The sequence below is a fragment of the Terriglobus roseus DSM 18391 genome (genome assembly GCF_000265425.1).
Lineage (GTDB): Bacteria > Acidobacteriota > Terriglobia > Terriglobales > Acidobacteriaceae > Terriglobus > Terriglobus roseus.
On sequence record NC_018014.1, the window covers coordinates 1 to 115,343 of the forward strand.

A 115,343-nucleotide genomic window follows, 5' to 3' on the forward strand; every position below is an offset into this window, starting at 1 on the left:
GGAAGAGGAATTCTTTGTTTCAAATTTTTGCTCAGGCCGTTGCGTGCTTCGCGTGTGATCGGCCAACTGTGACAGCTGCGGCCAAGGCCAGCAGCGCAAGGAAAGAACCCTGATGTCTTTTGCCCCAACGGCATCGACCGTACTGAACTCGCAGAACGCCTGGATGCGGATCCTGGCCGCGCTCGAGATGAAGGTCAACCGGCAGTCGTTTCATACCTGGCTGAAGCCCACGCGCTTTTCGCACGCAAACGGTCGCACCGTCTTCGTGCGAATTCCCTCCGCGCAGTTTCAGCACATTGGCGATCGATACGCCGACTTGATTCATGAGGCGATTGACAACCTGTCGCTTGAAGTCGACGAGGTGCGCTTCGTCACCGCAGAAGACGATCCGGCAGCACCCAAGTCGCGTGAGGACGGAGGCTTTGCGCCGCTGCCCTCGCACTCGCCCAACGCACCGCAGGGCTCAGGTTCGCCCTCCGGCAGCCATCGCGCTGCACAGCAGCAGCCTCAGATGCCCAGCGCAGAGCAAGGCCGGTTCGACTGGAACACGGCCGCACAGCTCAACCAGCGCTACCTCTTCGAGAACTTCGTCATCGGCAGTGGCAACCAGTTCGCACACGCCGCCTCACAGGCCGTTGCAGAGCGGCCGTCCAAGGCTTACAACCCACTCTTCCTGTACGGTGGCGTGGGTATGGGCAAGACGCACCTGATGCACGCCATCGGTCATGAGGTGAAGCGTCGCAACCCGCACGCAACCATCTCCTACGTCTCGGGTGAGAAGTTCACCAACGAGATGATCGACAGCATGCGCAACAACCGGCAGACCAGCTTTCGCGACAAGTTTCGCACGGTCGATGTCCTGCTGATCGATGACATCCAGTTCCTCGCCGGCAAGGAGCGTACGCAGGAAGAGTTCTTCCACACGTTCAACGCGCTGCACGAGAGCATGAAGCAGATCGTCATCGCAAGTGACCGGCCTCCGAAAGAGCTTGCCGATTTTGAAGATCGTCTTCGCTCGCGCTTTGAGTGGGGGCTCATCGCGGACATCCAGCCGCCCGATCTTGAGACGAAGGTCGCCATCCTGCAGAAGAAGGCAGAGAGCGAGCAGACGGTCCTGCCGACGGACGTTGCTATGTTCATCGCAGGCAATGTACGCACCAACGTGCGAGAGCTCGAGGGTGCGCTCATCCGCCTGGTCGCCTGGTGCTCACTGCACGGCGTTGAGATCACGCTCAGCACCGCTCAGCAGTGCCTGAAGCAGTTCATCGACACGCAGGTGCGCAAGATCACCATTGAGGCTATCCAGCGCGCCACGGCCGAACAGTTCGGCATGAAGATCAGCGAACTGAAGCAGAAGAACAACAGCCGCCAGATCGTTGTGCCGCGCCAGATTGCTATGTACCTGGCCAAGCAGATGACGGAGGCCTCCCTGCCGGAGATCGGCCGCCAATTCGGCGGCAAGCATCACACCACGGTGATGCACTCCATCGCGAAGATCGACGAACAGCGCCGTACGGACAAGGCACTGAACAGCACCATCAGCAAGCTGATGGAAACACTGAACTAACCGATCTCCTAAGCCATTAGGACGAACAGAAAGGCCCGGCTTCATGCCGGGCTTTTCTGCGCTCTCCTGTTGTGTGCAACGCAGTGTAAGCTGGTCAGCGCTTTCAACCGTCGTTCATCTTCGCACTCCAAGGAAAACCAACAGTGAAATCTCGCAGGCTGAGGACCCGCCGTGTCCGGGCCGTTCTCCTTGCCAGTGGCCTTGCGTTTGGGCTGCGCCCCGCGTATGCCCAGCAACCGATTCCACAACTGCAAGCGCCACCTTCCCCCAACAATCCAAGCTCAGTGCAGGATGTGATCCGCGGCAACTTCGTCCAACGCCTTGCGCGCTTCTACGTTGCGGACTGGCGCGGCAAGCTGCCCGCCGGTCCAGCAACCGTGCGTCGCGCCTTCGACTCGCCCATCGACAGCCCGCCCTATCCTGCCGGCGATTGGCTCTACGGAGGCTCGCCCACCATCGGAGTGCCCGACACGACGGTGTACCCGCTGATGACCGCGCTCAAGCTGCAGAACAGCCGCACCAAAGTCTACGGTTGGGCAAAAGGCACCTACAACCAGAGCACAAGCCACGACAACAACTATCCACTGGTCTTTGCTTCAGCGCCCAATACGGCGAGGCTGCACCAGGTCGTCACCTTCATCGAGCGTTTGCCGGACACGGTGCAGAACAAGCACTTTGACTGGGGCTATCACGTCACTGCGCTGTACTACGGCATCGACTACCGCTTCACCACCACCAAAGGCTTCCTCAGCGGACAACTGCTCGTCTCCAACCGCACCTACGGCTACGACCCGCTCACGGAGTATGTCGATCTCTACTTCCCCGTGAAGGACGGTCTGAACATCCGCGTTGGCCGATTCCTGGAACTGCCGGGACTTGATACGCCGCTGGCGCCCGCCAACTACACGATGACGCGTTCCCTTGTCTACGCGGCCGAACCTGTGACACAGACAGGCGTGGTCGCAACGTTGAAGCTCAACAAGCAGTGGATCGTGCAACTCGGTCTGACAGCGGGGCACGACGTTGCGCCTTGGTCCAGCGATCATAAGCCGTCTCTGATCGCCTGCCTGAACTACTCCTCTGCCACCAATCACGACAACATCTATGCCTGCGCCAACGGCATCAACGACGGTAAGTATGCGTACGACAACGTCCAGCAATATGACGTTGTCTGGTCCCACAGGTTCAACGCGAAGTGGCACATCGCATCCGAAGGCTGGGTGATGTACCAGCGCGATGTCCCCAACGTGTCGCAAAATGTTGAGAACCCTGTGCCAACGGAAAGCGGCACGCTCGGCGCCATGTGTGCTCCCGGGCAGCTCCGCTGTTTCGCACCAGAGTACGCGCTGGTCAGCTACCTGAACCGCGAGATCAGCCCATCGCTCACCGTGGGCTTTCGCGCCGATCTGCTGAATGACAAGAAGGGACAACGCACCGGAACGGCAACCAAGTACACGGAGACCACGCTGTACATGAACCGGTACTTTGGCAGCACCTTTCTGGTGCAGACGGACCTTCGCTTTGATCATTCCTGGGACAAGCTCGGTTACAACAACGGCAAGGCGCGCAACCAGTTGGTGGGCGGCATCAGCCTCGTCTATCGCTACTGAAACGGGGAACCGCACCACGACAGAAGTCACGGTGCGGTTCGGTTACTGTCAGCTTGCAGGCGACTTACTTGCCGGCCTTCTCCGCCGCCACTTCCTTGCGAAAGTTCGCTTCCTTCTCCGCAAGCGCTGCCTGGTAGCCCTTGGGATCGATGAATACTGCGGCGCCTTCCTTCTGCATGCGTTCGAGCTTGGGCAGCATGTTGAAGTACACACCATGCGCACCCAGGAAGATGTCACACGGATAAGTCTTCATCACCGCAAACGTGTGGTTGAAGTCGCGCTCAATACCCGGGTAGGACTCGGTCTTGCCGTTGGCTGTGACCAGGCGAACGGCCGGGTTCCAGGCCCATCCGCCCACGATGACAACGTTCCGCGTCTTGGCGCCATCCTGCGTCTGCATGGTCCAGGTGGTCGTGCCCTTGGTGTGGCCGGCCGTCTTGTGCGCGACGATCGTCGTTCCGCCCAGCTCAACCTTCTCGCCATCATGCAGAACGCGATCCACGTGCGCGGCTGGGAAACGGTCCAGCGATGTGTCGTAGTCGGTAGCACCGCCACTCTGCATCACGTCCACGTCACCGTCCATCACCATGTGCGTAGCGTGCGTCTCCTTCACCACTTCAGCCGCACCGGCCGCGTGGTCATAGTGCGCCTGGCTGCTCAGCAGGATCTTCGTGTCCGCCCACTTGAAGCCAAGCTGCTCCACGCTGTGCTTGATCAGCGGCGGCGAACTCTCAAGGTTCGCATTAATCAGGATGTTGCCCCTCGGCGTTGTCACCAGGTAGGCGGCAAGGTCTCGCGAACCCACGTAGTACAGGTTGCCGGAGATCTTGAAGGGCGCAATCGGCGTCGTCCAGTCTGCGGGGATCGCGGCAAGCGCGGCATGTGCAGCAACAAGAATAAGGGTGGCGAGCAGTGACTTCAGCTTCATGGGGCTTCCTTCTTGGGCAGCGTTCAAAGCAAGACTACCCGGGCACCGGCGCGCACTGCCGCAGTCATGGTGCACACGCTACAAAAATGAATCAAGATGCGCAACGAAGCGACTCACGTCCCAAGAGCGGTAAGCTTGTCCGTGAGGAATTACCCATGAAAGCGTTGATGCTCGAAGAGTATTCGCACCTGGAAGTCGTCGATGTACCTGAGCCCGCGTGCGGGCCCGATGAGGTCTTGATCCGCGTGGCTGCGTGCGGTATCTGCGGCAGCGACGTCCACGGCTACGACGGCAGCAGCGGCCGGCGCATCCCGCCCATCATCATGGGGCATGAGGCCGCAGGAGTCATCGCAAAGATCGGCGCGGACGTAAGGGACTGGAAGCTCGGCGATCGCGTCACCTTCGACTCCACCGTCTACTGCGGCGCATGCGATTTCTGCACGCAGGGCCTGGTCAATCTCTGCGATTCGCGTCAGGTCGTCGGCGTCTCCCCCGGCGACTATCGCCGCCACGGCGCGTTTGCTGAACTGGTCAGCGTGCCCGCGCGCATTCTCTATCGCCTGCCGGATGTCTTCGACTTCAAAGAAGCGGCAATGCTTGAAGCCGTCTCCATCGCACTGCATGGTGTCAGCGTCGCGCAACTAAAAGGCGGCGAATCCGCACTGGTGATCGGTGCCGGCATGATCGGCCTGCTGACCGCGCAGGCAGCGCGCGCAGCCGGTTGCAGCTCCGTGATGATCGCGGACGTCGATGCGGCTCGCCTTGAGATGGCGAAAGAAGTCGGCATCCCGGACACCCTGCACCTCAGCGGCAACGACCTGGTCGCCGAAGTGCTGAAGCGCACCAACGGTCGCGGCGTTGATGTTGTTCTCGAAGCTGTAGGACGCGCCGAAACTGTCGTCGCTTCTATCGAGTGCGTCAAGCGCGGCGGCACCGTCACGCTGATCGGTAACATTCAGCCAGAGGTTCCGTTGCCCTTGCAGCGTGTGGTCACGCGTGAGATTCGGCTGCAGGGCTCGTGCGGTTCCGCCGGTGAGTATCCGGAAGCAATTCGCTTGATGGCCAGCGGTGCCATCACGGTCAAGCCGCTGATCTCTGCGGTCTCGTCTCTGGAAGAAGCGGCAGGCTACTTCGCGCGGTTGCACGGCCGTGAAGACGGCCTGTTAAAAGTTGTAGTAACTCCGTAAGACTGACAGCGAAATCCATGGAGTAAGTGGCAGGTCTCTCTGCGAACCGCCACTTCCTCCGGATAACTTAACGCAATGCCGACACGCTGACAGAACACTTCGCACACGTGTCTCTCATACGGACCGCTTCTGCATACTCAATGCTCCGGCTGAGTAATTCCGCCTTCGCGTTCTGATGACGGCTCTTTAGATAGTCGCGATACTGGGTCATCGCCGCAACGACAACAGGATGCGTCTCTCCCATCATTGACTTCATCATCTCCAGTGCACCCTGCAGCTTCCTGTCTGCCGTCTCCAGATCGCCGTTCTTCCAAGCTGCAAACCCAAGAGCCACATCTGCATGTGCTCGCTCCAGCGACACCGCGGAAAAATCACGCGTCGCGATCTCGTCTGCCATTTTCGCGGACCGCTGGCAATCAGCGAACGCGGACTGTCTGCACTGCGCAAGCGTCAGCGAAATATAAGCCGCAACAAGCGTGTTGCCAGGTCTGGGAGTGGCCTGCGACTCCGAAGCAGGAAGCACCTGCAAGAAAGCAGGTTCCTTTTGCGTGGAGAGTATCGCAACGGCTGACTCCGCATGTTCCTGCGCTTGTTTGTATCGATGTTGCGCAAGCAATACCTCTGCAAGATGTTCATGGCTGCGGGCTATGTCGACGGGATTGCCGATCTCACTTCGGAGGGCGAAGGCCTTCGCTCGCACATGCTCGGCCTCCGACTTGTCGCCAGCTTCCAGATAGACTTCGCCAACGTTGTCGAGCGCGGTGGCATAGTTCACTCGCGACTCAGCACTCTTCGCCAACAGCGGCAGGGCCTTGCTGTAGGCGCGCAGAGCAGCGTCTGTCTCGCCGCTCCGTTGATAGGAAGACGCAACCACCGCCCACGCATAACCAAGCCTCGCTGAAGAAGGATTTTCCCCTTCGACTTTGTGAAGCAGATCCAAATAAGGCTGGTGAGAATCCTTGCGGTAGTCCGCATTTGTCTGCGCGGGTGCCGAGGCGTTGAGAAGAAAAGGCAGGGCTGCAAGACATGCAGCCGCAGTCGTGTGACGATAGAAAGAGAGTATAGGTCGGTTTGAAAACATGGGTTCCCTCGCAGGCTGCGATGATCGTTTCCCTGTCCTAAAAAAACCGGAATTACCGGCGCCAAACTGCTTGTTGAGTTCTGCACCTCCTAATACGCACGGTGTAAACAAGAGTTCGATATTTTTTGCAATTAATTTTGAGTCTCGAAGAAGCTGATCTTTTTGCACGAAATGTTGTGAAATGAAGCGGTATCTAACGAACCGAATCCTCTGCCCGCGCGACGAGAGGCATTCGAAGAATGCAGGAGCATCATGGCGGAAAATCTCTTTGACCTTACGGGCCAGGTAGCCATCGTTACCGGCGCATCGCGTGGCCTGGGCCAATACTTCTCCCGCGCGCTTGGCCGCGCAGGTGCAAAGCTGATCGTCACCAGCCGCAAGGCCGGCGATTGTGATGCGTTCATCGCGGAACTCTCCGCAATGGACATCGAAGCGAAGGCGCTCATGCTCGACGTCCGCGATCAGACCAGCATCAACGCGTTCGCTCAGGCCGCCCCAAGCCTATTCGGCAAGGTCGACATCCTGGTGAACAACGCCGGCATGAACATCCGCAAACCAGCGCAGGAGGTCACCTGGGACGACTGGAACGCGATTCTCGACACCAACCTTCGCGGAGCCTTCTTCGTCGCCCAGGGCATCGCGCGACACATGATTGAGCGTGGCTACGGCCGCATCATTAACGTCGGCTCCGTCACCAGCGTTCGCGGCTTTGCGGGCCTGGGACCGTATGGAGCCAGCCGCGGCGGTATCAAGCAACTGACGATGTCGTTGGCAGATGACTGGGGCGTGCACGGGATCACGGTCAACGTACTCGCGCCGGGCTGGTTCAAGACGGCGCAGAACGCCGTCATGTATGAGGACGCAGGCTGGGTTGAATATCTCGTCGAACGCATTCCCATGAAGCGGCCCGGCGCACCCAACGATCTGGACGGCGCGGTGGTCTTCCTTGCCAGCGAAGCGTCACGCTACATGACAGGCCAGACACTCCTCATCGACGGCGGCGTCACCGTCGGGTCGACGCGCGCCATCCTCCAGAAGAAGTAAGTCGCGCGGCTACACCAGCCCGCAGTTATTTCAGGTCGTCGGCGTGCACGAACGCGTTCTTGAGGACAGCCAGTTCGTGCACGTCTTCCTGCTTCAGCATGGCGGCGATGTCCGGTTCGAAGATCACGAGAACCTGGCGATCGAGTAGCTGAATCTCAGTGATTCGCGGCGAAGAGCTCATAAAGAACCTCCTGCCGACATTGTGTGAAACAGCCGCGTCCGCATCCTCCCGCTACGCGACAGAGGAGCAAATGAGGGTCGTTAATCTGCGCCATCCGATGTCGGCGGTGCCAAAAACGATCTAGACATCACCGAGTGCTTCGCGCACATTAATGGCTTCCACGCGACCAAGCAAAACGAGGTACGACAAAATCCCGATCAGGATGTAAACCGCCGGGATCGCAAATGCCCACACATAGCTGCCGGTCTTCTGCACCGTATAGCCGGTTAGGATCGGCGCAACGATGGCGGAGATCTGGTTGCTGAAGTTGATGATGCCGCCCACCTTACCCGTGCTGGTGTTCGGCACCAGCAGCGACGGCAGGCTCCAGATAACTGGCGACGCAGCAGACAGGCCGCCGATCGCGATCGTAATCGGAATCAACGCAGACGCAACCGAGTGCGCAAAAGCCGCGCCCACAATGCCCAGGCCGCAGACCGTGCCGCAGATTAGGACAGTGCGGCGCACATTGCTGGCGTCAAAACCGCGCTTGATTAGGGAGTCCACGAGAACGCCGCCAATCAATAGACCGCACAGCGCCGCCACCAGCCACGGCGCGCCGGTGTAAAGAAACGACTGCCGCAACGTTATGTGCAGCGTCTGCGAAAGGTAGGTAGGCAGCCACGTCAGCAGAAGGTAGAAGACGTAGTTGTACGCGCCCGATCCAATTGCCAGGCCAATAATCTTCTTCTGCCGCAGCAGTTTTGACAGCGGGATAGGTGGCGCAATGATCTGAGCCGCATCGGTGTCCAGCCCCACGCCCTCAGTGCGGATGACGTTGCGCATGGAGAACCGGCCAGGCTCGCGATACAGCAGCGCGAACAGCCCCATGTATGCGAAGGACAGCATCGCCGTAAATCCAAAGGACCAGCGCCAGCCCACACGCAACAGCAACAAGCCCAACAGCGGCACACCGATAGCGTTTGCCAACTTTGCCGAGCTGTCGAAGATAGCCGTCGCCAGCGACCGCTCATGCGATGGAAACCACGCGCCCACGGCCTTTGCATTCGCCGGAAAGGTCGGCGCTTCACCGATGCCCAGCAGCAGCCTTGCCAGAAAGAACAGCACCACTCCCGGTGCAAACGCCGCCGCAACCGAAGCAATGCCCCAGATAAAGACCGATGTGATCGTGACCTTGCGCACGCCAAAGGCGTCCAGGATCACGCCCGTCGGCAGCTGGCAGGCAGCATAGGTCCACGAGTACGCAGCGGAAAGCTGACCAAAGACCTGCGGCGTAATGCCGAAGCTGCCAACCAGCGCATCGTGCGAAACAGACAGATTGACGCGGTCAAAGTAGTTGACCAGCACGCCGACGCCAAGCAGCAGGCCGATCGTCCAGCGGTAGGGGTCAGCCGGTGCGCGTTGCTGCGAGAACGTGCTGTCAGACATGACAGCCAGTGTAGAGGACGCCTAGACGCTCTGCCGGCGAATCCGGCGCACCAGCAGCGATCCCAGGTAACATGCGGCAGCGACCAGTACCGTGATCCCTACCGGCAGGCCAAACCAGCGGTACGCCAGCGAAAAGTCCGGCTTGTGCCCCGCCGCCGTCATCACCAGCATGCCCATGATCGCAAGGAACGTCGCGAAGAAGAACGATGCGACGCCGCAGGCGACAGTCAGCAGCAACGTCTGGAAGACGGAAAAATCGCCCACGGGCGCGCCCAGGAAGCGGGGTCCGGTGTAGTTCGGAGCGTAGGTTGGGCGGTTGTTTGCGGTGTTTGCCATGGCTCTCAGCTCTCTTCTGCCGCGCATCGTCCCGCGGCGTCTGCGCCATTCTCGCGGTGTCGCGCAATTCTCGCGATGCGGGGGCGCTACACCGTTAGAATACCTGCTGATGCCAGATGCCCTGATGACCGATCTGCTGACGCCGGAAGAGGCAGCCGAGCAGGCCACCGCTACCACCGCACCCAACGGGGTTCGATACGCCACACTGGGCCGGCTGGATTCGCCTACAACCACCCCCGCAGAGCTCACGCGGCTGGTGAACGCCGTACCCGCATCCATCGCCAGCGGCCTGTCGAAACACTTGTACTTCTTCGTTCCGCTTGCGCTCTCCGGTGCGCGCCTCGCCGGCGAAGACTCCGCGCCCGTCGCGCCCTTTCCCGTCTCGGACATCACGCTGATCGCACCGGCATACAGCGCCGCGCTCGTCGACAAGGCCATCTGCCACCGCAACGCACGCATCGCCGGCGAAGAGTACGTCTTCCTCAGCAGTCGCCTGCACACCGACCGGTTCGCCTTGGCGTTTGAGTTCTTCATCAACGTCGCCCACAACTTCGTCGACACCGTCGGTACTCCCACGGCCTTTGCAGACCTGGCGTGGCAGCAGGTCGTCGCTAACGTCCGCGGCGAGACCAGCATGGACGCATGGGAAGATCGCGCCGCAGCCCAGGGCAAGCAAATCCCGGATGGCGACAGCGCCCGCATCCGTCCGATCCAAGCCACCGGCGGCATCGACGAAAAGGCACGGTCAGACTTCTACGCCGCCGCCTTCTCCGACGCGCTTGCGATCTATCTACTCAGCCTGCACCTGGACTTCGACTACGCCGACCTGCGCGAACGTGAATATCCGCTGCTCGCAGCGCCGGCCCTCGCCGAGCGCCTGAAGGCCGTCAACCGCCTCTTCCCGGCAAACGACGGCTATAAGTTTCAGATCCTCTACCGCCGTCGCAGCTAGAGTTCGAACAGCGCGGCAAGCACTTCGTCGCGCGAAAGATCCTTCTGGTTTGACACCATCCGGATTAAAGAAGCCAGCGTGCCGATACGCAGTTCTTTGTGTGCGGGAACCGGTAACCGATGACCATGCGGCAACTCAGAGCGGAGCAGGATGTGGCTCCCTTCCTGGCCGACCACACGGTATCCCAGCCGCTCACACAAAAGATTAGTAAATGTGGCGCCACTGATACCGCGTGGAAGCTTCATGCGGCCGTGAGCTCTTCTTTCGAGAGGTCGATGACCTCGGTGCGTACATGGCGCAACCGAACCGATTTAGGCTTGTGCGAGGGATCTTCCAAGTAAAAAACGTTCACGGCCTCGAGGACGTTTGCGCACAGCTCAGGCCACGTGTCTCCTTGCGTGACAATGTCCTCAGTGAGCGCCTCGGCAACGTAGCCACCGTCATCTTCCTGCTGTACTTCGAAAATGAGCGAATCCATGCCGACAGCATACGCTCGAACAGCTGGATCAGCGATTATTTAGCGCACACCAAACCCTCTACAATCAGCCACAGCATGATCGCTCATCTTCGCGGACGTCTCTTCAGCAAATCACCCAACCAGGCCATCGTCGACTGCGGCGGCGTGGGCTACGACGTCGCCATCACGGTGCCCACCTACTCGTCGCTCCCGGACGAGGGGGCGGAGATTGCGCTGCACATCAACACCCAGGTCCGCGAGGACGCGATCGCTCTCTTCGGCTTCCTCGACCGCGATGAAAAGCGCCTCTTCGAGCGACTCATCACCGTCAGCGGTATTGGCCCGAAACTCGGGATCACGGTGCTCAGCGGCCTCTCCGCGACATCGCTCGTGGCGGCCATCCGCGGCGGCGATCACGCCACCCTGACGAAGATCCCCGGCATCGGCAAAAAAACTGCAGAGCGCGTCGTGCTCGAACTGAAGGATAAGCTCGACGACCTCTCAAGCGCCGTGCCCGTCCAGGGCGCAACCGGCTTCCACGGCGGCCCCGTCATAGACGACGTGCTCTCTGCGCTCACCAACCTCGGCTACAAACGCGAGTCCGCACAGAAGGCCATCGAAACCGCCATCGCAAAACACGAGACCACTGAACTCACAATCCGCACCGACTTCGATCAGCTCTTCCGCTACAGCATGGCCGCAATTCGGTAGCGCGGCCTGCTGCTGCTTCGTACAATCGGCGGCATGAGCGACACGTTTCTCGCTGAGTCTATTGCCCTGTTGGAACGTTCACCCGCCGCGCTGGACGCACTGCTGCGCGGCCTGCCCGAGCCGTGGATCACGGCAACTGAAGGCCCCGGCACATGGTGCCCCTTCGATGTTCTCGGCCACCTTGTGCACGGCGAACATGGCGACTGGCTCACGCGCCTGCACCGCATCCTGGAACACGGCACCAGTGTGCCCTTTGATAAGTTCGACCGCGAAGCCATGTTCCACGAATCCGTTGGCAAGACGATGGATGGGCTGCTGGACGAGTTTGCGATGCTTCGCCGAAAGAATCTAGAAGAACTCCGCGCAATGGATCTTCAGCCAGCGCAACTAGCGCTCGTTGGCATGCACCCTTCCCTCGGCGAAGTAACCGCGCGCCAGCTCATTGGGGCATGGACCGCCCACGACATGACCCACGTCGTACAGATCGCACGCGTCATGGGCAAGCGCTACAACGAGGCGTGCGGGCCGTGGGCCCAGTTCATGTCGGTAATGAAGTAGCTGGGTACTCTACAGTCCGGCTCGCTCTGCATGCGAAGCGATCGCGGCGTTGATCTCCAGCGCCAGCGCCAATGCAGCGCGGCCATTCTCTGCACTGACACGGGGTGTTGTGCGGGTACGTACCGCTTCGAGGAAGGATTCAATCTCCAGCCGCAAAGGCTCACCCGGATCCGTCGGTACCTTGCGCAGCGACAGACCCGCAGAAGGATGTGCCGCGGCCGCGGCGAGCCCACTGCGCGCCGCGAGGTCTGCGGCGATGGGCGAATCGGCCGCAACACCTTCTTTGGCCGCGCGCAGTTGCGCGAGGTGCGCTTCGACCTCTTCGTTCGAGTGCGTCTCGCTGGCTGTTATGCCTGCGCCGCCGGCGAAGAGTGCCTGCATCTGTGCGGGTGTTAGCGATGCGGCTGCCGTTACGTCGATCATCAGCAGGTCCTGCCGCGCGAAGTCGAGCGAGAGGTACTGGTGCGGCTGGAAGAAACGGAGCTTGCGTACCCGCTCGGTGCTGATGCGGCTGGCGGTGAAGTTTGCGACGGCGCCGCTCTCGAATTCCACGCGAACATTCGCAATATCAGTCTTTTGCGAAAGAACGGGAAGGCCCACGGCGCGGACTTCGCGCACGGGAGATGCGGCCATTGTCAGCACGACGTCGAGGTCGTGGATCATCAGATCCAGCACGACGTCCACGTCCAGCGAGCGCGGCGTGAAGATGCTGAGCCGGTGACTTTCGAAAAACATGGGCCGATTGAGCAGCGGAACGGCTGCGGTTACGGCAGGATTGAATCGTTCCAGATGCCCAATCTGAACGACCCGGTCATGCAGCTTCGCAGCAGCCAGGATCGCGTCAGCTTCCTCGAGCGTGCCGGCGATCGGCTTCTCGATCAGCACGTCGATTCCGGCGGCCATCAGCGCGGTGGCAGCGGCGGCATGGAAGATGGTTGGCGTGCAGACGCTGGCTGCCGCAATGGGCAGACCTGCGGCGAGCAGATCTGCCACGGAAGCGAAGACGGGGATGCCGTAGTCGGCTGCGATGGCTGACCGCGCGGCTTCGCTGGGATCGATGCACGCCGCCAGGCGCACGCCGTCCGCTTCCAGCGCGCGGTAGACACGCAGATGATTGCGCCCGAAGGCGCCTGCACCTACCACCGCTACCTGTATTGAGGAGGAACTCATCCGGGAGAGGCTTACTTCGCCGGAGCTTCAACCGCCTGACGGCACTTGCCGTACAGATCCAGCAGCTGCGTTACCTGATCTTCGCCCTTGGGGCTGGAGGAACCACCAAAGCCGGGCGTTCCGCCGCCGTGGTTCTTGACCACGTTGGTGGTGGAGGCGATGAATTTCAGCAGGTCCAGCGCAATGTCTTCCGTACGCCGTGCGGCAATCGAAGTGTCCATAAAGCCCTCACCGTCATCGTAAATCAGCGCGGTCACGTCACTTTTCTTTCCCTATAACTCATTCAAAACAAACACAGTAGTGATTTGGCGTTCCGCAAAAGTGGGACATTCCCGCGTTGGATTGATACACTTGGACTCAACAGGGCGGCGTATTCCTCCGGCAACACCGGCAAACGGGGATACAGCCAGCCAGGCACCAATGCGGGTTCGACCCACTTGCTGCAACAGAATGACAGCATCGAGCAGGCGCTCAGCGTCGCTTGAATGTTAGATCGGCAAGGCGCCGCCAAGAGCGCCCAAATCCCAACGCGAGAGAAGACGAAGAAGACAGCGGAGCTCAGGGACATTACTCGTGCGTTTTTGTACCTCGTTTTTCTGAGGGGTCAGACTCCCACCGTATGCCAACCCTGTGACCAGCATCATGAAACACGCGCGTCCAAACCAGACCAGGGACGCAACTCCATCCGCTACGCTTTTCGTCTTGCAGGTTACTGCTTGAACGTCCACTACACCGATAACGGTTCGGAACTCTTCATTGCCTCCTTGGCTCGCGCCGGCCGCTCTGTATCGGCCGCTCGCCGCGCCGGTTCCAACACCCTCTCACGCACCCTGCTGCATGCGCGCGCGCTTCTTCGCGTTGCCCGCCGCCGTCCGTCGCTGGCACTCGGCCTTGCCGTCGCCGCAGGATCGGCCCTCAGCGCAGTCGGTGCTACCGAAATCGTCCTTTCGCACCGCACGGAGATGCGTTCCGCAGCACTGGCGCCCGCGCAGTTGGTGCCACACATCGCGCCTCCCGCGCCGCCTACCGCCGCGGTTGCGAAGCCGCACCATCACTTTCTGGGTCTGCACAGTAATCCGCTGCGCGGCCTCGCATCCTGGTATGGCACCGTCTGGAACGGCCGCAAGACAGCCAGTGGCGAGACCTTTGATGAGACCAAGCTGACTGCCGCGCACAAGACGCTGCCGCTGGGCACCCTCGTCCGCGTGACGAACCTAGACTCCATGCGTTCCGTGATCGTGAAGATCAACGACCGCGGCACACTCGCACCCAACCGCGTGATCGACCTCTCTTCCGCCGCCGCAATGGAACTGGGCATGCTGCAGAAGGGCCTGGCCAACGTGAAACTCGAGGTTCTTGGCAGGACATAGACCGCTGGCTATTTTGAGTTGAGACTGAGGGTCGCCGATGCGGCCCTCAGTTGCGTTTGAAGCCGAAAATCGTGCCTTCCCAGCCACTTTCGCGCCTTTCGCACGCCTTTAGGGGCCGCGCACATACAGCACGGTTCAAGCAAACCTCACCCATCTGTTTCGTATCGTGAAACAGGATGTGACGCGATATGGCGGTTTTTGACAGATACCGACAGTCTAAGTTTCCAGATCATTTGAACGTGGAATGAGCAGAACTGGAGACGTCCTATGAATAAAATGCTTCTCGTAATCGCCGGACTCGGCATCGCATCTTCTCTGCCCCTCGCTGCCACAGCGGAACAGATGGGCCAGAGCGCACAGCCGGGATACCCGCGGGTGCTTCGTACCGACACCTCGTGGTCAGGCTTCTATGCCGGTCTGAATCTTGGCGGCGGCTTCGGCAACAACAGCATTGTGACGACCGGACAGGTGACGGCAAACGTCAATAACGTGAACGGCGGCGCACGCACCCCGCTCACTTCGGTCGACCGCAGCGGCATCATCGGTGGCGGCCAGATCGGCTATGACCACCAGTTCCAGCACTTCGTCCTGGGTCTCGAAACGGACCTGGCCGGCACTGGCATCTCCGGTCAGCGCACCGTCGTCACCACCGCTCTGACAGGTGGGGCCAGCCTGAACAACACATTCAGCTCGAACCTGAAGTCCCTCGGCACGGTCCGCGGTCGCGTCGGTCTTGCTGCCGGCCGCGTCCTGTTCTACGGCACTGGCGGTCTTGCCTACGGTTCGACTGAGTCCTCGGCGAATTTCTTCGGGCCCTCCCCAACAAACGTTCTACAGTTCACCGCGAACAATTCCAGCATGTCGACCGGCTACGCCGTCGGCGGCGGCGCCGAGTACAAGATGGCTCGCCACCTCTCGACCAAGGCAGAGTATCTCTACTACAAGCTTGAGGATCAGACCCTGAATGTCGCCGTGATCGCAGGCTCCGGCGGCGGCGGTACGGGCTACAACACCACCTTCCAGAGCAAGGGCAACGTCCTTCGCCTGGGTGCCAACTACCGCTTCTAAGAAACCAATAACCCTCCCCACCCCGGGCGCACAGTTTCTGTGCGCCCGGGAGTCATTGCAACGCTGTTACATCCTGCTAAGGCGTGTCGGATGACGAGTTTAACTGTCGTTCAGCCGACACCGAATGTACCCAATGCACTGCGAAGAAAAGTCCGCCTGGCGGAAAGAATTACCCGGTCGCAGTGTCGGCCAGACGGAACCGAACCGCCTGAAAAGGCTTTACTTTCAACCGAAGTTTTGCAGTCTTTCCGCGGAAGTTTCCGGGCACCATGGTGATGGTGTTCGCTGCCGGATCGATCAACTCGGCGGTGTATGAAGCATCCGGCAGAGGGAACTCGTACCAGACGGGCTGATGCGAATCCAGGTAGTACAAGATGGTCTCGGCCGTCTTGCCATCGGGCGCATAGGCGATCGCATTCAGATAGTAAGGGTTCACGGGTGCATCGAAGCCCATGCGTGACGATGGCCTGGGTGCACTCTCCTCGACGAGTCTGCGCAGCTGCGCGATGCCTGCCGAGCTTTCGCCATGCAGTGTGCCGCCATGCGCCCACCATAGCGTAGGTGTTGTGTCTTCGTTGAAGGCGGCGTCCGTCTCCGGCAGGTACGTTTCGCCGTGCGTGACGTAGCAGCCGTTGATCACGCCCAGCCAGAAGCGTCGCAGCATCTCTGCCGCACTGATGTTGCCCCACCGCTTGTTCAGATTGCCTTCATACTTACACTCGTCGAAGACCATCGGTTTCTTCCAGGCAGCAAGCCTGCCGGGCGCTTTCTCGAACTCATCGGTCTGCAGGCTGGCGTGCGTCACCCATGGCCGCGCGTAGTCATACATGGTCACTGAGTAGTGGATCGAGCGCAGATGCCCATGCGCATCCGCGCTCTCAAGCACATGAAATAACCGATCAAAGTCCGCAAGCGTCTTCGACTTCATCAGGTCCCACTCATTCGCCAGTGACCACCACACGTTGCGATAAGCACCCAGCCGCGCAACCAGATAACGCAGGTAAAACGCATCCGTCTCCGCGCTCATGGACTGGTAGCCCCAGCGATCGTACGGATGAAAGAGGATCAGATCGGCCTCAATCCCCATCGCCTGCAGGTCGAGAATCCGCCGCTCCAGATGCGCGAAAAAACGTGGGTCAAAGCGGGTGTAATCGTTGGTCGTGCCACTGCGTGCGAAGGGATAGAACTCCGGTTCGTTGTGGTTGTACTCGTAGTGCTTGGGAAAGACGCACATGCGAATCTTGTTGAATGGCGCGGCTTTCAGCGTTGCCAGCGTCTGCTGCTGCAGAGCCTCCGGCTGGTGGATCCACGCATAGCTCGTCGTGCCGAAGGGGAAGTACGGCGTGCCGTCCGCATAGCTGAAGTGCTGCGTATTGTGTACGACTACCGGGCCATGTGCGCCGGGCTTCGCATCCGTTGCGTCGAAGCGGCCTGCGTGTCCTCGCAGTTGCGGCGCGTCGCTCTCGGTCGTGTACGTCCAAGGGCCCTTCGCGTCCGGCATAAAGCGCGCCTTGTATTTGCCATCGCCATCGTAGAAGCCGTCCACGGAGACCCGCCGGTTCCCCTGCGAGAGGACCACTGACCAGCGCACCTTCCAGGGGTTGATTACGGCATCTTCGCGGGGGCCCTGGAGGGTCAGTTCGAAGATCTCCCACACGCGCACACTGGCATGTTGGGCGGTGCTTGTTGGCTGTGCCGGAATGGCAGCTGGCAGAAGCGCGGCGGCGACCGCACCACTCAATTTCAATGCATCGCGACGGGACAAATTCTTCACGCGATCAGCTTACAAGCGCAATGGCAGTCCGCTTGCATATAAACCCTGTACACGCATCATTTAGCCGGTTCGGCATAGTTCTCACGTTTACGCAAGTCGCGTGCGACGGAGTCATTTTCTGCTCGGACCCACTAGACGTGAAGGAGAACTACGCCGATGAAATTCCTGCGGCCAAAACGTAGCGAAATGGTAACGATCTCTCACACAAAGGGCGCAGAGGCATTGACCGGATTAGGCATACCGGTGATGCGCAAGTCGCAACCAGAACGTAACGTACCTCTGCCACAATGACTCAGGCCCGAAACAGGACTTACGACCTGGGTAAGAAAAACTAGAACCACAGAGCACTCCACAGCTCAACTCCCGTGCCGAGGAACTACAAATGAAGCCTCTCCTTTTTGCCCTTCCGGCATTGTGCGTCCTCTCCATTCCGGCGCAGACCGTCACTGTTACTACCGGCAATGCAGTCACCACGGCATCCGGGTCCAGTGTGACCATTCAGTTTCCCGTGAGTGTCGTTGTGACCACTGCAGCGGGCACCACGACCCCTGTTGTCACAGCGCCCGCGACCACTACGCCGGCAGCCAACACGCCGGCTGCGCCAGCGTCACCGACGGCGCTGGCACGCATTGGTGAAGGAACGAATCCGAACTTTGACGGGTATCTCTTCCAGACGGTGCCTGAGGCACTGATCGACATCAGCGGCAATGCAGTCGACACGGCGAAGACGAAGGCCTGGCTGAACGAATACAACGTGCCGAACGGCGACCACTTCCATCTCGACAACACCATGCCGGTTTACGTCACCAGCACACCCACCTATGTAAGGCTCTCCAAGGTCACGGTTGGTGACGAGAGTGACCTAACACCGGTGCCTCTATCGCCGCAGACAGCCACAGAAAACGGCATCATTGGCACACCCGGCGCGAAGAACGCCGACAGCGACCACCATACGCTCGAGGTCGACAAGACGAACGGCCGTATCTACGAGCTGTACCAGACGAAGCTGACCAACGGCGCGTACTCCGCCTACAGTGAGACCGTTTGGAACGCGGACCTGCCGCAGCGTCGCCCCTACGGTTACACCTCGGCCGATGTGGCTGGTCTGCCGATATTGCCGCTGCTGCTCCGTTATGACGAAGTCGCGAATGGCGCTGTCCGCCACGCGCTGCGCGTGACCTTCAACAACACCAACGGCAGCTACATCCTGCCAGCCACGCACGGCTCCGGCAACGGATCGGACGCAGCCATTCCCGGCATGCGTATTCGCCTGAAGGCGAACTTCGATATCTCGAAGTACTCCAAGTCCAACCAGGTGATCCTGACGGCGCTAAAGAAGTACGGTGCGTACGTCGCGGACAACGGCTCGAACATGTATTTCAGCGCCAACAACGATCCGCGCTGGGACATGGACGATGTTGCGAACATCAGCGCCGCTCTGACCGAGGGAAACTTTGAGGTCGTGCAGACGACCACGCTGATCAAGAGCCAGGCGACGCCCCAGGGCGCTGCTCCGGCCATCAACAGCTTCACGGGCGTAACGGTCGCAGGCAACACGGTCCTTACCTGGAATGTGACGGGTGCAACGTACAGCTATGTGAAGGAAGCAGCCGCAGTGAACTCGCAGACCATGACGGTGACGCCGTATGTTGCAGGCGCCACGTACACCCTGGTGGCGAACAACTCCTTCGGTTCCGTAACGAAGGTGATCAAGGTCAAGTAATCTTCGCAAGCGCAACAGTAATGGAAGCAAAAAGGGCCGAGGGGCTGCAGATTCCTGCAACCCTCGGCCTTCTTTCTGCGTACCTACTCGTGATGAAGCTCTCTTACCGATTCTGCTCGTGCAGCGCTGTACTCGCTGTCGCCTTGTTGGCGGCCGGCCCAGCGGCAGCGCAGGCTGTGCCCACCTATGACATCTCCACGGTCAAACCGCACGATCCCAATGACGGCGACATCTCCGTCAACTTCCGTCCGGCTAATCTGCACATCAGCAACATGACCGCGCAGCAGTTGATTGCCCTGGCATGGAACGTCAGGCCGTGGCTTGTAAGCGGGCTTCCGCCGTGGGCTAAGTCGGATCACTTTGAGGTGGACGCGAAGGTCAGCGAGCCGGACATGGCCGCACTTCGCGCTCTCTCCGACGAAGAGCGACGGCAGATGGTGCAGAACCTGCTGAAGGAGCGCTTCCACCTGGCGGCGCACGCGGAGACGCGCACGCTGCCCGTGTATGACTTAACGGTGATGCCCGAGGGCGTCAAGCTGACACCGAGCGCCTCCCTGCCCGCCCCGGAAGCCGGCAAGCCGGCTCCACGCCGCAGCCGCAGCATGAGCCAGAACGATGGCCATCTGGTTGGCAAGGGAGCCGACATCCGCTCGCTTGCCGATAGTCTTGCGAACGAACTGGAGCGCTACGTCGTCGACAACACCGGACTGAAGGGCGACTACGATATCGACCTGAAATGGACTCCGGACGACGCCAGCAAAACGCCTGCGGACGCGGGCCTTGCAGGCGAACCCGCACCGCCGCTGGCAACGGCTGTACGCGATCAGCTCGGGTTGAAATTAACGCCGTCCAAGGGGCCCGTACCCGCGATCGTCGTTGATCGCATTGAGCCGCCCACCGCAAACTAGTCGCCGGGGCATCGATACCGCCTGTGGGGCATACCCACCTGACTCCCGCCAATGTACCCTGCGTGTATCTCCTGCTGAGGCTCGCAAGACCGACATGGAAGTTCACGTACCAGAGCACCCTATCCACACCTGGCGGGAGTTTTTCACGCACATCGGTATCGTCACCATTGGTCTGCTGATCGCGATTGCGATGGAGCAGTCGGTGGAGATGGCGCATCACCGCCATCAGCGATCGGAGCTGCGCGAGGCGCTGCATCAGGATGGCGAACGCACCGTCGAAGACACGGATCGCCTGCTACAGAATCAGCGGTCACGCATGGCATGGCTGAACGCGCGCATGACGCAGGTGCGCGCTGCCATCCGATCGCACCAGCCGCTGCCCGCTGCTGCCGCTGCGGGTTTTGCCGACTTCGATCTGCCGGACATGCCTGCATGGCACGCAGCACGCGCCAGCGGGTTGCTGGAGCGCCTGCCGCAGGACGACGTTCGCGCCTGGTCGGAGGTGGACCTGTCGCTCAACGGCGTCAACACCAGCTATGCGGAAGAGGTGAAGGCGATCCAGAGGCGACATGCCTTTGAATCGCAATACAGCACGGGCGTCGGACAACCGCTCACGCAGCCCGTCCCTGCGGAGGCTCTGCAGCGCTACTTCGAAGTGCTGAGTGAAGAGGCTGCGACCGTGATCGCGCTGGAATCGGATGCATCTGAGCTGAAGGGCGCGGAGGAATCCGTACTGCGCGGTGAGCGCAACCTGGACAGGATCCAGGAGTCGGAGCGCCACACGGATCTGCCGGTCAACACGGACCGGAGGCAGTAGGTCACCATGCAGGAGCATCCACGGATCCTTGGGCTGGATATTGGCGATCGCCGCATTGGCATCGCCATCACGGATGCGCTGGGCACCGCGCAGCCGCTGCTGACGCTGGGCCGGACGCATCTGCGTAAGGAATTGAAGGATATAGCGCGCATGGTGCGCAAGCATGGTGTCACCGCCATCGTCTCGGGCGATCCCCGCTACGCGTCGGGCGACGTCAGTCCGCAGGCGGAGAAGGCGCAGGCCTTCGCACAGGCCGTGGCGGAGGAACTGCAACTGCCCGTACACCTGCAGCGAGAGACGCTTACCAGCGCGGCGGCAGAGGAGCTGCTGGACCGCCGCGGTATCCCGCGAGGTCCCGGACGCAAAGCGGTGCTGGATCAGTACGCCGCCGTTGTCATTCTGCAGGACTGGCTGGACGGCCAGGCGGCGTCTCATGCTGCAGAATCGCTATAATCATTAGTCGAAGAGCCCCTGCCACGCACAGCGTGCAGCAGCACTGCTCCGGACTCTTTTTCGCTGATCGGAAACACTGCCCATGCTCGACGTCACCAAGAAGCTTGAAGAACAGATTCGCGCACTGGAGCACGAGCTCACCACGGAGCTGCCGGCGGAGATCAAGCGCGCCGTCGCACTGGGTGACTTGAGCGAAAACGCCGAGTACCACTCGGCCAAGCAGCGGCAGGAGTTTGTGAACGCGCACCTCGGCCAGCTGAAGAAGCGCATGGCGGAGCTGTCACTCGTCGACCTGCGCAACATCCCGAATGACCGCGTCGGCTTCGGCTCGACCATCGTCGTCTTCGACCAGACCAAGGAAGAAGAGCTCACCTACAAGCTGGTCACCAGCGAAGAGAGTGATGTCACCAAGGGCCTGATCAGCACCACGTCGCCCATCGGCCGCGCTCTGGTCGGCAAGCAGCTTGGCGATGAAGTCACGGTGGTTACGCCCAACGGCAAGCGCATCCTCGAGATCCTGAAGCTGTACACCATCCACGACGTCGCGCCCGTCGTCGAATAGCACGCTCTAAAGCTGTCGCAGGTCGTCCAGTACCGGCAGGGCGGCCAGCAACAGCAGCAGCGCCGCCAGCGGCAGCGTGAAGAGAAATCCCACGTGCAGGAACCCCAGCGCTCCCACCACGCCGCCGGCGAAGAATAGCCCCACCAGCGACGAAAGCAGCCGCAGCTTCGGTGCGTCCATGGCGTCGGTTGCGGTGCGGTCGCCGCACGCTGCCGCAATCATCCGTCCCAGCGCAATGCCGATGTCGGTAATCATGCCGGTCACGTGCGTCGTTCGAATCTCCGCATTCGACAGCTTCGTTACGATCGCATTCTGCAGCCCCATGGTGAAACACAGCAGCAGGACGGTTGCCAGCTCGGAACGCCCTTCGAAGACATGGCCGGTCAAGCCGAAGACGACCAGCAATGCCGCCTCGGCTACCAGCGGCAAAGCGTATTCGCTGTGCAGCGTCCGTCGCCGTCCCCAACGGATCAGCAGCGTCGTGGAGATGGCCCCCGCGGTGAAGGACACGATCGCCGCGAAGGCGCTGCCGACGACCAATGTGCTGCCCGCAGCCAGTCCGTCAGCCATGGTCGAGGTGATGCCGGACATGTGCGAGGTGTACTGGCGCACCGCCAGAAAGCCGCCCGCATTCGCCGCACCTGCGACAAACGCCAGGAACCGCGCCAGCGCACGATTCGCCGAAACCGTCCGCTCTCGGCCGGTAAGTCGTCGCAGATAGAGCCGGGGCATGCCTTCATAATCGCAGGCGGTTCCCAAAATGGGGCTTGCAACGCGAAAACAGCGAGATACACTGCCCGGTATGCCCCGATTTGGTTGCGCCGAGATGTCTGATGGGGACTTCCTGCGCGCTTTTCAGGACCGTGACATTCCCGCCGGCCGCTTCCACCATGGCGATCATCTGCGCCTGGCCTGGCTGCTGCTCGAACGCCTGCCATTCAACGATGCCTTCGACAGCATTCAACGCGGCCTGCAGACCTTCGCCGCGCGTGCCGGCAACCCCGCCCACTATCACGAGACCATGACCCGCGGATGGATGCTGCTGCTGGCCGCACAGGAAGAGCGCACGCTCGAGGATTGCCTGGCGGATTATCCCGAAACAGGGAACCCGCTACACAGCTTCTGGTCTGCAGATCTGCTGAACAGTGAACGAGCTCGCAGCCAGTGGGTGGCGCCCGATCTGGCCGGCCTGCCGCCGATCAGCACACGGTGGACGGCACGCCGCCTCTCCCGCGCACGCCGCACCCTGGCACCCATGATCGATACGCTGCCGCTCTTCCCGGATGCCGCAGAAGCACGCCTGCAACCCCGACCGGCCCTCTCTCAGGACCAGGAAAACCTTGGTCCGCGCGACGCCCTGGTGGTTGCCATCCGTCGCGCAGCCGGTCTGCAGCAGCGCCCGTACCAGCAGAATCACCCCGCCGACGCGCCAGACGCCGCAAAACGTTACACTGCTAAGAGGTACGGCGATCAACTCATGAGTTCTGGATTCACCTGGACAAGCGCATTTGGAAAAGGCAGCGGCTGGCTGCTGCAGAAGATCGTCAACGGCCTGGCGCTGTCGAAGATCTCGCCGAATACGCTCACCTTCATCGGCCTCATCATCAACATCATCGCGGCCTTCTTCTTCGGCTATGCGCGCGGTGCAAACGCTCACCGCATGTTCCTGTATGCGGGCCTGATTCTGATCGGCGCCGGCCTCTTTGACATGGTCGATGGCCGCGTCGCACGCCAGACCAACCAGGTCAGCGTCTTCGGCGCGTTCTTCGATTCGGTGATGGACCGCTACTCCGACGTTGCCATCTTCTTCGGCCTGCTGGTCTATTACGCGCGCGGCAACCGCTTTGTGTATGTGGTGCTGGCAGCGTTCGTGATGACGGCGTCGCTGATGATCAGCTACACTCGCGCCCGCGCCGAAGCACTCATCGGCTCCTGCAAGGTCGGTTTCATGGAGCGCCCGGAACGCATCGTGCTCGTCATCCTGGGCGCACTCTGCGACCGCTGGGGCGTCATGGCACCTGCACTCTGGGTTCTGGCTTTCCTGGGAACGATGACGGTCATCCACCGCATCCGCTACACCTACCTCGAAACAGAGCGCCGCAAGCTGGTCCCCGCCGCACGATAGCCGCAAGCTAACGCTGCGAGGCCACAACCAGAACCAGCTTTACCGGCAGGTCCAGTTCTTCGCGTTGCATGGTGCCCGTCAGCTTCAGCGTCCTGGCAAAGGCCGTGACACTGCCGCCGTCCGCATTCTGCAGGTGCAGGTGAAAGTTGTTGCCGTCGTCATCGGCCAGCACCATCGTCGATCCGAACAGGCGACTCTCCGGCACCGGTACCTCCGACGCTTCGTTGTCGTACTTGTACTTCGCCGCCGCGACCAATTCATCCTTCACATCCAGCGTCAGCGTTACGCTTCGCTGGCCGACCGTGCCGTGAAAGCGCATCGTCTCCGCGCGCGCTGCGGCGGTGGCCGTCAGGATGGCGAGCGTGGTCAGAAACGCAATGCGGCGGAAGTTCATGGTGCCGATGAGCGTACCAGAGCCACTGTATGCCACGCTCGGCGCAACACGCGCGCTTACGCTGCCTGCAAATGCTCCGACCGGTGACGCGGATGCAGCACCTGCTGCAGGTAGGCCGCCTTTTGAAAGACCGCGCTCAGCGCAGCCCACTCGGCCGGTGGCACCTCAAAGTACCGCGTCGTGCCCGCCCAGTCGCGGAAGTCCACCGTCAACACCTGTCCCACTTCGTCATACCGCATCGCCCGGATTGATCCCGTCATGGTTGCGTCCTCCGTCGTCTCTGTGTGCAGCGTTCTCTATGCAGCGTCCTGCCCAGTTGGGAGCGCGCGCACGATAGTTGCGTTGCACCATTTTTGCAACATAATTTCGGCGGTGGACTGTTTAGGGTTCAGATTCCCGCAATCTTCACACAGCCGACCCGTTTCGGGTCGGACGAGACGGAAGAGCCACGGACCACCGCTGAAATATTTCCCGTAAACGCTCAATCCGCGCGCTTTTCACAAGCGTTCTTTATCTGTATGTCCAAGCTGAACCTGTACTACTTAAAACCCTCTTCTTCCAAAAATCTGTACTCACCTGATGACCCTGATGAACTTCGGCGCGAAGAACTCTGCCTTCAGTTAGCCGAAAACCTGCACGATCTGGGTGTCAGCGACTTCTCGCGTGAGACGCGAACCGGCAACGCCCGCTTCATCATCCGGGTCGTCCGCGCGTAGCCGAAACCCGGAACGACGGGGCAATTCGTACGGAAGCAAGCCCAATGCGGGAGATACACTCCACGCATGCGCCAACTCGTCTTTGCTGCCGCTCTCCTGCCCCTCTCACTCTCCGCGCAGTTCACGCTGCAGACGAGCAACACCACGGCCGGCCTGCGCGGCATCGCCAACGTGGACGGGCAGATCGCATGGGCCAGCGGCACTGGCGGAACCGTCTTAAAAACGCTCGATGGCGGAGCCCGCTGGAGCGCCTGCGCCACACCCGCCGGCGCAGAGAAACTCGACTTCCGCGGCATCCAGGCCTTCGATGCGAAGACAGCCATCGTCATGTCCAGCGGTAAGGGTGACCTCAGCCGCGTCTATAAAACCACCGACGGCTGCGCCACATGGCAACTAGCCTTCACCAATCCAGACGCGCCCGACGGCTTCTTCGACGCCATGTACTTCACGCGTCGCGATGAGGGCTGGCTGCTGGGCGACCCGGTCAAGGGCAGCTTTTACCTGGCCAGCACCACGGACGCTGGCGCCACCTGGACGCGAAGCAAATCACCGGATCTGAACGCACCCGCAAGAAACATTGGCGCCTTCGCCGCCAGCAACCAGTCCTTCATCATCTCGCTTTCGGGGCCCATCTTCGGCGGGGGAGCGGGTTATCTTTACCGCGGCTCGTGGCCCGGCTGCTCGCAATCGCAGAGCTACAACCAGCCCGAACTCTGCCTCGACCGGCTCCCCTTCGACCGCATCCACCTGCCTCTGCAGGCAGAGGGTGACGCCGCCGGCATCTTCGCACTCATCGCAACCTCGCAGGCAATCGTTGCCGTCGGCGGCGACTACACGCAGCCCGGAAACTCTACCATGACCGCAGCGGTAAGCCTCGACGACGGCCAGACCTGGCACGCCGCGATGACGCAACCCCATGGCTACCGCAGCACCGTCGCCTACGACGTCACGACAAAGACCTGGATCACCACGGGCCCTAACGGCACCGACATCTCCACGGATAACGGCATCCATTGGCAACCGCTGCTCCCCAACCCTGCCAGGGGCGATGCGCCGGGCGCCGACAAGGATTGGAATGCGCTCTCGCTCCCTTTCGTCGTAGGCCCCAAAGGACGTATTGCCCGGTTGCGAACGGATGCGTTTCAATCTGCAAGGTAGGATGAGCGTGGTCCAGCGAAGCTACCCTTTCTCCAAAGTTGAAGATGTCTCTGACGATCACCCAAGTCGCGAGCGAACCCGTAGGCGTGAACCGCATCACGGGCACCGGCCTGATGCACGATCTGGTGCGTGCGTACGACTGGGCCGCGACATCGCTCGGGCCAATCGATAGCTGGCCAGAGGTGCTGGTGACTACGGTCCTCCATGTACTCGATGCGCCGCTGCCGGTCCTGATGGCCTGGGGGCCGGAGTACAACACCTTCTACAATGAGGCGGCAATCCAATCGCTCGGCACCAAGCACCCAGCGGCGATGGGCGAGTCTTACCGCCAGGTCTTTCTCGAGGCATGGGACATCGTCGGCCCGGAGATGGACGACTGCTATCTGTCGGGGAAGACGGTAGTGCATGAGAATGTGCTGATCCCGGTGGCCCGAGGCGTCGTGTTGGAGGACCATTACTGGACCTACTCGCGTGTGCCCGTGCGCTATCGTGGCGAGATTGCCGGCGTCCTCGTCCCGCACCGCAACACCACAAATGCCGTGCTGGCTCTGCGCGAGCGCGACACCATCGCGACGCGTATGCACCAGTTCCTCAGCGCGACCAAGGACGCCGTGGTCGGCGTGGACCGCGACTGGCGCATCAGCTACCTGAACGAAGCCGCGGAGACGCTCTACAGCAAGGGACGCGATCTCGTCGGGTGCGACGTGTGGGAGTCCTTTCCGGACGCATCGTACGAAGGTTCGCCCTACCTGGAGCACTACACCCGCGCCATGGATCAGGGCGTACCGGGATCCTTTGAGACCCACCATCCCGCACCATGGAATCTCTGGCTTGAGGTTGAGGTCTACCCCACTGCGGACGGGCTGGTCACTTTCTCCCGCAATATCAGTGAGAAGCGGCGCGCACTCGCCGCACTGATGCAAACGGAGAAGCTCGCCGTAGTCGGACGCCTTGCCTCCTCCATCGCGCATGAGATCAACAACCCGCTCGAATCTGTGACGAACCTGCTCTATATCGCGCGCCATACGCCCGACAAGGAAGAGATCGCGGGCCTGCTCGATATGGCCGATGCGGAGCTTCGTCGCGTCGCCGTCATCACCAACCAGACACTGCGTTTCCATCGGCAGTCCACCAGTCCGCGTGAGATCACCTGTGTCGACCTCTTTTCGTCCGTCCTCGGCATGTTCGAGGGCAAACTGCGAAACTCCCGGATCACAGTTGAGGAACGCAAACGTGCCGACCGGCCCGTTCGCATCTTCGAAGGCGATATTCGTCAGGTATTGAATAACCTGGTCGGCAACGCGATCGACGCCATGCCGCTGGGCGGCCGCCTGATCGTACGCAGCCGCGAGGCCACGCGTTGGGCAACGGGCCAGAAGGGGCTGATGCTGACCATCGCCGATACCGGCACAGGCATGCCGCCAGATACCCTCACACGCGTCTTTGAGGCGTTCTTCACCACCAAGGGCATCAACGGCAGCGGACTCGGCCTGTGGATCAGCCGCGACATCGTCAATCGCCACAGCGGCGCGCTGCACCTGCGCAGCTGCCAGCGCGAAGGCCGTCGGGGCACCGTCGCAGCGCTCTTCCTGCCCTTCGACGCAGCACCCACCACCAACACGCCTTCCCGCTAGTTCGCTCGCCTTTGTCCCGCAGGGCGCAGCCGTGAAATCATCAGGGCATGTCGCAAACCATCGCCGAACTCAACGAGCACTTCGCCATCCGCGATCACGTCACCTTCCACGAAGACGAGCCCGGCATGGTGAAGCTCCGCATCGCCACGTCCGCCTCTGAGGCCACGCTCTATCTGCAGGGCGCGCACCTGACGCAGTGGACGCCCACCGGCCAGAGCCCCGTCCTTTATCTCTCGCCCAAATCCGCGCTGGCGCCGGGCAAGCCCATTCGCGGTGGCATCCCGGTCCTCTTCCCGTGGTTCGGACCGCGCTGGAACGCAGACGCTGTCGCTGTCACCTCGCCCATGCACGGTTTTGCACGCGTTACCGTCTGGACGCTGGAACGCACGCACCTCGATCCCAACGGCGACGTGCACATCACGCTCTCGCTCCCGCCCGACGAAACATCGCGCTCACTGGGCTACGACCACTTCGCGACGAAGATGGACTTCCGTATCGGCGCAGAGCTGCACATGGCCATTACGGTGACCAACCGCGGCGCAGAGCCCATGGTCTTTGAAGAAGGCTTCCATACCTACTTCGCCGTGGACGATGTCAAAGAGGTCCTGCTCGACGGTCTGCGCGGCAGCACCTATCTCGACAAGCGCGATGACATGATCCGCAAGGTGCAGCGCGAGTCGCTCTTCCGCTTCACGCGCGATGTCGACCAGGTGCATGTCAAAACGGCTGAAGCGCTCACCATCCACGACACGAACCGGCAGATCCACATCGCCAAGGAAGGTTCACAGACGACCGTCATCTGGAACCCCTGGACTGTCCTGACGCCGGGCCTGCCGGATCTTGCGGAAGATAGCTGGACGCACTTCATCTGCGTCGAGGCCGTCAATGCCATGGACGACCGCATCACGCTCGCGCCTGGCGCCACGCATGGCATGAGCACCACGGTTCGTCTGACCGACAAAAAGCGTTGAGATCCAAGGAGTGACCATGCCCGAAGCATCTGCACAGCAAGCCGCAAAACTCGCCGCAGCGCAGCACGCTCTGCGCTACGTCGAGCCGGGCAACGTCGTCGGTCTCGGCTCTGGATCGACTGCGTCCCTCTTCATCCAGCTCCTGGGCGAGCGGGTGAAGCAGGGCCTCAGGATCCAGGGCATCGCCTCCTCGCAGGACAGTGAAAACCTCGCGCGCAGCCTCGGCATTCCCATCACCGACTTCACGAAGCACCAGGTGATCGATGTCGCAATTGACGGTGCCGACGAGATCGGTCCGGCAATGTCGCTCATCAAGGGCGGCGGCGGCAAGCTGCTGCGCGAGAAGATCGTGGCCAGCGCCTGCAAACGTTTCATAATCGTTGCGGACGATACCAAGCTCGTCGCGCAGCTCGGCGCTTTCCCGCTGCCCATTGAAGTCATACCGATGGCGGTGCCGCTCGTCGACGCGCGGCTTCGCGACCTCGGCTTCACCCCGAAGATCCGGCAGGCAAAGGACGGCAGCGGCAACTACATCACCGACGAAGGGAACATCCTCCTCGACTGCACATCGTCCGGCATCGTCGATCCAGAGGAGACCGCCGCGGAGATCCGCAGCATCATCGGCGTCGTCGAACACGGCCTCTTCCTCGGCATGGCCGAACGCGCCATCATCGCCGGTGAAGACGGTGTTCGCGAAGTCATGCCGTCGGATCTGTCGTGAGCAAGCCGATCATCCTCGCCTCGCAATCGCCACGGCGTCGCGAACTGCTCGCACAGATCGGCGTCGACTTCACCGTCGTCACGGCTGACATCGACGAGACACCGCTGCCCGGTGAAGACCATCGCACCTACACGCTGCGTCTCGCCGAAGCGAAGGCGCGCGCCGTCCTCGTAAAGCATCCGGAGAGCATCATCATCGGTGCAGACACTACCGTCGAAGTCGACGGCGATCTGCTCGGCAAACCCGTGGATGCAACGGACGCGGCACGCATGCTGCGGCTGCTCAGCAACCGTGCACACCAGGTGACGACCGGCATTGCAGTCCTCACCGGCGAAGAAACCCACGTCGCCGCAGAGACGACCAATGTCTTCTTCACGGCCATGACCGACGCCGAGATTGCTGGCTACGTCGCTACCGGCGAGCCAATGGATAAGGCCGGAGCCTACGGCATCCAGGGCATCGCTGCCCAATGGATCCCACACATCGAGGGCGACTACAACAACGTAGTCGGCCTGCCGCTGGCAAAACTCGCATCCCTGCTGAAGTTGGTGCGGTAGGTAAGAATCCAGATGACGTGGAAGGGCACAGCTTCCGCTGTGCCAACACGACATCCATGGAATGCTGGCTTTAGCCGCTGAGGTTGAGCTTTCGCGATGTCCGCTCCAGACGGACAGTCCAGAAAGGTGCTTCTTCCTCACGGATACGACGTTCCGCGCTCGTGCGAATGCTCCACCTTTGCCGAACCTCTACGTCGAAGCGATCATCGCAGCCAGCAAGGCCGTCCGCGGCACCAGCGCATCCAGCAACAAACTCTCATGCGCCGCATGCGCACCCTCACCCACGGCGCCCATCCCATCCAGCGTCGGAATCCCAAGCCCCGCCGTGAAGTTCCCGTCGGATCCGCCACCGGTCGAAGCCTCATCGAGCGAGAACCCAAGACCCTCAGCCAAAGACCGTGCCTGCGCAAAGAGCCGAACCGTCCCCGCGCCACGTTCCATCGGTGGCCGGTTGATCCCACCACTCACCCGCAGAGAACACGCAGGATCCTCTACCGTCAGCGCCTGAAAGAGCCGATCCACACGCGCGGCATCCTCAGCACGAGCAATCCGGACATCCACCTCAGCCCACGCATGCGCCGCCACCACATTTGAACGCGTACCCCCGCCGATCACCCCAGGGTTCACAGTCAATCCGGTCGGCAGATCGGTAAACGCAGCCACCTTCTGCAGCAGACGAGCCAGCTCCAGCACAGCCGAATGCCCCCGCTGAAAGTCCACGCCCGAGTGCGCGGCCACACCCGTCACGTCCAACCGGTAGGCCCCAACGCCCTTGCGAGCCGTCTTGTAAGCGGCATTATCTGCCGACCCCGGCAGCCCCTGTGCCGGTTCCAGCACAAACACTGCCTCACATCCGCGAGCGATCCGCTCCGTATGCCCACGCGAAACCTCGGAGCCGGTCTCCTCATCCGGGTTCAGCAGCAGAACCACCGGCCGCGGCAACCCGCCGTTCGCAAGGACCGCCTCCACAGCAGCCATCGCCATCACGACGCCAGCCTTCATATCCAGCACACCCGGACCCCACAGCCGCACGCGTCCTTCGGCGTCCGGCTCCTGCCGCCAGGGCATGCCGGCAATCGTCCCCATGGGCCAAACCGTATCCAGGTGGCCCAATAGCATCAACGGTTTAGCGGAGCCCGCGCCGAACCAAAGCTCCACCACATCGCCAAAGCCGGTCTGCGGATGCCGCACCACGCGCGCACCCATCGCCGCTGCCCAGCCCGCCGCCAGGTCCATCGCACGGTTTACCGCAGCCGCATCTTCCGTCGGCGACTCCACCAGAACCAGCTCTCGCAGGCGATCCTGCCACCGCGCCGCACCGGCGATTACTGACTCCCGAAGGTCATTCCCAAGCCCAGACATGCGCTCGATTGTACGTCTCGCGTAATTTTCTTTCGGAGTATGTAAACCGATAACTGTGGCAAATCCGCAACACTTGCACCGCGAACCACGGGTGTACTCTAACGCTCGTTAGGTTGCAGCGCGCCCCACGTTGCAGCCCTTCTGAAGGTTAGGAGCGCGGTTGCCCTTGGGTCGGCAGGCACATACGGAATGCACGTTGGCAGAAGCGGTAAGCTTCGCCGGCGTTGGCCTGCACTCAGGCGCCCCCGTCTCCATGCGGCTGGTGCCCGCACCCGCCGGATCCGGCATCGTCTTCCGCCGAACCGACCTCGACAACTTTGAAATCCCCGCCAACGGCCGCAACGTGGCGAAAGTCTCCTACGCCACCTCGCTCATGCGCCAGGGCGTCCTCATCTCCACCACCGAACACCTACTCAGCGCCCTCATCGGCTACGGCGTCGACAACGTCATCGTCGAGATCGACAACCTCGAAGTGCCCATCCTCGACGGCTCCTCGCTGCCCTACGTCGAAGCCTTCCAGTCCGCAGGCATCAAGCGCCAGCGCCGCCGCCGCGAGTATCTCCGCATTCTCAAGGCAGTCGAAGTCACCGAGGCGTCCAAGGACGGCATGAAGTTCATCGGTGTCTACCCCGGCAAGGGCTACGGCATCGACTATCGGATCGACTTCCCCGCACCCATCGGTTCGTCACGCTTCCTCGGCGATCTTGAGACCGGTGCCTATGCCGACCTCATCGCACCTGCCCGCACCTTCGGCTTCCGCGAAGACGAACCCATGCTGCGCAACATGGGACTCATCCGCGGCGCAGACGACACCTGCGCCATCATCATCGGCGGCAAAAAAGTCCAGAATGGCCCACTCCGCTTCCCCGACGAGTTCGTCCGCCACAAGGTACTCGACCTCATCGGCGACCTCGCGCTCGCCGGCCGCCGCATCCAGGGCCGCGTCGTCGCCGAACGCGCCGGCCACGCCATGCACACCGCACTGGTCAGCAAACTCCTGAAAGACCGCTCCGCATGGGAGCTGGCACCGGAGTTTGACGAAGAGTCCGAAAGCGTCTCCTCCCTGCACGGCCTCGGCCTTACGCCGGCCCACGCCTAGCAGCTTGCCCCTCGCAGCCATCGCACTCGGATCGAACCTCGGCGACCGCGCAGCAACGCTCGCCTCCGCCATCCGCGCCCTTGCCGCACACGGCGAAGTCATCGCCCGATCCAGTGACTACGACACCGACCCCGTGGGCTACGCCGACCAGCCACGCTTCCTCAACGCCGCAGCCCTGTTCCAGACCACGCTCGCACCGATCGATCTGTTGCACGCCCTCCTGCACATCGAAAAGCAGCATGGCCGCGACCGCTCGCACGGCATCGAAAAAGGCCCACGCACCCTGGACCTGGACCTGCTGCTCTACGAAGACGTCATCCTCGCCACACCCGAACTCACGCTGCCACACCCCGAGATGCACCGGCGCCGCTTCGTCCTCGAACCGCTGGCAGAGATCGCCCCCGCGATGACGCATCCGCTGCTCCACCGCACCATCGCACAATTGCTTGCAGCGGCCGACCCAGCCGTATAATCACGCGCAAGCGATGTCTAAAAAGAAAGACAAGCCGGAGAAACCCGCAGCCACCACCATCGCGGAAGACGCTGCAGCCATGCACGCCATCAGCCGCGCCCTGGCCGATCCGCGCCGCGTCGAAGTCCTGCGCATGATCGCCTGTTCGGAAAGCACTTCCTGCATGGACCTTCGCACCGCCATGACGATGAACCCGGCGACGCTGTCGCACCATATGAAACAGCTCGAAACCGCGGGCCTCATCGAGACCCGGCGCGACGGCAAACTGGTTCGCGCAACACTCCGCAAGAAAACATGGAAGAGCTACCTGGCGCACCTCAAGTCCTTCGCCGCCTGACACTTGAACGCATCGTTCATCGCGCTGTAATCCGCTGCCCGAACGCACACTTTCATGTGCATCAAAATGTTTCCGAATCCTTCTGCGTCGCCACCCCATCAATTCGATGGATGTCGAACTGTTCCGAATGGACAGGACACAGAATGGAGATTCACATGGGTAAGTTGAGTGGCAAGGTAGCAATCGTAACGGGCGCATCGAAGGGCATTGGCGCCTCCATCGCAGAGCATCTTGCAGCAGAGGGTGCCGCCGTCGTCGTCAACTACGCCTCGTCGAAGAGCGGCGCAGACATCGTCGTCGACCGCATCACCAAGGCCGGCGGTAAGGCCGTCGCCATCGGCGCAGACGTCTCCAAGCCCGAGCAGATCGACACGCTTGTTGCCGAGACGAAGAAGGCCTACGGCAAGATCGACATCCTCGTGAACAATGCCGGCGTCTACGAGATGCTGCCCCTCGAAGCCATCACACCCGAACACTTCCACCGCCACTTCGACCTCAACGTGCTCGGCCTTCTGCTGACCACGCAGGCCGTCGTGAAGGAGTTTGGACCGGAGGGCGGCAACATCATCAACATCAGCTCCGTCGTCGGTCGTGCTGCGTTGCCAAACGGCTCTGTTTACGGCGCAACGAAGGCTGCAGTCGACAACATCACGCTCGCTCTCGCCCGCGAACTCGGCCCCAAAAATATCCGCGTCAACAGCGTCAATCCTGGACTCGTATCAACCGAAGGCACGGCAGCATTCATGGGCTCGGACTTCGAGAAGGCTGTCGTCGCGCAGACGCCCTTCGGCCGCGTCGGCCAGCCCACCGACATCGGTAAGGTCGTGGCCTTCTTCGCCTCTGACGACTCCGCATGGATCACCGGCGAAGCAGTGCAGGTAGCCGGCGGCGCCCGCACCTAACCCGCTGTGGACGGCACACATAGGCAACCGAAGAATCTGCCACGCTGGAGGTTCTTCGGTTGCGCGTCCACCGCCACATCTATGCAGTCCGCAACAGACTGCGGATGACAGTGCAAACCACCGGTTGTGCACAATTTGATGTGCATCGAAATGTTCGGAGTCCTTGGGTACGCCGCATCCATCCATTGGATGGTTGTCAAAAAGTCCAAGGCGGCATGACACACAACGGAGAAATGATATGGGTAAGCTGAGCGGCAAGGTAGCAGTTGTAACGGGCGCATCGAAGGGCATTGGCGCTTCCATCGCAGAGCATCTCGCAGCCGAAGGTGCTTCGGTTGTTGTGAACTACGCATCGTCCAAGTCCGGTGCAGACACCGTCGTCGACCGCATCACCAAGGCCGGCGGCAAGGCCGTCGCCATCGGCGGCAGCGTAGCCGAACCCGCCGAGATCACCAAGCTGATCGACGAGACCAGGAAGGCCTACGGCAAGATCGACATCCTTGTGAACAACGCAGGTGTCTTTGACTTCGCACCGATCGAGGCCATCACGCCCGAGCACTTCCACGCACAGTTCAACGTCAACGTTCTCGGTCTGCTGCTGACCACGCAGGCCGCTCTGCCGCTCTTCCCGGCCGAGGGTGGATCAGTCATCAACATCAGCTCTGTCGTCGCAACGCTCGCACCCGCACAGGGCGCCGTCTACAGCGCAACCAAGGGCGCCGTCGACACCATCACGCAGTCGCTGTCGAAGGAACTCGGCGCACGCAAGATCCGCGTCAACAGCGTCAGCCCCGGCATGGTCGTTACCGAGGGCGCCATCAGCAAGGGCTTCATCGGCAGCCCGTTCGAGGCGAAGGCAGTCGAAGAGACGCCGCTCGGTCGCACCGGCCAGCCCGATGACATCGCAGCCGCCGTCGTCTTCTTCGCTACGGACGACTCCCGCTGGGTCACCGGACAGATCGTCAAGGTCTCCGGCGGCGCGCGCTAACACTGGAACCGCGGCAAATAAGAAGGAGGACCTACGTCCGCCGCTCGCGCACAAAGGCCAATGACTCGGAAGGGCACAGCTTTAGCTGTGCCACCGACCCTGCGAAATGAAACGGCTTCAGCCGCTGAGGTTTAGCTTCTCTTCGGAATATGAGGGAAGCTGAACCTCAGAGCTGAAGTCTATTCATCCGGCAGTCCTGGTCACCGAAACGCACAACGACGGACCGACTCCATGAGACATGGCCCCAGTTCCCCTCAACGCACCTCAAACACCAGGAAATAATCCTGCCCATCCGCCTTGGTGAAGTCATAGTGCTCCACCTCGCGGAAGCCCGCCTCACGCATCTCCTTCTCCAAAATGCTCTGCTCAACCCATGATCGGTGCCCGTCCCATTGCGATCGATGATCCCAACGCGCGCACCCGGAGCCAGCGCAGGCTTCAGCTTCGCCAGGAAGCCCAGCGGCTCCGCAATCTCGTGATACACCTTCAGCATCAGCACCGCATCCACTGACTTCTCCGGCAATTTGGGATCGTCCGTCGTGCCAAGCACCGCTTTGACCTGCGGCAGATGCTCCTTCGCCGCACGAGCATCGATCGCCTTCACCGCCGCGGGGTTGATGTCTTCGGCATACACTTTGCCACCCTCACCCACACGCCGCGCCGCCCGCACCGAGAACCAGCCGCCACCCGCGCCAATGTCCGCGACCGCCTTACCCGGGGTGATGTGCAGAATGTCCATCACGCGGTTGATCTGCAGCTTCTCCTCGCGTCCCGGCTCCTCAAAGATCGAAAGGTCGCCCGCATACGGCGCGCTCGTGTGCCGCTGCGCCTGCGGTGTCTGCGCGTGAATCGAGCCTGCAAGGAACACCAACGCGAGAAGAGATCGTGAGAAAGTCATGACCGTTGGACGCGAAGAAAGACAACGCCGTGGCAGGAATGTGTGATGAGCAGGGAGAAGGCAGGGGCTTTCAGGCGCCTGAATCGTACGCCGTCTAGAAGGTGCTTCAGCCCCGGGCATCCGCCGCCGTCTCTACAATCAAAGGTGATGTCGTTACGCTTTGAGATTCACAACACGCACGGCAACCTCCGCCGCGGAACCCTACACCTGCCGCACGGCTCCGTCCAGACGCCGGTCTTTATGCCCGTCGGCACCGCCGCCAGCGTCAAGGCAGTCCCGCAGGACACGTTGGAGACGCTGGGCGATGACGGCCGCGGCGCCGAGATCATCCTCGCCAACACCTACCACCTTTACCTGCGGCCCGGCCATGACCTCATTCGCCGCGCGGGTGGTGTGCACAAGTTCATGAGCTGGCCTCGGCCCATGCTCACCGACTCCGGCGGCTTCCAGGTCTTCTCGCTCGCAGCACTTCGCAAGATCACGCCCGACGGCGTCGAGTTCCGCTCGCACCTCGACGGCTCCAAGCACTTCTTCTCGCCCGAGCACTCCATCGACGTCCAGATCGCACTCGGCGCCGACATCATCATGGCCTTCGATGAGTGCACAGAGCACCCGGCAACCTACGAGCGCACCCGCGACAGCATGGGCCTCACCCACGCCTGGGCGCTGCGATCGCTGGAACACTTCCACGCCAACGCGCACAACGTTCCCTGGTTCGCAGAGCTCGGCAGCCAGCGCCAGAACCTCTACGGCATCGTGCAGGGCGGCATGTACAAAGACCTGCGCGCTGAAAGCGCGGCACGCCTTACCGAGATGCGTGACGCCAACGGCAACGGCTTCGACGGTTACGCTATTGGCGGCCTCGCCGTCGGCGAACCCCGAGAGGTCACGCGAGAGATCATCGCCCACACGCTAGAGCTGCTACCAAAGGACAAGCCGCGCTACGTCATGGGCGTCGGTTACCCCGACGAGATCGTCGAGTACGCAAAGATGGGCGTCGATCAGATGGACTGCGTTCTGCCCACCCGCGCCGCCCGCCACGCCCTCATGTTCACCAGCGAAGGCCGCCTCAACATCCGCGGCAAGAAATTCGCAGAAGACCATGGCCCAGCCGACCCCACCTGCAACTGCACCACCTGCCGCCGCTACTCCCGCGCCTACCTCCGCCACCTCTTTCACACCGGCGAACCGTTAGCGGCAACCCTTGCCAGCGTCCACAACCTCCACTTCTACCTGGAGACCATGCGGCATCTGCGCGACGGGTCGCTGTAGAGCCGGCCTCGCTGCAGCAAGAACCAGGTACAAGAAGAGGGCAGAAGATAAGCGAGTGGAATCGGTGCTCCTCCCCTTGAAGGACTTCCCAGGACGTGACAAACAAAAAGGCCGAGGGCAAAGCCCCCGGCCTTTTTGTTTCGGTTTTGCAGCAAGTTAGAAGACCAGCTTGCCTGCGAACTGTACGTTGAACGGCGCGCCCGATGAGATCGCCGTGGCGTAGCGACCGGCCGTAACCTGACCGAAGTTGGCCGAGTTGTAGGTTGTGGTCGGGTTCGCCATGTTGAGGTGGTTCAACACGTTGAACAGCTCAGCACGCAGCTGCAGGCTGACGCCCTCGTGGATCCGGGTGTTCTTCACGAGAGACGAGTCCAGCGTGAAGAAGTTCGGTCCGCGGAACTGATCGCGAGCACTGTTGCCATGCGATCCGGCTGCAGGAGCGGTGAACGGAGACTGCGCAAGAGGTACCCAGTACTGCACGATCTTCGTCGTCGTGCCCGTACGCAGGGTGACATCGGAGCTGCCAGTCTTGTAGTTGCCACCGTTGTAGTTAACGCGATCCTTCGCCATACCGATACCGGTGGTGTCACCGACGGTGATGGAGAAGGGGGTGCCGGTGTAGTAGGTCATGAAGGCGTTGACCTGCCAGCCCTTGGTAAGGATGGGGAGGACATGTGAGCCCGGGATCTCGTACACGGCATAACCGTTGACAGTGTGGCGCACGTCGAAGGTAGCGTGTCCGTAGTCAAGGCGCAGGTTGGTGGAGTCGGTCGGGCCGGTGCTGCGGAAGCCCGAGCCGTTATCCAGGGAGTGACCGTAGGTCCAGGAAATCTGGCTGGTCAGACCGTGGAAGCTGTTGGCCTTGAGGCTGGCCTGCAGCGAGTGGTAATTGGACATCGCGTTGCTGGACACCTGAACCACGGAACCGACACCAGGCAAGGCGCTGAAAGAGGGACGACGACGTTGGAGGCAGTTCGTATTAGCAACGTTCGCTGCGTTCGCGCAACCGGTTGAGGCCGTCGAAGGTGCGGTCGTCGCTGCGCCGGACGTGGTTCCTAGTGCCGATGGCGACCACGGTGCTGCCTGGTTCGCATCCTGCATGATGTACAGGTGCGTTCCGAGCGAACCGTTGTAAGCCAGCGTGAAGACGGTGCGAGGGCTCACCTGGTATTCAGTCGTCAGGCCAAAGTTCTGCGCATATGCCATGTGCAAGTCTGGCTGTACGGAGAAGAGACCTACCGTCGCTGCCTGCGTTGCATTGGCAAATACCGGTGCGCCGGTCTGCCACTGATTCACGCCGTTCAGCGATACGTTCGCTACGCCGTCGATCGGGTTCGCTTGGACACCGCGAGCCGTTGCACCCACAAAGCCGGGAGCGCTGTCGCCGAAGCCGTTGAACGGAGGAGCATCAAAGTACAGTCCCCAGTTGCCGCGAATGACCAGCTTGTCGGTCGGATTGAAATTGAAGCCGACGCGAGGAGCGAAGTGCAGTTTGCCCGGGTTATACACCGAAGGCAAGCCGGAGTTGCCAACGCGGAGCAGACCATTCGCGGTCGTGTTCGCCGCACCAGGACGCCATACCGAGAGCCGTCCCGTGGACGACAGGGCGCCGGTGTACTCATGGCGAACGCCGTAGTTCAGTGTCAGCCTCTGGGTCAGCTTGAACTGGTCTGAAAAGAAGAATGCCAGATCCGTGCGGTACAGATCGCGACGCAGGTTGCCGGTGATGATCGATGCCGAGCTGAAGTTACCAGCAAGGAAGTCGGCCAGTCCCAGTACTTCTGTCTGCCTACCAGGGTTTACATCGCTGTCAGCGGCAAACACGGTCGCCGTAGAACCGTTGCTGCTGTACGGCGTCTGTCCGGGAGCCAGCACCATGTTGGCCGAAGCCGTACCGGGGAACGCAAAGTTGCCACGAACACCGTTCTGGTACTGGATGTCCATGTAGTTGCGGCGGTACTCACCACCAAAGCGGAACTGGTGCGCGCCTTTGACCCAGGTGGCAGAGTCCGTGATGTGACCGGTGTAGTCCTTACGGCCGAGCGGCTGAGTGGAACCGATACCGTCGAAGCTGGAACCTGCCGTTGTGCCCGCAATCGTGATCGTGGGAGCGCCGAACAGCGAAGGATTCGTGACGCCAGTGTTCAGGCCCAGAGCCGGCATGTTGAAGTCGTGCCGGTTGTCATTGAAGGTCTGGTTAAAGACACCGACGGCAGCCAGCAACTGGTTCGAGAAGTGATCCGTAACAGCCCAGTTGTGGGAAATCGAGAAGTTCTGATTGATATCCGGAGCAGCCTGGAAGTACCAGGAGGTATTGCCACCCGGCTCCACCTGGCGGCCGGTGCCGATGAAGGCCTGTACGCGCAGCGTCTGCTTGGAGTTGATGATGTAGTTCAAGTTGCTCATCACGTTGTCGCTGTAACCAACGCGGGGCGTCTGCTCAACATAGTTGTTCGGTGTCGAGGCCAGGCTGGGGTTCAGGCCGCCCTGGTACAGGTTGCGCAACAGGTTCAGCGAGAGCGGGTTTACCGTGAAGCCGTGCTTCTGGAGCAGGGCCGTCGCCAAGTTGACGTAAGCAAGACCAGGTTCCGTCGCGTTCGAGCTGGGAAGCTGGATGACATACTTCTGGCGCTCGTAGTTCACGAAGAAGAACAGCTTGTCCTTCATGATCGGACCGCCGAGGGATCCGCCGAACTGCTGGTTCCGCGTCTTCTGCTTACGCGAGCTGTCCGCCTGGAAGAAATCGCGAGCGGCAAAGAACTCGTTACGCGTGTAGTAGTAGGCAGAACCGTGGAAGCTGTTCGTACCCGTCTTGATGCTGACCGAGATCGTGCCGCCGGGGTTACGTCCTGCATCGGCATTGCCGGACGACTGCACGGCGAACTGGTCAATCGACTCAACGGGAATCGTCACACCTGCGATCGGGCCAACGCCGCCCTGGTTCGCTGCCGTGTTGTTCTGCCAGATGTCGTTGCTGTCCGCGCCGTCCAACTGATAGTTGTTCTGGTTGGTCCGGGTCCCATTGACCGAACCCGCACCATTGACGCCAGGTGCCAGCTTGATCAGCTGGGTAAAGTCGCGGCCATTCAGCGGAATCTCGGAGACAGCCTTGCTGCTCACAACTGCATTGTTCGCGGAAGAGAGAGTCTGAATCTCGGAGTTCGTATCGGTCGCAACATCGATCGTGACCTGGGTCCCGCCAACCGACAGCTTGGGGTCTGCAGGAGTCACGGCGCCCGGATTTACGGAGATCTTGTTCAGCGTCGTGTCGCCAAAGCCAGCAGCAGAGATCGTGAGGGAGTAAGTACCGACCTGCAGATCCTGGAAAACGTAGTCGCCGGTGGAGGTGGTTTCCGTCTCGCGAACCGAACCGTTGTCGGTGCTCGTGAGGACAACCTTGGCGTGAGCAATCGCTGCGCCCGTAGAGTCGGTGACAGTTCCGCCAATACCACCGCGATAGGTCTGTGCGCCAGCGACCATGCTGGACACAAGTACGGCAGAGCTAACGAGCCCAAGCCGCGACCTCTTCGAATACATACTCATAGTGCTCTCCCTTTGCTGCTGCTAGGGCCGGCCGAAACAAGGGCATCCGCGCGCAGAAGGGCATACCTTCAGGTGCTACACCTCACCCGTATGCACTGACGATCAGTACAAAACGCATGGTTCCGGACGACAGAACATCTGGATTGTCGAGATAATGCAACCGTATTCAACTACGCGTAACAATGCAACTCAATTGCGAAGAAAAAACGACTCAAGAAGCGTTCTGCACAACATTTGCAGCATTCTTTACAAAGTGACAGCGCAAGTACTCAACTCATTGATTACGTTAGTTCTCGAAACCAACCGAGTCGCACCCAGCACGCGCAAACGAATGCGTCTTTTGAACGCATCCCCGCGTCTCCCGAACCATCGCCTTTTAACTTGTCGCAAGCCGTCGGTGTTCCGCGCCGGCCGCTTCGCGCATGGAGGCGTTGCGTCAGCAACCCGGAGAGTGAAAGTGCAAGTGAAACGTTTGGGGATCAAGGGGACGGCCGCTCTGTTGGCCGCAGTAGTCATGTTTGGGCAGGCAGCCATCGCCCAGGAAGCCGCCGGAGACAAGGTTGACCTGCAGGCGCTCGCCGCCATCAAGGCCGAGGCCTTCGACCACTCGCAGGTTATGGAGAACCTCTTCTATATGTCTGAGGTCTACGGCCCGCGCGTGAACAACAGCCGCAACCACCGCGCCGCCGCCGAATGGGCCATGAAGCAGATGAAGGAGTGGGGTCTCCAGAACGTCCACCTCGAAAAGTGGCCCTTCGGCTACGGCTGGCAGATCAAAAAGTATTACGGCGCCATGGAATCTCCCGCCTATGCCGCCATCCAGGGTTTCCCGCTCGCATGGACCCCCGGCACCAACGGCCAGATCACCGCCGAGCCCATCTGGGCGCCCATCCACTCCAAGGAAGATTTCGCCAAATACCACGGCAAACTGAAGGGCAAGATCGTCCTTATGTTTGACCCGGCCGTCCTCACGCTGCACACCCGCGCTGACGCGCAGCCCTCGCCCACCGACGAAGAGATCCTCGCCCGCGCCAGCAATCCGCGCGGCGGCTTCGGTCCTGGCGGCCGCGGAGCCGCAGGCCCTCCCAATCCCTTGACCGACCGTGACCCCAGCGGCCGCGGCCGTCCTGGGGAAGGCGCGTGGACCTACACGCCCACCTCGCTCGCCCTCGCCAGCTCCAAGAACTCCGCCCTCCGCGCCGAGGTCAACGCCTACATGAAGGCAGAGGGCGCCGCAGTCGTCCTCACCCCCGGCTACAACGGCGACGGTGGCACCATCTTCGGCACCTACGGCGGCAATGAAGATCCCAAGGCGCCCGTCCCGCCGCCCATCGTCGCCATCGCGGCCGAGCAGTACAACCGCATCGTCCGCCTGCTGCAGCACAACATCACACCCAAGCTCACCTTCGATATCCAGGTCGAGTACCAGAAGGAAGACACCGACGCGTTCAACGTCATCGGCGAAATCCCCGGCACCACCAAGAAGGATGAGGTCGTCATGCTCGGCGGCCACTTCGACAGCTGGCAGGGTGGCACCGGCGCCACCGACAACGGCACTGGATCCGCCGTCGCCATGGAAGCCGTCCGCATCCTCGCCACGTTGAAGAAGCCAATGGCCCGCACCGTCCGCGTCGCTCTCTGGGGCGGCGAAGAAGAAGGCGTCTACGGTTCCACCGCCTACGTGCAGCAGCACTTTGCGCCACGCACCACCATGGTCAAAACACCCGAGTACGACAAGCTCGACGTCTACTTCAATGACGACGGCGGCTCCGGCCGCTTCCGTGGCGTCTCCGCCGGCGGCAGCAAGCAGATGGGCGACATCTTCAAGTCGTGGATCGAACCCATTAAGGACCAGCACATCGTCGCCGTCAGCGGCACGGAATACCGCCCCACGCCCAGCCCCGGCGGGACAGACTCCACGGCCTTCTCGTGGATCGGTCTGAACGGCATCGGCTTCATGCAGGATCCGTTGGAGTACGGCACACGCACCCACCACTCCAACGCCGACACCTACGACCGCGTCCAGAAGCCGGACGTCCAGCAGGGTTCCATGATCGAAGCCTGGTTTGCCTACAACGCAGCCACCCGCCCCGACATGCTTCCACGCATCCCAACCCCCGCGCCCGATCCAAACGCGAAGGGCCACGAATAACCCATCGCAACAGAACAACAGGAAAGGGTGAGGCTTGGGCCTCACCCCTTTTTATGCCTTCAAACAGTCATCCATCTTCAGGGGACTGATTCGTTTGCCTAACGAAGCACCGCAAGCTGTGCACATGGCCGCAAACTCTTTCCCAGAGTAGGACATTTTGCCTAATACGTTGCAACAGCCCGTCCCGAACGCAAAAGTAGCTCTTGCGCCCGAGTTTTGAGCGATATATTGTGTGGTCATTACAAACCTTTAAAAGTTCAGCCGTTTCGGGGCAGATCCGTAAGCTTGACGACCAGCTTGTGGGGATCGCGGTCTACCTGTATCTGCGGGGACGCCGCGTCGTACCTGAAATAGGCCGACAGGAGCACCACATGTTTCTTTCGAGGCCCAAAAGACTTTCACTCGCGGCGACCGCGGTCCTGATCGGATCGACTGTCGCCGGAGCGCAGACGTTCCGCGGAACGCTCTCTGGAACGGTCACCGACCCGACTGGTGCTGCGATCTCCAACGCAACCGTACAGCTTACTAACCCAGCGACAAACGAAACTCTCTCCAGCAAGAGCAACGGCGCTGGTGACTTCAGCTTCCCGGAACTCTCAGTCGGCAAGTACAGGCTGCTCGTGAGCGCACCTGGCTTCTCCGCAAAAAACCTGGATAACGTCGCAATCGAAATCTCCAAGGTGAACCACCAGCAGATCGCGCTGTCGGTCGGCTCGGAATCCACGGTAGTCGACGTGCAGGCTGCCGGAGTTACGCTGGACACGACAAACAGCTCGCTCGTTGCGGTTGTCGACTCGAAGTCCGTGCAGGAGATTCCCCTTAACGGCCGTAACTTCACCCAGATGACGAAGCTGTCTGCGGGCGTCGGCGCCTACAGTAACACCGTCAACGGCTCGCGTACCGCTGGTGTGAACTTCCAGATTGATGGCGCGGACAACAACGACCCCTGGTCGAATGCCGTTGCTTCTAACCAAGGCGGCATCGCCGGAGTCGCAGGTGGCCTCATCCCGATCGAAGCCATCGACCAGTTCTCCATGCAGATGGCGGGCGAAGCGGACATGGGTCGCAACGGCGGCGCAAACAGCAACATGGTGATCAAGAGCGGCACCAACAAGATCCACGGCGACGTCTTCTATTACGACCGTAACGAATACTTCGCGTGGCTTAGCCCGTCAGTCGCGGAAGGCAGCCGCATCCCCCAGATCCGAAATCACCAGGGTGGCTTCACCCTTGGTGGCCCCATCATCAAGGACAGGACCTTCCTCTTCCTTGCCGGCGAAATTCAGATCGCCAACGCGAACAACAGCCTTTCCGACACGGTTCTAAACAATGATTGGATCACCGCTGGCACGCGCTTGCTGCAGGCACACGGCGTAGCGGTTAACCCCGTATCGACAAACCTCTACACTCTGCTCTTCCCAGCGGCCAGCCGCACCTCCACTGGCTTCTCTAACCAGTACGTCTCCAACGGCAGAAACACCTATAGCAGCTACAACGGACTCATCAAGTTGGACCATAACTTCAGCGATAAGTACACGCTCTCGCTGCGTTATCTGGGCACGACCGGCGCACAGTCGGCGGACGTAGGTTCGCACTTTGACGACTACTTCCAGTCCGCGCCCATGCACATTCATAACTTCTCGATCGTGCAGAACAGCACCTTCTCGAGCAAGCTTGTGAATCAGATCACCTTTGCCGCGGCGTCCTTCTACCAGAACTTTAACGATCGAAATCAGAGCTTCGATGTCCAGGCGGTTGGCCTGAATCTTGGTCTCTCGGGAGTTTTGGCAAAGGGCGCTCCGCAGATTAAGGTTGGATCGTTTGATTACACGGGTGCGACTGCACCCCTTGGCCGTCAGGACGTAACCGGCCACGTAACGGATCAGTTGCACTATCAACTGGGCCGTCACGACATCAAGCTGGGCGGAGAATATCGCCGCGCCAACCTGAATGTCTTCTACTACGTCAACGGTCGCGGCACCTTCACCTTTGACGGTTCGCGCGGTGGTGGCAAGTTGAGCGGCGGCGCCATCGTTCCGTACACCGACGCAGAATGCGCTACGGCCAACATCGCCACGTCGCTCTGCGCAACAGCCAAGCAGGTTGCTGACTATCTCGCCGGAACCACCAGCACCTCGGCAGGCGCGCAGATTCTGCGCAACAACCCGCAGCGCGTCTACATCGTCAACACGATTGACGCGTACGCCGCGGATAACTTCAAAATCTCCAACCGCCTCACGCTCAACTACGGTCTTCGTTGGAGCTACCCCGGCACAGTTAGTGATGATCGCAACTCCATCTATAACTTCACGCCGCAGCGCGGTTACTTCAAGTCCCCGATCTACTCGCGCAACCTCAGCAACTTTGCACCGCGCTTCGGCTTTGCCTGGACGCCGTTCAAGGATTCGAGCGCAACGGTCGTACGTGGAGCCTTCGGTTGGTTCTTCGATCAGCCCACGGTCGGTCAGTTCGTTTACAACAGCGTGGGGAACGGCGCCAGCGCCGGCATCTTCGGTAGCCCGGGAGATGCCAATGCAGCGATCAACGTATCGAGTGCTTCCTATACCTTCGGGACTTCTACATTTCCCTCTGGCGTAGCCTTCGGTGCCAACGGTCAGCCGACGACACAGCTCGGTATCCTTGCCGTCAATCCCAACTACCGCGCTGCGTACATGCAGAACTACAACCTCAACGTGGAGCAGCAGCTCGCCAAGAACACCTTGGTGACCTTTGCCTACGTCGGCAGTGTCGGGCGTCGCCTGGCGTATGTGGCGGACATCAACCAGATCGCCGTGTCGCCAATCGCAGCCAATCGGGTACGCCCGCTTGCTGCACAATACCCCTACCTGACAGCGGTCAACCAGGTAAACAGTGGCGCTACCTCCAACTACAACTCGTTCCAGGTATCGCTTAAGCAGGCCTCATATCACGGCCTCTCGGCAACCGTGTACTACACCTGGGCCAAGTCGCTTGACACTGCGTCGAGCACCACAACCCCGATGAACAGCCTCAACCTGCGTCAGGATTACGGCCCGTCGACCTTCGACGTGCGCAACACCCTGACCGGCTTTGCAAGCTACGCCCTGCCGAAGTTCACCAGCTTTGCACCGCGCCTCACGCAGGGCTATCAGGTCAATGCTCTCTATACCTTCGCTGGCGGCACCCCCATCAACATCCTCGTGGGTACCAATACCAGTGGTTCCGGTGAAGCGAGCCGCGATCGTCCGAACCGTGTCGACGGTGTCATGCCGTACGTCCCACGCGTCACCACTGCCACCTCTTCAACGCGTACCTACTCGTACATGACGAAGGCTGCGTGGAGCACGCCCGCCACCGGTACCTTCGGCAACGAGCGTCGCGACAGCGTCCGCGGACCCGGCTTCGGCGACGTCGATCTGTCCCTCTTCAAGCGCACACCGATCACGGAGCGAATCAGCACGGAACTTCGCGCTGAAATCTTCAACATTGCCAACCAGGCAAACTTTGCCAACCCGAGCGGCACGCTCAGCAGCTCGTCCTTCGGCATCCTGTCTGCAACGCGTAACTCGTCCTCTGCTCCTGGCCTTGGACCGGGTGAACCACGCAACATGCAGTTCGCCTTCAAGGTCAGCTTCTAACCTGGAAGTCGTTCTCAAACCGATTGGCCCGCTGTCGTCTGCACTCATCTGCAGGGTGCAGCGGGCCTTTCTCTGTCGCAGTACAAAGTTCGTCTGAAAGTGAGTCTCACCGTGATTCGTTTTGCCAGCAAGCTCTCGGCGGTCGCATGCGCGGCTGCATTGGCTCTCGGAACCGCAGCACACGCGCAGAATGGTGGCGACCCCATCGATCTCGTCGCGCTCAACGCCATCAAAAACCAGGCCTTCCAGCACTCGCAGGTTATGGAGAACCTCTACTACCTCAGCGAGGTCTACGGCCCGCGCGTGAACAACAGTCGCAACCACCGCGCCGCCGCCGACTGGGCTATGAAGCAGATGAAGGAGTGGGGTCTGCAGAATGTCCACCTCGAAAGCTGGGGACCCTTCGGCTACGGCTGGCAGATCAAGAAGTACTACGGCTCGCTCGATAACCCCTCATACGCCGCACTCATCGGCTTCCCGCTCGCATGGACGCCCGGAACCAACGGCCCTGTCACGTCGGAAGCAGTCTTCGCGCCGCTCCACACCGAAGCCGATTTCGCCAAGTACAAGGGCAAACTCAAGGGCAAGATCGTCCTCTTCTTTGAGCCGCGCACCCTCACGCTCCACACCGAAGCAGAAGCCCATCGTCTGACCGAAGCCGAGGTGGAAGCACGCGCACAGACGCAGGATCCCTCACGCTCCGGCTTCGGCGGCGCACCAAACGCAGCCGCACCGCGCCCCGGCGACATCACACCCTCCACCTTCTCCACCGCAGCCGCCAGCGGCCAGGTTCTGCGCAACAAGATCAACACCTTCTTCAAGGAGGAAGGTGTCCTCGTAGCTGTTACACCCGGCTACAACGGCGACGGCGGCACCGTCTTCGGCTCGTACGGTGGCTCGCAGAACCCCAGCGATCCCGTCGGCCCGCCCATGGTCGCCATCACGCCCGAGCAGTACAACCGCGTCGTGCGTCTGCTCGATCACGGCGAAAAGCCAAAGCTCACCTTTGACATCCAGGTCGAGTACCAGAGGGACGACCAGAACGGCTTCAACGTCATCGGCGAAATCCCCGGCACCACCAAGCCCGAGGAAGTTGTGATGGTTGGCGGCCACTTCGATAGCTGGCAGGGCGGCACCGGCGCTACAGACAACGGCACCGGATCCTCCGTCGCCATGGAAGCCGTACGCATCCTCGCAACACTCAAGAAGCCGATGGCACGCACCGTCCGCGTCGCACTCTGGGGCGGTGAAGAAGAAGGCCTCTACGGCTCACTCGCCTACGTGCAGAAGCGCTTCGCGCCGCGCACCACCATGGTCAAAACACCCGAGTACGACAAGCTCGACGTCTACTTCAACGACGACAACGGCAGCGGCCGCTTCCGGGGTGTCTCCGCCCTCGGCAACGACCAGCTCGCCGCCATCTTCCGCTCCTGGATCGCCCCCATCAAGGACCTGCAGATCACCACCGTCACCGGCGTCACTGCCGGTCCAACCACCGCACCCGGCGGTACCGACTCCACATCCTTCTCATGGATCGGCCTCAACGGTGTCGGCTTCATGCAGGACCCGCTCGAGTACGGCACCCGCACCCACCACAGCAACATGGATCTCTACGACCGCGTACAGAAGGGTGACGTGATGCAGGGCTCCATGATCGAAGCCTGGTTCGCCTACAACGCGGCCACCCGGCCCGACATGCTCCCACGCCTCGAAACACCAGCACCCGATCCCAAAGCAAAGGGCTTCTAACCATCACGCAACATCAAGGGAACAGGGTGGGGCTTCGGCCTCACCCTCTCTAATTCCGCTAGACATGTACACCATAGGTCCAGCGACCAGAACCATAAATGGAACAATTCCCGAGATTAAATCTCTCCACCTACATCAACCGTTGATCGGATGAAATACACGGCAATATCGCGAAAAAACGTATTTGCGCGCTTATGTCTGCTAAAGCGAATATCTCCTATGCGGTCCGCTGGGCCGGTGGAGTTCTCCCATGAAAACCCTTGGGTTCAAACCGGCTCCACTCCCAACGGACGAAGCGCGGCGGCTTGCGATACTGCACGAGTATTGCGTCATGGATACGCCGCCAGAGCCCGCCTTCGATCACCTTGTAAACCTGGCCGCTGCGCTCTTCCACGTACCCATCGCCCTGATCACGCTCATCGATGAGCACAAACAGTTTTTCAAGTCCGCCTACGGTACTCCCTACACTGAAAGCCCCCGGTCAACAGCGTTCTGCTCCTTCACTATCCTCAGCAACAACCCACTCATCGTTCTTGACGCGACGAAAGACAAGCGTTTCCGTAATAACCCGTCCGTCCTCGCCGGTCCGCAGGTCCGTTTCTATGCAGGCTGCCCGCTCATCGGCAGAGAGGGAGCAGCGCTCGGCAGCTTCTGCATCGTTGACGTCCACCCACGCGACACCTTTACACCGCAGCAGATCGACCAGTTGCGCCGCTTCGCCGATCTCGCAACCCACGCACTCGATGAGCGACTCTTCCCCATTCGCATCTCCAGCGCGGAGAACTCACTCAAGGAAGCGAACACCCGCTACCAGCTCGCCACACAAGCCACCACCGAAGGCATCTGGGATTGGGACTGCGCCACCGGCACCATCTTCCAGTCGGCCCGTCTCCGCTCCCTTATAGGTGAGCAGCCAGTTGACGGCACCGTCGCCCTGTCGGACTGGGTCGACCGCATCTATCCCATGGACCGTCCCGCGGCTAACGTGAACCTCTCGCAGCTTCTCAACGGCAAAGTCGACCATTACGAGATCGAGTACCGCATCGCGCACACCGACGGCACCTGGCGCTGGATGCACAATCGCGGCATCGCCGTCCGCGACAACACCGGCAACCTTCTCCGCGTCGTGGGTGCCCTCGGAGACATCACCGCCCGCAAATTCATCGACCCGCTCACCGGTCTCCACGCGCGCGCATCCCTGCTTCACACGCTCGATCAGAGGTTTGCCACCGCAGGCGCATTTGAAGACGGCAGCTTCTCACTCCTCCTCATCGACCTCGACTCCTTCAAGCGCGTCAACGTAAGCCTCGGCCGCACCGGCGGCGACCTCCTTCTGGTCGAATGCGCAGGCAGACTCAACGCCCTCGCCAGCGATATCCCAGGAGCACTAATCGCGCGCCTCGCCGGCGACGAGTTCGCCATACTCCTCAATCACAGTGAAGGCGAAGAAGAGGCCGTCGCACTCGCCCGTCGCATCATCGCCGCACTGGAAGACCCCTTCGAGATCGAGGGCCACAACGTCAGCACCTCTGCAAAGATCGGCATCGCCGTCTCACATCCCTCCTGCAACCGCGCGGGACTCTTCCTGCAGCGCGCTGAGGTCGCACGCCACACCTCCAAGGAATCCAGCGAACATCGCATCGCCGTCTTCTCCGCCAGCATGCACGAGCAGTACATGCGCCGCATCTCTCTCGCCTCGGACCTCCGCGAAGCCCTCGCAGAGGAGGCGCTCACACTCCATTACCAGCCGAAGTTTGATCTCGCCAGCAACACCCTCATCGGCTTCGAAGCGCTCGCCCGCTGGAACCACGAAACCCTCGGCCCTATCTCGCCCACTGAGTTCGTACCCATCGCCGAAGAGTGCGACCTCATCCAGCAACTCGGCCGATGGACGCTCCACAAAGCCATCCAGCAACTCTCTGACTGGCGCGCCGCCGGCCTCATCTCGCCGGAAACCTCCATGGCCGTCAATCTCTCGGCCCGCCAGTTCTCTGATCCCGACCTGCTCAGCAACCTCAAGAGAAAACTTAAGCGGCACAACCTGCCCGCACACTGCCTCGAACTCGAAGTCACCGAAGGCATGCTCATCCGCGACGGCAACCAGGCCGCCCTCATCCTCGAAAGCCTCAAGACCATCGGCATCGGCCTCGATCTCGACGACTTCGGCACCGGCTACTCCTCCATGACCTACCTGCAGAAGTTTCCCTTCGACTCCCTCAAGATCGACCGGTGCTTCGTCATGAACATGCATGAAGACGCAGGCAGCGCAGCCATCGTTCGCTCCATCATCGCCCTCGGCCACGCGCTCAACCTCTCCCTCGTCGCAGAGGGCATTGAGAACAACACGCAACTCAGCATGTTGCGAGAGATGGGCTGCGACAGCGGCCAGGGCTACTTCCTCTCCCACCCCCTAAGCCCCATCGCCATGGGCGACTTCCTCTCCAACACCCGGGCCAGCATTACCCCGCAATAGCGCCCGCCCCCGGCTTCAGACAGCACCCGCAAACCAACGCCGCCGCAACCAGAACGCCACATTCACCAGCGCAATCAGCGCCGGCACCTCGATCAGCGGACCCACCACCCCGACAAATGCCTCGCCCGAGTTCAACCCAAACACCGCCACTGCCACCGCAATCGCCAGCTCAAAGTTGTTTCCGGCAGCCGTGAACGAAAGCGTCGCAGACTGCGCATAGTCCGCGCCCAGCTTCTTGCCCATCCAGAAACTCACGAGGAACATGATCAGGAAGTAGATCACCAACGGCAGTGCAATCCGCACCACATCCAGCGGCAACCGAACAATCAGGTCGCCCTTCAGCGAAAACATCACCAGGATCGTGAACAGCAGCGCCACCAGCGTCAGGGGACTGATCCGAGGAATAAATCGCAGCCGATACCACGCCTCGCCCTTCGCCCGAATCAGCACGTATCGCGTCACAAATCCCGCGGCAAACGGTACGCCCAGGTACAGCCCCACACTCTTCGCAATCTCTGCAATGCCAATCGGCACCACGCTGCCCGCCAGCCCAAACCACCGCGGCAGCACTGTCAAAAACGCCCAGGCGTACAAGCTATAAAACAACACCTGGAACACGCTGTTGATTGCCACCAGCCCGGCGACATAATCCGTATCGCCCTCCGCCAGCTCATTCCACACCAGCACCATCGCAATGCACCGCGCGATGCCGATCAGGATCAGCCCGCGCATATAGGCCGGCTCTCCCCGCAGAAAGATCAGCGCCAGCGCAAACATCAGCACCGGCCCAATCACCCAGTTCTGCACCAGCGAAAGCCCCAGGATCCGCTTGTTCCGAAACACCTCGCCCAGCTTCTCGTACCGCACCTTCGCCAGCGGCGGAAACATCATCACGATCAGGCCAATTGCAATCGGAATGTTTGTCGTTCCCGTCTGAAACCGATTCACAAACGCAGCCGACCCCGGCACAAAGTGTCCAATGGCCACGCCAATCGCCATCGCCAGAAAGATCCAGAGCGTCAGAAAGCGATCCAGAAACGACAGTTGTTTCCGCGCCGCCGGAGCACACACGCGTCCCTGCGTAACCGGCGTCATCGCGCCACCTCACAGCACGACTCGCCAACCGCTACCGGCAGTGGCGCACCATCCAGCGCATACCGCGCAGGAGAGCAGCACGCCTTCGCCAACCGCGTCCGATCCGCCAGCATCGCCTTATCGTCCTTCAACATCTCCAGCGTCTGTCGCAGCACCTGCGCCGCACCCGCATGCGGCGGCATCTCGATGCGGTAGTGCATCCACTTACCCTCGCGCCGCGCCGACACAATCCCCGCATTGCGCAGATACGCCAAATGCCGCGAGATCTTTGGCTGCGGCCCACCCAGAATCTCCACGAAGTAGCAGACACAGACCTCCTGCTCGCCCATCAGGTTCAGCAACCTGAGACGTGTCGTATCGCCAAGCGCCTGGAAGAACTGCGGCAGATCAAACTGTTTCGTGCGTGCCATGGATTTATGTATACGCCTTGACGTATGTGTAGGCAAGGAATACATTCGCCTCAGCAGATACGTTGGAGGCAACAAATGCCAGAGATCCTCGATTCCGTTCGGTCCAAATACGGCGCAGTTGCCGAGAGCACGCTCACCAACAACGACGCCGGCGTCCAGGCCGTCGCAGAGGCCTTCGGCTACTCCGCGGAAGAGCTCACTTCCATCCCAGCCGCAGCCAACATGGGCCTCTCCTGTGGCAACCCCACGGCAACCGCCCACCTGAGAGCGGGTGAGGTCGTCGTGGACCTCGGCTCCGGCGGCGGCCTCGACGTCTTCCTCGCCGCGAAACTCGTCGGCCCCACCGGCCGCGCCATCGGCATCGACATGACACCCGCCATGATCGACCGGGCCCGCACCAACGCCTCGTCTGGCGGCTACACCAATGTGGAGTTCCACCAGTCCACCATCGACCGCATCCCGCTGCCCGACGCCTCCGTCGACTGCGTCATCTCCAACTGCGTCCTCAACCTCGCGCCCGATAAGCCGGCCGTCTTCCGTGAGATCGCCCGCGTCCTCAAACCCGGCGGCCGCCTCGCCGTCAGCGACATCGCACTCAAATCCGAACTGCCCGCAGCCGTCGCCCAAAGCATGGCTGCCTACGTTGGCTGCATCGCCGGCGCCATCCTCATCGACGACTACCGCGCAGGCCTGCTCGCCGCCGGCTTCCAGCACGTCCAGATCGTCGACAGTGGCGCCGACCTCAACGCCTACGCCAAGGTCGAAAACCAGTCCGGCTGCTGCTCCCCCGCCATGGCAGGCGAATCCTGCTGCACGCCCGCAACGCCCATCGGAATCAGTGGCATCACCAAAACGGAAGAGCCCACACTCCACGCAGAACTAACCGACCTCTTGAGCCAGTACAACGTCAACGCAGCCGCCGCCAGCGTCAAGGTCTACGCCATCAAACCCCAGTCCGCCGAAACTACAACGACAAAGCTATGCTGCGCCCCTGGCTGCTGCGACTGATCCCGATGCAACTGGGTCCGATTCCGTGAGCGATCCCGCTGCCTCGGACCCAGCACCCCGGCACGTCCAGCACTGCCATCCCGCCACACAAATTGAGTGACCAATTCGAGGCCGTGAACGGGCAGGACAGCGTGGCGTGCTGGTCTTGACGGACAAGACAGGGTGCGCGTTGAACGCAACAGGCAAGAAAGCAAGGAAGGGAAATCCCATGTTCAAAGTAATCTTCGCCTGCGTCCACAACGCAGGCCGCTCCCAGATGGCAGCCGCCTTCTTCAATCAGCTCGCCGACCCGCAAAAGGCCCAGGCCATCTCGGCAGGCACGCAGCCAGGCGAACGGGTCCACCCTGAGGTGCAGGCCATCATGCAGGAGATAGGCATGGACCTGAGCCACGCCAAACCCCAGAAACTAACCGAAGCCCTCGCCCGCGAAGCCCAACTCCTCATCACCATGGGCTGCGGCGATCAATGCCCCTACATCCCCGGCCTACGCAGAGAAGACTGGCCCCTCCAGGACCCCAAAGGCCTCTCAGCAGAACAAGTCCGCACCATCCGCGACGACATAAAAACCCGCGTCCAGGAACTCCTCAGCCGGGAAGTTCTTGCGTAACAGTGTTCGAATGCCAGCTTGACAGTGTCCCCATCTAGGAGCGGTTAGCGTCGATGTCGCAAACGCTTTTGAAACATCCATCCGCAGTGCAGCGGTAAGGTAGTCAATGTCAGCGCTTAAAGCGCTTCTCATCCCGAAGTCCCGCTGCGTCACCAGTACGGTCCTGTCCGCGAATCATGTGGCACTCGCTGCAAAGGAATCGCACGCCGCCTGGCTCGTCAGTCCTCACCGATCCCCGAGTCGTCATGAACAGCCTTCAACTGTTCCGCCAGCATGGAACTCAGCAGAGCCTTCATAGCAGTCAAATCGATGACGCCATTATTCCAAGCTAAGTCAGCGGCTTCCAGCGCCTTGTAGTAGGGCGTCTTGTTCTCTGCGATTTGGTCAGGAATCGTGCGGTGGCCGGGCAGCACGTAGCCAAGCTTGGTGCAGAGAATCATGTAGGCAGCCGCGCGAGACGTCCGACCATTTCCATCGGTAAACGGATGGATCCAGTTAAGTTTCCACATCACGTACGAGGCTAGGTGGAGAGGGCTTTTCTCTTTCCACTTCTCGTTCACGTAGTCGCATAACTCTTCGATGAACTCAGGCACCATGTGCGCCGGTGGCGGCTGGTGTTTGCTGCCGCCGATCTCAATCGCAGACGGTCGGAAGTTCCCCGCGTAACTGGAGATTCCCTCCAGCGCAGCCCTGTGCAGGTGCAACATATGGGATGGGCGGAAGCGGAACGGCTGTCGCGCAGGTAGAACGAAGGTCTCTACCATCTCGACCACGGTCGAGAACTGGCGAAGGACATTGAAGGCTTCTTGTCGTGCGAGGTCGTCCGGGTCGCTAATCAGTTCGGCTTCACGAGCCTTGCTGTGGCGAATCGGGTCGGTCATCAGCGGGTTCGGAGTTCCGCTTTCAAAATCTCATCCTGCTCAGCGACCATCTCTCGCGTAATGCGGTCATTCTCGATCTTCGCGTTGCCGTAGGCAAAGCTGCGCCGTTGCGCCTCCCGCTCCTCGGAACTGAAGGGCCGGGTACGCGCTGCGTCGATGAGTGCTTGGAGTTGTGGGGACATATTCATTTGCTCCGACGAAAGCGTAGCATCACCCACTCCGCAAATCTACCGTGGTCCGACGAAGGTGGGTACATCTAGATGCATTTCAAAGGCGGAAAAGACCGTCCGAGAAGCCACCTACACAGCGCGTACGGCAACGTTCGGGCAGTGGCATCGGACACCCATATCCCGCTCTTGCAACTCCGCCAGGTTCTCATGCTGGGCTGCGCGCTCTTCCGCGGTGCGGGAAAGGTCTGCCAGACGTAGGCGGGTGTCGGTATCTTCAAACGTCTGCACCGCCTCCAGCACCTCTTGCGCCGTTGCCTTGAAGTGGTCGGCAATAATGCGGTTGGCGTAAACGAACGACTTGCAGGCTTCCACGTCGAGCACAGGCATCGTCAGTCTCCTCTCGCGCCGAAGTTTGAACTTACGCGCAAACCCTGCCTCCCGCAACCCCCTATCGCCCTAGGAGATCGACCGACCGTCCTCTCCGCCGCCGCGCGTCGACGAAGCATTCGGGACCCGATCTGGCCGTTCGAGAGACACCAATCCACGGCCGCCAGGCAGCGGCGGATATCCTGTCAAGCCCCCGCAGGACCTAAATGACACATTACAAACGACATCAAGTTGGCGGGTAATTTCCGCCGGGTCACTACAATAGAAAGAGAAGCCCAGGGACATACTCCGGGCGACGCTCGGGCCCGTAGAGCTAACTCCTTTAGAATCTAATTTTTGCCTGTAACCCCTTTCGAATCTGATTTTTAGCGATACCCCGCAGGCTAAGTCCTTTCGAATCTGATTTTTGCGAAAAAGAGGGGGGAGGGGTACCCCCCCTCCCCCTCGCGTCAGATCTCGAACAGGGATCTACTTCACAGCACTGCGATATTTCTCCGCAAGCGGCTTGTCCGCCAGAGCCTTGATGAACAGCCCACCGACAACGCTGCGCGCCTGGAAGCCGCTCTGTTTGCCGGTCTTCGTGTCGTACCAATCGGTCATGGGCACGCGGCTCGTCGTCTCGTTCGCCCACTTGTACAGCGGATCGACCAGCGCGTTAAAGGTGGCGGGGTCGTCCGCCAGCGTCGCCGTCCAAAGCTCCCAGTCCAGCTTCGTGTAGTCCTTGCGACTGTCCAGCGGCAGGCCGTAGACGTTCAGCTTGGTCTTATAGAAAGCCAGCTCGCTTTCGCGGACGGACTTCGGGAACAGGTCGTAGCCCAGCAGCTTGTCCCACACCAGGTTGTACTTCTGGCTCCACGTGTTCGGACTGTCGAAGGCCAGCTTGTAATGGTCGCCCTCGCGATCCATCTCCATCCACTTCTTCGCGTACTCGTGCGCGTCCGCGTTGTACTTCTTCGCGTCCGCATCGTGATGTAGCAGGCGGCTCAGGTCCGCATAAGCAGCCAGCGCGTCAATCGCCTTCAGTGACAGGTTCGCGTTGTGCGTCACATGACCCGCAAAATCGTCGGTCGTCAGCTGCTTCTCCGGATCGAGACCGTGCGCGTGAAGATACTGAGCCCACTGCGTAAGCTGCGGCCAGTACTTCTCTGCCAGCTTCACACCGTCGCCGTTCGGCTCCAGCCGAGCCAGCGCGTCCACCAGCAGGATCATGTTGCCGCTCTCTTCTACCGGCATCTGATCGTCCTCGGTCTTCTCGCCACCGCCATAATCCTGGCCATTCGCCAGCGGATAACGACCAAGGTCGTGCGGTGCGAACGGGAACCGCCAGCGGTTCGGCAAGGCAGCGTACTCCAGGATCGGCAGCACCTGCGCATGCAGCAGTCGCGGGTTGAAGAACAGGAAGATCGGCGCGCTCGGATAGAAGACGTCCACCGTCGCCGTATCGCCGTTGGAGAAGTTCTCCTTGGAAAACAGCAGTGGCTGTCCATCGGTATCGGCGATCAGCTTGTGCGCCGCGATCGACTGCCGGTAAGCCAGCGTGCAAAGCCACGCATAGTGCTCGCCCGCCGTCTTCGTCATGTCCGCGATCAACTGCTTGTCGAAGGAGTCGCCGCGCGCGTCCAGCTTCTCGTAGTCGCGCAGAGCCTCTTCCAGCATCTCGCTGACAGGCTTGCCGTCACGCTGCCACCACGGCCGCAGCCGCCGGTTCAGCACCTCCATGCTAAAGGTGTCCGTGTAGCTGATCAGTACGAACTTCGACACAGGCTGCGTACCAACGCTGCCGAACGGAACGCTGACTGCCATCTCCGTCCTCGCCTTGGTGTTCGGCGCGGGACCATCGATGTCGTCCGCCGGGGCGAGCATGCCGTCCTTGGCAAACGCCTGCGCAGTCCGTCCGCTCAGCGCAGTCTTGGCAACCGCAGCGTTCGGCACCGCAATGTGGAAGTAGCCCCAGTCGATCTTCAGGTCGTCGCCCGAGCGGTTCAGCACGTTCTGGCTCTGCGTCCCGACCGACAGCACGGTCAGGTTTCCCGTCTGCTGCCGCGAGTACGTCACCGGCTGTCCGGAGAAGCTCGTAGCCATCTCGTCATTGGCATTCAGGAAGGCAGAGACCTGGTGAGGCTGGCCATCCGTACTGTGCGCCGTCCACGTCAGATACGTCACCGGCCGCGACAGCAGGTCCAGATCGTTCAGAAACGCTGGCGTGAAGAATGTCAGGTCCACCGCAACGCCACCGCCCGCAAAGTGGTAACGCGTGTGCGTCGGCGTCAGTTCGCTGCCAGTCTGCTCCATCGCAGGCACGTCACGTGGGTTGTTGCCCATGATGCGGAAGGACTTACCGTCCACACGCACCAGGCTGTCCAGCGGCTGTGGGTGTCCGGTCCAGTGCTTCGTCGGCTCCGCAGTCAACGTATCTGCAAAGCTCCATACGGAGAAGTAAGGATCGTGCGCGATCAGCGGTGTTGCCGGCGGCCGGCGGTCTGCCTGCCCGTAGGCCAGCGAGGAGAACAACAGCGCAAACGGCAACGCACACTTCAGCAAACGCATAGAAAGCTCCTTCAGGTTCCTGAGAAGCATAGCAACGCGAGTGCAGCGCAGGGAAAGCCGGGGTGTGAAGAGTGATTCACAAAGCCGGTAATCCTTGACACCCCGCCCTGATTCCGCGACGATATTGGACTAGCACCCCTTTGTCTGTTTGCCGGCTGGTGTTTTCTGTCGCCCCGCTGGCGGCTGTTCCGTGCCGCGCAAATCCCGAATATCTGGTGCCATCAATTTGTCCGTTGGGCCGGTACGTACTTCCGCCTGCGCCGCGAGACAACAAGAGCAAGGAAGTTCCCAGTGCACGCAGTGTTTGCCCTCTTCTTCTTACAGGCCGGTGGATTCGGCAATCTTGGTCTGTTATTGCCTGTGCTGCTCGTCGGCATGGTGCTGCTGACAGCCATTCCAAACCAGCGCAAGCAGAAGAAGTGGAACGCGATGTTGGCCAGCCTGAAGTCCGGCGACCGCGTCGTCACCACCGGCGGCCTGCGCGGCACCATCCTGAACCTGAAGGACGACGCCGTCATCGTGCGTACCCTGCCCGACGGCGTCAAGCTGGAAGTTCTGAAGAGCGCCATCGCGTCCGTAACCACGGAGGACGACGAGACGGAGAAGTAGTCGTCGAGCGCCCGGCTCTGCTCCGCCGTGACCTTCGATCGTCATGAACGGGTACCCTGAGCCGCGGCGCGCACGAGCCTCCGATCTTTGTTGAGAGAGACATGCAGAAGAATCTGAACGGCAAGATCATCGCCATCATCGCCATCCTCCTGGTCTTCCTGTACGGGATCTTTGGTATTCCCCACGGCTCCCTGAAGCAGACGCTGACCGACCGCATTCACCTCGGTCTCGATCTGCGCGGCGGCACTCACCTTGTGCTGCAGGTGCACACCGCGGAGGCAGTCGCGGCCAATAGCGACAACGACCTGGTCCGTGCGCAGGCTGCTGTTGCCAAGGTCGCCTCGAACGCCAAGGCCACCAAGCCAGACGCATCGCAGCCCGTCATCGTCATCAGCGGCGTCTCTTCCGCAGAGATGCAGGCCGTCAAGTCTGCGCTCAGCGGTACCGAGTACAGCGCCTACGACATCAGTTCCACCGCCGACGGCTACAAGATGTCGATGAAGCTGGCGGAGATCAAAGATCTGCGCGAGCGCACGCTCGACACCTCGATCGAGACCATCCGCAGCCGAGTCGACTCGCTGGGCGTGGCCGAGCCGGTCATCCAGAAGTACGGCCTCGGTGAAGATCAGATCCTCGTCGAGCTGCCCGGCATCGACAATCCCGACCGCGTCCGCGACGTAATCCAGTCGACCGCACGCCTCGAGATCCACGAAGTTGAGGGCGGACCGTACACCAGCCTGCAGGACGCACAGACAGCCATGCAGCCGGATGCCATCCTGGTGCAGGGCGGCAACACGGCCGAGGCGCAGGACTACTACGCACTCAAGCGCATCGCCATCGTGCAGGGCCCGGACTTCCGTGACGCACGCGCCTCGCAGGATGAAGCAGGCCGCCCGGACGTCTCGTTCAGCCTCACCACCGGCGCCGGCGACCGCTTCTACCAGTACACCAGCACCTCCATCGGCAAGTCGATGGCGATCGTGCTCGACAACCGTGTGAAGGAAGTCGCCACCATCAACGGCGCCATCCGCGACCAGGGACAGATCAGCGGCGGCGGCTTCAACAAGCAGACCGCTGCAGACCTTTCCTTGATGTTGCGCACGGGCTCGCTGCCCGCATCCATCACCTTCCTTGAGACGCACTCCGTCGGACCCTCGCTCGGCGCGGCAAGCATTCGTCAGGGCATCATCGCTTCCGTCGTCGGTATGTTCGCCGTCATGATCTTCATGCTGGTCTACTACCGCGGCGCAGGCATCAACGCAGATCTCGCGCTGATCCTCAACCTGGTCATCTTGCTCGGCTTCATGGGCTTCACCGGTTCCACGCTCACGCTGCCCGGCATCGCCGGCGTCATCCTGACCATCGGTATGGGCGTCGATTCCAACGTGCTGATCTTCGAGCGTATTCGCGAAGAGATCCACGCGGGCAAGCCTGCCAGCGCAGCCGTGAAGAATGGCTTCGAGCATGCCTGGACGACCATCCTCGACACGCACGTCACCACCATCGTGTCGGCGTTGATCCTGTTCTTTGTTGGTACGGGCCCGGTGCGTGGCTTCGCGGTCACACTGATGTTCGGTCTGCTTGCCAACCTGTTTACCGCGGTGTTCGTCTCGCGCGTGATCTTTGACAGCGTGCTCAACCGCAAGACGCGCGGCGAAGCACTGTCGATCTAAGTTCGAAGGCCGCCGACCATCGCGCGGCCCATGAGGTTCAAAGACGTGGAACTGTTTCGCGACGTAAAAATCGACTGGCTCAGCAAGAAGTGGTTCTTTCTTGGCTTCAGCCTTATCTTCTCCGTGGCCGGCGTGCTCAGCATGCTCTTCTGGCACCACGTTCCCGTGGGCATCGACTTCAAGGGCGGCACGCAGGTGCGCGTCTCCTTCCCGACGCCGCCCAACGAAGACCACCTGCGCCAGGCAATGGACCGTGCCAACATCCACGATGCCAGCATCCAGCGCCTCAGCGGTGGCTCCACCGGCAACGAGGCGGTCATCACCCTGCCGCAGTCCAATGACAGCAACGCGGACTCCGCGCGTACTGCCGTCGTCGGCGCCCTCGCCAGCAACTATCACGACTCGTCCTACAAGATCGAAGACGCATACACAGTCGGTCCCACGGCAGGCAAGCAGCTGACGCGCCAGGCCGGTTGGGCCGTGCTGTGGTCGCTCGCCGGCATGCTCGTCTACCTGTGGTTCCGGTTTGAGTTCATCTATGGTGCCGCCGCCGTCATCGCCGTTTTCCATGACACGCTCATCACCATCGGCTTCTTCTCGCTCTTCAACATCGAGATCACATTGACCGTCGTCGCCGCCATCCTCACGCTGGTGGGTTACTCCATGAACGACACCATCGTCGTCTTCGACCGCATCCGCGAGAACTTGCAACTGATGCGTCGCGCGTCGCTGGCCGAGATCGTTAACCGCAGCATCAACGACACGTTGAGCCGAACCGTCATTGCGTCGGGCCTCACCTTCCTCACCGTGCTCGCACTCTTCATCTTCGGCGGAGAGGTGCTTCACGCGTTCTCGTTCGCGCTCGTCGTCGGCATCCTCATCGGTACGTACTCGTCCATCGCCGTCGCCGCACCCATGCTCGTCGCCTACCAGGATTGGCGCGCCAGCAAGGGCAAGAGCACGCAGCTCACCGCGGGTCGCAAGGCGACCATCTAGCGTCGCAACAAACACCAGCAAGGGACACCTCCGGGTGTCCCTTTTGCTTTGCCTCAAACAGACAACGCCACGCTAGACTCCTCAACAGAGAACCCCAGGTGCAAATGCTGCTGCGTCCCATCCACGCCCTCGCGCTGCTGCTCTCCGCGCTCCCGCTGTCCGCGCAGACGCTCACGTTCACACACGTGAACGTCATCGACACCGTCACGGGCAACATCGCGACGGACAGGACGGTCGTCGTCAACGGCAACCGCATCGCGAAGATCGCTCCCAGCAGAAAGCTGTCACACCCAACCGGCCGCATCATCGACGCGCGCGGAAAGTACCTGATCCCTGGCCTGTGGGACATGCACACGCACGTCTACTACGGCAAAACCGCCGCGCAAGGCACAGACCTCATCCTTCCGCTCTTCATCGCCAACGGCGTCACCGGCATCCGCGACATGGGCAGCGATCTCGACAAGATCGTGCAAGCCCGCAACGAGGCCGCGGCACACCGCCTCACCGCGCCGCGCCTGTGGGTCTCCGGCCCCATGCTCAACGGCCCCGGCGAAACCTACGCGGGATCCATCGCCACCACCAACGCCACGGACGCAGTGAAGGTCGTTGACACCCTCCTCCGGCACGGTGCCGACTTCATCAAGATCCAGTCCGACATGCCGCGCGACGCTTACTTCGCCGCGGTCACCGAAACGAAGCGCCTGGGCAAGACCTTCGTCGGTCACGTCCCCGACGCAGTCAGCGCATCGGAGTCCGTCGCCGCAGGCCAGCTCAGCTTTGAGCACCTCATCGGCATCTTCGAAGCCAGCTCGCCCGACGAACCGACCTACCTGAAGAGCTCCTACGCCAAGGGCACCAAGAAGCCCGGCATGTTCCTCGCCACCTACGACGCTGCTCGCGAAGCAGCCATCATCCGACAGCTTGCCGATCACCACGTCTGGCAGTGCCCCACGCTCTTCTGGGAAAGCGGCCAGTGGCTTGCCGATGAAGTGCACTACGCCGACGATCCTGACCTCGCCTACGCCCCGGCATCCTGGACCACAGCATGGCCAGGCTTCGCGAAGACGCTCGCCCACACCATGGACACCGACCCCGCACCAGTCCGCGAGCAGTTCGTCACGCACGAGCTGGGAATCGTTCGCAGGCTCCACGCCGCCGGCGTTCCCTTCCTCGCCGGCACAGACACGCCCGCTGGCATCGATCTCATCCCCGGCGCCAGCCTCCACCGCGAACTGGAACGCTTCGTAGACGCAGGCTTCACGCCGCTGCAGGTGCTGCAAACAGCTACGCTCAACCCGGCCGTCTTCCTCAATCGCCGCGCCGATCTCGGCACCGTCGAGCAGGGCAAACTCGCCGACCTGCTTCTCCTCGAGGCAAACCCACTCGTCGACATCCGCAATACAAGAAAGATCGCTGCCGTCGTAGCAGACGGACAGTTCTACGGCACCGCAGAGCTCGCGTCTCTGCGCGAGCAGCTAAAGACATGGGCAGCTCACAAGTAAGCAAGCCGCAGCAGGAAAGAGCACCATGCAACACGCCGCATCGACATCGCTGTACCAGGTAAGGCGCGCCCGCGAAGAGGACATACGCTGGGCCGCAGCGCTTGGTCAACGCGTCTACCAGGGGCTCGACGTCATCCCGGAAGCCACCATGCTCGGCTGGTTCCACGGCAATCCCAACGGCTTCTTCACCTTCTGGCATGGCGAACAGCGCATCGGCAACTTCGACATCCTGCCGCTCCGTCCGGCAGTCATGCAGCTCTTCGTCAGCGGCAATCTTCTCGAGAAAGACATCCGGCCTGAGGATCTCATTCCTGCCGCCGAGTCTCACGCCATCCGCGATCTGCACTGGGAGAGCATCGTCGTCGACCCCGCATTCCTCGGCGCACGCAGACCCATGACCAGGCTCTTCGAGCAGACATTCCTCACCACCCTCGCGCACCTCTGCCCAATCGATCAAGTCGGAAACATCTACGCCATCGCTGCGTCAGATCCGGGCGAACGCCTTCTGCGTCGCACCGGACTCTCAAAGATTGCAGAAGCCGCAACACGCCTCGACGGTCACCCGCTGTTCCGCGGCAATGTAGCAAGCTATCGCGAGGCCCAGACACAATTACCAGCACCCGCAAGCTACGGAAACGCAGCCGCAAGCTGAGTCTCCACCGCCATAGGAACACGAACAAAACACATCTCTGACCAGGCGCGTTATTTGCCTTTAGTAAGCGCTAACCTCGCTGCATTTGCCAGATGTAAGTTCATCGCGATACTATTTGCCTCTCGTCAAGCTCATCGGTTCGACGTACCCTCCGTCGGTCGTTCGGTGCTCCGAGAAACTTCTTAGAAATTATCTTTCTACCGCCGGGAACAAATTAGAAACACGCGGTGTCTACAGTCGCAGCTTTACCTCTCGCAGATTGGGGTTGCATATGTTTGAAGATTCGTTGGTAGAGTCCTCCGGAAAGTTGAAGTCGAAGTCGACCCGTTACATGTGGCTTACGGGCGCCTTCAACCTCGCTATCGTCGCGGTGATGATTCTGATCCCGCTGCTCTATCCGGACGCGTTGCCGAAGACGGCCATGACGGCCATGCTCTCCGCACCGCCGCCGCCCCCACCGCCTCCGCCTCCGCCGCCACCGGCGCAGATCGTTAAGGTGGTCAAGGCTGTGGCCGTGATGGATGCATTCACCGCTCCAACCAAGATCCCGAAAAAGATCGACATGACCCATGAAGATCCGCCACCGCCGGCTAACGTCGCAGGTGTTGCTGGAGCTGGCATGGGAGCCTCCGGCGGTTCGGCCGGCGGCATCATGGGCGGTCTCGGTCTCGGTGCTGCACCCGCTCCGGTGGTGAAGGCTGCTCCGCCCAAGCCCACGGGCCCGGCGAAGATCTCCAGCGGCGTTATGGCTGGTCAGGTCATCACCAAGACGCAGCCGGTTTACCCGCCGATTGCAAAGGCTGCTCACGTCTCAGGTTCGGTGATCCTGCACGCGATCATCTCCAAGAACGGTTCGGTTGAACAGTTGTCGGTGGTCTCCGGTCCGGAAATGCTTCGCGCCAACGCCATCGCCGCTGTGCAGACCTGGAAGTACAAGCCTTATATGTTGAACGGCGAGCCGACGGAAGTCGACACGACCATCACCGTAAACTTCTCCTTCGGCGGTTAATGACCGCAGGGACGTAAGCGGCCCCCACACCGTAACGTCTCAAGGGAAATGCTTCGATTCGCAGGGCCTTGCTTTCTATCAGGCCGGACCCTGCACACCTTCTTCTACGCACCAACAACTCAGGAGGACTGATTCTCGTGATTCTCGCTCACGCAGCAGCAAGCTTCGCTCATGTACCCGCCACCCTTGGCATGTTCTTTCAGGAAGAGGGCGGCGCTGCCTCCTCCGGCTTCTCAGTTCTGGGCATGCTCAAGAACATGGGTTGGATCGATCTCGTCGTCGTCGGTATCCTCTTCATCATGTCGATCTGGTCGCTCGCGGTCATGATCGATCGCGCACTCTACTTCTCGGCAGCCCGCAAGCAGTCCCGCGAGTTCGCTCCGAAGGTCGCAGGCGCTCTGAAGGATGGCCGTCTCGACGAAGCAATCAAGGTTGCAGATCGTTCGAAGAAGTCGCACCTCGCTGAGGTTGTTACCGCTGGCCTGCAGGAGTTCCGCTCCTACGGTTCGGGTGGCGCTATCTCCGACGAGCAGATCGAGTCCTCCAAGCGCGCTCTTGAGCGTTCGGAAGCCATCGTTCACGCCAAGCTGAAGCGCGGCCTGGGTTCGCTCGCAACCATCGGTTCGACCGCTCCCTTCATCGGCCTCTTCGGTACGGTTATCGGTATTCTTCACGCCTTCCAGCAGATCGCAACGCAGAAGACCTCAGGTATCGGCGCAGTTGCCGGCGGTATCTCGGAAGCTCTGGTTACGACCGCATTCGGTCTGCTCGTCGCCATCCCCGCCGTTATGTGCTTCAACTACTTCACGAACAAGGTTGAATCCTTCGACGTGGAGATGGACAACAGCTCGTCGGAGCTCGTCGACTACTTCATCAAGCAGTCGCAGCGCTAAACGGAAGCGGACTCGACGCGAGAAACGAAGAGGCCTGCAGGGGCTGGAAACAGTCCCCGCAGGCCGCCTCCTCACTCGCTCCGGTCTCGACAGCAACATTAGCTTTATCAGGACGGAGTCGCTTCTATGGCACAGGCAACTCGTGACGAAGGTAAGAAGGTCAACTCAGACATCAACGTGACGCCCATGGTGGACGTGATGCTGGTGCTCCTGATCATCTTCATGGTCGTCACCCCCATGCTGAACAACAAGGTTAACGTCGAACTGCCGCCGGCCGCCGCCGCCGTCGTGATGGAAGACGCCAACAAGGAAGATTCAGTCGTCGTTGCAGTTACCCGCGACGGTAAAACCTTCCTCGGTGGCGACCAGGTCACAGGCTCCGACCTCGGCCCCAAGATCTCGGCCAAGCTCGAAAACAAGACCGACAAGCGCGTGTACTTCCGCGGTGACAACCGCGCGAACTACGGCAAGGTCATGGAAGCCATCGACGGTATTCGTGCAGCGGGTGTAAGCCAGCTCGGCATGCTCGCAGACAAGCCGCTGATCTAACTTCAGCAGCATCTGCCCTCAAAAGGGCAGGAACAAGTTTCGGAACCGGCCGCCAAGCGCGGCCAACAGGAGATACACCATGGGTATGGGAGGCGGAGGCGGTAGCGGTGCACGGTCAGATATTAATGTGACCCCGCTTATCGACGTTCTTCTGGTGCTGCTGATCATCTTCATGGTCATCCAGCCCAACACGGTTCGCGGTTTGGACACGCTTGTGCCTCAGCCGCCCAAAAACCAGGATAAGGACAAAGAGCCCGACCAGCGTACGGTCGTCGTTCAAGTCCAGCCTAACGGTGCTGCCGGCCCTTCGTACAAGATCAACGAAGACGTCGTCAACCTGTCGCAGCTGACGGAAAAGCTGACTGAGATCTTCTCGGTCCGCAACGACAAGGTGATGTTCGTAAAGGGCGACAAGGACCTCGACTTCGGTCAGATCCTGCCTGTCATCAATGACGGCCACGCGGCCGGCGTCGATAACATCGGCATCATCACGCCCGCTGTTGAATCCGGCAAGTAATCACAATTGACAGAGGGGCGATGAGACTTTCATCGCCCTTCTTTCGTTTCCCTGATATACCTCTTAGTACCGATTCCGAAATCGTAATGCTTCTACCGGCTACCGCTGTGAGGGGTCATCTCACACTTCGTCGGCGTAGTTCTGATGTTCATTTTCTCTTGCTCCCGTCGCTCCGGTAACCGGCGCTGAAACGTTACAGAAACCTGCCGGTCTGGCCCTCTCGGCACACCGCGTTTTGTACTTCCACCGCTGGTCAGCCGTGTTCGTCTGCGGTTACAATCACTCCACGCAAGGCCTTCCCCGGCCCAGCGTCTCTACCGACCTACCCTGCTCGTATGCGGCATTTGAAGGAGATCATTCGCTCAATGAAAGCTAACGCACGTGTATCCGCCACGGCCGCTCTTCTGCTGTCGCTTGGAATGCTGACCGGCTGCGCCAAGCTGAAGGCACGCGACCAGCTCACCAAGGGCGTTGCGGCGTTCAAGAATGCGCAGTATGAGCAGGCGACCAACGCCTTTCAGAAGGCGATCGAGTACGACCCGACGTATGACACGGCGAAGCTGTACCTGGCAACCGCGTACTCGTACCAGGTTGTGCCCAATGCTGAAGATGCCAACAACATGAAGATGGCCAACATGGCCATCACCGGCTTCAAGGATTACCTCGCTGCACATCCCGGAGACAAGGTTTCGCTCCAGCAGCTTGCCTCGATCTATCGCAACATCAAGAAGTACCCTGAAGCGAAGGACTACGAACAGCAGGTCATCGCTGTCGATCCCCAGGACGCGGAAGCCCACTACACCATCGGCGTCGTTGACTGGATCGAAGCGTACGACAACGCCCGCAAGGCACTCGCTGCGGACGGCCTGACCGATGCTGGCGACGGTAACCCGAAGATGAGCAAGGCCACCTGCGCCAAGATCAAGGAGCAGAACACCGCTCTCGTCGAGGACGGTCTTAAGCACCTGCAGCAGGCGACAACGTTGAACACCACGTATGACGACGCTCTGCAGTACCTGAACCTTACCTGGCGCCGCAAGGCCGATCTGGACTGCGGCAATCCCGCAGCAGTGAAGGCGGACATCGCAAACGCAGAGAAGGCAAGCCAGGACGCAATGGGCGCTCGCAAGATCAACGAGCAGAAGAAGGAAGAAAAGGCTACGAAGGGCCAGGTCGTGGCGCAGTAAGTCACGTCCAACGGCATCGGAATTGCCCAGCGGCCTCCCCAATCGGGAGGCCGCTTCCCTTTGCACGGCGCAGCCCTCCCGGCCCATATATCCTAAGAATGATGGCCGCCCTCTTTGGCAAATCGTTGCCAGAACTGACTGAGCTGCTCACGGCGCTCGGGCAGAAGCCCTACCGCGCCCGCCAGCTCTGGGACGCGCTCTACCGGCAGCGTGTCGATACCGTCGACGACATCACCACCTTTCCCGCCGAACTCCGCCAGCACCTCACCGCCGACTATGCCATTGAGCTGCCACAGATGGTGCAGACCGCCGTCTCCGTCGACGGTACCGAGCGCTATCTCATGCGCATGGCAGACGGCGAAACGGTCGAGACCGTCTGGATGCCTGACGGCGACGGCGTCGAGAACACCGACGACGCGGAAGACTCCGCCGACCACCGTGCCGACAGTCGACTCACCAGCTCCCGCAAGCTCGACGCCCGAGGCCTGCCCGTTGATAAGCGCAACTGGGGCGCCCTCGCGGAAGCCGGCTACCGCCGCGCCACCATCTGCATCTCCAGCCAGGTCGGCTGTGCGGTCAACTGCCAGTTCTGTCTCACGGCCAAACTCGGCATCCGCCGAGACCTCACCGCCGGCGAGATCGCCGGCCAGGTCGCCGCCGTCCTTAACCGCCACCGCGTACAGATCGGGAAAGACCGCATCAACCTCGTCTTCATGGGCATGGGCGAGCCCTTCCTGAACTACGACAACTTCATGAAGTCGGTCCTGCTCCTCGTCGAGGGCATCGGCATCCCCGCCTCCCGCATGACGGTCAGCACCAGCGGCATCGAGCCCGCCATCCGCCGCTTCGCCCAGGAGACGATCCGCCCCAACCTGGCGCTCAGCCTCAACGCCAGCAACAACGTAGTCCGCGAGCAGATCATGCCCATCACGCGCAAGTGGAAGATCGAGCAACTGCTCGACGCCGTCCGTGAGATCCCCATGACCAAGCGCGATTGGGTCACTTTTGAGTACGTTCTCCTCGGCGGCATCAACGACCAGCCACAGCACGCGCACGAGGTCCTCGCACTCCTCAAAGGCATGCACGCCAAGGTCAACCTCATCGTCTGGAACCCCGGCCCCGGCATCGCCTACACACAGCCGACACCCGAACACGTCGATATCTTCCAGCAAACGCTCATCCGCAACGGCCTGCCCACCTACATCCGCCGCCCCCGCGGCCGCGACATATACGCCGCCTGCGGCCAGCTCAAGCGAACCGTAGAGCCAGACAAGCCAGCCGAAACCCTCGTACAGCTCACCGCCTAGCAAACGCCTCTACCGGCTAAAAGAGAAGTTCACGGTGATGGTCGTATCCACCTCGGTAGGAACGCCTGCCAGAACGTAAGGCTTGTCCCTCCAATGTCGAACGGCGTCCATGGCTGCATCGGTCAGAGAGTGATCTGGGGCTGAGATCAGCTCCAGATCACGAATCCCTCACCACACGCGGCAGCGTCCGCGGACAGAAAAAAGGGCCACTCAATCCGAGTGGCCCTTTCGCTTCTGTCGACATGCTCCGGTTTACTGGATCGTGACCGTCACCGCTCCCGAAGCGCTCGCCCCAGGGTTGGTAGCCACCAGCGACCCACTGCCCGCCGCCGCCAGATCCGCTGCAGGAATGGCAACTGTGACATGCGTCGCATCCACGATGGTCGTGGTGCGATAGCTGCCATTCCACGTGACCGCCACGCCCGGGACGAAGTTGCTGCCCGTCAGCGTCAGCAGAGTGTTGCCAGCACCATGCGTGATCGTTGAAGCGGAAGCAGAAGTAAGCACCGCCGCCGTGTTGGTGTTGAGCAACTGCGGCACCACGAACGGCCCGCGCAGCAGGTAGATGTGACCGGTGGACGTGCTCAGAGCCAGTCCGTCCTGTCCCCAGCGGAAGATGTCGTTGACGGAGAAGTTTGATGTGCCTTCGATCGCCGTCATGTTCAGCGACATCGCACCCGTTCGCAGGTAGTTCGCAATATCGAAGGAGAGGACGCCATCCGCATTGCTGTAGCTGTTTGTGGATGAGGTGGACGCAGCGAAAAAGGCTGCGCCAACCGACGCATCCGGCTCCACCGGCAACGATCCTGAGGTGCCTGTGTTGTTGTAGTTACTTGGGAGCGTGAAGCCTCCCGTCTGGGAAATAGCGCCCGAAGTTGCCAGTGTTGCGACTCCGCCCAGCCCGGCATAGGCACGCCCATTTGCGATCTTGAAGCAATTGAACCGGTTCAGTGTCGTTGAGGTGGGGTTAAGTGGGGACAGGCCATTGGACCCGACGCCGAAGTAGTACATGCCCGTGCTGTCGTTATTCAGGAACAGACTGCTGCTGTCCAGGAAGCGCATGCACGAACTGTAGTAGTAGTTGGTAGAGTAGCTGGACCGTTCCGTAAAGCTATTCGACGCGGACGAGTAGTCGAACATGCCGAAGTTGTACACGTAGTTCCCGAAACCAAGTGCCAGTGAGTCTTCCGTGCCCGGCTGGACTGCCAGGTCCGCGACGATGGGTGTGTAGTAGCTTCCGAAGATGCTCGTTACGGAAGGCGTCGAAGTAGCAACGGCGCCGGTCAGCATGTTGTAGCGTGCCAGGGTTGCGTTGGTGGCATTCGCCAGCCACAGCGTTTGCCCGCTTGCGCTTAGGGCTACACGTGTCGGTACGTTGGTCAGTGCGACGGGTGAACCGATGGTGGCGGTCTCCGGTGTAATTGCCACCAAGGAACTGCCCGCAACCGACGAAGAACCGGTGGAGACTGCGGCCACCAGCTTGCGTGAGTAGGGGTCGTACACCATTCGATTCACACCCAGCGACAGAACACTGTAGACGCTGAGTGGTAGCGTGTTCGAATTGCCCCCACCTGGCGCTGGTGTGCTCACACCGATGCTGCTCCATCCCATATTGGCGAGGTTGGCCGACGGCACAACAGCGGTGAGCTTCCCGGCGTTCACGAAGGTTGTGGAAGCCGCTGTGCTCCCCACCATCACTGTCGATCCCGAGGCGAAGTTGGTTCCCAGCACTGTGATCGTGGTGTCGGCGCTACCGGCCTTGACTGCGTTGGGAGAGATAGAGGAAAGCGTTGGCTGCAGGTTGTAGTTGGATCCGGCAACCACGACCGCAGCACTCGCGGAGTTGTCCGCCGCATTGTTGTCCGTGCTCGAAGCAATGGCCGTCGCAGTAGCCGTCGCAGTGCCTGCAGACGTCTCCAGCACGGTGACGTTGATGGTCACCGTGGCACCATTCGCGATGTCTCCCAGGTTGCAACCGGCCGTCTGCGTAGAGCAGATGCCTACTGTTGTGGTCGCCCCGGTGAACACCCCCGTGGATGGAGTCTGGATGGCCAGAGCGACATCCTTTGCCGTGGACGGCCCAGCATTCTTCACTTGGAAGGTGTAGGTGGTGCTGGTGCCGGTTGACGTGCCGCCGGTGGCTGTCGCCGTCACTCCCAGATCCGCCAAGGTGGCGGACAGGTCCTTCACCAGGTTAGACCGTAGTGAAAAGACTCCGATCGCGGTTCGCACCGCGAGGCCATTGGAGCCCCAACGCGTCAGCCGCGAAGGATTCAGGTAGGTATTCAACCCCGTAGAGTCATAAAGGTTATACGGAATGGTGAACGGGATCAGGTCACCGGTAGCGGTGTAATCCGAACCCTTGAATACCTGGATTTGCGTGTAGTTGTTGCAGCAGTAAGCCGAGCTGCTATCCAGCACGAAGATCTTGCCAAGCGCGCTGTCATAGGTGGTTGGACCCACTGCAGCCACCGTACCCGTCTGGTAAAGAGTGCCCAGCAGGGTTCCCGCCTCCGCGTCGTAGATCTTGCCTTGGCTCCCGATCAGTGTGCCGGATGCTAGCTGCATGTCATCCAGCGAGCTGCTGGCGAGCGATATGCTGGAGTTTGTGCTCGTTGTCTTCGCGGTCAAGCCCGATGAGCTATAGGTGAAGGTCTGCAGCGCGCCGCCACCAACGTAGATCTCGTTGCGGCTGCCATCCACTTGCAGGGCGTAGTAGGAGTAGTAGTTTCCGGTTGGCATCGTGCCGCGCAGAACTCCGCTGTCGTAGAGCGCGGGTGTCGCGTAGTAGCTATAACTGCTGGTCGATTGGAGCACCACCACGGAATCTGTAACGCCAGGCAGCGCCTGCAGCGCGAGCGCAATGGGCGATGAGCCGGAGCCGGCGTTCAATGCGAACTGAAGCCCGGCGGTGTTGGTCGTCAGGTCCACCTTGCGCACGCCATTGGCGCCGTCCAGGCCAACCCAAAGGTACTTACCGTCAGAGGTGATGGCCAGCTTGTTCGGTTCACTGCCCACCGGGATAGGACGCCCCAGCGCTCCCGTTGCTGGATCCATCGACACGACGGAGTTGCCATACGGCGCACCGGCGCTGCTGGGGACCGAGAGCCAAAGCAGGCCCGTGGAAGGACTGTAAACCATGCTGTTGTTCTTAAGCGGAGCGTAGATGGGCAACGTCACTGCATTTGACGTGCCGCCACCCGGGGCCGGTGTAAAGACGCGGATGACGCCTGCTCCCAATTGCGAGAGCATCGAAGTGGTCAGACGTGCCGTCAGCTGACCGCTGTTGACCACGGTGGTGCTCACCTGCGTGCCGTTGAAGCTCGCATACGAACCGGAAGAGAAGCCTGTGCCGTAGACCGTTAGGTCCAGCGCAGCCCCCACAGGTGCCGCAGTTGTCGCCAGGGAACTGATCGTCGGTGCTGGCGGATCAACGATCGTGACCGTCACAGGCAGCGAAGTCGGATTGGGATAGGTGGAGTTCGTGAGTGTGATCGCAGCGGTGCCGGCCGCGGATAGCAGGCTCGCAGGCACGCGCGCGTACATGTACGGCCCGTTGTAGGTCGAATAGTAGCTCAGAGAAACACTGCCGACCCCATAGGTTGAGGTCAGCGTGGTGCCCTTCCACTGGACCGTGGCAGTCGATGAAGTTCCTCCACCGATCACGAAAATGTTCGTGTCACCAGCGCCGGTATAAAAGCTCGTCGGGGAAACGTAGCTGATCGACGGAGAGGTGGCACGCGCCGTCACCACGAAGCTGGCAGCAGCTGAGGTGCCACCACCAGGCTGGGCATTCACCACGGTGATCGGCAGAGTCGTAGCGTTCACAATGTCTGCGGCTGTCAAAACGACCTTTAGGGAGTTGGCACTGACAAAGGTGGAAGCGTGTGCTCCGCCATTCACCAACACTGCCGAAGAGGCATTGAAGTTGCCGCCCGTCAGCGTGACCGTAGGCGGCGTAGAACCCTGGACGATGCTGGTCGGCGAGATCGACGTGAGTGCGGGAACGGGATTACTTACGGAAAGAGAATTTGTGCCGCTGGTGCCACCGCCCGGCTTGGGGTTGATCACATTCAGCGGCAGCGACTTCGACACCGCGAAATCATCCGCGGTCAGCGCGGCAGTCAACTGCGTGTCACTCACAAAGGTCGTGGTGCGAAGGCTACCGTTTACCGAGAGAGCCACACCCGGGACAAAGTTGGTGCCGGTAACGGTCACACTTGCAGCCGCCGAACCCACCAGCACCGCTGTGGGCGCGACCAGCGTGAGCGACGGTACGGGATTATCTACGGACAAAGCAGCGACGGCGGGGTCAAGCTTCGCAACTGTGGTGCCATTTGCAACCGAAACATTCAGGACCACGCCCGTCTTCAGTTGCGCCGCCGGTACCGTTGCATGGACCTCCGTCGAACTGACATAAGTAGTAGCCTCTGCCGTGGTGTTCAACGAAACGACAGACGTCGTCGTGAATCCCGTTCCCGTCACAACGACGGTAGTGTCATTCGCGCCCACCGGAATGTTCGTCGGGGAGACCGCAGCAACACTCAGCGTTGTCGAGGTTGGCGTCGGCGTTGTCGTCGTCGGCGGGGTCGTCGTGCTCGATGACCCTCCGCCGCCCCCGCCGGCGCAGCCGAGGAGCGTAACAGGAAGAACAAAGGCAATCAGACGCAGGAAGGAAGCAGGTCGAACAAAGGGATGTGTCATGGAGTCTTGGAGACTAACCGTCCAGATAGTCAAACGCAATGAAAACTAACGCAGAAAGCAAATATTTATACTGTCCTGCGGATGCTTCGAAAACTAGTAACTCCGGCACCACTGAAACAGCTTGGTTGCACGACATCCCACTGGCCCGGGTCGAAATCAAAAAGCCTCACTTTCTGGAGACAATAGCTTCATCCGCCGCGTAGAGATCCAGTCCTGCTTCTGTAGCGAGGACAAAGCTCCAGCAGCTAACTGCGTTTCCTTCAAAGGGCATTGTTCAAAGAACCGGTGGGCGACTCGGGGATCTTGTTGATCGCGGATAAGTGCGGGATCGCCTCTGGATAGGCAGAGCTCAACGAGTCATGTAGGAGTTCTTTCGGAGGGGCATGGCTTCAGCCATGCCATCAAGCCCACTCCTCCAAACCCGCGCGGTCTCAGATTCCGGCAGAAGTATCCCGGCCGGACCGCGCGCTGAACAAATCCCGCGGCTGGCCCAAAGCCAGGCACTAGAAAACCTGTCAAGTCCCGGAACCACCTAAGTTGCTGATTCTGCGCGACATAAAGTTGGCGGGGAATTATCTCCAGGTTGTTATCCTTGAAGTAGGTCAGGATCGCCACAAAATCGGAGCCAACCGAAGAGCCGTTTGCGCGATTCCGGCAGCAATCGCCTCGGTAATCCAACTAACTCCTTTGTTATCTGATTTTTGCCCGTAAACCCTTTCGAATCTGATTTTTGCCAGTTCGGGAATCGTCAACTGCTTTAGAAAGTAATATTTACAGCAAACAGGGGGGAGGGTACCCCTCCCCAACAACACAAACGGCCACCCTCGCGGGTGGCCGTCGTCTCCTCCGGGAGCTCGGTAAAGCGATCTACAGGATGCCCGGCCCGAAGCCGGGCTACGAGACACTCCGCACCAGCAAGAACACGCGCAAAGCGCGTCGAGAACAGCACGAAGTGCCGCGTCGAGAACAGCACGAAGTGCCGAAGTCCTAGTAGCCGCGGTAGTAGTAGCGGTATGGACCGTACACCGGTGGCGGCGGGTAGTGGTTGTAGACCACCGGCGGTGCCTGGTTCACAACGATCGGCTGTTGCTGCTGCGGTGCCTGCTGCTGAATGTAGATCGGCTGCTGCTGTTGCTGCGCCGGCTGTGTCACGAAGTTGACCACCACCGGTGAAGAAGCCTGTGGCTGCTGCTGATACTGCGGCGCGTACTGTGGCTGCGGCGCGTACTGCTGCTGCTGTGCATACGCGGGCTGGCGCTCCACCGGTGCTGCTGCCTGCTGACGGAACGTCTCGTAGGTCACTTCGTCCGGTGTCTGCCGGGCGATCAGCGCGGGCTTGCGCACAGCGTCTTCCTGCGGCGTCGGGATGCCGAAGTCGTCCATCACGCGCAGTGTCAGCTTCGTCTCGGCCTTCAGCGTCGGCGTTGGTCCGCGACGAGGCAGGTTGATCAGGTCGATCGGCCACAGCACCGGGATCAACCACATCACGGTGTCCTTCGTAGCGTGGCCCGTGCCCTGGATCCGGCCGTCTTTGTCGACCTTGTTCTTCGGCGTCGCAACAACGCGCGCATTCAGCGGAACGACAGTGTCCGGCTGCACGATCAGTTTGTCGAAGTCGAGTTCCATCCAGCCCTTGCCCACAAAGTGGCCGGGGTCCTTGTACTCGGCAAAGTGGCCCATCAGGTAGCTGCCGTAGGGAAATGAGGAACGACCAAACGCCTCGCTGTGGCCCAGTGTGCACAGCACCGGATCGCCCACATTCATGGTCTTCGACGAGATGCTGCCTTCAGAGATCGTGCAGTTGATAATCGAGCCGGCAGGCACCAGCTGGTCGGCCATGGCAGACAGCGGCAGTGCAAGCAGAACAGTTGCAAGCAGAGATTGGAACTTCAAGACGAACCCCCGGGGGATGGGACGCTCCGCAAACGGAGCAGGCAGATAAATCACGAATGGAGACGGAGGCACACCGTACGGACGCCGCCCGAGAATCCCAGGAGCTGATCTCTGGAACGCTCGTAATGCAAGGAGGAAAGTCCCATGATCATCCGTTGATTTCGCAGTCCAGTCAACGAGAAAATGCATCAAATCGCCAGTAAAGACGCGGGCGTTGGCGAACGCTGTAACTTTCGCAACAACCAGAAAAATTTCCGCAACTTACTCAAATCCAGCGTGTCTGAAGCTTAAATAGGCCTATTCCCTAAGACGCTTTTCTGTCACGCACCGATCAGAAACAGCACCCATCCGGCCAGCCCCGCACCCAGCATCGGGCCGGCGATCGGAACCCACGCATACGCCCAGTCACTGCCGCCCTTACCGGCAATGGGCAGCAAGGCGTGTGCCAGCCGCGGACCGAGGTCGCGCGCAGGGTTGATCGCATATCCAGTCGTCGCGCCGAGACTGAGACCCACCGACCAGATCAGAAAGCTCACCAGCAGCGGACTTAACCCCGACGCGGCCCCCGTGGTCAGCACCAGCTTGCTGCTCATACCGCCAGCGACAAGAACCAGCACAAACGTCGCAAGAAACTCGCAGAACAGGTTCTGCGGATAGTTACGGATCGCAGGTCCCGTGGCAAAGACGCCCAGCTTCGTCGCAGGATCTTCTGTCGCAGCCCAGTGCGGAAGATAGAACAGCCAGGTCGCCGCCGCACCACAGAACGCACCAGCGATCTGCACCAGCGTGTAAGGCAGTAGCTTGGTAAAGCTCTGCGCCTTGATAGCAAATGCCAGCGTGAACGCGGGATTCATATGCGCGTCCGGCGAACCGAAGAGCTGCGAGACGAAGATGCCGCACAGCACCGCAAACGCCCAGCCGGCAGCGACCACCATCCATCCGCCGCCTTCGGCCTTCGACCGCTTCAGCGATACCGCCGCACAGACCCCGTTGCCCAGCAGCATCAGCACAAACGTACCCATGAATTCGCCCAGCAGCGGGCTGCGTGTGATCAATGTCTTACTCCAGAGCTCACCACTCTACTGCGGCAGGTACTGCTGTGCCAACGTCTTAAATGCATCCACCTGTTCCCGCTTCCAGGCTTCATCACGACCAAGCTCCTTCGCCATCAGTTCCGCCACCTTCGGCGCAATGGCAATGGCCGCGCGTGCATTCAGCAGTAACGCACGTGTTCGCCGGGAAAGAGCATCATCCAGCGTGCGCGACATCTCCTCGCGCGCGGCCCACACAATCTCCGCTGCAAGGTACGGCAGAGCCGGATGCAGCTTCTCGGCAAGCTCCGGCGAAGCATCCGCGAGCGCGCGAACACCGGCGGCATCGGCACCATAGACCAGCAGCTCGCCAAGGTCCTGCGCGTCGCTCCATCCATGCACGCGCAGCGTTGCCGTTGTGCATGGCGCATCGGGCAGATGGCCCAGCGTCGCGGCGTGATTCACCGTGTCTTCGGCCATGTGGCGATAGGTCGTCCACTTACCACCAACAATCGTCAGCAGGCCGCTGCCGTCGATGTGGATCGTATGATCGCGCGACAGAGAACTCGTCTTGTTGCCGTCGCCACCAGCCGCCTTCACCAGCGGACGAATGCCGACGTAGATGGACAGGATGTCCTCACGCGTGGGTTTGCGGCTTAGATACTCGCCCGCAGTATCCAGCACAAAGGCAATCTCCTCTTCCAGCGGCAGCGGCTCATAGCTCGGTGCATCAATCGGCGTATCGGTCGTGCCGACAACCGTGTGCCCATGCCACGGGATCGCGAAGAGCACGCGACCATCGCTGGTCCGCGGCACCATGATCGCCGTCTCTGCGCGAAGAAAGCTCTTCTCGAGCACCAGGTGAATTCCCTGCGAAGGCGACACCATCGTCGTCGCCGCAGGCTCGGCCATGCGGCGCGTCTCGTCGGTAAAGATGCCGGTGGCGTTCACGACACACTTTGCCTGCACACGGATGCGCTCGCCGCTCTCGCGGTCTTCGACGACAATGCCATTCAGAAAGCCGTCATCACCACGCAGCAGTTCCACCGCCGAGCAGTAGTTCAGCACCGTCGCACCATGGTCCGCCGCCGTCATCACCAGGTGTGTCAGCAGGCGCGTATCGTCGAACTGGCCATCGTGATACACCACACCGCCGCGCAGACCCTCTTGCGCAATCGTGGGCAGGCGTTGCAGCGTCTCTTCGCGCGACAGAATTCGCGACTTACCAAAGGAATACTTCGTCGCCAGCAGGTCATAGACCTTCATGCCGATGCCGTAAAACGGAGCTTCCCACCACTCGTAGTTCGGCACCACGAATGGCATGTCATGCACCAGGTGCGGCGCGTTGGCCCGCAGCAGACCGCGTTCCTTCAACGCCTCCATCACCAGGGAGATGTTGCCCTGCTCCAGGTAACGCACACCACCATGCACCAGCTTGGTGCTGCGGCTGCTGGTACCCTTGCCAAAGTCCTCGCGCTCCACCAGCAGCGTCTTGTAGCCGCGTGTCGCAGCATCCACCGCAACACCCGCACCCGTTGCGCCACCGCCAATGATGACGATGTCCCACGGCTCACTACCCTGCGCGCGCACTGCTTGCATCATGGCTTCACGGTTCATAGCGGCCTGTTCCATCCCTTCGCGCGCGCAATGGCTTCCTGCCAACGTGCATCGAGCGCGCTGTAATCGTGCTGCGGTTGAAAGACGGTACCCGCGTCCTGCTTACGCTGGATCTCGTCCGTGTTGGGCCAGAAGCCGACAGCCAGCCCTGCAAGGAAGGCCGCACCCATCGCCGTCGTCTCAAGACATGCGGGCCGATGCACCGGGACACTCAGCAGGTCCGCCTGGAACTGCATCAGCATGTTGTTCGCCGCGGCGCCACCATCCACGCGTAACTCGCGAAGCGGCGCCGGTGTGTCTGCATTCATCGCACGCATCAGGTCCGCCGTCTGCAGAGCGATGCTGTCTACCGCGGCGCGTGCAATATGCGCCTTCGTCGTGCCACGGCCAATGCCGATCATCATGCCTGACGCGTAAGGATCCCAGTGCGGTGCACCCATGCCAGTAAACGCCGGGACAAACATCACGCCACCGCTGTCCGGCACGCTCAGCGCAAGCGCCTCCACGTCACTGCTCGAATCGATGATCCCCAGACCATCGCGGAGCCACTGTACTACTGCGCCACCGATGAAGACGGAACCCTCCAGCGCGTACTCCAGCTTGCGATCGACCGAACAGGCAAGTGTCGTCAGCAGCCGATGCTCGCTCTGCCGAAACGTGCTGCCCATGTGCTGCAGCAAAAAGCAGCCAGTGCCGTAAGTGTTCTTCGCATCGCCGGGCCGCGTACACATTTGCCCGAAGAGTGCAGACTGCTGATCCCCCGCGATGCCCGCAATCTCAACACCCTCAAGCCCCAGAGTCGTGCTCACCGGCCCAAGCGCTTCGCTGGACCATACCACCTCGGGCATCATCGACCGCGGCACACGCAGCAGCCGCAACAGTTCGTCGTCCCACCGGTCTTCCACGATGTTGTAAAGCAACGTGCGCGACGCATTGGTGCGATCCGTGATGTGCCGCTTGCCACTGGTCAGGTTCCAGATCAGCCACGAGTCCACCGTGCCAAAGGCAAGCTCGCCGCGCTCCGCTCGCTCTCGGGCGCCGCTGATGTTGTCCAGAATCCACGCAACCTTCGTTCCGCTGAAGTAGGGATCCAGCCGCAGCCCGGTCCGCCGGCGTACATCATCTTCCGCGCCGCTCTTTACCAGTTCGGCGCACGCGTCGGCGGTTCGCCGATCCTGCCAGACAACGGCGTTATAGACCGGCCTGCCCGTCTCGCGATCCCACACAATCGCCGTCTCACGCTGGTTTGTGATGCCGATTGCGGCCACATCGCGCGGTCGCACGCCCGCGCGGCCCAGCACCTCAACGGCTGCCGACATCTGGCTGGTCAGGATCTCAAATGGATCATGCTCAACCCACCCCTGCTTGCCCGCCGGGAAGATCTGCGTGAACTCATGTTGCGCCGTTCCAATCAGGGCTCCCACGCGATCGAAAAGAATAGCGCGTGAACTTGTGGTGCCCTGGTCCAGCGCAAGAATGTATTGCGACATCGAACTCACCTCAATGAAAGCTGCGCCGCATCACAGCGGAAACGCGAAGCCAACCTATCACGCTCGAATTACAACACGCCGCGCCGTCGCATTTCCCAAACATCGTGCATCGAATAAATGCCAGCTTAAGGCCATTGAGGATGCGTGACCGAAGCCCAACAGATTAAGAGACCAAAAAGTTCTTCCGCCATGGCGCCTGCGGCCGCTCGGTTGGTGCTGATTTGCTCCATCCTGGGCTCAGCAATGGCCTTTCTTGACAGCACTGTGGTCAACGTAGCGCTGCCCGCTCTGCAGCATGCCTTCCAGGCCAGCGCCAACCAGCTCCAGTGGATCGTGGAAGCATTCGCACTCACACTGGCCTCCCTCATCCTCGTCGGCGGCTCCATCGGCGACCGCTACGGCCGCAAGCGTGTCTACCTCATCGGGGTCGCGTCATTTGCCGCAGCATCCATCTGGTGCGGTGCCACCTCCACCATCGAGGGCATGATCATCGCACGCGCTGTGCAGGGCGTTGGCGCAGCCATGCTCATCCCTGGAAGCCTGTCTCTTATCACTGCCGCATTCCCTGAAGCGGAACGCGGTAAGGCCATCGGCATATGGTCCGGAGTAACGGCCATCACCTCCGCCGTTGGGCCTGTCGTGGGCGGATGGCTGATCCAGCACGCCTCCTGGCGATGGGTCTTTCTCATCAACGTTCCCATCGCGATTGCCATCCTTGTCCTCTCCTGGAAGGGTTATCCCGAGACCAAGCTGCATGACTCCCACGGCCTCGACTGGAAGGGCGCAGTACTCGCCTCGGGGGGACTTGGCGCGACGACCTACTCGCTGATGCAGTTTTCCACCGACGGGCCACACGTCCTGTGGATCGGACTCGTCGGCCTCATCATGCTGGCGCTCTTCGCTCTCGTGGAGTCGCGCTCACGCAGCGCCATGGCGCCTACGGACCTCTTCCGCTCGCGTAACTTTCTCGGCGCCAACCTGATGACGCTTTTCCTCTATGGCGCGCTCAGCGGCCTCATGTACTACCTGCCGCTCAACCTGATGCAGGTGCAGCACTACTCCCCCACGTCTGCCGGCGCTGTTCTGCTGCCTGTCGTGCTGATGATCTTTGCACTCTCGCGATGGTCTGGTGGACTCGTCACACGCTATGGAGCGGTATTGCCCCTGGTGGTCGGTCCGGCCATCGTCGCGCTCGGCTTTGCCATGCTGGCCATCCCGGGCATCGGTGGGACTTACTGGAAGACCTTCTTCATCCCTGGCATGGTTCTAGGCTTTGGCATGGCCATCAGCGTTGCACCGTTGACGACCGTTGTGATGAACTCGGTGGAAGAGGCGCGCGCTGGCGCCGCATCCGGAGTAAACAATGCGGTCTCGCGAGCGGCTACCGTGCTTGCACTCGCGGTATTCGGCGTCATCCTGCATGCCAGCTTCGTCACCGCCCTCAACAATGGGTCAGCGCGCATTCCCGAAAATGTTCGCCAGCAGGTCCTGTCGCAGCGCAATAACCAGGCCGCCATTAACACGAAGGATCCTGAGGCTCAACGCGTCGTTGCAGAAGCCTTCGTTGCCGGCTTCCGACGCGTCATGCTCACGGCCGCCGGCCTCTGCCTCGTAGGCGCTGTCTCTTCCGCTATCTTCATCCGCACGGCCGCGTCGAAAAGCTCAAGCACCATCGGCCCGGAGATCAAACAGAAGAAGGCGGTCGCGTAAAAACGATGTCGGTCGATAACAACAGCAAGCCGCGCCCACTGGGGACGCGGCTTTGCCTTTGTAGCTGTCATGTTTAGATGATCTGCTGGCTCGGCGGGATCGACTTCGCATCCGCGCCCAGTGTCATGTTGGGCTTGTCGCTCATCACGAACTTCAGCGTGCCACCATTCGCAATATCCGCATGATGGAACCACGCGCGATCCTGCTTCTTGCCGTTCAGCCAGAACTCGCTCACGTACGCATCGCCTGCATTCTTGCGCGTCACTTCTACCTTCAGGACGCGGCCCTTGCCCATGCTCAGCGTCGCGCCGTTCGTCAGCGGCGATCCGAGAACATAGATGGTGCTGACCGGATCCACCGGGTAGAAGCCAAGCGCACTCAGCAGGAACCATGCCGACATCTGGCCAACATCTTCGTTGCCCTGCATGCCGTCCGGCTCCGCCTTGTACATCGTCTCCATCAGGCTGCGTACGCGCGACTGCGTCAGGTGCGGCGCACCGGCGTACACGTACAGGTAAGCAATGTGGTGTGAAGGCTCATTGCCGTGCGCGTACTGACCCACCAGACCAGCAATGTCTGGCGGAGCGTCGTCCGGCAGCGTGCTCGGCTGGTTGAACAGCAGATTCAGCTTGTCCAGAAACGCCTTCTGTCCACCCAGCGTATCGATTAGACCGGCAGGGTCGCACTGCACGGCAAACGTCGTCTGCCACGCGTTGCTCTCCGTATAGTCGCGCCACTTCTTCGTGTGGCCCATCTCGATCGGGCTGAACGGAGAAGCCCACGTGCCATCCGCAAACTTCGGCCGCATGAAGCCGACACTCGCGTCCCAGTTGTTCTTGTAGCCCTTCGAAAGCGCCAAGTGCTGCTTGCATCCGACATCGTTCTTCAGCTTCGACGCCAGGTTCGCCATCGCCCAGTCGTTGTAGCAATACTCAAAGTGCTTTGAGACGGACTCTTCAACCTGGTCCGCCGCGATAAAGCCCTTGTCGCGGTGCTGCTGTTCGCCCAGCTTGTCGTCGTTCCGGCCGCGCTCCAGCATCGTGTATGCCTTCGCATAGTCCACGCCGGTAACGCCCTTGTTGCAGGCTTCTGCGATCACGGAAGCCGAGTGGAAGCCGGTCATGCACTCCGTCTCGCGACCATGCAGCGGCCACACTGGTGCACCCGCGGGGCTCTCTTCGCCCATACGGATCAGCGTGTTCATAAACTGCGGCACACGCTCCGGCTCCAGCAGCGTGTACGCAGGATGCGCCGCGCGGAAGGTATCCCATAGTGAGAAGGTCGTGTAGTTCTCAGCACCCTTTGGCAGCGTATGCACGGCGTTATCCATGCCGCGATAGCGACCATCTGCATCGTCAAAGCGCGTCGGTCCCAGGCTCATGTGATAAAGCGCCGAGTAGAAGATCGTCTTATGCTTCGCATCCGCAAAGTCCGCATGAACCTTGCCCAATTGCTGCCGCCACTTGACCTCGGCGCTGCGGCGGACACTGTCGAAGTCCCATGCCGGCACTTCCATCTTGACGTTGTTCGCCGCACCATCCGCTCCCACGGCGCTGATGCCCGTCTTCACCAGGATGGTCTCGTTCGCCTTCGTGTCGAAGTACAGAACAGCCTTCAGGTTCGCACCCGTCAGCTTGCCCACCGGCACCTCTTTGTCGTCCTTGAAGAAGACGACCTTCTTCGGCTTCTTCGAGACCGTCAGCGAGAAGAAGGCATGACGCCCTCTGCCCCACGCATTCGTCACGTGGCCGCCCGCAATGCTATCGGCCCCGGTCTGCTCCAGCTCAGCAGAGACGACCGTGCTGATGCCCTTGTTCGCCTGCGCATGCTGCAGATCCACGATGATGTATGCGCTGTCGGTCGCGGGGAACGTATAGCGATGCACGCCCACACGCTCCGTCGCCGTCAGCTCTGCCTTCACCTTCGACGTATCCAGCATCACGGAGTAGTAACCCGGCGTCGCTACCTCGTTCGCATGGCTGAAGCGCGAGCGGTAGCCGCTCTCCGGGTTCTCGCGCGATCCTGGCTGCGGCTTCGCAACACCAACGCCCGGCATCACCAGGAAGTCCAGCAGGTCGGCGGCGCCCGTGCCGCTCAGGTGCGTATGGCTGAAGCCCATGATCGACGAATCGCTGACGTGGTATCCGCTGCACCAGTCCCAACCCTCATTGAAGGTGTCGGGGCTCAACTGCATGGCGCCAAACGGCACACTGGCACCCGGGAACGTATGACCGTGCCCGCCCGTTCCAACCCTGGGATCAGCCCACTGCAGAACATCGTCCTTCGCTACGGGTGCAGCCATTGCAAACAGCGATTTTGCGGGCAAATTCGCAACAGCCGCGGTCGCCGCGGCACTCTCAAGAAACTTCCTGCGTGTGATCATTTAGCACCTTTCAACGCCTCCATCGTACAACTTTGAGGCATGGACTGGCCCGCATGGCACGTCGCCATGGCTTTCAGCGGCTGCAAGTGTTCCGAGGAAAAAATCCGTCGGCGCTGAATCAATGTGTAAGCGATACCGCCGAAATGTGACGCTTTGCGCATCAAACTTCCTGCGATGATCGTATTGGCGCTTTAAATCAGCGCTTGAGGCACTTCCTGTAATGCGGAGAAAGATAATGCACCCAATCAGAATGTTTGTCCTCAGTGTTGCTATCGGTGGAATGTCCGTAGCGGCATATGGCCAACAGGAACAACAGGAGCAGCAGCAGAAAAAACAGAACACACCTCATGCACTGAATGAAGAAGATCAGACCGATCAGATGGCTGATCATGCAAGAGAGCAGCAACAAGGACAACAGCCGGAGCAGCTACGCGTGGATCTGCTCATGCCGAAAGATCAACAAGCAGAGCAACGAGAAGAGCGTCAGCGCATGAAGCAGCAAAAACAGAAAGAGCAAAAGCTCAAACAACAGCAGCAGCGTTAATCTGCAAACTGGTAACTGTTTCTTGCTTACGGGTGGACGAACCTACGCGGTGACAGCGCGCGGCTTCATGCGTGACCGCAGCAGATTGGCGACATCGTCCAGGCCAAAGACCTTGTACGCCGCTGCACCCAGCACCAGTACTACTCCTACGGCGAGTCCAATGCCGGCGGGCAGCGACAGCCGCTGCTCCAGAAAGGCGGGATAAGCCGCCGCTGCAAACGCCACCACGGTAAAGATTGCCAGCTTGATCAGCGGCTTGGTCTCCACGCGGTACTCTGCCGGGAACAGCCGTTCATTCAGGCGCAGCACCATGCCCGTCTGGATAATCTCCCACACCAGCCACGTCACCAGGTATCCCACCAGGCCGAAGTAGTGAATGGGAGCCAGTGCCGCGAGCAGCATCACCGAATAGCCGATCACGATGATCCAGCTCAGCTTGTCGTGCTCGTTGGAGGCGCTCTGAAACTGCGTCTTGTGTTCCTTGATCCCCAGCACGCCGGAGATCACCGCCATCAGGAAACACAGCTCCGGCTGATACATTCCGCGCTTGTGCAGCCAGACAGTGAACAAGAGTGGCGAAAGCAGCAACGTGCCCACCGTCACCACCGGGATCAGGAACAGCACGACGCGCTCGGACATGTCGTACAGCCGCCGCAACTGCACCCAGTCTTTGCGACCCCACATCTCCGTGATGTCCTGCCCGATGGTGCTGCTGGCGATCATCAGAATCTGCCGCGACATCTGGAAGACCGTACGAACAAGTCCGAAGACGCCTGTCACCTCCGCGCCCAGCGTGCGCTGAAGCAGGATCACGGGCATGGACCACGTCAGGAAGCCGCCCAGTGAGATCAGGCCAAAGTGGCCGCTGGGTCTCAGAATGGTCGTTACACCCTTCCAGCTGCCATAGCGCAAATTCGGCATCAGCACAGGGGCCACGAACCTCACGTGGATCAGTACGACCAGCGAGAACAGTAGCAGTGAGCCAAGTTGTACGCCGGCAAGTACCGCGAACGATGCGTGATGGTAAATCGCAAACGCCATGCCAAAGGTGGAAAGAAGCCGCTGCCCGCTGGCCATGTGGTTCCCCACATGCGGCAGACCCACCATCATGTACCCGTTGGTCAGCAGCGAGAACATCATGTTGACCGCGATCTGCAGTATCAGCAGGTACAGCGCAAGCTGCGCTGCAGCCGGCGTGACATGGTGCAGCTTCAGCCAGCTCGTCACGGGTATTAAAAATACCAATGCACCGACGGCTGCGAAGGTCGCAATGATCCCAAGCAGCAGCCGCAGTGCGTTTGCCTGTACCGCCTTCGCACCGTCGTTGTCCCCTGCGCTGTGCAGGATCGTCATTTCATTGCTTGCGTAGGTCTGGATGCCGTAGTTCAGCATGCCAAGGTAGTTCACGGAGGCACTCAGAGCCAGCCATTCACCATAGACGGAGATGCCGCTGCCGTAATAACGCAGAAAAAACGGCGGCACCAGCAACTGCGAGATGACAGTCACACCCTGGCTCAAAAACGTAGCCAGCAGGATCTTAAACAGTCGCTTGAGTTTCATCGCGCAGCAGAGCCCCAGGCAAGCTCCGCACCGGAACCATCCGGCATGCCGCAAGGCCACTGCAGATTCGCCGCATACCGAGACGCAGCAATACGGGGGGCAAGGCAGGCTGTGGGCATGCCGAAACTATAACAGTCTGCCTTTTTGCGCCGATGCCGTCCGCACATCAGAGACCAAGGAAAACTTCACGTACCGCATCAACCGCATTCGTAATTGGTTACAGTCTAAGTTTCAGGAGTTTTCACCACATGTTGCGTTCGCTCGCCTCTGCCGCCGTCGCCGCCAGCCTTGTGTTCACCGTCCCATACGTCGTCGCGCAAAAGCCCGCGCCCGCGCGCGCTTCTGCAGCCGAAGCCAACGTGACGCGCGAGACGCTACCCAACGGCATGAAGGTGGTCGTCGTCCGCAACACGCTGGCTCCCGTCGTCACGGTTGAACTGAATGTCCTTGCCGGTGGCAATGAGACGCCCACTGGCTTTCCCGGAACGGCCCACGCGCTGGAACACATGGCCTTCCGCGGCTGCACCGGCATGACCGCCGACCAGACCGCTGCCATCTACGCCCGGCTCGGCGGCGACAACAACGCCGACACCCAGGGCAACGTGACTCAGTTCTACGCAACGGTCCCCTCGACCGACGTCGAAGTGGCGATCCGTGCCGAAGCCGCCTGCATGCAGGGCATCGACAACTCCGACGCCGAGTGGAATCAGGAGCGCGGCGCCATCGAGCAGGAGGTCCAGCGCGACCTCTCCTCGCCAACCTACAAACTCATCACGCGCCTCAACGAAGGCATGTTCGCCGGCACACCCTATGCGCACGACGCCCTTGGTTCCAAACCCAGCTTCGACAAGACCACCGGCGCCGATCTCCGCAAGTTCTACGACCAGTGGTACTCGCCCGCCAACAGCATCCTCGTCATCGTCGGTGACGTAGAGCCCGCCGCCGTCCTTGCGCAGGTGCGTCAGCACTTCGGCAGCATCGCAAAGCGGCCCGTGCCCACGCGCCCGGCCATCAAGCTCGGCGCAGTCAAGAGCGACTCGTTTACCCTCGACAGCAACCTGCCGTACACCCTCGCAGTCATCGGCTATCGCCTTCCTGGCACAGAGTCAAAGGACTACGCCGCATCGCAGGTGCTGGCGGACGTACTCAGCAGCCAGCGCGGCGACATCTACGCCATGGTGCCCGCAGGCAAAGCACTTGGAGCGCAATTCGGCATGGCCGGCACCTACGCCAAGGCCAGCCTCGGCTTCGGCCTCGTCGCCGTCCCCAGTGAAGGCGACGCCGCGCCCGCTCTGAAAGAGCTACGCAGCATCATCGAGAACTACGCGGAGAAGGGCATTCCCGCAGACCTGGTCGAAGCCTCCAAACGCAGCGAACTGACCGACGCCGCCTTCCGCCGCAACTCCATCCCCGGACTAGCAACAGCTTGGTCGCAGGCGCTCGCGGCCCAGGGGCGCAACTCTCCCGATGAAGATTCTGAGGCCATCAAGAAGGTCACCGTCGCCGACGTCAACCGCGTCGCAAAGCAGTATCTGCTGCGCGCCAACACCATCACCGCCACGCTGAAGCCAGTACCCAGCGGCGCAGCCGTTGCTGCGGAAGGCTTCGGCGGTGGCGAGAAACTCACTGCCTCGCCCACCAAGGCAGTCGAACTGCCCAACTGGGCCGCCAAACCGCTGGAAGAACTCCGCCTCCCGCGCGCTGCGATCCTGCCCAGCGACGAAGTTCTGCCCAACGGCCTGCGCCTGATCGTGCGCACTGACCGCACCAGCCCAACCGTCACCCTGACCGGTGCCGTCCAGCACAACGAAGATCTGGACACACCCAAGGGCAAGGAGGGCGTCGCCGACGTCCTCGAAGACCTCTATGGCTACGGGTCCACCACGCTCGACCGCGTCGCCTTCCAGAAGGCCCTCGACGACATCGGCGCTACCGAAGGCTCGGGCTTCACCTTCAGCCTGAAGGTACTCAAGGAGCACTTCGCCCGCGGCATCGAGCTGCTCGCCGACAACCAGCTCCATCCAGGTCTGCCCGCCGAGGCTTTCCCCGTGGTCCAGAAGCAGACGGCAGAGCTCACCGCCGGGCAACTGAAATCACCCGCATACCGCACCCGCCGCGCACTCAGCGAAGCACTGTTGCCAAAGGACGATCCAACCCTGCGTGACCAAACGCCGGAAACCGTCATGGCGCTGAAGCTCGACGATGTGAAGGCGTACCGCCAGGCAGCCTTCCGGCCTGACCTCACCACCATCGTCATCGTGGGCGACATCACACCCGCTGAAGCCCGCGCGCAGATCGAAAAAGCCTTCGGCGGATGGACCGCCACCGGCTCAAAACCGAAGGTCGACCTGCCACCCGTACCGCCGAACAAGGCCACCGCCGCCAACGTCGGCGATCCGCAGGCGGTGCAGGACTCCGTCACCCTCAGCGAAGAGCTGCAGATCAACCGCTTCAGCCCGGACTACTACCCCATGCAGCTCGGCACGTACGTGCTCGGCGGAGGTTTCTACGCCAGCCGCTTGTATCACGACCTGCGCCAGGTAGCCGGCTACGTTTACACGGTCGACGTCAGCCTGCGCGCCACCAAGACGCGCTCCACCTACACGGTCGACTACGGCTCCGAGCCGGCCAACGTCTCCAAGGCACGCCAGCTAGTCGAACGTGACCTGAACAGCATGCGCACGGAGAACGTCACCCCCGCCGAACTGGCCCTGGCGAAGTCACTCCTGCTGCGCGGTCTGCAACTGCAGGAATCCAGTGAAGAAGCTGTCGCCGGTGCGCTGCTCGCCCGCGCCCAGCTTGGCCTGCCCCTCAACGAACAGGACAACGCCGCCAAAACCTATCTCCGCCTCACCGCCGAAGACGTAAAAGCAGCCTTCAACCGCCAGCTCCGCGTCGACGACCTCGTCCAGATCGTACGAGGGCCCGCGCCGCAGTAGGTCTCATCGCATGATGTGGCGGGTGCCCCGCTCATGCGCTTTTCGCGCATGAGTAGGGTGTATCAGTCGCCGCGCACACCCAGCGCATTCAACAAGGGCGTCGTCATAGCAGTCGTCGCCAGCGCCATCACCACCAGCATCGTGAACAGCGTCGGCGAAAACACACCCGCATTCCGGGCAATGTTCAGCACAATCAACTCCACCAGGCCACGCGTATTCAGCAGCGCACCCAGCGCAAGCGCTGCCTGCCACGGCTCGCCCGTCAACCGAGCGCCCAGCACCGCGCCGCCCATCTTGCCCGCCACAGCCACCGCAAGAATCACCGCCGTCCACACCCACACGCGCGGCGAGTTCAGCAGATCCAGCCGCGTCCGCATACCAGTCAGCGCAAAGAAAAACGGCAGCAGCACCGTCGATACCGTCGCATCCAGTCGCTCGCGCAGGCCCTGTTGCCACCGAGCTACCCGAGGGAAGCAGACACCCGCCAGGAACGCTCCAAACAGCGGATGCACCCCGATCGCATCCGTCGCATAAGCAGAAAGCAACGCTACCGCCACCGCAACGCCCAGGCCTGTCACCGACAAGGACCGACCACCGTTCCCACGCAGGAAACGGCGAGCCAGCGCAGCGCCCACAGCCATCACCACCAGGTAAGCCACCAGCCAAACCAGCCGCCTGCCAACGGTCGGCCCTGCAGCCGCATGAGGCAACAGCGCCAGCGCCACCGCCAGCAGAGTCCACGCCGCCACATCGTCCACCGCAGCACTCAACAGCGCCGTCGCGCCCAGCGGCGTAGCCGTCAACCGCCGCTCTTCCAGGATGCGAGCCAGCACCGGGAACGCCGTGATGCTCATCGCCACGCCAAGAAACAGCGCAAATGCCAGCGGACTGACAACGCCAGCGGGGAAGCGAGCGTGCAACGGCGCAACCAGCAGCAGCGCCAGCCCAAACGGCAGCACAATGCTGCAAAGGCTCGTCAGCGAAGCCGTCGCACGCTGCATCCGCAGATGCCCCAGGTCCATCTCGGTACCGATCAGGAACAGGTACAGCACCAGCCCGACCGCGCTTAGAACCTCAAACGAAGACAGCACCGCCGGAGTAAAGATCTGCGCCGTAGCCGCAGGTGCAAACCGCCCCAGCAGCGACGGCCCCAGCAGGATCCCGCCGGCCATCTCGCCAATCACACGTGCCTGCCCCAGCCGCTGCGCAACGCGTCCGCACAGCAGCGTCACCAGCAGAACAATGGCCATCGCCAGCAGCATCTATCGCTTCGCCGCCACGGCGTTCCCCGCTCCCAGTCCCGCAAGCTTCCGCCGATTGTGCAGCATCACCAGCGCCTCGGTCACCAGCAGGATCAGCCCCGGAATCATCAACCGGCTGCCCAGCACCGAAGGCCAGTCGAACCGGAAGTCCGCCACCCAATCTGTCACAAACAGGATCGAACCGGTAAAGAACAGTAGAGACCCCACCCACCGCCGAAACCGCGGCGTGATGTCGTTGTGTCCCTTGTATGCCTTGCCCGCAACTTCCAGCGCAGGCGCACCCACAAAACCGTGATGATCAAAAATCCGGGACAGCAGCGCAGGATGCAGCTCCACCTGCTCGTGAGCAAAGCTCTCGGCGTCTGCCAGCGAAGGCAGAATCGCGCAGCTCCGCGAGTCGAGATCCCCAACGGACTGTGAAAAGTGCACCGCATACTCACCCGCAGCCATGCGCTCATTCCACGACGAAGGCCGCGCAGCGGCATCGTAGATCGGTACCCATCGTGGCGTTGGCGTCATGCCTTCAAGTCTAGTGCGGTCACTCCGGCAGAGCGAAGACATACAGCGTATCTGCGGCAGACATCGCCACAAACTGCTTCCCACCCAGCTGGTAGGTCATCGGTCCGTTACTCAGGTTCGCTCCAGGCCTCGTATGCCAAAGCGTCTTTCCCGTAGCAGGATCCAACGCAAACAGATTCCCCTGCGTATCCCCGCTGAACAGCAGGTGCCCAGCCGTGGTCAGCACGCCTGCCAGCACACGTGCATCGCCCGCCGGCCGCCGCCACACTTCCTTGCCCGTCTTGTAGTCCAGCGCCAGCAGAACCGTGTTCTCCAGCAGCGAAGTCGCACCGCCACCCTGGTGATCCTCCGGCTTCCCTTGCGCATTCAGGTCCGAGTACCAGAAGCTCCAGCCCTCTTCACCATTCACATAGAACAGCCCCGTCTGCGGGTCGTAGCTCGGCGGCATCCAGTTCGTGCTGCCATTGCCCACGCTGTGCACCAGCGATCCAGACGCACGAGACTCCTTCGCCGGATCGCTGATCGGCTGACCCTTCGCATCCAGGCCCTTCGCCCAATCGGTCGCCACAAACTGCGACGTCAACAGGTGCTCGCCCGTCGCGCGGTCCAGCACAAAGAAGTAGCCGTTGCGGCTCGCATGCGCTAGCAGCTTGCGAGGCTTGCCGTTGAACATGCCATCGAACAGCACCGGGGTCTCCACCGCGTCCCAGTCGTGCGTGTCATGCGGACTCGGCTGGTAGTACCACTTGATCTTGCCCGTATCCGGATCAATCGCCAGGATCGAGCACGTATAAAGATTCGCGCCCTTACGCACATCGCCCGCCAGCACCGGGTGCGGATTGCCCGTACCCCAGAACATCAGGTTCAGCGCCGGGTCATACGTGCCCGTCACCCAAAGCGGACCGCCACCATGCTGCCGCGAATTCTCATCCGGCCACGTCTCCGCACCGGGCTCGCCCGCCTTCGGAATCGTGTCCAGCCGCCAGACCACCTTGCCGGTCTCAGGATCGAAAGCCGCCAGAAAGTGCGGAATATCCGACTGGTCGCCGCTCGTTCCAACGACGATCTTGTCCTTCACCACCAGCGGCGCCACCGCGGTGTAGTAGCTGAACTTTGAATCGGCAATCACCACATCCCACACCTGCTTGCCCGTCTTCGCGTCCAGGCAGATCAGGTGCGCATCCGGCGTGCCCAGGTATACCTTGCCGTTCAGATAGGCCACACCGCGGTTCGCAATGTGGTTTCCATCGCTGGGCCGATTCCATGCCCACAACTGCACGCCCGTACCGGCATCGATCGCCCACGCCTTGTCGGGCGACGTCAGGTACATCACGCCGTCCACCACCAGCGGCGTTCCCTTGACCGCCAGCCCGCGCGTCGGAAAAGCCCACGCCAGCGCCAGGTTCTTCACGTTGGTGCTGTTGATCTGTGCCAAGGAACTGAAGCGGCGACCGCTCGTGTCGCCGTTGTACGTGGTCCACTGATCGCCCACATTCGCAATGCTCTGCGGCGCAGGCTTCGTCTGCGCAGGGAGCGTGATCGCCGCGCCCACAACAGCCAGACTGCAAGCCCAACTCAGTGTCACGAAGGCAGGCCGTCCCGCCACCGCGTTAGCGCAGCGTTTCCAGATACGCGAAGACGTCATGCATGTCCTTATCGGTGTAGGTGGGCAGCAGGTCACGATGGCCCTTCAACGGGTCATCGGCCTTAATGCCGACGTGATTCGTCATCCACGTGTGTGTCGTGCCGTCGGCAGTGCGCAGCGTCACGGTGAACTCGTCGCGATGCAGGAAGGTCCCGGTAAAGCTCTTGCCCTCAGCCGTAACCGATCCGGTCAACGGACCAGCCTTTGGCATTAGCATCGTCGTCTGCAGCTCGGCCGGGTCGTGCTTCTTCGCCACGCCGGCCAGATTGCCCGTAGCGCTGTGGCACTGCGAACACTTCGCGGCAAAGTACTTCTTCCCGGCCGCAGCATCGCCGCCCATCAGATTGCTCGCACTAATGGTTGATCCGGTCAGTGCGGATGCGCGCGAAGCCAGCAGGATCTTCGCATGCAGAAACGCCGCAATGTCACTCACCTGGGCGTCAGTAATTTTCGGGAAGGCGGGCATGCCCTTATCCATCCGGCCCTCGTGGACCACCTTGCCGATCTCTTCGCCCGCCGTGTCGTGCCGGACCACAACCGACGTCAGCAGGTTCGGACCAACGCCGCCGTTGGCGCCCGTGCCGTGGCAGGCCGCGCAGTTCTGGACATAAACCGCCTGCCCGCGCACGACGTTCTCCTTCTGCAATGCAGCAGGTGTGGCCTTCGCCGTCTCCTGCGCCAGGCCGGCAAACGGCAACAGTGCCACAGCGAGCGCGGCTCGCAGCGCGTTGAAAGGAAATGCACTCACGCCAACCTTTGTATCAGAGGTCCGACCACCCAGGAGCGGTTGACACCGTTTCAAGCACCGCAAAGGGTCCAGGGCCGGGCGTAATAATAAACCTCCTCCGATTCGATCGCTTCAAAATTTGGAAGCGATACCAAAAGGCTTATGTTCGCCATCGAACTTTGAGGTGGTTATGTCGTTGTAGGATTAGGGGCCTCAGAGGTGTTCCCCATCTTCCACAGCAAAGGTTCTATGCGTGCTGGATCTAACCTTCCGTCGGAGATCCTGCTGGTCGTGTCGGATGACACGGCAGCAGAGTGCATCCACGAAGCGCTCAGCAACACAGATCGTGGAACATTCACCATCAAGCGGGTACAGAGCCTCAAAGAAGGTCTAACGGAGATCAAACGGCAGACCGCATCCGCTGCCGTCCTGGCACTCTCCCTGCCGGATGGGACTGGCATCGCCAACCTCAAGCAGATGCTCGCATTCGCCCGCACCATCCCCATCGTGGTCCTCGGCGACCCGGATCAGGAGGATCAGGCCGTTACCGCCCTTGAGCAAGGTGCCACCGACTACCTCATTCCGGAACATCTCGACCACTACACGGTTACGCGCGCGCTCCAAAATGCGATCGAACGCAGAAGCATCGAAGATGCTCTCTTCGAGGAGAGAGATCGCGCCCTGATCACGCTCAACTCCATTGGCGATGCGGTCCTCTCAACGAACATCCACGGCCACATCAACTTCCTCAATGAGAGCGCGGAGAAGCTCACCGGCTGGAGCCGGGAAGAGGCACTCGGCAGACCCCTTGCAGAGGTCTTTCAAATCATCGACGGCATAACGCGCGAGTTGTTGCCAGACCCGCTGCAACTCGCCATTCAGACAGACCGTACCGTCAGCCTCAACCCGAACTGCGTCCTCATCCGACGCGACGGTGTCGAAGCGCCCATTGAAGACTCTGCGGCTCCCGTCCATGACCGCAGCGGCGCCGTCATCGGCGCGGTCATCGTCTGTCATGACGCCAGCGAGTCGCGCGCCATGCGCGTTCAGATGACGCATTCCGCGCACCACGACATCCTCACCACGCTTCCCAATCGCCTGCTCCTGAGCAGTCGCATCGCCCAGGCCATCGCACGGGCTGATCGCGAACATCGGCCCTTTGCCCTCCTCTTTATCGATCTCGATCACTTCAAGTCGGTTAACGATTCGAAAGGCCACGCCGTAGGCGACAAACTCTTAAAGGCAGTCGCAGATCGTCTCAAGTCCGTTGTCCGTCCCTCAGACACGGTAAGCCGACAGGGAGGCGATGAGTTTGTCATACTGCTTCCGGACATCCTCACACCTGCGGACGCCGGCAAGAGTGCCGAAAAGCTCCTCCGGAAACTCAGAGCGTCACATATCATCGGTGGCGAGACGGTCCAGATCAACGCCAGCATCGGCATCAGCATGTACCCAACCGACGGTGCAGATGCCGAAACCCTGTTGCATAACGCCGACATGGCCATGTACAGCGCGAAAGACAGCAATCGGAACAACTACCAGTTCTTCACACCGGAACTGGCGCAGCAGGCCCTCGGCATCCGAGACCTCGACTCGGATCTCCGGCGTGCCGTTCAACTGGGGGAGTTTGTCATTCACTACCAGTCGAAGGTCGATTTAGAAACCGGCAAGGTCATCGGAGCAGAGGCCCTGGTTCGCTGGCAGCACCCGGAGCGCGGCCTTCTCTTCCCAGGCCAGTTCATCAATGCCGCGGAAGACTCCGGGCTGATCATCGCCATCGATCTTTGGGTTCTGCGCGAAGCATGTCGGCAGACCCGCGAATGGCAGGCTGCGGGGAATGATGAAATCACAGTAGCGGTGAACATATCCGCAATCGGATTTCGCGACAAGGATTTCGTAGACAACGTCCGGAGGATCCTCGACGAGACGGACTACGACCCGCGTCGCCTGCAGCTGGAACTCACGGAAAGCGTTCTCATCCGCAACATCGAGTCCTCAAGAGACGTGCTCGGAAAGCTCAGTCAGATGGGCATCCGGCTCGCCGTCGATGACTTCGGCACTGGCTATTCCAGCCTCAGTTACCTGCGGCAATTCCCGATCAACGTGCTGAAGATTGACCGATCCTTCGTCAGCTACATTCCTGACGATGAGCGTGACGCCCTGCTCGTCAGCGCCATCATCGCCATGGGCCGCAGTCTCAACTATCTGGTCATCGCGGAAGGCATCGAGACGGAGAAACAAAGAACCTTCCTGCGAGGCGAACTCTGTCAGGAAGGCCAGGGGTATCTCTTCGGCAAAGCAGTCTCTGCCGCGACCTTTGGCGGGCTTCTCGCCCTGCCCGCCCAGGCAGCGTAGACCGCCCGCTACCGCGAAGACTTCTTGCTGGCTAGCGGGGCGGGGTACGGGCTCTTGTGCTTCTTCGCCGGCGGCGGCGGCGGCGGAGCGACGGGGATGCCGCTGCGGAAGTCCTGCACGGCTTTACCCAGCGCAAACTTCAGCGCCTCGATGCCCTCGCCGGACACAGACGACAACGCAAAGAACGGCAGCTTCCGCCGCTTGGCAAAGGCCGTCAGCTTCTTCAGCTTGTCTGGATTCACCGCATCCATCTTCGCTGCAACCACCAGCACCGGCTTCTTATCCAGCCCGTGCCCAAACTCTTTCAGCTCGCCCGCAATGATCTTGAAGTCTTCCACCGGATCTTCGCGGCCGCTGGCATCACTCACATCCACCAGGTGGGCCAGAACGCTCGTGCGCTCAATATGCCGCAGAAACTGGATACCCAGCCCCGCACCCTGGCTCGCGCCCTCAATCAATCCCGGCATGTCGGCAATCACAAACGACTGCTCATGCGGAAAGTCGCCCACCTTCACCACGCCCAGATTCGGCTCCAGCGTCGTAAAGGCATAGTTGGCAATCTTCGGCTTGGCCGCGCTCAGGCGCGAGATCAGCGTCGACTTGCCCACATTCGGATAGCCCAGCAGACCCACGTCGGCCAGCAGCTTCAGCTCCAGCCGCAGGTTCCGCGCCTCGCCCGGCCGGCCCAGCTCATGCTCGCGCGGAGCCTGGTGCGTCGGTGTCGCAAAGTGCTGATTGCCGCGACCACCACGCCCACCGCGAGCCACAACGATCTGCTCGTCGGGGTACTGGAAGTCATGGAGCATGTCGCCCGTGTCTTCGTCATACACAACGGTTCCCAACGGCACACTCAGGACCGTGTGCTCGCCGCTGGCGCCGCTCATGTTGCTGCCTTCGCCGTGGATGCCGCGCTGCGCCTTGTGCTCCGGATTGAACCGGAAGTGCACCAGCGTGTTGTGCTTTTCCGATGCACGCATCAGGATGTCGCCGCCGTGGCCACCGTCGCCACCCGACGGCCCGCCCCGCGGGACGAACTTTTCGCGGCGGAACGCCATGCAGCCATTGCCGCCGTCGCCTGCCTTAATCCGGATTCGTGCTTCGTCGATGAACATTTTGGCCCTTTTTCTAGTTTAGCGCCGCGCGGCCTCCAGCAGGGCAAAAACGGGACTAACGCTCCCTTCATTGCGCGCAAAAGGGCAACTTTGTTGGAAAAAGGGCCTCGTCACTGCGATACTGGCAGCATCATCAAGCCCAGCAGCTGTTAAACCACCCCCAGGGTCGTTCACGCGACGTTGACAGAAACATGCCAAGCTGGAAACTCCCCGACGGGCGTACCTGTACGATTCTTGCCCCGGATGTCCGTAGAGTTCGACGTGCCGCAGAGCACGCGCAGTAACACCTTCAGGAGACCCAATGACTCACCAGAAATTTGTTCGCAGCCTTGCGTTCGCGTGCGTTTTGAGCGCCGCAGCCCTCGGCAGCGCCGCCCACGCGCAGAGTGCAGTTGACGGTGCCGTTGGCGGCACAGTGCACGACGCAACCGGCGCCATCGTACCCAGCGCGCAGATCACCGTCACCAACAACGGCACCAATGCCTCCCAGACGGTCAAGTCAGACGATCAGGGCTACTTCCGCGCCATCCACCTGCAGCCCGGCAGCTACACGATCGAAATTTCGGCACCCGGATTCGGTGGATATAAGTCGAGCGCCGTTGTCGTCCAGGTCGGTCTGCTCACGAATGTCGATTCGAACCTGGCACCCGCCGGCACCACCACGGAAGTAACCGTCACCAGCGAAGTCCCGGCCATCAACACCACCTCGCCGGACTTCAACACCGTCATCGATCTGCAGATCCTTGGCAACCTGCCGGTGAATAACTACCGCTGGTCCAGCTACGCAGCCCTGACGCCCGGCGTCGTGTCGAACACGGACGGCTTCGGCCTCCTGAGCTTCCGCGGCCAGAGCGTCCTGCAGAACAACATCACCATCGACGGCGCAGATAACAACCAGGCCTTCTTCGGTGAAGAGCGCGGACGTACCCGTGCTGGCTACTCCACGGCGCAGAGCTCCATCCAGGAGTTCCAGGTCAACACCTCGAACTACACGGTGGAATACGGACGCGCGGTTGGCGGCGTCGTGAACTCCATCACCAAGAGCGGTACCAACAAGTTCCACGGCGATCTGTACTTCCGCGACCGTGATGCTGGCTGGGGTACGAAGAGCCCGACCACCGTTCTCACCACGCAGAACAGCAGCGGCGCATTCGTCAGCAACGTCATCAAGCCCAAGGATTGGCGCAAACAGTTTGGCGGCAGCATCGGCGGCCCCATCCTGCGCGACAAGCTCTTCTTCTTCTTCGCTGGCGACCGATTCATCCGTAACTTCCCCGGCACCGGCATCGCCACCAGCCCGGCTTCGTTCTTCGCGACGCCAGACGCTGTGTTGCCGGCGGGCAAGGTCTGCGGCCAGACCAACCCCACCACCGGTGGTACCAATCCTGCTGCGCCGTCCACCATCGACGCCGCCGCCTGCACCTTGGCAACGAACCTCAGCAATGCCGGGATCGTCACCTCGTACGCGCAGGCAGTCACGCGTTACACGGGCGGCCTGGCCGATCTCAACACCATGCTCGGACCCGTTCCCCGTACCGGCGAACAGACCATCCTGTTCCCCAAGGTCGACTGGCAGATCAACGGCCGCAACCGCGCATCCTTTGAGGTCAACCGCCTCAACTGGGCATCGCCCGCCGGCATTCAGACGCAGGCTACGAATAACTACGCCACACGCTCCTTCGGCGATGACTTCGTCAAGCTCACCTTCGGCGTAGCCAAGCTGGACACCACCATCACGAACAGCCTCGTAAACCAGTTGCGTTACCAGTACGGTCGCGACTTCGAGTATGAGTTTGCGCAGACGCCGTCCACCCCCTACGAGCAGAACAATCTGCTTCGCAACGGTGCCGGCAATTACACCAATCCCCTGGGCCTGCCGCCTGCCGTCTTCATCACCAACGGCTTCAACTTCGGCACTGCAACCTTCCTGCAGCGCTCCAAGTATCCGGATGAGCGTCGCTGGCAGGTAGCCGACACCGCCAACTGGTCACGCGGTTCGCACAACGTCAAGTTCGGTGTGGATTACCTGCACACGTACGACCTCAGCACCAACCTGCGCACGCAGTATGGCTCCTTCAGCTACAACAATCCGCAGAGCTACTTCACCGACCTGATCCTCGGACAGAGCACCAACCCCGCGGTTCAGGTACGCGCGAAGAACTACAACAGCTACCAGCAGGCCTTCGGTCCGCTCTCCTTCGACTTCGTCACGCACGACATTGGTGTCTTCGCGCAGGATGAGTGGAAGGCGTCGCCGCGCCTCAGCATCACCTACGGTGTTCGCTACGAGCTGCAGCTCCTCCCGCAGACCTTCGCCGGTGTGCCTGTCAACGGCACCAGCTTCGGATCCAGCGCGATTGCTCAGACGGGCCAGATGCCGTCGGACAAGAACAACATCGCTCCCCGCGTCGGCTTTGCCTTTGACCCCACCGGGAACGGCAAGACCTCCATCCGCGGCGGATTCGGTATCTTCTACGGCCGCACCATCAACTCCACCATCTACAGCGCGCTTACCAGCACCGGCAACCTGAACCAGGTCAACGGCCAGCCGGTCTCGCAGGCTACGTTCAACTACACCTCCACGCAGGCGGGCGCTCCTTCGTTCCCGCAGATTGTGGGCAGCATCGGCACAGCAGGTGCGGCTCCCGCCTCCACCTTCTTCCAGCCCGGCTTCCAGAATCCGTACTCGGAGCAGTTCGACCTCTCCATCCAGCACGATCTCGGCTGGCACACCATGATCGGCGCCAGCTACATCGGCGCTCTCGGCCGCAAGATGCCGAACTTCGTGGATGCCAACCTGCCCACGCCAACGAACAACGTGACCTACTCGGTGGCTGACGCAACCGGCGCCGGTCCGCTCGCAGCGGGCCGCCAGTTCTCTACGCGCTTCTACCAGCGTGGAACGGGTGCCAATTGCACACAGAACGGACCCAACTCCTTCGCTAACAGCGGCCGTCCCAATGGCTGCTTCGGCGCGATCACGGCCATCATCAGTCAGGCAGCTTCCAGCTACCATGCAGTCGTAGTGGAAGCGAAGCACCAGTTCTACCAGGGCCTGTCCTTCAACGTGAACTACACCTACTCGCACGCGCTGGACAACGGTGTAAACAGCACCACGTTCACCTCGACGAATGCCTTCACCGATCCGCTGAATCCCAGCCTTGACTACGGCAACTCTGACAACAACGTGCCGCACCGCCTGGTCGCCTACGCCGTCTACACCACGCCGAAGTTCGTTCACGGACCGCTTGGCTACCTGTTGAACTCGTATGAGATTGCACCGAGCTTCGCTGGCCAAAGCGGCCTGCCCTACTCGGCCGCAAGCTCCGGAACGCCCACCACGGCTCGCGGTGACAACGGTGCCGCACTCTCCGCACTCGGCGGCGGCGTGAACGGTTCCAACGGCGCCTTCCGTATCCCCATCCTCGGCCGCAACACCTTCCGTCTTCCCCGGACATGGGTTGCGGATCTCCGCCTCTCCAAGCGTTTCGATATTCGCGACAACATGAATTTCGAACTGCTCATCGAGAGCTTCAACATCCTCAACCACTACAACACCACCCAGGTGAATACCTCGGCCTACAACGTCACCACGTCGGCCACAGGCAACAGCCTGGTCTACAACTCGGCCTTCGGCACGCGCACCGCTGTCAACAGCAACCTTGCCTACAGCCCGCGCCAGGTACAGGTGGGAGCCCGCTTCCACTTCTAACCAGCCGTAAGCAGCATCGGAAGGGCGGTGGCTTAGGCCACCGCCCTTTTGTTTCCCATGACGCATCGTTCTCCACCGGGCGGACTCCGAAACACCGTTCTGATACGCTCCCTGCAAATCAGAACTCAAAACCGCCAGGACCTGCCTCACAGGTCATCCATGGAGAGCGCGTGTGCGCCCGTCTCACCGCTTCACCGCACCGCTGCTGGGCCTCGCACTGCTCGGTGCCCACGCCGCCCACGCGCAGGACACCACCACCGGAGCACTCAGCGGCCTGGTGCATGACACCACCGGCGCAGCGATACATGGAGCCTCGCTCGATCTCATAGACAGCACCAGCGCCACCCGCCACACCACCACAGACCAGCTCGGCGAGTTCTTCCTCGCAGCCCTGCCACCCGGCCCATACCGCATCCAGATCAACGCCGGTGGCTTCGCCCCACTGCAGATCGACCGAGCAGACGTAGCCCTCGGCCAAACACTCCGCATCAATCCGAAGCTGACAATCGGCACCATCTCTCAGACCACCGAAGTGCCTGCCGCAGACGATCTCCCGGGCTTCGACGCCCCAGTAAATGCCAACCTCTCACCCACTGATCTCCAACTCCTGCCACTCGACGGCCGCCGCTTCCAGCAGTTCGCGCCGCTAACCCCACTCGTCAGCAGCGAAGACACCCCGCCCGACGAAGCCAACACCGCGTCGCCCGACGCCGACTCCCCACAGCTAAGCTTCCGCGGCATCGCACCCTCGCAGAACCGCTACACACTCGACGGCGCCAACATGACCCGGGCCTTTGACGGCGAACCTCGCGGTGGACGCGTCCTCCCCTTCACCGTCCCGCAAGAGGCCGTGCAGGAGTTCCAGGTGCGCGCCATCGGTGCCGGAACTCCCCTCGGCCGCGACGCCGGCGGCTCCGTCACCACCGTCACCCGCCGGGGCGAAACAGCCTTCCACGGCTCAGCCTTCTTCCTCCTTCGCAACAGCGGCGTCGGCGCGTCCAATCCCTTCGCCGTCAGCACCCGTTACAACAACGGCCAACCCACCACCGCCCCTGTCAAACCACGCGATCGGCGCGAACAGTTCGGAGCCTCCGTCGGAGGCCCGCTCCTGCCCCACGAACATCTCTTCGGCTTCCTCGCGGCAGAGGGCCAGCGCCGCAGCTTCCCGGCAATCTCCTCGCCCAGCGACCCAGCCTTCTTCAACCTCACCGCCATTCAGACAGCACTCCTCGCCAACCGAGGCGTCGCTGCCACCGCCACCACTCGTGCTCTCGCCTTCCTCGACAGCCTCACCGGCCCCATCCCCCGCAATGCAGACGAGTTCGCCCTCCTGCCGCGCATCGACTGGCACCCCGGCGCGCGCACCATCCTCACTGCACAGTTCGCCCACACCCGCCTCAGCGCACCCTCCGGCCAGCGGTCAGACCCCGTCCTGGCTCACGGCCGCGGCAGCATCGGCGACATCTTCGTCCACGCCGACTCAGGACTCCTGCGAGCCACCCTTGCGCTCTCACGCCGTTGGCTCGCCCAGGCCCACGCCAGCTACAGCCGCGACGCCAGCTTCGTCCAGCTACCGCAACCGCTCATCAACGAGCCCAAGACCGGCCCCGGCGGTGCCGCGCCCCAGGTCGCCGTCGCCGAATCCTTCAGCTTCGGCAGCTCCGCATCCCTCGGCGCGCGCCGCCAGCCCGACGAGCGCATCACCGAGTTCGCCGCGCACCTCAACTACACCGGCCGCGCCCACACCATCACGCTCGGCGCAGCGGTCAACGGCACTGACGAACGCATCGGCGCACGCGAAGCCAGCAGCGGCGCCTACGACTACACCAGCGGCACCACCAGCGGACGCGCGGGAGGTCTCGTCGACTTCATCACCGACTTCACCTACTCCGCCACCAGCTACCCCAACGGCGGCTGCCCCTCCATCTACGCGGCCGTGCACCTCTTCTGCTTCCGCAGCTTCACGCAGACCTTCGGCACAGTGCCCGAGACCCGCTTCCACACCACCGCCCTCAGTGTCTTCGCAGGCGACGGCTGGCGCGTCACGCCGCACCTCCGCATCGACGCCGGCGTACGTTACGAGTACCTCCGCCTACCACCCACACAAACACCCAACACCGCGCTTGACGCCGCATTCAGCACCGTCGCCACCACATCGACCATGCCGTCCGACACCAACAATCTCGCGCCGCATCTCGGCATCGCTTACGCCGTCGGCAACGGCACCATGGTGCGCGTCAGCTACGGCTATCACTTCGGCGACATGCCCGGCCGCACGCTCCAGCAACTGCTCGAGAACACCGCTCAACCCAAAAGTCAGGTCTCCCTACGCCTCACACCGCGCACCATCCTTGACCCCGCATGCGCCAGCGCCGGCACCAACTTCGGCTATCCAGCCACCTTCATCTGCTCGCCCTTCGGCGCACTGCAGACAGGCGCAGCCACCATGGTCGCCCACGGCTTCCAGCTCCCGGCCGTTCAGACCGGCGAACTCTCCCTCACGCACCAGATCGCCGACCGAACCACCCTCAGCGCAACCTACGTCGTCGCCCTCAACCGCCAACTACCCAACACCACCGAACTCAACATCGCTCCCAGCGCCGCCAACATCGCCTTCCGCATCATCCGCAGCGGTGGCGAACCCGGCGCACGCAACGGCGACGTCTCCCACATCCCGCTCTACACCGCACGCCTCACCAACGCCTTCGGCCCAGTCACGGCGCTGCTCTCCAACGGCAACGGCAGCTACAACGCGCTCGCCCTGCAACTCGACCACAGCACCGCCACAAGCCTCAACCTGCGAGCATCCTGGACCTGGTCGAAGGCACTCGACACCCTCCGCAGCACCAGCTCTGCACCCGACGAAGACGCGCAACTCGACCCCGTCCAGCCGCTTTACGACCGAGCCCCCTCAAACTTCAATCACACCCACCGTATCGTCGCCACCGCTGTCTGGCAGCCACACGCACGCGCTCGCCTGGCGAACGCCGTGATCAACGGCTGGTCTCTCGCACCCGTCGTCATCGCACAAAGTGGCCGGCCCTACAGCTACAAACTCAGCGGCGGCTCCGCGCTCACCGGCGGACGAGAGTCCCTCAACGGCTCTGGCGGCGCCACCTACCTGCCCAGTGTCGGTCGCAACACGCTACGCCTGCCATGGTCTTCCACGCTTGATCTCCGGCTGGCACGCACCCTCACTACCGGCGAACGCGCACACCTCCGCCTCACCGCTGAGGCCTTCAACCTGCTCAACCATGTGAACCTGACCGCCGTGCAACAGCGCGCATTCCTCATCGGCACCGCAGGCACCGACGGCATCGTCCCGCTCACCTTTCAGGACGCGGCAACCATCGCCGCAGAAGGCCTCACCAGCAAACCCTTCGGCACACCGACCAGCTCCGCCGCCAGCCCGAACCGGGAACGCCGCCTGCAATTCGGCCTGCGTTACGACTGGTAGAGCAGCTAAAGCGTCGCGCCGCTCGAAGCCTTCTCCGCAAACCGCCCAATCCACGGCAGCTGGTACGGCTTCCCGCCAAATGCCTGCACCACCGCCACCAGCCACGTCGCCAGCCACACCAGCGACACCACACTGATGATCGAATACGCCATCACAACCGGCAGCAAAGCATCCAGCACATTCTCGATCGCATGCAACGCCGCCACGGCCAGGAAAAAGAAGATCGACTGAAAGCTGTGGAATCGCACCAGCCGGTTCGATTTGTACGGCTCCACCAGCAGGAAGAAGACCGCAGGCACCAGCGTCATATAAGCCAGGCCAGCCGCCAGGTTCGGTTGCAAGCCATACGCCGGCGGCGGATCATACGGGTAGGGCGGATACGGTGCGGTATACGGCGGTGAGGACCCCTCGTCCGTCGCAGACTGAGTTCGAGCCTCGCGACTCGCCTCCGCTTCCGGCGCAACAGCGCGCTCTCCAGACGACCGCCTGCCTTCGCCCTCGGTGGTCTGCGTCTCCGTACCGGCGGCCGCAGTGTACGCAGGGCCATACACTGGTTCCGCGCCGGAACTGTTCAGCTCTGGATCGTGGGGCGGGTTCGTACTCATCTCGTCTGCCTCATCGCTCGCTCTGGCTGTTCGCCTTGGCGCATGTGTCCCATCCAACACCCTTGCAGGATGCAGGGCAACCGCCACACGGAAACAAATTGGATGCTGCCAACTCCGGCGCGTTTGCCGGTCACGTCATTCTGCAATGCAAGCCATACCCTCGGCACATTCCGCATCCTAGTTGCGAAGGCACACACAGGGACAACCATGAGTCTGGCAGCATGGGTAGCAGCGCATGGATATCTCTCCGTCGCCGGCCTCCTTCTCATTTCGGCACTTGGTCTCCCTCTGCCCGCGGGACTCGCCCTCATCCTGGGCGGTGCTGCAGCTCACGGCGGCTCACTCAGCCTGTTCATCCTCGTCCCGCTCTGCGTCCTCGCGGAGAGCATCGGCGCCACGGTTCTGTACTCCGGCGGACGTCTTACTGGCTGGTGGCTCCTCGGCCGTCTCTGCCGCCTCACCATCGATCCGGAAGTCTGCATCTTCCGCTCGGCGGACTTCTTTTACGAGCGCGGCCCCCGCGTCCTCCTCGTTGCCCGTTTCATCCCCGGCCTCAACAGCATGGCGCCACCGCTCGCTGGCAGCCTCAACATGCGCCCGCTCAAGTTCTGGTCACTCGACTTCTGCGGAGCCATGCTCCACGTCAGCACCTGGATCGCCGTCGGTTACTTCCTCAGCCACTACATCAAGCTCGTCACCCAGGCCCTCGCCGTCGTCGGCCACGTCGCGCTCGGCTTCGTCCTGGTGGCGCTCGCGGGTTACGCAGCGCTGTGGGCCTTCATCAAGATGCGCGACCGCCGGTACCGCAACGTGCAGCGCGTCTCCGCCGATGAAGTCGTCCAGCGCCTCGAAAACCCCGATCCCTCGCGCCCCATCGTCATCGCAGACGTTCGCTCCCACGGCTACTACGACCCCGGCATGCAGCGCATCAAGAACAGCATCCGCGTCGAACCCAACCGCCTCGGTGCCGAACTCGACGCGCTTCGCGAGACCCTCGCGCCCGAGTGCGACATCTACGTCTACTGCTCCTGCGTCCGCGACGCCACCAGCATCCGCATCGCACACGCCATGGAAACCCGTGGCACCCGCGTCCGCGTCATCGAAGGTGGGCTGCGAGCCTGGGTCAAATCCGGCTGCCCAACCGAACCCGTTCCGGCTGGCGAACTGCGCCACCTGCCTCGCTTCGAATAACAGCAACAACCCGCTTGCCCACCGTATCCGTCCTGTGTGAGACTTCCCCCGGCTCTCCAACGTCGGAGCAATACCCTTGTTCACACAGGCTCCAGGCCGCCCGCGCTGGCTTACGGCGTTCGCCGTGGCAGCCCTCTTCTGCGCCTGTCAGGCGTTACACGCGCAGACGCCGCCTGCTTCTGACCACGACTCCGACCCCGCACTCTTCCGCGTCTATACCAACCTGCTCCAGATTCCGGTCCTCATCCTCGATCCGTTCCTGCAGCCGGTAAAACCAGTCGATCCGAACAAGTTCACCATCCAGTTCGACGAGCTCAAGCCCGTCCGCCCGCGGCTCGTTCGTCTCCAGGGTGACGACCCCATCACGCTCGCCATCCTCATTGATCGCACTCACCCCAACAGTCTTCTGCCCGCGCTCGCCGACGCACTGGCTGCACTCACACCCGGTCTGCTCAGTCAGCGAGATCGTGTCGTCCTCTACGAAACCGACGGCTGCCACCTGCGGCGCCACGGCGAATTGCTGCCCGTGCAGCGAGCCCTGCTGCAGGCCTACGCCGCGTTTGCTGCCACCGGCTCCCCGCCCAATCGCTCCATGGATTCCTGCTCGAAGAACACAGGCCTGTGGAGATCCGTCGCCACCGTCGCCGCCAGCCTTTCCACGCAGCCCGGCCGCCGTATCCTGCTCGCCGTGACGGACGGCATCGACAATGACCACGATTACAGCTCGGAAAAAGCGCGTAACGTCGCCACCATCACAGGCGTCGCCATCTTCTCCGTCGCAGAACGCGGCAAGGTACCGCCCGGCCACACACTTCCCGGCTCCTCGTACATCCCATCGGGCCCAGGCAGCCGTGGATCCCGCGGCTTTACCTCCATCCCCATGCAGTCCCCAGCCAGCGCCAGCGATCTCGCCGTCATGAGCGAGTTCAGTGGTGGCATGCTCCTCGAAACGGACGCTCACGCCCTGCCCACAACGCTCAACCGCTTCGTCACACTCGTCCGCGGCCGCTACATCGTGGAGTTCAACCGTCCAGAGAACCTCGGCCCCGGCCAGCACATCCTCAACGTCAGCATCGGCCAGCCACGCTACTTCATTCGCCCCGCCGGCACCTCGATGCCCATAGCCGATCCCACCAAACTCGACCCCAGCGTTCAACACGGCCCGCTCTCCCAACGCCCGCCCGACCCCGACCAGCTCGCACCGCCACAGATCACCTCCACCACGGAACCGGCGAAGTAGCAGCTCTGGGCTCCGGATGGCTGCATCGCCACCCTCGTAAAATAAAACTCGTGAGCGAAACCCACGAAAAGAGCGCGCAGGATTTCGACATCCTCGTCGTAGGCGCTGGTCACGCCGGCTGTGAAGCCGCGGCGGCCGCCGCGCGTATGGGCCTGAAGACCGCCCTCCTCACACTCAACATCGAACTCGTCGCCCAGATGAGCTGCAATCCCGCCATCGGCGGCGTCGCCAAGGGCCATCTCGTCCGCGAAGTCGACGCCCTCGGTGGCGTCATGGGCCTCATCGCCGATGCCAGCGGCATCCAGTTCCGGCTCCTCAACACCTCTCGAGGCCCCGCCGTCTGGTCACCCCGCGCCCAATGCGATAAAGCCCTCTACCGCGTCCACATGCGGAACCTTCTCAACACCATCCCAAACCTCACCCTCGTCGAAGCAGAGGTTGTGGATGTCCTGTTGAAAGCAAAGGACGAAACCCCAGAATCTGACACCGACCGCAGCGGCACAAAACCGGGTGCCCCATACATACGCAAAGCGGATGTGTGGGACCGTAGCGGCACAGATATGGGTGCCCCACATCTCGATTCTGAGATGTGGGAATCGAATATCCCTGAATCCCCACGCCGCTGCACCGGCCTGAAACTCCGCGATGGCCGCGAACTCCACGCCCGCGCCGTCGTCATCACCACCGGAACTTTCCTCAACGGCCTCATCCACTGCGGCGAACAGAAGACCAGCGCCGGCCGCACCCCGCACGAACCCGCATCCGTCCACCTCGGCGAGAACCTCAAGAAGCTCGGCCTCCGCCAGTGCCGTCTCAAAACCGGCACACCGCCGCGCCTCGACGGCCGCACCATCGACTGGACCCCGTTCAAAGTCCAGCCTGGCGACGCCGACCCCACACCGTTTTCGTTCCGCTCGCAGGGCGTGCCGCAACTCCGCCAGATCCCCTGCCACATCGTCAACACCACGCCGCGCACCCTCGAACTCATCCGCGACAACGTGCACCGTTCGCCCATGTACAGCGGCCAGATCGAAGCCATCGGCCCGCGCTACTGCCCGTCCATTGAAGACAAGATCGTCCGCTTCCCTGACAAGCTGCAGCACCAGCTCTTCCTCGAACCCGAAGGCCTCGACACCGACGAGATCTACGTCAACGGCATGAGCACCTCGCTGCCCGCCGAAGTGCAGCTCGACATGGTGCACTCCATCCCCGGCCTCGAAAACGCCACCATGCTTCGCCCCGGCTACGCCATCGAGTACGACGCCATCGACCCCACCGAACTCGACCGCTCCCTCAAGGTCAAAAGCATCGACGGCCTCTACCTCGCCGGCCAGATCAACGGCACCAGCGGCTACGAAGAGGCAGCCTGCCAGGGCCTCATGGCCGGCATCAACGCGGCCTTGAACGTCAAGGGCGAGTCCGCCTTCACACTCGACCGCAGCGAAGGCTACACCGGCATCCTCATCGATGACCTCATCAGCAAGGGCACCAACGAGCCCTACCGCATGTTCACCAGCCGTGCAGAGTTCCGCCTGCACCTCCGCATCGACAACGCAGACCGCCGCCTCACACCCTACGGCCGCCGCCTTGGCCTCATCGACGACGAAGCATGGGCAGGCTACGAAGCCCGCCAGGCCCGCATGGCCGCCATGGCCGTCCTCCTTGAGACCACCCGCATCGACACTTCGACAGTTGCGCAACTATCAAAACGTTTAAGCGCAGCAAGCGAATCCCGTCCGCAAGCAACCGAAGAAGACACCGATCCTGAAGCAGCCACAAAATCGGGTGCCCCATTCCTACGCAACGCGGATGAGTGGGATCGGAGCGGCAAGAAGATCACAGCCCCAAATCCTGAAGCGATGTGGGATCCCACAAACCTAAAAGGCCAGACCTTCGCCCACCTACTCAAGCGCCCCGAAGTCAGCATCGAGCAGCTAATCCTCTCCCTCCGCGAACCCCTCGCAAAGGCAGGCCTCCACGACTACGCAGCCGAGCCCATGACCTCGCGCGTCCGCAACGAACTGCGCGCCGTAGAGACCGAGATCAAGTACGCCGGCTACCTCGACCAGCAACTCCGCGCCATCGCAAAACTCAAGCGCTCAGAGTCCCGCAGAATCCCCGCATCCTTCCAGTACAAAGGCGTCAGCGGCCTCTCCCGCGAAATCCAGGAAAAGCTCGACCGCGTCCGTCCCCAGACCATCGGCCAGGCCAGCGGCATCCCAGGCGTAACCCCAGCCGCCCTCACCCTCATCAACATGCTCATCGAGATGCAGTCCCGCGCACCAAACCCATCAGCAGCCTCCCCCGCATAGGCTCGAATGACGGGTGCCCCATTCTTTGCGAGCAAAGGGTGGGTTCTCGTGCGACCGCAAGCCACCAAGCGCAACCACCAAACCGGGTGCCCCATTCTTTGCGAAGCAAAGGGTGGGTTCGCGTGCGACCGCAAGCCACCAAGCGCAACCACCAAACCGGGTGCCCCACCTTCGCGAAGCTAAGGTGGGAATTCGCGCAAAGCGCGAACCGCTCTTCACTCATCCACAAAACCAATCGCCAAACCCCTCCCGGCGGTTCTAGACTGGCACGTCGCTGAATCGTCTCAAAAGGAAGGCCCCAAACTCATGCACAAAGCTCTTCCCTGCCTGTCGCTCGCCCTCGCAGCCCTCCTGATCGCCACCCCCACGCGCATGACGGCACAGGCCGTCTCCCCCGCCCTCGAATCCGAAGCGGCGCGTCCACCCGCTCCCGGCCCCGGCGGCAAGATGCTCCCTGGCATGCCCAAGTTCCACGACCCGCTGCCCTACGACATCGACGACCACGCCGGCTACACGCAGCTTTTCGACGGCAAGACCATGAAGGGCTGGGACGGTGACCCCTCCATCTGGCGTATCGAAGACGGCGTCATGATCGGCGAAACCAAAGAGGAAGAACGCAAGGGCAACAGCTACATCGTCTACACCGCTGACAAGGCAAAAGACTTCGACCTCAAGCTGCAGATGAAGATTGAAAAAGGCGGCGGTGGCGGCATCCAGTACCGCTCGCACACCGGCGAAGCATGGACACGTCCGCAGCCCGCCGGCGCCGGTCCCAACGGCACGCCGCCCAAGTGGCTGCTCACCGGCCCGCAGGCTGACTTCTGGTTTCCAGTCCGCCAGTCCGCCTCCAACTACACCGGCCAGTGGTACTCCGAAAACACCATGCAGGGCATCCTCGCCTATCGCGGCCAGGTCACGCAGGCGCTCCCCGGCAAGGGAAACCGCCTCGTCGCCAACATCGGCGACAAGCTCGCGCTCGGCGGCTACGTCAAAACCAACGAGTGGAACGACTACGAGATCATCGCCCGCGGCGGCGTCATGATGCACATCATGAACGGCCAGCTCATGGCCACCTTCATCGACGACGACCCCAACGACGCCAACAACCAGATGGGCCTCATCGGCTTCGAGATCGAATCGCAACCATGCAAGATCAGCGTGAAAGACATCTGGTGGCGCAAGTTCGATAAGTAAGCGGACTCACGGAATGGCAACCGCACCGGCCAGCGACTGCAGATGCGCTGCGTCCTGCCGGGGCGGTTTGCCAAACGTGCGTGTGTACTCGCGGCTGAACTGCGACGGCGACGCATAGCCCACATGGAAGCCCGCGGTGGCGGCGTCTTCACCCTGCGTCACCAGCAGCCGCCGAGCCTCCTGCAGCCGCACCTGCTTCTGATACTGCAGCGGACTCATCGCCGTAATCGCGCGAAAGTGCCGATGCAGCGAAGCAGGGCTCATGTTCGCCACCTCCGCCAGCACCTGCGCGCTGAACGGCTCGGCATAGTGTTCGCGAATCCACTGCACCACCCGCGCCACCTGGTAGGTGCGGCTCTCCTGCGTGGCAATCTGCCGCAGCATCTGCGCCTGCTCACCCTGCAGCAGGCGATAAAGGATCTCGCGCGCGATCAGCGGCGCCACCATCGCAATCGCCCCTGGTTCGTCCAGCAGACGCGTCAGCCGCACAAAGCAATCCAGCAGCGCCGCATCCACCTTGCCAATCGCCAGCCCACAGCGTGGCTCCGTCTCGGTCGCAGCAGGCGGCAGCGTCATCAGCAACTCCGACAGCAGACGCGTGTCGATCGCAAGACTCAGCGCAAGGTAAGGGCGGCCCGGTGCTGCATTGCACACGCGCCCCGTCACAGGCAGATCAACCGAACTCACCAGGTAACTCTCCGGCGTATATCGAAAGACGCTGTCACCCAGCAGCACCTTCTTCTCGCCCTGCGCCATGATGCAGACCATCGGCGTGTAGATCAGTTGCGCACTCAGCGGCGCATCGCTGTCCGCGTGATAAAGCGACAGGCCAGGCACCGCCGTCACCGTGATGGGCGCGGTCGCATGGTCCACAATGCGGCGCTGCAGCTCTTGCAGGGAAGTCATACTCCTCAGACGCTGCCATCGTCGCTCAGGATTCTTTCCCTTGTTCAACCTCTGAGCGGATCAGGCAAGGATCAGCACGCTTCGTTCTACCGCTTGCCTTACCAGATCCCATACCCTCAGCAGGGTAAGCAAGAAGGAGCTACGAAATGAGCAAGGTTTGGATGATCACAGGCGCAAGCCGCGGATTGGGTCTTGAGATCGCAAAGGCAGCACTGGCAGCGGGTGACCAGGTCATCGCAGGCGCGCGCGACGCGGCAAAGATTACGTCAGCACTGGGTACGCAGGAACACCTGCTGGCCGTCGCGCTCGACGTGACCGTGCCGGCACAATCAACGGCAGCAGTAGCAGCCGGCATCGAGCGCTTCGGCCATATCGATGTGCTCGTCAACAACGCAGGCTACGGCCACTTCGGCCCATTTGAGCAGGCCTCCGCTGACGACATCGAAGCGCAGTACAGCGTGAATGTCTTCGGCGCCATGCACGTCACACGCGCCGTCCTGCCCGGCATGCGGCAACAGAAGAGCGGCCGCATCTTCAACATCTCGTCCGTTGCCGGTCTCAAGGGCGGACCCATGGCATCGCTCTACTGCTCCAGCAAATTCGCGCTTGAGGGCTGGTCCGAGTCGCTCGCGGGCGAGCTGCAACCACTCGGCATTCAGGTCACGGCAGTCGAACCCGGCTTCTTCCGCACAGACTTCCTGGAGCCAACCTCCGTGCGCTACACCGACGCTGCACTACCGGAGTACGCGCCGGGACTGGAACAGATGCAGGCCTGGCTCAACGGCAAAAGCCTCCAGCAGGAAGGCGATCCGGCAAAGCTTGCAAAGGTCCTGGTGGATGTCGCCAGCAAGCCGGAACAGCCACTGCATCTACTTATGGGCAGCGACGCTATCGCATGGATGGAAGACCGCCTGCAACGCGACGCCAAGAACGTAGAGGAGTGGCGCACAGTCTCTGCCTCCACGGACTTTCCAATGTAACTAAGAAAGCAAGCCACGCGGGCAGGCAAACCGCCACCCGCGCGGCTCGCTTTCAGCGCACACACTCACGCAGCCTGATCCGTAATATGCCCACGAAAGCGTTGCAGAAACAGGTCCATCGACCCACCCTTCACAACAATGGAAAACACTACCACCACATAGGTCGCAACCAGAATCCAGTTACGCCCCAGCTCCTCCGGTACGCTCAATGCCAGCGCAATTGAAAGGCCTCCGCGCAGCCCACCCCACGCAATCATCAGCAGGGAAGTCTTGTGTGCCGGCTGCACCAGCCGCACCAACCCCAGCACCATGCCCGTCGTCACAAACCGCACCGCATTCACCAGCACAATGCTCACCAGCCCAACGTTCACTGATCCCACCGTGAACGGCACCGCCAGGAACTCACATCCCATCAGCACAAACAACACGGCATTCTGGACCTCTTCAATCGCTGTCCAGAAACCCTCAATCGCAGTGTGCGAGATATCGGCCGGGTGCCGGCTGTTCTGCCATCGCAGGGCCAGCCCTGCAGCCACCGCCTCCAGCGGAGCCGACAGGTGCAGATTGTCCGCAATCGCATACCCACCCAACGCCAGTGCCAGCGTCAGCAGTATCTCGATGTGATACGCATTCACCGCACGCATCATGCGTGAGATAGGCATCGCCAGCAGTACGCCCAGCGCCAGTCCACCGCCCGCATCCAGCAGAAACCTTCCGCTGACCTCCCAGGCTGAAGGCATACGCCCGCTCTGAGCAATGCCAAGAATCGTGACGAATAACACCGCGCCCACACCGTCGTTAAACAGGCTCTCGCCCGCAAGCTGCGCCTGCAGGTACCGCGGCGCAGCCACCCGTCGCAGCATCTCCAGCACCGCAATCGGATCCGTCGGCGAGATCAGCGCACCAAACAGCAACGTCTGCAGAAACGAAGGATGCTGTCCCAACAGCGGCGCTGCAAAGAACAACGCAGTGCCCACCAGCCCCGTCGACAACAAAGTCCCCAGGCCCGCCAGCATCCCCACCGCAAACTTCTCGCGCGACAGGTGCTCCAGGTCCAGCAGAAACGCACCGGCAAACAACAGCAGCGACAACAGCCCATGCAGAATGAACCGCTCATAATCAATGCGCAGAACAGAATGCAGTGCCCACGCATGCACCGCGGGAAAGCTATGGCTTGTGAAGGCAAGCACCGTCGACAGCAGCACCGTCAGCAGCATGGTGCCGACCACGGTAGGCAGTTTCAGCCACCGCGAACTGACCAACCCGAAAATAGCCGCAAGGCTCACCACGATCGCAATCAGAGCCAGCATGCTCTGATTCTATCGAGCCGCACTCTGACCGCCTTGCAGGTCGCCTGCCTCCGACGAACCAACGTCCGCAGACTCATCCGCACAAGCCGTGGGATTCGCTTATGACTGCCTCTTAAAACCGTCCCCTCATCGGGGGATTTGCCGCCGTCCGCACGATCGCTACTATGGTCTTTATACCGACCACAGCAAGCAGGCCGCACACACATGCAATTGATCTTCACGCTTCAAAAAGCAGTGGTTCTCAGCGCGCTCGCTCTGGGATCGGCTGCAACTGCAGCGGCACAGCTCGTCATCCCTGCACAGACACCCATCGAAATCCGCCTCACCGAGCGCGTCTCCACGCGCCTCTCGAAGAAGGGCTCTGTAGTGCACGCCATCATCGCTGCGCCCGTCCTTGCAGGCGACGGCATCGTGCTGCCGATGGGCAGCAAGGTTGAGGGCAGGGTAGTCCACGTCAACAGCGTGCGACTCGGCTTCACCCATGAGACGTCCTCCATCGGCCTCGACATGGAGCGCATCATCCTGCCGGACGGCACCATCGTTCCGCTCGCCGCGCGTGTCGCACAGATTGAGAACTCGCGCGAGGTCATCAACAAGCAGGGACGCATCGCCGGCGTCCGTTCCACCTCAACCTTGAGCCATAAAACCTCCGGCGCGGTCGGCACACTCGCCTTCAGCAATCCCATCGCCCTCATCTTCACCACCGCCTCGTCCGCATCCTTGCTTCGCTTCTCTGACCCGGAGATCTCGCTCCCCGCAAACACTGAGCTCATCCTGCTGACCACCCAACCCATCTCCATCGCTCACGGCACAGAATCCGCCGCGCCAGCACTCGCGCAGGATGCAGAGTCGGAACGCGCTCTGACCGGCCTCATCCGCAGGCAGCCTTATCGCACCGTCACCGATCCAAAACACACACCGTCTGACCTGACGAACCTCATGTTCATCGGTGACCAGTCCGCCATCCTGCGAGCGTTCCAGGCCGCCGGCTGGTTACAGGTCGACACCCTCGATGCAACGTCCGCCTATCGCACGGTCCGCGCCGTCTCTGAGGTGCAGGCCTACCGTACCGCCCCCATGTCCACGCTTCTGCTCGAAGGTCAAAAGCCCACCCTGGGCCTCGCAAAGACACTCGACACCTTCTCCAAGCGCCATCATCTGCGCGTCTTCGCAACGCAGGAGGAATGGCAGGGCCAGCGAGTCTGGCTGTCCTCCTCAACGCAGGACATCGGCATCGGCTTCTCCGCATCGCAGAAGAACTTCATCCACCAGATCGATCACAACATCGACCACGAACGCGCAAAGGTCGTGAATGACCTCATGCTCACGGGCTGCGTCACCGGCCTGAACCTCGTCGCTCGATCCTGGTTACCCAAAGACATCAAGAACGGCACCGGCGAAGAGATCGTCACCGACAACCGCATGGCAGTCGTCCGCCTGAACGATTGCGAAGCGCCGATCAATGTCCCGGCTGTCGATCAAACCGCAGCCATGCCCGTTCACCAGAACAAACTCGTCCAGGTCACACGGCAGACCACGTTGACCCTGCGCAACACCATCCTGCGTGACAACCTTGCAGTCTCCGCCTACGGCGGCGTCCGGATGGCACTCGGACTCAAGCATCCCAAACCGCCCGAGCAGCCACTGGAAGTCTCTTCCGAGATCAACGCGCACCGCTACGCCATCGGCAAGGCCGAGGCCACGGCAGACGATAAGCCCGAACTGCAGAAGCGCGACTTCGTCGAGACCGCCAAAGCCGGCACCACCGCAGACCTCGCCCTGAACCCGCCCAAGAGACTCCCGCCATACTCCGTCGAAATCGGTGTCCATGGCGGCTTCGCAGGCTATGCCGGCGGCAACGGTGGCGCTATCGGCTATCTGTTATTGCCCGAGGACGCTGTCGCCAACCCGCCCTACCTGC

Annotated in this window: 93 protein-coding genes and 1 pseudogene (1 of these 94 running past the window's edge); 56 read left to right on the forward strand and 38 right to left on the reverse strand. The window is 61.4% G+C overall.

Features of this window, described 5'->3' with window-relative positions; all coding sequences use genetic code 11:
- Positions 1 to 112 precede the first annotated feature (112 nt).
- Both dnaA and TERRO_RS00010 read left to right on the forward strand, forming a co-directional pair.
- Positions 113 to 1,567: a chromosomal replication initiator protein DnaA gene (gene dnaA, locus TERRO_RS00005; protein WP_014783922.1), complete on the forward strand. Its 1,455-nt coding sequence runs from the start codon at positions 113 to 115 to the stop codon at positions 1,565 to 1,567.
- 284 nt (positions 1,568 to 1,851) lie between these two features.
- Complete coding sequence (locus TERRO_RS00010) at positions 1,852 to 3,177, forward strand: outer membrane beta-barrel protein (protein WP_245536169.1); 1,326 nt, start codon at positions 1,852 to 1,854, stop codon at positions 3,175 to 3,177.
- Positions 3,178 to 3,241: 64 nt separating this feature from the next.
- Here the strand turns inward: TERRO_RS00010 and bla are convergent, their stop codons facing one another.
- On the reverse strand, positions 3,242 to 4,105 hold the full coding sequence (bla, locus tag TERRO_RS00015) for a subclass B3 metallo-beta-lactamase (protein ID WP_014783924.1): 864 nt from the start codon (positions 4,103 to 4,105) through the stop codon (positions 3,242 to 3,244).
- Between the two features lie 155 nt (positions 4,106 to 4,260).
- Here bla and TERRO_RS00020 point away from each other — a divergent pair, with 155 nt between their 5' ends.
- Entirely contained in the window at positions 4,261 to 5,292 is a 1,032-nt protein-coding gene (locus tag TERRO_RS00020; RefSeq protein WP_014783925.1) for a zinc-dependent alcohol dehydrogenase, read from the forward strand.
- 67 nt (positions 5,293 to 5,359) lie between these two features.
- Here the strand turns inward: TERRO_RS00020 and TERRO_RS00025 are convergent, their stop codons facing one another.
- Positions 5,360 to 6,541, reverse strand: a complete 1,182-nt coding sequence (locus TERRO_RS00025) for a tetratricopeptide repeat protein (protein WP_157178203.1) — start codon at positions 6,539 to 6,541, stop codon at positions 5,360 to 5,362.
- Between the two features lie 84 nt (positions 6,542 to 6,625).
- Here TERRO_RS00025 and TERRO_RS00030 point away from each other — a divergent pair, with 84 nt between their 5' ends.
- The gene (locus TERRO_RS00030) at positions 6,626 to 7,417 is read left to right on the forward strand and encodes an SDR family NAD(P)-dependent oxidoreductase (protein ID WP_014783927.1); all 792 of its coding nucleotides are present in this window, start codon (positions 6,626 to 6,628) and stop codon (positions 7,415 to 7,417) included.
- A 25-nt stretch (positions 7,418 to 7,442) separates the two neighbouring features.
- Here TERRO_RS00030 and TERRO_RS22960 read toward each other — a convergent pair whose 3' ends face one another.
- The 3 genes from TERRO_RS22960 to TERRO_RS00040 all read right to left on the reverse strand — a co-directional run bounded on the left by TERRO_RS22960 (position 7,443) and on the right by TERRO_RS00040 (position 9,362).
- Entirely contained in the window at positions 7,443 to 7,598 is a 156-nt protein-coding gene (locus TERRO_RS22960) for a hypothetical protein (RefSeq protein ID WP_014783928.1), read from the reverse strand.
- 120 nt (positions 7,599 to 7,718) lie between these two features.
- A complete protein-coding gene (locus TERRO_RS00035) occupies positions 7,719 to 9,026 on the reverse strand; it encodes an MFS transporter (RefSeq protein WP_014783929.1) in 1,308 nt (435 codons plus the stop codon).
- A 21-nt stretch (positions 9,027 to 9,047) separates the two neighbouring features.
- On the reverse strand, positions 9,048 to 9,362 hold the full coding sequence (locus TERRO_RS00040) for a hypothetical protein (protein WP_014783930.1): 315 nt from the start codon (positions 9,360 to 9,362) through the stop codon (positions 9,048 to 9,050).
- A 109-nt stretch (positions 9,363 to 9,471) separates the two neighbouring features.
- On the opposite strand from TERRO_RS00040, the gene TERRO_RS00045 reads away from it, so the two are divergent.
- A complete protein-coding gene (locus TERRO_RS00045; protein ID WP_041592369.1) occupies positions 9,472 to 10,314 on the forward strand; it encodes a hypothetical protein in 843 nt (280 codons plus the stop codon).
- On the opposite strand, the gene TERRO_RS00050 is transcribed toward TERRO_RS00045, so the two are convergent.
- Both TERRO_RS00050 and TERRO_RS00055 read right to left on the reverse strand, forming a co-directional pair.
- Positions 10,311 to 10,559 (reverse strand): type II toxin-antitoxin system HicA family toxin, encoded by a 249-nt coding sequence (locus tag TERRO_RS00050; protein ID WP_014783932.1) that lies wholly within the window; start codon positions 10,557 to 10,559, stop codon positions 10,311 to 10,313. The two genes, TERRO_RS00045 and TERRO_RS00050, sit on opposite strands and share 4 nt — an antisense overlap.
- Complete coding sequence (locus tag TERRO_RS00055) at positions 10,556 to 10,792, reverse strand: 2-oxoisovalerate dehydrogenase E1 (RefSeq protein WP_014783933.1); 237 nt, start codon at positions 10,790 to 10,792, stop codon at positions 10,556 to 10,558. Before TERRO_RS00055 ends, TERRO_RS00050 begins: the two co-directional genes overlap by 4 nt.
- Before the next feature lie 75 nt (positions 10,793 to 10,867).
- Between TERRO_RS00055 and ruvA the strand changes: the two genes are divergently transcribed.
- Positions 10,868 to 11,482 (forward strand): Holliday junction branch migration protein RuvA, encoded by a 615-nt coding sequence (ruvA, locus tag TERRO_RS00060; protein WP_014783934.1) that lies wholly within the window; start codon positions 10,868 to 10,870, stop codon positions 11,480 to 11,482.
- Between the two features lie 33 nt (positions 11,483 to 11,515).
- Positions 11,516 to 12,040, forward strand: coding sequence for a DinB family protein (locus TERRO_RS00065; protein WP_014783935.1), 525 nt, complete (start codon positions 11,516 to 11,518; stop codon positions 12,038 to 12,040).
- A gap of 9 nt (positions 12,041 to 12,049) precedes the next feature.
- Here the strand turns inward: TERRO_RS00065 and TERRO_RS00070 are convergent, their stop codons facing one another.
- Positions 12,050 to 13,210 (reverse strand): Gfo/Idh/MocA family protein, encoded by a 1,161-nt coding sequence (locus TERRO_RS00070; RefSeq protein ID WP_041592370.1) that lies wholly within the window; start codon positions 13,208 to 13,210, stop codon positions 12,050 to 12,052.
- Between the two features lie 11 nt (positions 13,211 to 13,221).
- Positions 13,222 to 13,467, reverse strand: a complete 246-nt coding sequence (locus tag TERRO_RS00075; protein WP_342612527.1) for a hypothetical protein — start codon at positions 13,465 to 13,467, stop codon at positions 13,222 to 13,224.
- Between the two features lie 459 nt (positions 13,468 to 13,926).
- Between TERRO_RS00075 and TERRO_RS23500 the strand changes: the two genes are divergently transcribed.
- Together TERRO_RS23500 and TERRO_RS00085 are read left to right on the forward strand one after the other, a co-directional pair.
- Positions 13,927 to 14,580 carry a septal ring lytic transglycosylase RlpA family protein gene (locus TERRO_RS23500; protein ID WP_052313235.1) on the forward strand — a complete coding sequence of 218 codons (654 nt, stop codon included), beginning with the start codon at positions 13,927 to 13,929 and terminating at the stop codon, positions 14,578 to 14,580.
- Between the two features lie 267 nt (positions 14,581 to 14,847).
- Complete coding sequence (locus tag TERRO_RS00085) at positions 14,848 to 15,648, forward strand: outer membrane protein (RefSeq protein ID WP_014783939.1); 801 nt, start codon at positions 14,848 to 14,850, stop codon at positions 15,646 to 15,648.
- Between the two features lie 169 nt (positions 15,649 to 15,817).
- Here TERRO_RS00085 and TERRO_RS00090 read toward each other — a convergent pair whose 3' ends face one another.
- On the reverse strand, positions 15,818 to 17,422 hold the full coding sequence (locus TERRO_RS00090; RefSeq protein WP_014783940.1) for a DUF5060 domain-containing protein: 1,605 nt from the start codon (positions 17,420 to 17,422) through the stop codon (positions 15,818 to 15,820).
- A 382-nt stretch (positions 17,423 to 17,804) separates the two neighbouring features.
- Here TERRO_RS00090 and TERRO_RS21670 point away from each other — a divergent pair, with 382 nt between their 5' ends.
- From TERRO_RS21670 to TERRO_RS00115, 5 genes are all read left to right on the forward strand, one after another.
- Positions 17,805 to 19,145, forward strand: a complete 1,341-nt coding sequence (locus TERRO_RS21670; RefSeq protein WP_014783942.1) for a hypothetical protein — start codon at positions 17,805 to 17,807, stop codon at positions 19,143 to 19,145.
- Positions 19,146 to 19,165: 20 nt separating this feature from the next.
- Positions 19,166 to 20,053 carry a TIGR03435 family protein gene (locus TERRO_RS00100; protein ID WP_014783943.1) on the forward strand — a complete coding sequence of 296 codons (888 nt, stop codon included), beginning with the start codon at positions 19,166 to 19,168 and terminating at the stop codon, positions 20,051 to 20,053.
- Between the two features lie 94 nt (positions 20,054 to 20,147).
- Positions 20,148 to 20,870 (forward strand): hypothetical protein, encoded by a 723-nt coding sequence (locus tag TERRO_RS00105; RefSeq protein ID WP_014783944.1) that lies wholly within the window; start codon positions 20,148 to 20,150, stop codon positions 20,868 to 20,870.
- Positions 20,871 to 20,876: 6 nt separating this feature from the next.
- Complete coding sequence (gene ruvX / locus TERRO_RS00110; protein ID WP_014783945.1) at positions 20,877 to 21,323, forward strand: Holliday junction resolvase RuvX; 447 nt, start codon at positions 20,877 to 20,879, stop codon at positions 21,321 to 21,323.
- Positions 21,324 to 21,405: 82 nt separating this feature from the next.
- Positions 21,406 to 21,885, forward strand: a complete 480-nt coding sequence (locus TERRO_RS00115; RefSeq protein WP_014783946.1) for a GreA/GreB family elongation factor — start codon at positions 21,406 to 21,408, stop codon at positions 21,883 to 21,885.
- 15 nt (positions 21,886 to 21,900) lie between these two features.
- On the opposite strand, the pseudogene TERRO_RS00120 reads toward TERRO_RS00115, so the two are convergent.
- Positions 21,901 to 22,617 (reverse strand): annotated as a pseudogene (locus TERRO_RS00120) (YoaK family protein); the annotation flags it as partial.
- A 70-nt stretch (positions 22,618 to 22,687) separates the two neighbouring features.
- Between TERRO_RS00120 and TERRO_RS23545 the strand changes: the two are divergent.
- Positions 22,688 to 24,010 (forward strand): CDP-alcohol phosphatidyltransferase family protein, encoded by a 1,323-nt coding sequence (locus TERRO_RS23545; protein WP_245536170.1) that lies wholly within the window; start codon positions 22,688 to 22,690, stop codon positions 24,008 to 24,010.
- A 7-nt stretch (positions 24,011 to 24,017) separates the two neighbouring features.
- On the opposite strand, the gene TERRO_RS00130 is transcribed toward TERRO_RS23545, so the two are convergent.
- Positions 24,018 to 24,404 carry a hypothetical protein gene (locus TERRO_RS00130; RefSeq protein WP_014783949.1) on the reverse strand — a complete coding sequence of 129 codons (387 nt, stop codon included), beginning with the start codon at positions 24,402 to 24,404 and terminating at the stop codon, positions 24,018 to 24,020.
- Between the two features lie 56 nt (positions 24,405 to 24,460).
- Positions 24,461 to 24,664 carry a KTSC domain-containing protein gene (locus TERRO_RS00135; protein ID WP_014783950.1) on the reverse strand — a complete coding sequence of 68 codons (204 nt, stop codon included), beginning with the start codon at positions 24,662 to 24,664 and terminating at the stop codon, positions 24,461 to 24,463.
- A 24-nt stretch (positions 24,665 to 24,688) separates the two neighbouring features.
- Here TERRO_RS00135 and TERRO_RS22965 point away from each other — a divergent pair, with 24 nt between their 5' ends.
- From TERRO_RS22965 to TERRO_RS00165, 6 genes are all read left to right on the forward strand, one after another.
- Positions 24,689 to 25,120 carry a hypothetical protein gene (locus TERRO_RS22965; protein WP_157178204.1) on the forward strand — a complete coding sequence of 144 codons (432 nt, stop codon included), beginning with the start codon at positions 24,689 to 24,691 and terminating at the stop codon, positions 25,118 to 25,120.
- A 66-nt stretch (positions 25,121 to 25,186) separates the two neighbouring features.
- Positions 25,187 to 26,278: a WD40/YVTN/BNR-like repeat-containing protein gene (locus TERRO_RS00145; protein WP_014783952.1), complete on the forward strand. Its 1,092-nt coding sequence runs from the start codon at positions 25,187 to 25,189 to the stop codon at positions 26,276 to 26,278.
- Positions 26,279 to 26,322: 44 nt separating this feature from the next.
- Positions 26,323 to 27,912, forward strand: a complete 1,590-nt coding sequence (locus tag TERRO_RS21675) for a two-component system sensor histidine kinase NtrB (protein WP_014783953.1) — start codon at positions 26,323 to 26,325, stop codon at positions 27,910 to 27,912.
- 47 nt (positions 27,913 to 27,959) lie between these two features.
- Positions 27,960 to 28,883, forward strand: a complete 924-nt coding sequence (locus TERRO_RS00155) for a D-hexose-6-phosphate mutarotase (protein ID WP_014783954.1) — start codon at positions 27,960 to 27,962, stop codon at positions 28,881 to 28,883.
- 16 nt (positions 28,884 to 28,899) lie between these two features.
- Complete coding sequence (rpiA, locus tag TERRO_RS00160; RefSeq protein ID WP_014783955.1) at positions 28,900 to 29,604, forward strand: ribose-5-phosphate isomerase RpiA; 705 nt, start codon at positions 28,900 to 28,902, stop codon at positions 29,602 to 29,604.
- Positions 29,601 to 30,161, forward strand: a complete 561-nt coding sequence (locus tag TERRO_RS00165) for a Maf family protein (protein ID WP_014783956.1) — start codon at positions 29,601 to 29,603, stop codon at positions 30,159 to 30,161. The genes rpiA and TERRO_RS00165 overlap by 4 nt, the downstream gene beginning before the upstream one ends.
- A 189-nt stretch (positions 30,162 to 30,350) precedes the next feature.
- Here the strand turns inward: TERRO_RS00165 and TERRO_RS00170 are convergent, their stop codons facing one another.
- On the reverse strand, positions 30,351 to 31,523 hold the full coding sequence (locus tag TERRO_RS00170; RefSeq protein WP_014783957.1) for a M20 family metallopeptidase: 1,173 nt from the start codon (positions 31,521 to 31,523) through the stop codon (positions 30,351 to 30,353).
- A 160-nt stretch (positions 31,524 to 31,683) separates the two neighbouring features.
- On the opposite strand from TERRO_RS00170, the gene lpxC reads away from it, so the two are divergent.
- The 5 genes from lpxC to TERRO_RS00195 all read left to right on the forward strand — a co-directional run bounded on the left by lpxC (position 31,684) and on the right by TERRO_RS00195 (position 35,321).
- The gene (lpxC, locus tag TERRO_RS00175) at positions 31,684 to 32,622 is read left to right on the forward strand and encodes a UDP-3-O-acyl-N-acetylglucosamine deacetylase (RefSeq protein WP_014783958.1); all 939 of its coding nucleotides are present in this window, start codon (positions 31,684 to 31,686) and stop codon (positions 32,620 to 32,622) included.
- A gap of 4 nt (positions 32,623 to 32,626) precedes the next feature.
- Entirely contained in the window at positions 32,627 to 33,094 is a 468-nt protein-coding gene (gene folK / locus TERRO_RS00180) for a 2-amino-4-hydroxy-6-hydroxymethyldihydropteridine diphosphokinase (protein ID WP_014783959.1), read from the forward strand.
- A gap of 13 nt (positions 33,095 to 33,107) precedes the next feature.
- Positions 33,108 to 33,431 (forward strand): ArsR/SmtB family transcription factor, encoded by a 324-nt coding sequence (locus TERRO_RS00185; protein WP_014783960.1) that lies wholly within the window; start codon positions 33,108 to 33,110, stop codon positions 33,429 to 33,431.
- 155 nt (positions 33,432 to 33,586) lie between these two features.
- The gene (locus TERRO_RS00190; protein ID WP_014783961.1) at positions 33,587 to 34,333 is read left to right on the forward strand and encodes an SDR family NAD(P)-dependent oxidoreductase; all 747 of its coding nucleotides are present in this window, start codon (positions 33,587 to 33,589) and stop codon (positions 34,331 to 34,333) included.
- Positions 34,334 to 34,571: 238 nt separating this feature from the next.
- Positions 34,572 to 35,321 (forward strand): SDR family NAD(P)-dependent oxidoreductase, encoded by a 750-nt coding sequence (locus TERRO_RS00195; RefSeq protein WP_014783962.1) that lies wholly within the window; start codon positions 34,572 to 34,574, stop codon positions 35,319 to 35,321.
- Between the two features lie 166 nt (positions 35,322 to 35,487).
- On the opposite strand, the gene TERRO_RS00200 is transcribed toward TERRO_RS00195, so the two are convergent.
- Positions 35,488 to 36,189: a class I SAM-dependent methyltransferase gene (locus TERRO_RS00200; protein ID WP_245536172.1), complete on the reverse strand. Its 702-nt coding sequence runs from the start codon at positions 36,187 to 36,189 to the stop codon at positions 35,488 to 35,490.
- Positions 36,190 to 36,366: 177 nt separating this feature from the next.
- Here TERRO_RS00200 and tgt point away from each other — a divergent pair, with 177 nt between their 5' ends.
- Complete coding sequence (gene tgt, locus TERRO_RS00205) at positions 36,367 to 37,491, forward strand: tRNA guanosine(34) transglycosylase Tgt (RefSeq protein WP_041592373.1); 1,125 nt, start codon at positions 36,367 to 36,369, stop codon at positions 37,489 to 37,491.
- Positions 37,492 to 37,647: 156 nt separating this feature from the next.
- Here the strand turns inward: tgt and TERRO_RS00210 are convergent, their stop codons facing one another.
- On the reverse strand, positions 37,648 to 41,028 hold the full coding sequence (locus TERRO_RS00210; protein WP_245536173.1) for a TonB-dependent receptor: 3,381 nt from the start codon (positions 41,026 to 41,028) through the stop codon (positions 37,648 to 37,650).
- Positions 41,029 to 41,548: 520 nt separating this feature from the next.
- Here TERRO_RS00210 and TERRO_RS00215 point away from each other — a divergent pair.
- The 4 genes from TERRO_RS00215 (at position 41,549) to TERRO_RS00230 (ending at position 51,025) form a co-directional block, all read left to right on the forward strand.
- Positions 41,549 to 43,186 (forward strand): M28 family peptidase, encoded by a 1,638-nt coding sequence (locus TERRO_RS00215; RefSeq protein WP_052313432.1) that lies wholly within the window; start codon positions 41,549 to 41,551, stop codon positions 43,184 to 43,186.
- 371 nt (positions 43,187 to 43,557) lie between these two features.
- On the forward strand, positions 43,558 to 46,803 hold the full coding sequence (locus tag TERRO_RS00220; RefSeq protein ID WP_014783967.1) for a TonB-dependent receptor: 3,246 nt from the start codon (positions 43,558 to 43,560) through the stop codon (positions 46,801 to 46,803).
- A 111-nt stretch (positions 46,804 to 46,914) separates the two neighbouring features.
- Entirely contained in the window at positions 46,915 to 48,552 is a 1,638-nt protein-coding gene (locus TERRO_RS00225) for a M28 family peptidase (protein ID WP_014783968.1), read from the forward strand.
- Between the two features lie 250 nt (positions 48,553 to 48,802).
- A complete protein-coding gene (locus tag TERRO_RS00230; RefSeq protein WP_014783969.1) occupies positions 48,803 to 51,025 on the forward strand; it encodes a sensor domain-containing phosphodiesterase in 2,223 nt (740 codons plus the stop codon).
- A gap of 15 nt (positions 51,026 to 51,040) precedes the next feature.
- On the opposite strand, the gene arsB is transcribed toward TERRO_RS00230, so the two are convergent.
- On the reverse strand, positions 51,041 to 52,120 hold the full coding sequence (arsB, locus tag TERRO_RS00235; RefSeq protein WP_014783970.1) for an ACR3 family arsenite efflux transporter: 1,080 nt from the start codon (positions 52,118 to 52,120) through the stop codon (positions 51,041 to 51,043).
- Complete coding sequence (locus TERRO_RS00240) at positions 52,117 to 52,530, reverse strand: ArsR/SmtB family transcription factor (protein WP_014783971.1); 414 nt, start codon at positions 52,528 to 52,530, stop codon at positions 52,117 to 52,119. Before TERRO_RS00240 ends, arsB begins: the two co-directional genes overlap by 4 nt.
- 75 nt (positions 52,531 to 52,605) lie before the next feature.
- Here TERRO_RS00240 and arsM point away from each other — a divergent pair, with 75 nt between their 5' ends.
- The gene (arsM, locus tag TERRO_RS00245; protein WP_014783972.1) at positions 52,606 to 53,538 is read left to right on the forward strand and encodes an arsenite methyltransferase; all 933 of its coding nucleotides are present in this window, start codon (positions 52,606 to 52,608) and stop codon (positions 53,536 to 53,538) included.
- A 208-nt stretch (positions 53,539 to 53,746) separates the two neighbouring features.
- Positions 53,747 to 54,145, forward strand: a complete 399-nt coding sequence (locus TERRO_RS00250) for an arsenate-mycothiol transferase ArsC (protein WP_041592374.1) — start codon at positions 53,747 to 53,749, stop codon at positions 54,143 to 54,145.
- A 218-nt stretch (positions 54,146 to 54,363) separates the two neighbouring features.
- Here TERRO_RS00250 and TERRO_RS00255 read toward each other — a convergent pair whose 3' ends face one another.
- The 4 genes from TERRO_RS00255 to TERRO_RS00270 form a co-directional block, all read right to left on the reverse strand.
- Positions 54,364 to 55,026 (reverse strand): Fic family protein, encoded by a 663-nt coding sequence (locus tag TERRO_RS00255; protein WP_014783974.1) that lies wholly within the window; start codon positions 55,024 to 55,026, stop codon positions 54,364 to 54,366.
- A complete protein-coding gene (locus TERRO_RS00260; protein WP_014783975.1) occupies positions 55,026 to 55,208 on the reverse strand; it encodes a hypothetical protein in 183 nt (60 codons plus the stop codon). The genes TERRO_RS00255 and TERRO_RS00260 overlap by 1 nt, the downstream gene beginning before the upstream one ends.
- A gap of 117 nt (positions 55,209 to 55,325) precedes the next feature.
- Complete coding sequence (locus TERRO_RS00265) at positions 55,326 to 55,583, reverse strand: hypothetical protein (RefSeq protein ID WP_014783976.1); 258 nt, start codon at positions 55,581 to 55,583, stop codon at positions 55,326 to 55,328.
- A gap of 468 nt (positions 55,584 to 56,051) precedes the next feature.
- A complete protein-coding gene (locus TERRO_RS00270) occupies positions 56,052 to 58,130 on the reverse strand; it encodes a glutaminase family protein (protein ID WP_014783977.1) in 2,079 nt (692 codons plus the stop codon).
- Between the two features lie 291 nt (positions 58,131 to 58,421).
- On the opposite strand from TERRO_RS00270, the gene yajC reads away from it, so the two are divergent.
- From yajC to rlmN, 11 genes are all read left to right on the forward strand, one after another.
- A complete protein-coding gene (yajC, locus tag TERRO_RS00275) occupies positions 58,422 to 58,739 on the forward strand; it encodes a preprotein translocase subunit YajC (RefSeq protein WP_014783978.1) in 318 nt (105 codons plus the stop codon).
- 101 nt (positions 58,740 to 58,840) lie between these two features.
- Positions 58,841 to 60,412: a protein translocase subunit SecD gene (gene secD / locus TERRO_RS00280; RefSeq protein ID WP_014783979.1), complete on the forward strand. Its 1,572-nt coding sequence runs from the start codon at positions 58,841 to 58,843 to the stop codon at positions 60,410 to 60,412.
- Positions 60,413 to 60,457: 45 nt separating this feature from the next.
- Positions 60,458 to 61,408 (forward strand): protein translocase subunit SecF, encoded by a 951-nt coding sequence (gene secF, locus TERRO_RS00285; RefSeq protein ID WP_041592786.1) that lies wholly within the window; start codon positions 60,458 to 60,460, stop codon positions 61,406 to 61,408.
- Positions 61,409 to 61,512: 104 nt separating this feature from the next.
- Entirely contained in the window at positions 61,513 to 62,910 is a 1,398-nt protein-coding gene (locus TERRO_RS00290; protein WP_014783981.1) for an amidohydrolase family protein, read from the forward strand.
- Positions 62,911 to 62,935: 25 nt separating this feature from the next.
- Complete coding sequence (locus tag TERRO_RS00295) at positions 62,936 to 63,562, forward strand: hypothetical protein (RefSeq protein WP_014783982.1); 627 nt, start codon at positions 62,936 to 62,938, stop codon at positions 63,560 to 63,562.
- Positions 63,563 to 63,833: 271 nt separating this feature from the next.
- Positions 63,834 to 64,571, forward strand: coding sequence for an energy transducer TonB (locus tag TERRO_RS00300; RefSeq protein ID WP_014783983.1), 738 nt, complete (start codon positions 63,834 to 63,836; stop codon positions 64,569 to 64,571).
- Positions 64,572 to 64,708: 137 nt separating this feature from the next.
- A complete protein-coding gene (locus TERRO_RS00305; RefSeq protein WP_014783984.1) occupies positions 64,709 to 65,464 on the forward strand; it encodes a MotA/TolQ/ExbB proton channel family protein in 756 nt (251 codons plus the stop codon).
- 126 nt (positions 65,465 to 65,590) lie between these two features.
- On the forward strand, positions 65,591 to 66,013 hold the full coding sequence (locus TERRO_RS00310) for an ExbD/TolR family protein (RefSeq protein ID WP_014783985.1): 423 nt from the start codon (positions 65,591 to 65,593) through the stop codon (positions 66,011 to 66,013).
- 79 nt (positions 66,014 to 66,092) lie between these two features.
- Positions 66,093 to 66,530 (forward strand): ExbD/TolR family protein, encoded by a 438-nt coding sequence (locus TERRO_RS00315; protein ID WP_014783986.1) that lies wholly within the window; start codon positions 66,093 to 66,095, stop codon positions 66,528 to 66,530.
- A 365-nt stretch (positions 66,531 to 66,895) separates the two neighbouring features.
- Positions 66,896 to 67,717 carry a tetratricopeptide repeat protein gene (locus TERRO_RS00320; protein ID WP_014783987.1) on the forward strand — a complete coding sequence of 274 codons (822 nt, stop codon included), beginning with the start codon at positions 66,896 to 66,898 and terminating at the stop codon, positions 67,715 to 67,717.
- Between the two features lie 98 nt (positions 67,718 to 67,815).
- Complete coding sequence (gene rlmN / locus TERRO_RS00325) at positions 67,816 to 69,024, forward strand: dual-specificity RNA methyltransferase RlmN (protein WP_014783988.1); 1,209 nt, start codon at positions 67,816 to 67,818, stop codon at positions 69,022 to 69,024.
- 9 nt (positions 69,025 to 69,033) lie between these two features.
- Here rlmN and TERRO_RS22545 read toward each other — a convergent pair whose 3' ends face one another.
- From TERRO_RS22545 to glpK, 6 genes are all read right to left on the reverse strand, one after another.
- Complete coding sequence (locus tag TERRO_RS22545; protein WP_081490560.1) at positions 69,034 to 69,189, reverse strand: energy transducer TonB; 156 nt, start codon at positions 69,187 to 69,189, stop codon at positions 69,034 to 69,036.
- Between the two features lie 87 nt (positions 69,190 to 69,276).
- Complete coding sequence (locus TERRO_RS00330; RefSeq protein ID WP_014783989.1) at positions 69,277 to 73,728, reverse strand: beta strand repeat-containing protein; 4,452 nt, start codon at positions 73,726 to 73,728, stop codon at positions 69,277 to 69,279.
- 987 nt (positions 73,729 to 74,715) lie between these two features.
- Positions 74,716 to 75,621, reverse strand: a complete 906-nt coding sequence (locus tag TERRO_RS00335; RefSeq protein ID WP_041592375.1) for a hypothetical protein — start codon at positions 75,619 to 75,621, stop codon at positions 74,716 to 74,718.
- A gap of 320 nt (positions 75,622 to 75,941) precedes the next feature.
- Positions 75,942 to 76,676: an MIP/aquaporin family protein gene (locus TERRO_RS00340; protein ID WP_014783992.1), complete on the reverse strand. Its 735-nt coding sequence runs from the start codon at positions 76,674 to 76,676 to the stop codon at positions 75,942 to 75,944.
- A 24-nt stretch (positions 76,677 to 76,700) separates the two neighbouring features.
- Positions 76,701 to 78,269, reverse strand: a complete 1,569-nt coding sequence (locus tag TERRO_RS00345) for a glycerol-3-phosphate dehydrogenase/oxidase (RefSeq protein WP_014783993.1) — start codon at positions 78,267 to 78,269, stop codon at positions 76,701 to 76,703.
- Positions 78,266 to 79,759, reverse strand: coding sequence for a glycerol kinase GlpK (gene glpK / locus TERRO_RS00350; protein ID WP_014783994.1), 1,494 nt, complete (start codon positions 79,757 to 79,759; stop codon positions 78,266 to 78,268). The genes TERRO_RS00345 and glpK overlap by 4 nt, the downstream gene beginning before the upstream one ends.
- A 189-nt stretch (positions 79,760 to 79,948) precedes the next feature.
- Between glpK and TERRO_RS00355 the strand changes: the two genes are divergently transcribed.
- Complete coding sequence (locus tag TERRO_RS00355) at positions 79,949 to 81,469, forward strand: MFS transporter (RefSeq protein ID WP_014783995.1); 1,521 nt, start codon at positions 79,949 to 79,951, stop codon at positions 81,467 to 81,469.
- Between the two features lie 73 nt (positions 81,470 to 81,542).
- Here the strand turns inward: TERRO_RS00355 and TERRO_RS00360 are convergent, their stop codons facing one another.
- A complete protein-coding gene (locus tag TERRO_RS00360) occupies positions 81,543 to 83,852 on the reverse strand; it encodes a GH92 family glycosyl hydrolase (protein WP_014783996.1) in 2,310 nt (769 codons plus the stop codon).
- 235 nt (positions 83,853 to 84,087) lie between these two features.
- Between TERRO_RS00360 and TERRO_RS00365 the strand changes: the two genes are divergently transcribed.
- Entirely contained in the window at positions 84,088 to 84,396 is a 309-nt protein-coding gene (locus TERRO_RS00365) for a hypothetical protein (RefSeq protein WP_014783997.1), read from the forward strand.
- A 42-nt stretch (positions 84,397 to 84,438) separates the two neighbouring features.
- On the opposite strand, the gene TERRO_RS00370 is transcribed toward TERRO_RS00365, so the two are convergent.
- Positions 84,439 to 85,956 (reverse strand): lipopolysaccharide biosynthesis protein, encoded by a 1,518-nt coding sequence (locus TERRO_RS00370; protein WP_014783998.1) that lies wholly within the window; start codon positions 85,954 to 85,956, stop codon positions 84,439 to 84,441.
- A 248-nt stretch (positions 85,957 to 86,204) separates the two neighbouring features.
- Between TERRO_RS00370 and TERRO_RS00375 the strand changes: the two genes are divergently transcribed.
- The gene (locus TERRO_RS00375; protein ID WP_014783999.1) at positions 86,205 to 88,895 is read left to right on the forward strand and encodes a M16 family metallopeptidase; all 2,691 of its coding nucleotides are present in this window, start codon (positions 86,205 to 86,207) and stop codon (positions 88,893 to 88,895) included.
- A 62-nt stretch (positions 88,896 to 88,957) separates the two neighbouring features.
- Here the strand turns inward: TERRO_RS00375 and TERRO_RS00380 are convergent, their stop codons facing one another.
- The 4 genes from TERRO_RS00380 to TERRO_RS00395 are packed head-to-tail and all read right to left on the reverse strand — an operon-like array spanning position 88,958 to position 93,069.
- Positions 88,958 to 90,145, reverse strand: coding sequence for a cation:proton antiporter (locus tag TERRO_RS00380; protein ID WP_245536176.1), 1,188 nt, complete (start codon positions 90,143 to 90,145; stop codon positions 88,958 to 88,960).
- 12 nt (positions 90,146 to 90,157) lie between these two features.
- On the reverse strand, positions 90,158 to 90,676 hold the full coding sequence (locus TERRO_RS00385) for a hypothetical protein (RefSeq protein ID WP_052313238.1): 519 nt from the start codon (positions 90,674 to 90,676) through the stop codon (positions 90,158 to 90,160).
- Between the two features lie 19 nt (positions 90,677 to 90,695).
- Complete coding sequence (locus TERRO_RS00390) at positions 90,696 to 92,321, reverse strand: acido-empty-quinoprotein group A (RefSeq protein ID WP_014784002.1); 1,626 nt, start codon at positions 92,319 to 92,321, stop codon at positions 90,696 to 90,698.
- Positions 92,287 to 93,069 (reverse strand): c-type cytochrome, encoded by a 783-nt coding sequence (locus TERRO_RS00395; RefSeq protein ID WP_014784003.1) that lies wholly within the window; start codon positions 93,067 to 93,069, stop codon positions 92,287 to 92,289. Before TERRO_RS00395 ends, TERRO_RS00390 begins: the two co-directional genes overlap by 35 nt.
- Positions 93,070 to 93,297: 228 nt before the next feature.
- Here TERRO_RS00395 and TERRO_RS00400 point away from each other — a divergent pair, with 228 nt between their 5' ends.
- The gene (locus TERRO_RS00400) at positions 93,298 to 95,403 is read left to right on the forward strand and encodes a putative bifunctional diguanylate cyclase/phosphodiesterase (RefSeq protein ID WP_041592792.1); all 2,106 of its coding nucleotides are present in this window, start codon (positions 93,298 to 93,300) and stop codon (positions 95,401 to 95,403) included.
- Positions 95,404 to 95,411: 8 nt separating this feature from the next.
- On the opposite strand, the gene obgE is transcribed toward TERRO_RS00400, so the two are convergent.
- Positions 95,412 to 96,515 carry a GTPase ObgE gene (gene obgE / locus TERRO_RS00405; protein WP_014784005.1) on the reverse strand — a complete coding sequence of 368 codons (1,104 nt, stop codon included), beginning with the start codon at positions 96,513 to 96,515 and terminating at the stop codon, positions 95,412 to 95,414.
- Positions 96,516 to 96,816: 301 nt separating this feature from the next.
- Here obgE and TERRO_RS00410 point away from each other — a divergent pair, with 301 nt between their 5' ends.
- A complete protein-coding gene (locus TERRO_RS00410; RefSeq protein WP_014784006.1) occupies positions 96,817 to 100,227 on the forward strand; it encodes a TonB-dependent receptor in 3,411 nt (1,136 codons plus the stop codon).
- Positions 100,228 to 100,399: 172 nt separating this feature from the next.
- Positions 100,400 to 103,684: a TonB-dependent receptor gene (locus TERRO_RS00415; protein WP_014784007.1), complete on the forward strand. Its 3,285-nt coding sequence runs from the start codon at positions 100,400 to 100,402 to the stop codon at positions 103,682 to 103,684.
- A gap of 5 nt (positions 103,685 to 103,689) precedes the next feature.
- On the opposite strand, the gene TERRO_RS00420 is transcribed toward TERRO_RS00415, so the two are convergent.
- Positions 103,690 to 104,289: a DUF4870 domain-containing protein gene (locus TERRO_RS00420; protein ID WP_014784008.1), complete on the reverse strand. Its 600-nt coding sequence runs from the start codon at positions 104,287 to 104,289 to the stop codon at positions 103,690 to 103,692.
- Positions 104,290 to 104,496: 207 nt separating this feature from the next.
- On the opposite strand from TERRO_RS00420, the gene TERRO_RS00425 reads away from it, so the two are divergent.
- From TERRO_RS00425 to TERRO_RS00440, 4 genes are all read left to right on the forward strand, one after another.
- Positions 104,497 to 105,480, forward strand: coding sequence for a rhodanese-like domain-containing protein (locus TERRO_RS00425; RefSeq protein ID WP_041592794.1), 984 nt, complete (start codon positions 104,497 to 104,499; stop codon positions 105,478 to 105,480).
- Between the two features lie 76 nt (positions 105,481 to 105,556).
- Positions 105,557 to 106,720 (forward strand): vWA domain-containing protein, encoded by a 1,164-nt coding sequence (locus TERRO_RS00430; RefSeq protein WP_014784010.1) that lies wholly within the window; start codon positions 105,557 to 105,559, stop codon positions 106,718 to 106,720.
- Positions 106,721 to 106,770: 50 nt separating this feature from the next.
- The gene (locus TERRO_RS00435) at positions 106,771 to 109,032 is read left to right on the forward strand and encodes a tRNA uridine-5-carboxymethylaminomethyl modification enzyme MnmG/GidA (RefSeq protein WP_014784011.1); all 2,262 of its coding nucleotides are present in this window, start codon (positions 106,771 to 106,773) and stop codon (positions 109,030 to 109,032) included.
- Positions 109,033 to 109,338: 306 nt separating this feature from the next.
- Positions 109,339 to 110,226: a 3-keto-disaccharide hydrolase gene (locus tag TERRO_RS00440; RefSeq protein ID WP_014784012.1), complete on the forward strand. Its 888-nt coding sequence runs from the start codon at positions 109,339 to 109,341 to the stop codon at positions 110,224 to 110,226.
- Between the two features lie 6 nt (positions 110,227 to 110,232).
- Here TERRO_RS00440 and TERRO_RS00445 read toward each other — a convergent pair whose 3' ends face one another.
- Positions 110,233 to 111,132: an AraC family transcriptional regulator gene (locus TERRO_RS00445; protein ID WP_014784013.1), complete on the reverse strand. Its 900-nt coding sequence runs from the start codon at positions 111,130 to 111,132 to the stop codon at positions 110,233 to 110,235.
- Positions 111,133 to 111,278: 146 nt separating this feature from the next.
- On the opposite strand from TERRO_RS00445, the gene TERRO_RS00450 reads away from it, so the two are divergent.
- Complete coding sequence (locus TERRO_RS00450; RefSeq protein ID WP_014784014.1) at positions 111,279 to 112,112, forward strand: oxidoreductase; 834 nt, start codon at positions 111,279 to 111,281, stop codon at positions 112,110 to 112,112.
- A 65-nt stretch (positions 112,113 to 112,177) separates the two neighbouring features.
- Here the strand turns inward: TERRO_RS00450 and TERRO_RS00455 are convergent, their stop codons facing one another.
- A complete protein-coding gene (locus tag TERRO_RS00455) occupies positions 112,178 to 113,422 on the reverse strand; it encodes a cation:proton antiporter domain-containing protein (protein WP_014784015.1) in 1,245 nt (414 codons plus the stop codon).
- Positions 113,423 to 113,626: 204 nt separating this feature from the next.
- On the opposite strand from TERRO_RS00455, the gene TERRO_RS00460 reads away from it, so the two are divergent.
- Positions 113,627 to 115,343: the 5' portion of an LssY C-terminal domain-containing protein gene (locus TERRO_RS00460; protein ID WP_014784016.1), read on the forward strand. The gene runs 662 nt beyond the window's last position; the window shows 1,717 of its 2,379 coding nt (coding positions 1–1,717); the start codon lies at positions 113,627 to 113,629; its stop codon lies off the right edge, out of view.

Excerpts from the sequence above, each read along its gene's own strand:
- dnaA (WP_014783922.1), top strand. The coding sequence starts at position 113 with ATGTCTTTTGCCCCAACGGCATCGACCGTACTGAACTCGCAGAACGCC.
- bla (WP_014783924.1), bottom strand. The coding sequence starts at position 4,105 with ATGAAGCTGAAGTCACTGCTCGCCACCCTTATTCTTGTTGCTGCACAT.
- TERRO_RS00020 (WP_014783925.1), top strand. The coding sequence starts at position 4,261 with ATGAAAGCGTTGATGCTCGAAGAGTATTCGCACCTGGAAGTCGTCGAT.
- TERRO_RS00030 (WP_014783927.1), top strand. The coding sequence starts at position 6,626 with ATGGCGGAAAATCTCTTTGACCTTACGGGCCAGGTAGCCATCGTTACC.
- TERRO_RS22960 (WP_014783928.1), bottom strand. The coding sequence starts at position 7,598 with ATGAGCTCTTCGCCGCGAATCACTGAGATTCAGCTACTCGATCGCCAG.
- TERRO_RS00035 (WP_014783929.1), bottom strand. The coding sequence starts at position 9,026 with ATGTCTGACAGCACGTTCTCGCAGCAACGCGCACCGGCTGACCCCTAC.
- TERRO_RS00040 (WP_014783930.1), bottom strand. The coding sequence starts at position 9,362 with ATGGCAAACACCGCAAACAACCGCCCAACCTACGCTCCGAACTACACC.
- TERRO_RS00045 (WP_041592369.1), top strand. The coding sequence starts at position 9,472 with ATGCCAGATGCCCTGATGACCGATCTGCTGACGCCGGAAGAGGCAGCC.
- TERRO_RS00050 (WP_014783932.1), bottom strand. The coding sequence starts at position 10,559 with ATGAAGCTTCCACGCGGTATCAGTGGCGCCACATTTACTAATCTTTTG.
- TERRO_RS00055 (WP_014783933.1), bottom strand. The coding sequence starts at position 10,792 with ATGGATTCGCTCATTTTCGAAGTACAGCAGGAAGATGACGGTGGCTAC.
- ruvA (WP_014783934.1), top strand. The coding sequence starts at position 10,868 with ATGATCGCTCATCTTCGCGGACGTCTCTTCAGCAAATCACCCAACCAG.
- TERRO_RS00065 (WP_014783935.1), top strand. The coding sequence starts at position 11,516 with ATGAGCGACACGTTTCTCGCTGAGTCTATTGCCCTGTTGGAACGTTCA.
- TERRO_RS00070 (WP_041592370.1), bottom strand. The coding sequence starts at position 13,210 with ATGAGTTCCTCCTCAATACAGGTAGCGGTGGTAGGTGCAGGCGCCTTC.
- TERRO_RS00085 (WP_014783939.1), top strand. The coding sequence starts at position 14,848 with ATGAATAAAATGCTTCTCGTAATCGCCGGACTCGGCATCGCATCTTCT.
- TERRO_RS21670 (WP_014783942.1), top strand. The coding sequence starts at position 17,805 with ATGAAGCCTCTCCTTTTTGCCCTTCCGGCATTGTGCGTCCTCTCCATT.
- TERRO_RS00100 (WP_014783943.1), top strand. The coding sequence starts at position 19,166 with ATGGAAGCAAAAAGGGCCGAGGGGCTGCAGATTCCTGCAACCCTCGGC.
- TERRO_RS00105 (WP_014783944.1), top strand. The coding sequence starts at position 20,148 with ATGGAAGTTCACGTACCAGAGCACCCTATCCACACCTGGCGGGAGTTT.
- ruvX (WP_014783945.1), top strand. The coding sequence starts at position 20,877 with ATGCAGGAGCATCCACGGATCCTTGGGCTGGATATTGGCGATCGCCGC.
- TERRO_RS00115 (WP_014783946.1), top strand. The coding sequence starts at position 21,406 with ATGCTCGACGTCACCAAGAAGCTTGAAGAACAGATTCGCGCACTGGAG.
- TERRO_RS23545 (WP_245536170.1), top strand. The coding sequence starts at position 22,688 with ATGCCCCGATTTGGTTGCGCCGAGATGTCTGATGGGGACTTCCTGCGC.
- TERRO_RS00130 (WP_014783949.1), bottom strand. The coding sequence starts at position 24,404 with ATGAACTTCCGCCGCATTGCGTTTCTGACCACGCTCGCCATCCTGACG.
- TERRO_RS00135 (WP_014783950.1), bottom strand. The coding sequence starts at position 24,664 with ATGACGGGATCAATCCGGGCGATGCGGTATGACGAAGTGGGACAGGTG.
- TERRO_RS00145 (WP_014783952.1), top strand. The coding sequence starts at position 25,187 with ATGCGCCAACTCGTCTTTGCTGCCGCTCTCCTGCCCCTCTCACTCTCC.
- TERRO_RS21675 (WP_014783953.1), top strand. The coding sequence starts at position 26,323 with ATGTCTCTGACGATCACCCAAGTCGCGAGCGAACCCGTAGGCGTGAAC.
- TERRO_RS00155 (WP_014783954.1), top strand. The coding sequence starts at position 27,960 with ATGTCGCAAACCATCGCCGAACTCAACGAGCACTTCGCCATCCGCGAT.
- rpiA (WP_014783955.1), top strand. The coding sequence starts at position 28,900 with ATGCCCGAAGCATCTGCACAGCAAGCCGCAAAACTCGCCGCAGCGCAG.
- TERRO_RS00170 (WP_014783957.1), bottom strand. The coding sequence starts at position 31,523 with ATGTCTGGGCTTGGGAATGACCTTCGGGAGTCAGTAATCGCCGGTGCG.
- TERRO_RS00185 (WP_014783960.1), top strand. The coding sequence starts at position 33,108 with ATGTCTAAAAAGAAAGACAAGCCGGAGAAACCCGCAGCCACCACCATC.
- TERRO_RS00190 (WP_014783961.1), top strand. The coding sequence starts at position 33,587 with ATGGGTAAGTTGAGTGGCAAGGTAGCAATCGTAACGGGCGCATCGAAG.
- TERRO_RS00195 (WP_014783962.1), top strand. The coding sequence starts at position 34,572 with ATGGGTAAGCTGAGCGGCAAGGTAGCAGTTGTAACGGGCGCATCGAAG.
- tgt (WP_041592373.1), top strand. The coding sequence starts at position 36,367 with ATGTCGTTACGCTTTGAGATTCACAACACGCACGGCAACCTCCGCCGC.
- TERRO_RS00210 (WP_245536173.1), bottom strand. The coding sequence starts at position 41,028 with ATGTATTCGAAGAGGTCGCGGCTTGGGCTCGTTAGCTCTGCCGTACTT.
- TERRO_RS00215 (WP_052313432.1), top strand. The coding sequence starts at position 41,549 with ATGTTTGGGCAGGCAGCCATCGCCCAGGAAGCCGCCGGAGACAAGGTT.
- TERRO_RS00220 (WP_014783967.1), top strand. The coding sequence starts at position 43,558 with ATGTTTCTTTCGAGGCCCAAAAGACTTTCACTCGCGGCGACCGCGGTC.
- TERRO_RS00230 (WP_014783969.1), top strand. The coding sequence starts at position 48,803 with ATGAAAACCCTTGGGTTCAAACCGGCTCCACTCCCAACGGACGAAGCG.
- arsB (WP_014783970.1), bottom strand. The coding sequence starts at position 52,120 with ATGACGCCGGTTACGCAGGGACGCGTGTGTGCTCCGGCGGCGCGGAAA.
- TERRO_RS00240 (WP_014783971.1), bottom strand. The coding sequence starts at position 52,530 with ATGGCACGCACGAAACAGTTTGATCTGCCGCAGTTCTTCCAGGCGCTT.
- arsM (WP_014783972.1), top strand. The coding sequence starts at position 52,606 with ATGCCAGAGATCCTCGATTCCGTTCGGTCCAAATACGGCGCAGTTGCC.
- TERRO_RS00250 (WP_041592374.1), top strand. The coding sequence starts at position 53,747 with ATGTTCAAAGTAATCTTCGCCTGCGTCCACAACGCAGGCCGCTCCCAG.
- TERRO_RS00255 (WP_014783974.1), bottom strand. The coding sequence starts at position 55,026 with ATGACCGACCCGATTCGCCACAGCAAGGCTCGTGAAGCCGAACTGATT.
- TERRO_RS00260 (WP_014783975.1), bottom strand. The coding sequence starts at position 55,208 with ATGTCCCCACAACTCCAAGCACTCATCGACGCAGCGCGTACCCGGCCC.
- TERRO_RS00265 (WP_014783976.1), bottom strand. The coding sequence starts at position 55,583 with ATGCCTGTGCTCGACGTGGAAGCCTGCAAGTCGTTCGTTTACGCCAAC.
- TERRO_RS00270 (WP_014783977.1), bottom strand. The coding sequence starts at position 58,130 with ATGCGTTTGCTGAAGTGTGCGTTGCCGTTTGCGCTGTTGTTCTCCTCG.
- secD (WP_014783979.1), top strand. The coding sequence starts at position 58,841 with ATGCAGAAGAATCTGAACGGCAAGATCATCGCCATCATCGCCATCCTC.
- TERRO_RS00290 (WP_014783981.1), top strand. The coding sequence starts at position 61,513 with ATGCTGCTGCGTCCCATCCACGCCCTCGCGCTGCTGCTCTCCGCGCTC.
- TERRO_RS00295 (WP_014783982.1), top strand. The coding sequence starts at position 62,936 with ATGCAACACGCCGCATCGACATCGCTGTACCAGGTAAGGCGCGCCCGC.
- TERRO_RS00300 (WP_014783983.1), top strand. The coding sequence starts at position 63,834 with ATGTTTGAAGATTCGTTGGTAGAGTCCTCCGGAAAGTTGAAGTCGAAG.
- TERRO_RS00310 (WP_014783985.1), top strand. The coding sequence starts at position 65,591 with ATGGCACAGGCAACTCGTGACGAAGGTAAGAAGGTCAACTCAGACATC.
- TERRO_RS00315 (WP_014783986.1), top strand. The coding sequence starts at position 66,093 with ATGGGTATGGGAGGCGGAGGCGGTAGCGGTGCACGGTCAGATATTAAT.
- TERRO_RS00320 (WP_014783987.1), top strand. The coding sequence starts at position 66,896 with ATGAAAGCTAACGCACGTGTATCCGCCACGGCCGCTCTTCTGCTGTCG.
- rlmN (WP_014783988.1), top strand. The coding sequence starts at position 67,816 with ATGATGGCCGCCCTCTTTGGCAAATCGTTGCCAGAACTGACTGAGCTG.
- TERRO_RS00330 (WP_014783989.1), bottom strand. The coding sequence starts at position 73,728 with ATGACACATCCCTTTGTTCGACCTGCTTCCTTCCTGCGTCTGATTGCC.
- TERRO_RS00345 (WP_014783993.1), bottom strand. The coding sequence starts at position 78,269 with ATGAACCGTGAAGCCATGATGCAAGCAGTGCGCGCGCAGGGTAGTGAG.
- glpK (WP_014783994.1), bottom strand. The coding sequence starts at position 79,759 with ATGTCGCAATACATTCTTGCGCTGGACCAGGGCACCACAAGTTCACGC.
- TERRO_RS00355 (WP_014783995.1), top strand. The coding sequence starts at position 79,949 with ATGGCGCCTGCGGCCGCTCGGTTGGTGCTGATTTGCTCCATCCTGGGC.
- TERRO_RS00360 (WP_014783996.1), bottom strand. The coding sequence starts at position 83,852 with ATGATCACACGCAGGAAGTTTCTTGAGAGTGCCGCGGCGACCGCGGCT.
- TERRO_RS00365 (WP_014783997.1), top strand. The coding sequence starts at position 84,088 with ATGCACCCAATCAGAATGTTTGTCCTCAGTGTTGCTATCGGTGGAATG.
- TERRO_RS00370 (WP_014783998.1), bottom strand. The coding sequence starts at position 85,956 with ATGAAACTCAAGCGACTGTTTAAGATCCTGCTGGCTACGTTTTTGAGC.
- TERRO_RS00375 (WP_014783999.1), top strand. The coding sequence starts at position 86,205 with ATGTTGCGTTCGCTCGCCTCTGCCGCCGTCGCCGCCAGCCTTGTGTTC.
- TERRO_RS00380 (WP_245536176.1), bottom strand. The coding sequence starts at position 90,145 with ATGGCCATTGTTCTGCTGGTGACGCTGCTGTGCGGACGCGTTGCGCAG.
- TERRO_RS00385 (WP_052313238.1), bottom strand. The coding sequence starts at position 90,676 with ATGACGCCAACGCCACGATGGGTACCGATCTACGATGCCGCTGCGCGG.
- TERRO_RS00390 (WP_014784002.1), bottom strand. The coding sequence starts at position 92,321 with ATGACGTCTTCGCGTATCTGGAAACGCTGCGCTAACGCGGTGGCGGGA.
- TERRO_RS00400 (WP_041592792.1), top strand. The coding sequence starts at position 93,298 with ATGCGTGCTGGATCTAACCTTCCGTCGGAGATCCTGCTGGTCGTGTCG.
- obgE (WP_014784005.1), bottom strand. The coding sequence starts at position 96,515 with ATGTTCATCGACGAAGCACGAATCCGGATTAAGGCAGGCGACGGCGGC.
- TERRO_RS00410 (WP_014784006.1), top strand. The coding sequence starts at position 96,817 with ATGACTCACCAGAAATTTGTTCGCAGCCTTGCGTTCGCGTGCGTTTTG.
- TERRO_RS00420 (WP_014784008.1), bottom strand. The coding sequence starts at position 104,289 with ATGAGTACGAACCCGCCCCACGATCCAGAGCTGAACAGTTCCGGCGCG.
- TERRO_RS00425 (WP_041592794.1), top strand. The coding sequence starts at position 104,497 with ATGAGTCTGGCAGCATGGGTAGCAGCGCATGGATATCTCTCCGTCGCC.
- TERRO_RS00440 (WP_014784012.1), top strand. The coding sequence starts at position 109,339 with ATGCACAAAGCTCTTCCCTGCCTGTCGCTCGCCCTCGCAGCCCTCCTG.
- TERRO_RS00445 (WP_014784013.1), bottom strand. The coding sequence starts at position 111,132 with ATGACTTCCCTGCAAGAGCTGCAGCGCCGCATTGTGGACCATGCGACC.
- TERRO_RS00450 (WP_014784014.1), top strand. The coding sequence starts at position 111,279 with ATGAGCAAGGTTTGGATGATCACAGGCGCAAGCCGCGGATTGGGTCTT.
- TERRO_RS00455 (WP_014784015.1), bottom strand. The coding sequence starts at position 113,422 with ATGCTGGCTCTGATTGCGATCGTGGTGAGCCTTGCGGCTATTTTCGGG.